Origin of the sequence: Fictibacillus sp. WQ 8-8 (assembly GCF_024494405.1) — a bacterium.
Classification (GTDB): Bacteria; Bacillota; Bacilli; order Bacillales; family Fictibacillaceae; genus Fictibacillus_C; species Fictibacillus_C marinisediminis.
This window is the reverse complement of record NZ_JAMXKG010000003.1, coordinates 227,338-339,126: the sequence shown is the minus strand read 5'-3', so window position 1 is coordinate 339,126 and position 111,789 is coordinate 227,338. Positions and strand designations below refer to the sequence as shown.

Here is a 111,789-nt window from a genome sequence, read left to right as displayed (position 1 = left end):
ATCATTATGATAAGGAACGTATGGAACATGAGATCTTAAAAAGGTATCTGTGGCTGATTCGTCACACTCTCTGAACAGTTTTGTAAGCCGGCTTGCCTCCTCAGCTGTCGCCTCAATCTCAAATTGAAAACTGGAAGCTGTTTTATCGCTATGTACCTCTCCTGTTTCTACATTGACGTAATACGGCTGCTTTTCCAACATCATCACTCCTGCTCTTTTCTTATAGCTTGTTTCATATTGAAAAAAACATTCATACAAGAAAAGCGCAAGCGCCTTGGTCAAGTCCAACAAGCGCTTGAGCTAGACATCACTTCTTGATTGCTAAAAAAAAAAGCAGACCCTTTTTAGGTCTGCGCTTTCTTACGATTAATTATTGCCCCGGTAAACATATTGTTCTTTCGGTGCAGTTGTTTTTGACCAGGAGTCCACTTTGACATAAGGGATATTGGTTTTAAAAGGCTGATAATAAATCTCCGAGATCTTGCCTTTAACGGTAATCCATTCATCATTTTTCAGCTTTACACCATTGGGCATCTCAACCATCATGCCGAATACTCCGGAGTCTGCTACACAGTGGATAATTCCAAATCGAAAAACGAAAAGCTGATTTTTTTTCGTATCTGGATCATTATAAACAAATCCCTTAAACGAAATACTCTTGTCATCAAAATCACCTGGATAATTATAGATGGTTTCCATGCCCTTTAGATAATTTGTATCATTTAAGGCAAGTGTTTCGTATTTAGAGTACTTCTTTTTCTCTTTTCTCATCAATTTATCATAGGCATCCTTGCCATAATATACGCTTGTATCCGGCCGCAAAAATTGATTCTGAGCATACGGATCGCCTTTGGATTCCTGATTTACAGGAAAGTGAAACCCCTTCGCTTTAACAATATTGGAATCCATCGTAGCGACAGGAAGGAAGATTCCCGTAATCACCGGAAATGCAAAAATCGAATAAACGAACAGCTTTTTATACCATGTATCTTCAACAGAGTGGCTGTGATCGCAGCAATCGCAGCTGGCATCTTTCTCATCATTCTTTACGGCATTGCGAAACTGTACAATGGTCAGGAGCGCTAAAGCAAACATGACACTGAATGACAGGTACGAGTACTTCATATTAATGTACTTGCTGATGTTGCCTGATGCATGAAGCTGCATGATCAAAAATGTAAATCCCATCAATAGATATCCTCGAATCATAGTGCCACCTCCTTAGAACAGCAATGAATATAAAAATACAACTACAGACAGTGATGCAACGACGATCAGAACCAGTTTTGTCTTAAATGTCCCGAGCATCATCAAGAGATTCTTCATGTCAAGCATCGGCCCGAACACAAGAAACGCCACTATGGAGCCTGTGGAAAACGTACTTCTGAATGAGGACGCAATAAACGCATCTGCTTCCGAACAAAGGGATAAGACAAAGGCAAGTCCCATCATAACGAGAGAAGATGAAGCTTGTCCCTGACCGATGGCAAGCAATGTGGATGTCTTTACATACGTTTGAACAGCCGCTGCAATAAGTGAGCCGATTACTAAGTATTTACCCATCGAAAAGAATTCTTCAACAGCATGATTCAGGGTTTCCCCGATCTTTTGTTTAACCGTAAGCTTTTTAAGAGAATGATGATGTTCGATCCGAATCTTCAAACCGTCCCCTTTATAAAAGAAAGCAAGAATCAGACCTACCACCACTGAAACAGCAACAGCGCCGCCAGCACGGTATAAAGGCATGGTCCAGTTGCTTCCAAAGGCGACATAGGTTGAAAAAAGGACGACCGGATTGATAATGGGTCCTGTCAGCATAAAGGCAATACCCGCATAGATGGGTACTCCCTTGGAGACCAATCTCCTGACAATCGGTACGATCCCGCATTCACATGCTGGGAAAAGGGCGCCTAAAAACGAGGCGAACAAAACTGCAAGAATTGGATTTTTTGGCATAACCTTTGCCACCAATTCCTCCGAAACAAAGATTTGTATGATTCCCGCCATAAAAACACCGAGAACTACAAAGGGCAGTGCCTCAATTAAAATCGAAATAAATATCGTATTCATCTGCAAAAACGATTGCGGCAGTGATAAAAAGAGCATAGATTGCCTCCTGGATGTTTTCCTTCTGCAGTAAACTATAAGACAAAATAAAGCAGCCGTCTATTTTTATCTTTTTATAAAAATATTCAAAAAAGACTGCCGGTTATCTCATAACCGGCAGTTGATGACGTGATATCGCTTTCCTCATTGTAAAAATTCTTCCACCGTAACCTTGCGTTTTTGTACAGAAGGCGGGCATGATAAATTAAAAGCTGTAACTTTTTTATTAATTTTTTCCACTGTTCTTTTGATGTTATATTCCACGGTATAGGTTTTAACTTCTTCCTTCAACTGTTCAATCTCTTTTCCAAGCTTGACCCAGTTAGGCAGAATGTTGTTTTCCTTCAAGATTTTATTCAGCTGTTTTTCCGGATTGTACGTAAGATCATTATCCTCAAAAACTAACGGCTTGCCCTTTCCCTTAAGGTTATCAAAGGCTCCTTCTTTTTCGGCACGTTTTACAATGGCAGTTAGATGGTCTTCGTAATACCAGCCTGTGTCTTCATCCTTCATAAGAATTTCTTTCTTCTGAAGTTCCTTTTCCAGCTCGTTTTCTTTCATACCATTTATACCCCCCTTGCCATTTTAGGATGTATCTATATCTTCATGATACGCTAATTAACATCCTTTCTTAAGGGAAATTGTGACATTTTATTGAAAAGCGCAAGCGCCAGAACTGCCTATCTGATGAGACGTCAGTGAGGCTGATGCGTTGTCTGGCATGTAACGTGCCGTGTTTGGCACGTAAACCGCGAAAACTCGCACGTAAACCTGGAAAAGTGGACCGTAAACTCCCAAAAGCGGACCGTAAATCCACAAAACTCGCACGCAAACAAAACTGGAAAGCCAACATATATACTTCCATTTCTACATAAAGAAAAGCCCACATTAAAATCATTGCGGACTTGAATGTTTTCTATTATTTTACTAGATATTTCTCGATGTCATCGAGCATAAGATTTGCTGCTTTAACACCACCGGCTGTATTCCAGATAGCATCAGACACCTTGTGGACATGTCCTTTTTTCACAGCGCTTAAGTTCTTCCAAAGCGGATCGTTTGTCCATTCTTTTTCTTGTTTTGTCGCTCCTCCGTCTCCTGCTTCATACGTGAAATAGAATAGTTCATCCCCATCCATTTGCGGGATTTGCTCTTTTGTCACTTCAGCCACAAAGTCATCTTTGGTTTCCACTTTTGGACGTTTGAAGCCTAATTGATCTAGAACCACCCCTGAGAAAGAATTTGTAAGGTAGATGCGGGAAACTCCAGGCATGAAGCGGACGACAGAAATTTCTTTATTCAAGCTATCGCCTGCTTTTTCTTTAATATCTTTCACTCGCTGATCATAATCACTGATCACTTTGTTTCCTTCTTTTTCTTTATTTAATGCTTTGGAATATAATTTGAAATTGTTTTTCCAGTTGCCTCGAAGATCTTCCGAAAAGACGGTTGGCGCAATCTTGTTCAACTGATCATAGATTTTTTCCTGTCTCATCTTATTCCCGATGATAAGGTCTGGTTTTAAAGAAGCGATCTTCTCCAGGTTAACCTGGCTTTCATCCCCAACGACTTCGACACCTTTCATGTCAGCTTTAATATGGTCGTACCAGGGATTCCCAAGCCATGATTTCACCGCACCCACTGGTTTAACCCCCATTGCCAATACGGCTTCGGTTCCTTCATTCGTCAATACAACAACACGCTTTGCACTATTAACTTTTGTCGTTCCCATCGCATGTTTAACACTGTATCCTTTCGGCTCACTTCCGGATTTTTCTTTTTCACCCGTTCCGCCGCAAGCAGCCAACAGCATGACCGATAGAACCGTAAGTATGATTCCTAATTTTGAATATGTAGATTTTAACGCCTTCATTTCTTTCTCCCCTTCAAATGATAATGATTTTCATTTATAATTAGCATCATACCCGATGTCAAAAACAACTGTCAATACTAATTGATAATGATTTTCAAAATCATTGACATGGCAGTTCGCCTTTACTACACTATAAATGTAAATTCAAATTATTGAGGTAATTATGAACGGAATTATTCAAACAACCAAATACAAGACGGCCTTCCTTTTTGCCGGGGCCGTACTTCTTGCAGCTTGTATGGCCTTAAGTGTAGTGCTCGGGTATACCAATACGAGCTGGAAAACAGTGCTTGAGGCTTTTACCCATTTTAATGGTTCGAATGAACATCTGATCATTCTAAACGCAAGGCTGCCGCGGGCAGTTATTGGCGCAGCAGTAGGCATCTCACTGGCCTTAGCCGGTGTAATGCTGCAGGCCATCACTCGGAACCCAATCGCTTCAACCGATATTTTCGGGCTGAATGCGGGGGCAGGTTTCTTTATTGTCATAGCCGTTTCATTTTTCAACATCAGTTCCCTTCAGCAATTCACCTGGCTCGCCTTTGCAGGAGCTGCGGTTTCAGCTCTTGCCGTGTACATATTGGGATCAGCCGGGCGCAGCGGTTTAACGCCGGTTAAAATGACGCTTGCAGGAGCGGTTATCGCTGCTATGTTTGCCTCTCTCACACAAGGGATGCTCGTGGCCAATGAAAAGGCGCTTGAAGAAGTGCTGTTCTGGCTCGCAGGGTCCATACAAGGGAGAAAGCTGGAATGGCTCTATCCTGTATTGCCCTATCTTCTTCTCGCATGGGCGGGTTCCATGCTGATGTTCAGACAGCTGAATATTTTTCTGCTCGGAGAAGACGTTGCCAAAAGCCTTGGACAGCATACGCTCCTATTTAAAATACTGGCCGGCGTCCTTATCGTTTTTCTCGCTGGCGGTTCGGTTGCAGTTGCCGGTCCTATCAGCTTTGTCGGTATTGTAGTGCCCCATATCGCACGTTATCTTGTTGGCAATGACCACCGCTGGGTCATTCCATATGCGGTACTTCTTGGCGGAATTCTTTTGATAGCAGCTGACATTAGCGCCAGATACATCATCATGCCCGAAGAAGTGCCAGTTGGTGTAATGACCGCCTTAATCGGCACACCTTTTTTTATTCATATCGCACGCAAAGGAAACTTCAAATGAGCAAGTATTTAACCGTTAGATCCAAGAGATATTCCATGTTATTTGATAAAAAAGCTTTGATCGTATCCATCGTTCTTTTTCTTATTATGGCAGGAATCATGTCTGTCAGCATTGGTATCGGGGAACTGTACATTTCCCCTCTTGAAGTACTCAAGTCATTAACGGGAACCGGCTCAGGTATGAACGATGTCGTCATCCAGCAGTTCAGGCTTCCAAGGATCTTGATCGCCGTTATTGCCGGAGCTTCCCTTTCCCTTGCAGGAGCGATTCTGCAGGGGGTAATACGCAACCCGCTGGCATCGCCGGATATGCTCGGTATAACAACTGGAGCAGGTTTTGCAGCCGTTACCTTCATCACGATGTTCAGCAATCAAAGCAACAATCTAAAAGTAAGTATCGGTTATTTGCCATTGGCCGCCGTACTTGGAGCGTTTGTTATGGCCGCCGTCATCTATATACTTGCCTGGAAGCAAGGAATATCCCCAGTCAGGCTCATTTTAATCGGTGTCGGTCTGATGTCAGCTACACAGGCACTCACTACCCTTATGATCATACTGGGTCCGATCTACGCCGCTTCACAGGCGACCATCTGGCTGACTGGAACGGTTTATGCAACAAATTGGCAAGATGTAAACAGCCTTTTGCCGTGGTTTATCATCCTTGTGCCCATCCTGTTCTTACTAAGCCGAATGCTTAATGTACAGGAACTAGGAGATGAGGTTGCGACAAGTCTCGGCCACTCAGTTCATAAAGGACGTTTTGTGCTGCTTGTCCTCAGTACAGCACTGGCCGGTTCTGCCGTTGCTTTTACAGGGGCTATCGGTTTTGTTGGTTTGATTGGACCGCATATTGCCAGAAGGCTCGTCGGTTCTTCCTTCGGTGCTATGCTTCCAGTATCGGGTTTAATTGGTGCTATTCTGGTCCTGCTCGCTGATTTGGCCGGCCGGACACTGTTTTCACCATTAGAAGTGCCCGCAGGCGTTTTCACTGCCGCCATAGGAGCTCCCTATTTTATCTATCTGCTTTTTAAAAACCAAGGTTAAGGAGTGATTTCATGTCTATCAAAACAGAATCACTGACATTGTCTTATGGAAAAAATCCTGTGATAAAAGATTTAAAAATAGCCATACCCAAAGGGGAAATCACCGTATTGATCGGCAGTAACGGCTGTGGAAAGTCTACTCTTCTCCGGTCGATGGCCCGTCTCCTATCACCTGAAAAAGGGTCCATTCTATTAAACGATAAAGACATTGCCAAACGATCAACTAAAGAAGTAGCCAAAGAGCTCGCCATATTGCCTCAGGGTCCTGTAGCACCCGAAGGATTGACTGTGCTGCAGCTTGTCAAGCAAGGCAGATTCCCTTACCAGTCCTGGCTAAAACAGTGGTCAACACAAGACGAAGAGGCAGTTTATCATGCCCTTGACGCGACCAACATGCTCGAATTTGCCGAAAGAAGTGTTGATTCTCTTTCTGGTGGGCAAAGACAGCGTGCCTGGATCGCCATGACGCTTGCTCAAGGAACAGAAACCATCCTTCTGGATGAACCGACGACGTATTTGGATATGACACATCAGATTGAAATTCTCGATCTGCTCTTTGAACTAAACCATAGAGAGCAGCGGACAATCGTTATGGTTTTGCATGACTTAAATCTAGCCTGCCGCTATGCCCACCATCTTGTAGCAATTCAGAATAACACCGTGTTTGCACAAGGCCGTCCGGAAGACATCATGGACGAGAAGCTGGTTTCTGACGTTTTCCGCCTGCAGTGCAAAATTGTCAATGATCCATTGTTCGGAACCCCAATGTGCATTCCCTACGGAAAGGGGCGAACAGCTGGTCATGGCACACGTTCAGCTCAATATGCGTAATGTTATCGGATGGTCCGAATCAGAAAGAATCTATATCGAGAACCACTGCCGCTTTCAATTCTCTTTTTCAAAAGAAAAAGCGGCATTTGCTGCAGAATACTTACTGGAAGAAGAGAATATGCTTGCTTTCATAAAAGAAGCAGGCAAAAAAATAGGTTCTCAGGAAGAAAGAGTCACTGCTTCTTTATTTTTTAAACGGTACGTCTTTTGCTGCCTGACTTCATCCCTTTATGCGCTCTCCATAAGAAACAAGCAGTTTGATATGAGGGTTCAAAACGTGATCATTATCGATGAACAGGAAAAGCACAGCTGGCTTCCCTCCTTCTCCCTTCAAAACATAGAGGGACTCTCCATGGCCGGCGACCGGGAAAAGTGGCGTTCCTCCGTTATAGAAATGCTCTTTGCTCAGAACATCTCCATCATGCTCGATCATCTGGCCAGTTATACGAAAGCTTCAAGAGCCATGCTCTGGGAGAACGCGCTCATCTATATTGCCTGGCTTTATAACGCATGGCAATCAGAAGCCCACCCTGCACCTCTAAAAAAGCAGCTGGAGGAAGATTATCGTTTTATCGTACAGCAAGCGGAAGGTTTTCATTTCGGAGCCTCCTCCAATCCTTTTCTGAAATCGTCAAGGAAGTATGAGGAACAGGAGATGAAAAAAAGGCAGACATGCTGCCTATATTACAGAACAGATGGAGGCACATGCTGCAAAACGTGCCCGATGAATGAAGCCGACTGATCCATTGAATATCAGGCGGCTTTTGTTTGTATGATAATAATATTGGGTATCACTTGATTATAGAGAACATAAGGAGGAAGAACATGGCCATTATTTATATCAGTATTGCTGTCGTCGTTGCTGCATTGGTTTTCCTTGGAGTCTATGCTGTTAAACTGATGAAATCGAGCCGCCAGACGATGAAGAACTTAAACCGGACGACGCAGCTCATGCAGGCGGAAATGAACGATGTAACCAATCAGACTGCTCTTCTGAACGAGAAAACAGAGTACTTAAAATATGATATGTATAATAAAAAACAAAGCATTAAAAGTGTTGGAGATTCTGCTACAGAATTGAAGAATACAACAGCAGAACTCCTCAGAAAGTTTAAAAAATAACAGCCGCAAGCCCGGGTCATGGGCTGCGGCTGTCTTGCTGTCAGAACGGTTTCATCTGGCTTATGACTTCGTTGTATTCCTTCAGCAGACGCTTCATTATTTCACGGGCAGGACGGCTTTCTGCAAGAGGAGCACCTTGCCCTGCCCATAATGACATCAACTCTCTTTTACCTTCACTTGCCGCTTTCTTGCGGATTTCTGACGTCATTGCGTTCAGGATCGGGTATGGCGGGAGATCTTCTACTGCTGCCATCTGCTTCATAAAATCATTGTTGATGCCTCTGGCCATCTTTCCAGAGAAGGCCTTCGTCAGCCGCAGATCCGTTTCCTTTGCATGAAGAACGGCGTCTTTATGCAAAGGATGGGCACCGCTTTCAGCTGAAGCTAAAAATGCCGTACCGAGCTGTACTCCACTCGCTCCGAGTGCCATAGCGGCAGCGATTCCCCGTCCATCCATAATTCCTCCGGCTGCTATGACTGGCACAGAAACCGCATCTGTAAGCAGCGGAATGAGTGCCATCGTCCCGATCAATGCATCTTCTGCTTCACCTATAAACGTTCCCCGGTGGCCGCCAGCTTCACTGCCTTGTGCCGAAATGGCGTCAATCCCAAGTGCCTCCAGCTTTTGAGCTTCCTTCACTGATGTTGCAGTAGCCATAATCCTTACCCCGTGCCCTTTCAAAAGATCCACAAGTTCATCTGAGGGGGCGTTAAATGTAAAACTCACGATCGGAACTTGAGCATCAAGGACACATTGAAGCTGTTCTTGAAAGGTGGACTGATGTTCTTTTTTACCCGTCGCCTTGTCCATACCAAGTGAAGAGCGGAAAGGTGCGAGCAGCGCCTGCATCTTTTCTGTCTGCACTCTGTCCTCCATGAATTCTTCAGGGAGGAAAAGATTTACAGCATAAGGCTTATCCGTTGTTTCCCTGATTGTTTTGATTGCTGCTTGTAGATCTGCAGGTTTCATGTATCCTGCACCCAGGGTTCCTAATCCTCCGGCATTGGAAACAGCCGCAGCCAGCTCCGGAGTCGCTGGCCCGCCGGCCATTCCTGCTTGTACGATGGGATATTGAATGTCGAAAAGTGATAGAATGGATTGCTTCATTTCAGCACCTCTCTCCTTCGTTTTGGTTTCGAGTAACGAACTTCCAATTAGAGTGTAACAAAAAAACACGCCGGCTGTCCGCGTGTTTACGTTTTGATTTGTTCAAACTGACGATAAACGTGTTTGATGACCTGATGTATGTTTTCATTGCTATAACCGCATTCTCTCATCGCACGGGCAACATATCCAGCGACTTCTTCTTTTTCCGGATCCCCATTTATTTTCAGCAGCAGTTCATTGATTTTTTTATTTCGCTGACGTTCATCCATGATTTCACCTGCCTGCTCTTTTTCGTTAGTGTATGAACAGGACAAAAGAAAAAGACCCCTATTCAGAGGCCTTCTCCTGTCAAAACAAAAGCTATTTTTTTCCTTTTTTCACTTTGAGCAAAACAACGATAAACAACAGTAATATGGCAGCTATCATTATTCCTCTTGTATAAGGCGCCGCAATGGTTTTAATATCTTCCCAGTTACTGCCCAGCGTGGTTCCAAGGTAGATAAACAAGATCGACCAGGGAATGATGGCAATCAACGTATACAGTGTAAATGTGGAGAAACGCATCTTCGCGATACCCGCTGGAATGGAGATGGCATGGCGAACAACAGGGATAAAACGGGCAAAAAAGATCACGCCAGTCCCGTATTTTTGAAACCAACTTTCTGAAAGATCAATTTGTTTGTGGCTGATCAGGATATATTTACCGTACTTCTCCAAAAACGGCCGTCCTCCATAATACCCCATCCAATATAGAAATAGCTGGGCAATGGTTCCGCCAATCGTTCCGGCAATTACAGAGCCTGCAAAGGTCAAATGTCCTTGTGAGATCATATAGCCTGCGTAAGATAAAACAAGTTCACTGGGAATGACTTCTATCATAAGACCAAGAGCAATGCCTAAATGTCCAAGCCCTACAATCCATTCCAAAAGTGATAATATCATTTCTTTCAATTTATATACCTACTCTCTATTAAAGTTATATCCCTGAACCTTGTCCATCATTTAGAGCCAGCCAGGTGCCTCCGGCTAACCGCTAAGTCATTTGAAGTTTATCATAAAACCGATAAATGCCGCCAGAAGTCCTCCCGCATAACTGATTGCCAGATAAGTAATTAAATACTTCCACTGCCTTTTTCTATAGAATTGAATGTTCTCCTGTTTTAAAGTAGAAAACGTAGTGAACGCCCCCATAAATCCTATGCCAAAAAACAGTCTGATAGAATCTCCCGCGTGCATTCCTGTAAGCATACCGAGTAGAAATGAACCGGTAATATTAACAAGCAAGGTAGCGATTGGAAAAGGGGAGTCTGTTATCCTTTTTATGAATTGACCAAGACCAAATCTGAAAATGGCTCCAAAGAACCCGCCCGCTGCTACAAGCATCACTTGCATCATACTCGCTGTTCCTCCTTGCCTCGTGTCAGTGATCCAAGAAGGAAACCTAGCCATGACATGACTAGCCCGCCTATTAAACTTAGGATGATATATAGGACAGCTGTTGCCGTGCGTCCCGTCTGAAGCAACTGAATATTTTCCACAGTAAATGTAGAAAATGTCGTAAACGACCCTATCAATCCTGTTCCGAGCACCGTCATAAAATAGGGGTGAACCCTGGGATTTCTGCCGATTCGAAACGTAAGATATCCGAGAGCAAATGAGCCTGCCATGTTGGTTAAGAAGGTAGCCAGCGGATAGCTCCCTTCCCAAACAAGTGCGATACCGAGCCCAAGGCCGTACCGTAGAAGGGCTCCGGCTATTCCTGCCAGTCCCACAAGTACGTAAAGCAGCATACCCGTCATCCTTTCTATAAGAAAAGCGCAAGCGACCTGTTTAGGTCCGACAAGCGCTGGAGCTTCTGAACAGAAACACGCTTTTTGTGTTTTGTTCAGGAGCAAAGCAACCTGGGCGCTGGAGCTAGACATTACTTCTATGCAACAAAACAGACTCCTGCCGCAATCGCGGCAGGAGCTGCTGTTTTCATCTCCAACATCATATTATCATGTTTAATTCCATTAGCACAATTTGCGTTAAAATTTACAAATCGTCAAAACCATTGGCATCTGAGACTTTTGTATATTGTCTTGACTTCTGTTCAAAAAAATCACTCTTACCCTGATTGATATCTTCATACGCTTTGATCCATTTCATTGGATTCTCTCTAAACCCATCAAAAGGACGCTGTATTCCCAGCTCATTGACCCGCTTATTGGCCATGAATTTAATATAGGCTTCAAGTTCATCCATTCTCAACCCAGGAAAACGGTCCCCGATGATGTACCGTCCCCATTGTATTTCCAGTTCAGTCGCCTTTTTGAATGTCCCCTGAACAAACTGGACCGTCTCTTCAGAATTTAATTCCGGAGCTTCATTCAGCAGTTCTTTGAAAATTTGGCAGAAGAGCCTGACGTGCAGCTGCTCATCCCGGTTGATATAATTGATCATCGTACTGGAGGCGACCATTTTCTGGTTTCGGGCAAGATTATAAAAGAAAGCAAAACCAGAATAGAAGTTTAATCCTTCAAGTACAATGTCATAGACGATCGATTCCATAAACGTTTTTGGTGATGGCTCTTCTGTAAACTTCAGATAGCCGTTTGCAATAAAATCGTTCCGTTCCCTCAAGACAGGATCATGTTTCCAGTATTCAAAAATCCCATCTTGTTTTTGCTTGTTCACCAAGCTCGATAACACATACGAATAGGACTGGTTATGCACTACCTCCTGAAAGGATAAAACCGTCATTAATGCAGACAGGCTGGAATCGGTCAAGTACGCCGCCACTCTTGAAGAGTAATCTGTCTGAATGCTGTCCAGAAAAGCCAACAGTCCAATGATCTTATTAAAGGTATCTTTTTCCTCGTTTGATAGATTCGGATATTGTTTCACGTCGCCGGACATATTGATCTCAAAGGGAGTCCAAAAATTCGCGAGCATGTTTTTATAGAGCGGATATGCCCAGCTGTACCGAACATCATCCCAATTTAAGACATTGGAGCTCTGTCCGTTAATTAGTCCAGTAGAAGCATTCGGCGCTTCTACATCATATAGTTTCCGTTCTGTCAGTGTTTTCATTAATAAAATAACTCCCTTCTTAGCTGGAACAGCTTTCACAGTCTTCCAATTCTGCAATAGATGTAGACCTCGTATAATACGTTGTTTTGAGACCTGATTTCCATGCCGTCATGTGAAGATCGAGAAGTTCCTTCGCTTTAATCGTATTTTTGACATAAAAGTTAAACGAGATGGACTGGTCTACATGCTTCTGTCTGACGGCGTTCTGTCTGATGCTCCAATGCTGATCCAGCTCGTATGCCGATTTATAATACCAGCTTGTCTGAGGGGTAAGATCTGGAGCCGTCACCGGGATCCTAAAATCCTTCTTCTCCTCAGAGTACTCTTTTTTAAAAATAGGATCGACGGATGCTGTGGAGTTCGCAATTAAACTGGTCGTCGCATTCGGAGCAACCGCCATAAGCCATGCATTCCGCAGGCCAGTCTGATGAACCTGTTCTTTTAATATAGTCCACTCTTCAGACACATAGTTCCTGTCTTCAAAATAAACACCGGTTTCCCAGTCAGATCCTTTAAAGGCTGGATACGCGCCTTTTTCCTTCGCCAGTTCATGGCTGGCTCTGATGCTTAAATAGCTGATTTTTTCATAAAGACAGTCATTATAAGCTACGGCTTCTTCTGATTCCCAGCGTATTCCTTCCACTGCCAGCAAGTGATGCAGCCCAAATGTACCCAATCCGATCGCCCTGTACTTCTTATTGGTAAGCACCGCTTGTTTCACTTCTATTCGCTCCTGGTTCATATCAATGACATTATCTAGCATGCGGATTTGGATTGGGATCAATCTCTCAAGCACATCATCCTTTACTGCTTTTGCAAGCGAAATAGAGCTTAAGTTGCAAGTCACATAATCTCCAGGTTTCTTTGTGATCAAGATTTTACCGTCCTGTGTTACTTCCTCTTCGACTGTAGTCGCTGATCCGTTCTGGGCAATTTCCGTGCAAAGATTGCTGCAGTAGACCATTCCGGCATGCTTATTCGGGTTAGCCCGATTAACCGTGTCCCGGTAAAACATATACGGCACTCCCGTTTCCAGCTGGCTTTTCATGATTCTTTTAAAAATTTCAATGGCTGGTACCACGTCATAGCCTCCTGAACCTTTTTTACCCAAAAGCCCTAGTTCGGCTGCGGCAACGCACTCATCATATTTATCGCGGAAACTGCCTTTGCCGGGTTCTTCATCAAAAAAATCATCCAGTTCATAGCCCATCACTTTTTTTACCGTATAAGGATCAAACAGATACCAGTCTTCTCTAGACTCTGCCTTTTCCATAAATAAATCCGGAATGCAGAGGCCCAAAAACAGATCATGAACCCGCTGCCGTTCGTCACCATTATTCAGCTTGGCGTCAAGAAAAGAAAAAAGATCTTTGCCGAACACATTGTAGTAGATGGCGATAGCTCCCTTTCTCTGTCCAAGCTGATCGACACTGACCGCTGTCTGGTTCAACAGCTTCGCCCATGGAATAATGCCCGATGAATTGCCCTTGAATCCTCTTATTTCTGAACCAAGGCTTCTGATCTTGCCAAGGTAAACGGAGATCCCGCCTCCGCCTTTCGAGAGCGTTGCTGCATCTGTTGTAGAATCATAGATTCCTCGAAGGCTGTCATCCATCGTATCGATGAAGCAGCTTGACAGCTGGCCATAGCTTTTACCCGCATTGGCAAGTGTAGGAGTTGCCACGGTCATATACAGGTTCGACATTGCCCAGTACGCTTCTTTAATCAGCTCCATGCGGCGGTCTGAAGGTTCGTTGGACATCAAGGACATCGCGATGATCATAAAACGTTCCTGAGGCAATTCAAACACTTTGCCTTCATGCGATTTGGCAAGATAACGGTCAGCCAATGTACGAAGTCCTATATATGTAAAAAGTTCATCCCTTTGAGGGACAATCATCGCTTCAAGCTCATCTATTTCTTCTGGTGAATAGCTGCTTAACAGGTTCTTATCATAGATTCCTTTGTCTGTCAGTGTACGAATTAATCCATAGAAGTGGCCATATCCATGAACTCCTTGGCTCCCCCTGTTTTTTACTGCATCCGAGTAGATTTTTTTAAGATGAATTCTTCCTGCGACGAAGGTCCAATCCGGCTCATGCATTGAAATTCTTTCAAGTGCATGCAAAATAGCCATATTCATCGCTTCTGTTTGAGAATTGCTTTTATCAGCATAATAGCCTACCTGTACTGTATACTCTTCCTTTTTATCAAGCTGGGGAAAGCCCAATAGAATTTCATCCAGCCAATTCATAACAAGATGATCTGTTCCGCCTGCTATAACCAAAGTCAAATCTCCTCCTCTAAAAATCCGCAAAATAAAAAGGCCCATCCAGTGGATGAGCCTAAAAAAACGACACGAGTTATAAGAATCAAAAATAGCAGTAAAGTGTGCCGTTTTTGCTTCTCAATCCCCGAAGAATCAAAATCGTGAAACAAAAAGGCAGGTCTACTGGCTAATGCTTCCTCCTACTCTGAGCCTTCCCATGTAAAAGCCACACGATCGTGCGCGTTTCTTACACAGTGGATTCTCATTTCGTCCACATGACAGTTGCGGGGACAGCTCCGGATTGTTTTACCGGATTCCCTATTAAGTCTTACAAGACACCTCTTGTTTCAAATACTATATTTAGTTTAATACATTTACTTTCACACTAAATATAGTATTTGTCAACACCTAGTTTTCATTTATTTTGTTATTCCATATTGTATTTGCGCAGTACTTAATGATGTCCCGGCGGCGGATAATCCCAATAAAATGCCCGTCGTCGTCAGTCACCGGAATAAAGTTCTGGTCAGTTGCCAACGTAATTAAATCTTCCATATTTGAATTGATTGATACTGAGATGTTGTTCACACGCTGTGGAACATCCTTCAGTTTTGTTTTCACCACATCGTAGAAGCCAAGGTCGAACGCTTCTTTCAATTTCCAAAGCAGATCCCCTTCTGTGAGCGTACCGACATACTGCCCTTCCTCTGAAACAAGGGGAACAGATGTATATTTGTGATAAGAAAGCTTCTCCAATGCCTGCCTGATGGTCGATTCAGGATTCAAATATTTAACCTCTTCTTTAGGCAATAGATAAAAAGCTATGTTCATGCTGTGATCTCCTTTAACCATAAAATGCAGCCGTTCTTTTCTACTATAACAAAAAATAAAATAGATGAGCAGTAATAAGCCATCACACAAAAAAAGCCCTAAGAAGGACACATATGTTCTATTGTCTATTTCCTCACTGTGTTTTATTTAAACTTTTTTTGCCAGGGTCCACCCCATAATTTTGCTGAAAAAGCCAGCTTTTATATTCTTCTTCCAATTCAGTCAATGGCCATGTGGAAAGCTCTGCTTCCACTTCTTTGCTTATCCCGTTTTTCTTTAACATCTGAATAAGGAAATTCTTCCTCTCTTCAACGGCTTTCCGCAATAATCCGCCCATCATTTCCTCCCGTTAAAGCGTTTTCATAGTATAGTATACGTGGATCCAATTAAATAGTTTCAGCATTCATGGCTCTTTACTGAAATTTATTGGATAGAGTATACATTTATGACCACTAAACGGAAGATCTGACTTGTTTTTCTTCTTTATAAATCTTTATTGATTTCCCGAATGACATGAGAGACCTCGGGGAGAATCAGCTTTTTCATGGCTAAAGCTGCCGCTCCTGTAGATCCGGGCATTGCAAAAACCGCTGTGGAGCCAACAACTCCTGCCGCTGCTCTGCTCAGAATGGCTGCAGATCCAATATCCTCGGTATAACTTAACACCCTGAAAAGCTCGCCAAAACCTGTAATTTCCTTTGTAAACAATGGTTTTAGCGTTTCAATGGTAACATCCCTGGCAGCAATGCCGGTCCCGCCATTAATTAAAATAGCCTGGATATCACTTGCTTCACACCCAGCCAAGACAGCAGATTCGATTTCCCCTCGCTCATCTTTTACAATTACATAGTCTCCCACTGTATGGCCGTTCAGCGTTAACTGCTCTTTTATAAGAGTGCCGCTGCGATCGGTTTCTTCTGTTCTCGTATCACTCACAGTAATAATTTTGCAGCAGACAGAAGAAGGAGCCTGTCTTTTATGATCTTCTACACTCATTTGCTTCCCCTTTCCCAAAGGTTGTAATGGATGTATTATCCTTTATTCATGGCCAGAAGTCTATCCTTTTGCATGCTCAAAAATAAATCGGAACAAATACGCTTTGCAAAACGTAATGTTTCCGTTATAATAAGATGAATTATTTTTGATGCATTTGGAAGGAGCACTCATATGAAAAGACACTATGCGGCCTTGACGTTTATGATCATAGGATCACTGATACTATCTGGCTGCGCGAATGGCACTAAACATAAATTAAATAGCCCTCATAAGCTTACCATAACTACAACACTTTATCCCCTGGAATACTTTACGAAAAGGATCGGCGGAAAGCATGTTTCTGTATCAAATGTAATCCCTCCAGGCACCGATGCTCATTCTTTTGAACCGTCTACGAAAGACATGATCAAAATATCAGACAGTGATGCATTCATCTATAACGGTACAGGAATCGAAGGATTTGCTGATAAAGTAAATGAAACGGTAAAAAACGAAGGGGTTGAATCCATAAAAGCAGCCAAGGGCCTCACACTGGAAAAAGTGGAGCATCGTGATGAGGACCCTGACGAACATGGAGATAAAGATCCCCACATTTGGCTTGATCCGGTTTATTCAATCCAAATGGCCAAGAACATCGAACAGGCGTTAATTAAGCTGAACCCAAAAGCCAAAGCTGACTTCACAAAGAATTACCTATCACTTAAGAAGGATCTTGAAAGGCTTGATACCTCGTTCAATCAAACGATCAAAAAAAGCCCGCATAAGGAGATTATTGTTTCTCATGCTGCCTATGGATACTGGGAACATCGGTACGGCCTGAAACAGATTCCAGTTTCCGGACTGTCAACTTCTCAGGAACCGTCACAAAGACAGCTGCAAGACCTGATCAAACACGTTAAAGCAAAACATATTCACTATGTTCTTCTTGAAAACAGTGCCAGCGATAAACTGGCCAGAGTTGTAGAGCATGAAACAGGAACAAAAACACTGAAATTAAGAAACTTAGAGACCCTTATTCCTAAGGATGCTGAGGCGAACGAAGATTATTTATCACTTATGCAAAAAAACGTTCAAGTCTTGAAACAGGCCTTAAGATAAGAAAGCAGGACCATGAATGAATGAATCATGGTCCTGCTTTTATGTGTTAATTATGATTTTCTTCGTTTAATGAACAGCACGGCTCCGATAATCACGATCAGCAGCACTACGATAAACAGCGGGGCTGCTGCATTGTTTGACTTCGATTCCGCCTTTTCAGCTTTTTTCTGTTGTTCTTCTTTTTGGGTCTTTTCACCTTTTGCTTTTTCTTTTTTAGGTGCTTTTACCGCCTTCTCTTCTTTCGGCTTCTGAACAGCAAAGGAATAATCTTTTTGGATAATATGGCCATCAGCACCGATAATTTTGTAATTTACTTTATACTTCCCGTTTTCAAGCGGTGAGGGCGCCGTGCCTGTCATGATGTTATTCTTTACGTCCACTTTTACATCTAAGGGTTTTCCATCCTTAGTGACTTTCATCGTGCTTAAATTTTCAATTTTTGATTCAAAAGTTAACGTGATCTTGCTTATGTTTTCTTTGATCACAGCACCTTCTGCCGGCTGTGAAGATTCAAGGCCGGTATGGGCGGATGCAATTGACGCAGAACAAAGAAAAAAAACAGCGGTAAGAATCAATATGTACTTCTTCATGTTACATCTCCTTTACTTTCCTCATTGCTATATATACTTTACTGGAAAACGTAAAAAAAGACCACCCAGACACAAACATCAGGGGGTCTTTTCTGTTTACTGTTATTCATGCCGGATCAGGGCTTAGCAAAATGCACAAGCACAGCCTATGATAATTAACAAAATGAACAGCACCACAATAAGAGCGAAACCACTTCCACCGCATCCAAATGACATTTTGTTACCTCCTCTTTCGAGATATTTAACGATCTACACCCATAACATATGAAGCGGCCGGGCTGTGTGAAACGGTACAAGAGTCTATTTTTTAAAAAACTTTCATGTTTGCTGATGATGTAAAGAGCCTGAGAAAATACGCCTATTTTCCAAGCTTATCCGCATTTGTCCCATACAAAAAAAGCAAAGCGCCATATAGTGTTAGGGAGATGTTGGAGTTTATGACAAAGGAGGTAACACATATGGGATTCGCAGGAGGCGGAAGTGGTTTCGCTTTGATCGTGGTACTGTTCGTGCTTTTGATTATCATCGGATGTGCTTGTGCATTCTGCTAATGCACTGAACAAGGAAAAGATGCAGATCTTTTCCTTGTCATTATGAACTACGATTAACGCAAATTGTTTTCCAGTAACCAAAACCCATAATTAAAGCACTGAGCGCCGCTCAGTGCTTCTTTTTATTGCTTCGCTTGTGCTTCCGTCTCGGTCTTCTTCTTCAACGCCCAATACGTCTCCAGAGCCCGCTGTCCGATGTGCTTGTTGACCGCTTGCGTTCCGCTGTACGGTGACGCATCTGGTACAATAATCGCAAAAGCTATTTCCGGATTATCATAAGGGGCATAGCCGACCAATGTCAGGTTATCTTTGTTCGCAATAAAGTTTCCGTTGTGATCATATTTCTTAACCTGGGCAGTACCTGTTTTCCCTGCCGGATTATGATATTTCGGATTGTTAAAATACTGTGCGGCTGTTCCGCCCGGAGAGTGGTACACCTCCCAGAAGCCTTGCTGCACCCGATTGATATAGCTTTTATCCATATCAATTTCATTAAGAATATTCGGTTCAAACCGCTCCACAAGCTTGCCTTCATGCTGTACTTCCGTCTGCGGTTCACGTATTTCCTTCACAAGCCTCGGCTGAACGCGATATCCCCCGTTTGCGATCGTTGAAACATATTGCACCATCTGAATTGGAGTATAGGTGTCAAACTGTCCAATGGCCATGTCGAGCATATTACCAAGCTCTTGATAACCTCCGAAATAGCCTGTGGATTCATTCGGAAAATCGATGCCAGTTTTTACCCCTAATCCGAACTGGCTGAAATAATAGCGCATGACATCATAGCCAAGGTAACGGTTATCTCCATAAAAGCTTTTATTGCCATAGCTGTATTTTCCAAGTCTCATAGCAATATTAAACATATAAACGTTTGATGATTTCTTTAATGCGGTTAAATCATTGATGCTCCCCATGTTCGCATGAGATTTCTTTGTTGTCTTGCCGATTTTGATCGGCGCATCGTATATATATTCCCCCATGTGGATGGCACCCTTATGCAGACCGGTGAGAACGGTCGCTCCCTTGACAGCAGATCCCATCTCGTAAGCGTCGAATAGAGCTCCGTACGAGTCATTCACAAACTTTCCGCTGCTGTCCATCTTTTTGCCGGCGATTGTATAGATTTCCCCTGTCTTCGGGTTCATCATGACGATATATGCAGACCTCATCATTTCATTTCCCCGGTCAGCACGACCTTTTCTGATTTCTTCTTCAAGTACTTTTTCCATCTTATGCTGAAGTTCCATATCGATCGTCAAAACGAGGTCTTTTCCGCGTTTGCCGGGAATTACTTTCGGTTCTCCGAGCGTTTTCCCTGTTTTCGGATTCGTCAGATAGATGCTTTTTTCTTTCGTACCGCGAAGTGTTTCCTGATACTGTGCTTCAAGCCCGCTGATTCCAACCTGATCGGTACGGTCGTAGTTCATCGCTGCAAGATAGTCCTGCTGTTCTTTCGGCATCTGTTTCACACGGCCGAAAATGGTCTTAAGCGAATCGCCGAACGGATACGTCCGGTCTGCATCCGGCATGATATCAATGCCTGGAAGCTGATCCAGGTTTTCAGAAATGATGGAAATTTCACGATCTGTTAAATTTTTCTTTACTGGTGAAGCGGAATAAGCATAGCCGGCATCCATTTCTCGTTTGATGGCGAGAATCTGCAGATCTTTTTTTGTCAGTGTATCGAGGTCCTTTTTTGTGATCCGGCTGACCAGCAGCTTGTATTCTTTTTCATTGTTAAGTTTTTTTGTTTCAGCCGGGGTAAGTCGTTCTTTCATAAGATTAGCCACTCCTGTTTTTACGATAAAAAAGTCTTTTTTATCACGCTCAGGAATTTTCTTCTTCTCCACTTGAATATGCTGAGACAGCCATTTGGCAACCTTATATGTATCTTCTGCTTTTGTACTGCTTGTTTTCGTATACGTCAGCGTAAAATAAGGTTGATTGTCCACCACAACCCGCTGATTACGGTCAAGGATCTTTCCGCGCGGAGCTTCTTTCTTAGCTTCTTCTTTTTTTATGGCTTCAGATTCCTGTCTTTTTTCTTCCCCATTGACGATTTGAAGAACACCGAGACGCAGTATGAGGACGGAGAAAAGCAGAAAGACGGCAACAAATAGTATATTTAAGCGAAAAGGAAGGTGGTTCTTTTTCTTTTTGGTTTTCTTTTGAGTTTCCATAACCCTTTCCCTCCAGTAGATTATTACAATTATATTACAAAACCTTCCCTACTAGATTACTAAAGTTTGAAAGAGATTCCAAGTTTTTCATTAGAATTTTTTTCAAAAAAAACTCTGTTAGTCCATTTTGTTGTTTTGGTGGGATGTGCTTGAACCGCCTTCTGAAAAGCAGAAGGGTAAAAGCAAGCTTTTTCCCATCTGCTTTTCGGGCGCTTCATTTGTTACACAAATCAGCCGGCTCTTATCATCGCCAGCGATCCACCCCAAAGTCTATTCAACTATTATTTATTGCAAATGAACAGCGGGCCTTTCATGCGAAGAGGATCTGGTTTCCCGAAGAGATATCCTTGAACAAGATCAACACCGATCTCCTCGCAGTATTCTGCTACCTCCTTCCGTTCAATCCCTTCTGCGATCACCTTGATTCGGTAGTCACGCGCTGTTTCCATAATCTGAAGCAGCTGCTTTTGCTGTTCACTCATAATTTCCTCTGACTCAACGATTGATCACAACCACTGATACTAATCCCAGCCTTTCAAAAAAACGTATTTTTAGATAAATCGAAAATTTTTTTCATATTGTGAATCAAAGAAGGAATTGCTCTATAATTTCCACCAATTAAATTACTAGATAATTTACCTTATTGCTTCCATTCACATTATTTGCTATATTAAAAATCCTGTGCCAAAAAACCATAAAAAGGAGGATTGAGATGGTATACTGGCTTCTTTTCAAGAAAAGTTTTTCACGCAATATGCAATACCGCCTGTCCCACCTTATTAATAATGCCGCTTCAGCAATCTTCGGCTTTGTTTACATCGCCATATGGACAGGAGTACTGGCTGGAAAAGAACAAAAAAGTCCATACAGTATCATGGACATGACCTATTATATGGGGGCGAGCCAATGCATTCTGTGGATGACCGTATTTTTAACAGCTGGTCTCGGGATTCAGGCAGGCGTAAGAAACGGTGCAATCTCGTTTGAATTTGCAAGACCCACGAACTATTTTTTCTACATAACGAGCCAGGAGGCTGGAAGGATAGGGTATAACGCCCTCTTTAGAAGTCTTCCGATCGGCTTGATTTTCACCTTTACCGTCGGATTTTACACCCCAGAACACTTTCCGGTCTACGTATATACCTTCCTTTCTGTCATCTTAGCTGTCGGTATTTCATTAAATATATTTTATTTGATTGGAATATCATCCTGCTGGACAACTGAAATTTCATGGGCTCACTTTATTAACCTGACCCTGATGTTCTCCCTTGGGGGCCAGATGGTGCCATTAACTTTTTTGCCTGGACCATTGTCACAATTTGCTGGATGGCTGCCATTTGCAGGTGTGGTTTATTATCCCGTGATGATCTATCTTGAAAAAGCCAACAGCTCGGTTCTCCTTATTCAGGGTGGCTGGCTGCTCTTCCTGCTGCTGCTGAATCAGTGGATCACATTCCTTGCCCGGCAAAAGATTGAAATTCAAGGAGGCTGAGTATGAAATTATACATAAAACTCATCAGCGCCAGCATCCGTTCAAGAATGCAGTACAAAATGAATTTCATCTTCTCTATGGTCTCCTATGGCGTGATCATGATGATTGACTTTGTCCTTATAGCCGCAATTTTGAACCGTTTTGATCAGATTAAAGGCTGGAATATTTATGAGGTGGGTGTTCTCTACGCGATTTCATCGATTTCACTTTCTTTGTACAGAACGATGGCTCCTGAAATCCACGAATTTGAGAAATATATGATAGAAGGGGAATTTGACAATCTCTTGATTCGGCCAGTCTCTCCTCTCGTTCTGCTCCTTTCAAAAAATCTCGACCTCAGCCGGATTGGAGGTGTTCTGCAGGGTCTGCTTATTCTTTGCCTCTCCCTGTACGGACTTTCCAAGGAGCAGCAACTCGTATTTCTTATCGCTTATCTTCCCGTCATCCTTGTCTGCGGATGGCTCATTTCATTTTCTCTCGCTCTGTTTACGGCGACAATTGCGTTCTGGACACAGCGGATAAAAGATTTTCAGACGTTTACTCTCTATGCACCTTTTAATGCCGCAAACTACCCGATGAACATTTATCCCGGCTGGTTAAAGATCATCTTTTTCACGGTGATACCGGTGGCATTTATGAACTATGTACCTATGCTTTATCTTTTACATAAAGGAGGCAACCTGTACTTTCTGCTGCTTCCAGCTGCCGTGGCTGGCTTATTCTTTTGTGCCTCTTTGAAATTTTGGCATTACGGCATCAAATTTTATCATAGCACTGGTACCTGAGGAGGAATTGAACGATGATTGAAGCACATCAATTAAGAAAGAGCTTTAAAATATACAAATCAAAAAAAGGCATGCTCGGTTCCATGCTTTCGCTGTTTTCCGGGGAATACGAGGAAAAGAACGCCGTAGATTCTATCTCTTTTAAAATAGACGAAGGTGAATTTGTAGGATATATTGGCCCAAACGGTGCAGGTAAATCAACAACGATCAAGATGCTTTCCGGAATTCTCCATCCATCGTCAGGAGAGGCAAAAGTTCTTGGGATCAATCCGCAAAAGAACCGAAAAATGCTTGCTCAAAATATTGGCATTGTTTTTGGCCAGCGGACACAGCTTTGGTGGGATCTTCCTGTTATAGACTCGTTTGATATTTTGAAACACATGTACAAAATAGAAGACCGCCATTATCAAAGATTCTTGAAACACTATGATGATATCCTTGATATCAGCCAATTTCTTCAGACTCCAGTCAGAAAATTATCCCTCGGTCAGAGGATGCGTGCAGACCTTGCGGCGGCAATGATCCACAACCCGCCTGTCTTGTTCTTAGATGAGCCAACCATCGGCCTTGATGTTGTAGCTAAGCATAAAATCCGGGAGTTCCTGCAGGAAATGAATAAATCGGAAAATAAAACCGTCGTCCTTACCACACACGACATGGACGACATTGAACAGTTATGCAGCAGGGTCATTGTCATTAACCAGGGAAGGATGGTATTGGATGGATCTTTGGAGGAACTGCGTAATCATATTGGTCTTCCCAGTATTCTTACCGTCACGTATGAACAACCACCTGAACTGCAAGTGGTTTATGGTATTGAGAGGACAGAAAGTAACGGCCGTGAATGTACCGTCTTGTATGATCGCTCTAAAATTTCTTCACCTGCTCTATTGCAGGAGATCTCAAAGTGGGGCACTCCACTCGACATACAGATGAAAGAACCGGATATAGAAGAAGTGATTCAGAACATTTACTAATGCAAACACAAAAGACGGATGTGAGACTGCTTGTCTCTCATCCGTCTATCCGTTTTTGTGCCTTAATGTGTCTTTTCCAAAAGAAGCCATTCTTCCAGCTGTTCATAGACGTTCATCGCATCTTCAATTCCCCGTTCATATAGGGCGTGGAGCTTTACAGGATTGCGTTCTGCTCTTCCTACATCCAGCTTCTGCTTTGGCCTGATGACAAATACTTCATTTTTCTTCTCAAGTTCTTCAATATAATCCAATGTTTCATTGTAATGTTTATAACGGTTCAGCAAAACATCAGACATCCCCGGCTGTGATTGGTATACCCTTCTCGCCAGCCATTCCATTTTTGTTTTACGTTTTCTGTAGCCTTCATTCTGTGTTAAAACAATGACGTTCCTTTTGTTTCCGTCTGCTTTTGCCTTTTTGACTGGAATAGGGTCAGCCACTCCGCCATCCAGCAGTTTTTTTCCATGGTACTCGATGACAGGTGCCATAAACGGTAAAGATGCGGAAGCTCGAAGAACGGTAAGAATATGCTCTTGATGATCCGCCTTTTCAAAATAAACCGGCAGTCCTGTCTCACTGTCAGTCGTTCCGATCACGAAACGTTCTGTCGCACGTTCAAACGTTTCAAAATCAAAAGGGACATGTTTCTTAGGAATTTCATCAAAAATCAAGTCCATCCCGAAAAGCCCTTTGCGTTTCAACAATAGATTTTTATAAGAAATGTACTCTGGATGTCGTACAAAATCGATATTAACAACCCGGTTTCTCCCTCTTTGCCTTGAAAGATAGGAGGTGGCATTGCAGGCCCCGGCAGAAACGCCAATGACATAAGGAAAATACAATTCCTTGTCCATAAAATAATCAAGCACTCCTGCTGTATAAACGCCCCTCATTCCCCCGCCTTCCAGGACAAGACCCGTTCCTTTCATGCTGTGATACCTCTTTTCTCTATAATAGTTCACTATATGTAATATTTTTTCAAAAGGCCAATAAAATGCTCTGCACTTTGGCTATCTTTGATTAAAATAATTTTCCAGCCCATTTACGATTCCGCTTACCGCATTCTCCTGAAAGTCTTGTGTTTCTGCCTGCAGCTCGTCTTGCCGGTTCGATAGAAATCCTAATTCAATTAGGGCTGCGGGACGCTGGTTCTCCCTTATTACATAATAATCTCCGAATTTCGCCCCTCTGTCCTTCAGGTTTGTTCCACCGTTTAATATTTCCGCCTGAATGGATTGAGCAAGTTCTTGATCTCCTGATTTATTATAAAAAGTAGATAACCCGCTCACATCCGGGCGAAGAGATGAATTATAATGAATACTGATAAAAGCATCCGCAAACACAGACTCGCTTTGGAACACTCTGTTCGCCAATGAAAAATAATCATTATTCATCCTGGTCATCGTAACAATGGCTCCAGCCGCTCGCAGTTTTTCTGCTGCAAGCAAACCTGTGCGAAGCGTCAGTTCTGATTCCAGAGTAGAATGGAACGCCCCTTTTGCTCCCCTGTCAACACCGCCGTGACCCGGGTCAATTACAATCCGCTTACCATTAAGGCTACCACTCCGGTAAGCTTCTTGTGTGCTAAATGAACGATTCGCTACGACATTCCATATTCCTGCTTCGTCATGCTTCTCTCTATTTCCAATTCCTCTCTTTTTTAAATAAACAGCGGACACCCATCCTGTTTTACCGTGAAATTCAATATGCGCCCACCCATTTCTTTCGGAAAGGACTGACAGTATTTCCCCTCCTCTTACGGACCCAATCACTGGAGCAGAGATGGAATCAATTTTCCTGACGTTCAAATGATCAGCAGCGACAAATGCTTCTGCATCTGTGCTCGCTTGAAGTGCCGGTGGACTCAGTGTTTGGCTGATGCACATCAGCATGACAATACCGATCTGTACTTTTTTCACAGTTTCTTCAGCCCCATTCATTTTTTAAAATGATATGGAGAATAATTCTACAGCCTATTAATGAAACCTTCTCTCTGCCAGAATGACACAAAGGTTCCTACAGGCTGCCCAATTTCCTTTTTTTATGACAAGAAAGCGGACAAGCTCTAAAAAGCTCTGTCCGCCTCACATTCTATATTAGGCCTGCATGTTTTAAACCGTGCCAAATCCCATCTTCACCAACTGGTTTCGTAACATAATGGGCTGCTTTTTTCGCTTCAGGCCTTCCGTTGCCCATCGCAATCCCCATACCTGATGATTGAAGCATTTCGATATCATTTAAGGCATCACCGAAAGAAAACGTATCTTCTCTTTTTATCGTTGTGCGTTTCAGAAGTTCTTCAATCCCTTTTGCTTTAGAACCTCCAAACGGCATTACATCGATCGCGTGGTGATGCCAGCGGATAAAATCAAAGGTTCCTTTATAATCATTTCTGTACGGCTGCTCAAACTCTTCATCACAAAAAAGAAGCGCCTGATAAACATCATTGCTATGATAGTAAGTCTCATCGAACGAAGGATATTCAGTTAGTAAATGTTTCGTACTTTCATATACCACATCAGCGTATTCATTATTGGTCGTTGCTTTTGCGTGATCCAGGAAAACAAGAGGATGTTCCGATTGGACAGCAAGCTTTTCAAGTTCCTTCAGCCTTTCTACATCCAGTGTTGCTTTGTAGATGACTTCTCCCTTGAAAACAACATACGACCCATTAAAGCTGATAAACGAGTCCATTTCGAGTTCCTTCAATAAGTGTGCAAACATAAAAGGCGCCCTGCCAGTTGCTATTCCGGTATGAACACCGTTCTTTCGAAGCTGATGGAGGGCTTCCTTTGTGGAATCCGGAATTCTCCCTGTACTTTCATCGATCAGTGTTCCATCAATATCAAAAAATACCATCTTTTCTCTCATATCTATCACTCCTTATCCTCTTTCTATGATGAATTTTCGCCGTTAATCTGTCAACTAAGTACAACAAAGACGCTTCACCGTAAAATAGAAGAACTCTCCAAAATGGAGAGTTCTTTCGAATTAAGAATTTGAATTGGCCGTCGTTTGAATATTTTTCCGTTTTCGATTGATCACAATGCTTTGAACCGTCATGAAGATGTTACCGACAATCCAGTACATCGGCAGTACTGCAGAAAGCCTCCAGGCAGAAAAAACGATGATCATCGGCATAATGTAGCCCATCATCTGGATCTGGGGATTCACTTGCTCAAGCTGTCTATTGATTATCTTATATTGAATAAACGTGGTAATAGCCGCAATAATCGGCAGAATGTGTGTTGGATCGGGTGTACCCAGGTTAAACCATAAGAAATTATGTGCCGCGATTTCTTTCGTCCGTATAATCGCATAATAGAATGCCAGCAAAATCGGCATCTGGATCAGCAAGGGCATACATCCCATAGACACCGGGTTAACACCATGCTTTTGGTAAAGGGCCATAACTTCCTGCTGCATTTTTGTTTGAGTTTCTCTGTCTTTGCTTTTATATTTTTCTCGAATCCGCTTCATTTCCGGCTGAAGCTCTTTCATTTTTTGCTGATTTTTTGTCTGGGAAAGTGTAAAAGGCAATAAAATACAGCGAATAATAATCGTCAAAAAGATGATAGCCAGTCCATAATTTCCGTTAAAGAAGGTGGCCACAAACTGAATCACTTCTGAGAAGGGATAAACAAAATAATGGCTCCATACCCCGTGGCTCTGTGCGTTAACAGGTGCTCTGCTGCAGCCTGCAAGTACCCATATTCCTAATATCATCGTAAAAAATTGTAATCCGCGTGTAAGTCCTGATCGTTGTTTCTTTCTGTTCATTCCATTTCCTCCTTGTTGGTTTTGCGTCTGAGTGATTCAACAAGAAGGAGTGGCTGTCATTATCATCTGGTGCTTCTTTCCGGTATTTCCTGTGTGTTATATGATTCCTTATAAAACAGAAGTTTTGGACCAGACTTGGATTCAATCGTATCTTAAGTGTTCTGTTCTGATCGGAAATCTTCAGCTGGCTGCTTTTCTTTATCGTTTCTGGACACTGCATTATGATATGTCTGCTGATACCAAGCAGAGCCAGTGTTAATCCCAATGAAATCAGCATAACGTCCATTTCACATAGCAGTTCAAATATCGGCTCGATCGGACTCACCCCCTTTTGATAACAGTATACTCTCATATGGCCTAAAATGATAGTGAACATCAAGTGTCGGTAGAAACAGTCTAAACACAAATAAACGCCGTGTGGGAGGTCATCACGGCGTCTAATCAAATATAGGGGGATACGATACTATACGGAAATACGCATGAAACGTGACTCTAAAAAAAATTTCTTTTTCATGCATATTTTCAAAGTGGTAATACAAACTAGTAGTACAAGGAGGTGATACATATGGCACGTAACAACTCTTCAAACGAACTAGTAGTAGCTGGTGCTCAACAAGCTCTTGACCAAATGAAGTATGAAATCGCTTCTGAATTTGGTGTGCAACTTGGACCGGACACTTCTTCACGCGCTAACGGATCTGTTGGTGGTGAAATCACTAAGCGTCTTGTACAAATGGCTGAACAACAACTTGGTGGCGGATTCCGTCGTTAATCTTAACTCTCCTAAAAGCGAAAAGGGTGGGACAATCCTCCACTCTTTTTTGCATTCAAGAAAAGGGCAAGCTAAGGTCCGACAAGCGCTGGTGTCAAGCATTGCATCTATACAAAAATCAGCCTGCAATTTGCAGACTGGTCTATTATCATCAGCTATGAAAGTTTAAAAATAATAAGCCAGGGTTCTCGTATCCCTGGCTGGAAAAAGGTAACTTTATTATAACATGACGAAACCAGATTTATAAAGAAAAGACTTTCACAAAACAGATTTTAATATTCCCATGGCTTTTGCGTGCCGAATTCTTCAGCAAGTTTTTTACTGCTTTCCCTTCTTTTTCTCCGGTTGACAGCCCGTTCCTCTGCACCTTGATGAAGCCACTTTTCCTCTTCAGACTCTGGAATAGCTTTTGGCACTGGCGTTGGTTTACCATCTTCACCCAGCGCGACAAACGTCAAAAAGGAAACTGCACAAACCTTTCTCTCGCCTGTAAATAAATTCTCAGACGTGATTTTTACAAAAACCTCCATCGACGTTTTGTGCGTCCACGTCACAAAAGATTCCAGACAGACTGAATTTCCTACTCTGATCGGATGCAAAAAATCGACCGAATCGGTTGAGGCAGTTACCACATTGCAGCGTGCATGGCGGATCGCTGATATCGCAGCGACATCGTCAATATATGCCATCAGTTTGCCGCCGAACAAAGTTCCATGATTATTCGTATCCGGCGGAAGAACCACACTTGATTTTACTGTTCGGGATTCTCGAACAAATTTCTCATTTAATTTCATGCTTTCATATCACACTCCTATGTACCATTATATGAAAAAAACCTCTGCAATAGGGCAAAGGTTTTGTAAAATGTGCTATTTCTTCACAACAGCATGTCCGCCGAACTCGTTTCGAAGGGCCGCCACCACTTTTCCATGGAAAGTGTCATCCTCAAGCGACCTGAACCTCATAAACTGAGACAGCGCAATAACTGGGGCTGTAGCCTGATAGTCAAGCGCCGCCTCAATCGTCCATATGCCTTCTCCTGAAGAATTCATCACACCCCGTATATCTTCAAGTTTCGGCTGTTTGGAAAATGCGTTCTCCATTAGTTCCATCAGCCAAGAACGGATTACGGAGCCATTATTCCAGACCTTTGCGACTGCTTCATAATCATAGTCAAAATCACTTTTATCCAGAATTTCAAACCCCTCCGCGATCGCCTGCATCATTCCGTATTCGATTCCATTGTGCACCATTTTTAAGAAATGACCGCTTCCTGCTTTTCCTGTTTTCATAAAACCGTTTTCTATTGAAATCTTTTCATAGAGCGGAGCAACATAATCCACGGCTTCTTCATCCCCGCCGACCATGACACAAACACCATGGCGTGCTCCTTCAGTACCTCCGCTCGTTCCGCAGTCCACTAAATGAATTCCTTTTTCTTTTAATTCTTCGTAACGTCTAAGTGTATCTTTATACTTTGAATTCCCTGCGTCAATGATGATGTCGCCTTGGTCCAGATATGGTACCAGTTCACTGATCACACTGTCTACTGCAGGGCCTGCAGGAACCAATAAAATAATCGCCCGGCGTCCAGTAAAACCCTTTGCTAAATCTTCAAGTGTCTCCACCCCGAGTGCACCTTTTGAAGAGATTTGATCTACCGTTTCTTTATTGGTATCAAAAGCAATCACCTTAAAATCATGATCAATCATATTCTGTGCAATATTAAAACCCATTTTCCCCAGACCCACTAATCCGATTTCCATATGAATCACATCCTCTTCATTCTTTGACAATGCCTGCCTCATTAGTTATTCCACAATTAATACTCCTTTAACCTGAAATCAGCGAATGAATCTCCTGAGGTTGGCAACGCTAAAAAATGGGAGGTGATCATGTGACGAAGAAAAGCAGTGGTAAGGGCCAGGCTGCCAGCAGTGTAACACCTCAAGGAAAAGGTGATACTGAATTCGCAGCAGATCCGCAAACTAAGCTTGAAAATGCAGCAAAGAAAAGCAATACGAAAAGATAGAACATTGATCTGACAAAATGCACAGTGTGATGCTTAACGCTCGTGCATTTTTTCATGTGTGCCTTATACTTTCCTTATAAAAAGAAATGAGGGGTTTTGATGAAGAACAGAATCATAGAAAACAGAAGTTCGGCAAAAACTCTCCTGCAAATAACAGGATCCCTGCTCTTTATTGCAGGCATTCTGGGTTATTCCGGCAAGCTTTCTATGCCCGCCTATCTGTCTTACAGCTCAGCTGGTATGGGGATTTTGTTAACAATCGCCAGCGCTTTCAAAAAGTAATCCTCAATTTTATGTAAAATGTCTTGATAGTTGAACGATATATAAACTAGAACAACTATTTTAATATGATTGAGGATACAACCATGGCTAAGGTTAAACGGCATGAACTACTATTATTGTCCATCAACAAGAAAAAAAGATTTACATTAAAAGAACTCGCAGAAGAATTTAAAGTTTCAACCCGAACCATTCAAAGGGACCTGCTTTCCCTGATGGATATGGGACTGCCGATCGTGTCTGAATTCGGTCCCCACGGAGGATATAAACTTGAAAACGAAAGAATTCTGCCGCCAATCGGTTTTACAGAGTCTGAGGCACTTGCTTTCTTATTTGCTCTGCAGCCCTACAAAAAGAGCCTATCGTTCCCTTTCAGAAGGGAAGCTGTCTCTGGGCACGATAAATTTATCAACTACCTTCCCGATGATGCAGTCAAAAGGTTCGAAGAAATTCAAAAAAGATTGCTCATCCACCTGCCTTCCTACCCTGATCCCGTACCTTTCTTGCCTCTTTTTCTGGACGCATCATTGGAGCAGTGCCTGGTCACCGCGCACTATGAGCTGGGAGGGAACACCAAGCTCGGCAGACTTCAGACAATCGGGATCTATTGTGACTGCGGCAGCTGGTACAGCCCCTGTTACAGCCATACAGAGAACGAATTTCAAGTGATTGATTTAAAAGATGTAAAACAAGCAGCAATTCAAATTGAACATCAAGCTTTAATGGATTTCTCAGAAGTGACGATCACGAATTGGCCAGATCTTCTTCCGCCTTCCAAAAAGCTTCAGTTACATATTAAATTAGAAGGCGAAGGCATTCAGAAGGCTTTGAGACATCCCTCTCTCTCTTCTCATGTCATACAAGAGACCGATGGCAGCGGGCTCATTTCTATGTATATACTGACAAATGATATTCACAGATTTGCAGAATTAATATGGTCCCTCGGCAGCGATGCCCAGGTCGTACAACCGGCTGAAATCGCAGAGATTATACGGAAAAAGACGGAGCTCATGAGCAGAAACTATGAAAGGATTCCAACCTTTTAAAAAGTTTGAAAGTCTTTTTACTCATAAAAGTTGCCAAAAAGGAGTATAATGTAAGTATTACACTTAAGGGGGATACCCATGGCCTTTTTTTCCAAAAACCCGATCGAACCAGTTCCTGACGTAGAAACGAAAGTATGGGCATGTGAAAATGAGGAGTGCACATGCTGGATGAGAGCAGATTACTCTCTGCAGGAAACACCAAAATGCCCGATTTGCAAATCAAAGATGGCTCAAGAAATCCGCATGCTCCCCGAGCTAAAATAAAGATGAAACAGGATCATATTTAAGTCCCTGGACTTATAATATGATCCTTTTTTCTTGCTATTCCCTATGTTTATCGATAAGTCCATCCGGGTATAGAAGATGAAAAGGAGGAATTCGACAATGAACAATCAAACAACGAAAACAACTGACACCAAAGACAAAACCAACTTTACCAAAGGTGTTCTTGTTGGGGGGCTGGTTGGAGCCGCAACCGCTCTATTACTGACTCCAAAATCCGGAAAGGAAATGCGCCGGGATTTATCCAATCAAACATCTAATCTAAAAGAAAAAACGATCCAAATGAAGGACGAAGCAAAATTGAAAACTCGTCTGGGAACAATGGCTGGGAAAGAAAAGGCTTCTAACATGGTGGGAAGCGTGAAAGATATAACCAGTCAAATGACTTCTCAAGCTAAGGAAAAGATTAATTCGATGAAAAACAAAAATGAGAATTCGGCTGTTTCACCAACCACTCAAAACGATCCCGAAATACCACCTTCTCCTGAGGCATCTAAAGAAACACTCGGAGAATAATACAAACTATAGCCCAGCTCTTTAGCAGCTGGGCTTTTTTATGTTTTTTTCACGCGCTCCTCTATCATCTCTTTCTTTTTAAGAGTGTATTCTTCATAATATCTGTTCTCTTTTAATACATTAGGTAGAGATATATTATGGGGGGGTGTTGATATGCACATCCATGTGGTTCAGCAGGGTGACAGCCTATGGGGTATTGCCCATCACTATGGTGTTGATCTTCAAGTCATCATGAACGAAAACGATGTAAGAGATCCCAATTCACTGGTTATCGGCCAGGCACTGGTGATCCCTCCTCCCTTTCCGCGCTATCGTGTACAGCAAGGCGATACCCTGTATTTAATAGCCGGCCGATGGGATACCTCCGTTCAAGCCATTGTGGACCGGAACAATATAGAAAAGACGGCTTATATTTATATAGACCAAGAACTCATCATCCCCGTCCATGTTGTGCACCCAGGCGACAGTCTGTATGTGATTTCCATGAAGTATGGCGCAAGCATTCAAGGAATCGCCGAAGAAAATAATTTATCGGCTGCACATGTTATTTATCCCGGACAAAAACTGACCATTCCTTTCGAGAGGCCGGTAAAAGAAATCAATGCCTACATCAGCAGCTATACCCCCGCTATTCAAAAAGAAATACATTCAAAAGGAAAATATTTAACGTATATTACGCCTTTCAGCTATACCATCAACAAGGACGGGACACTTAACCCTCCAAAAGACGAAGTCGTCCTTCCCGCAGCCAAATCAGAAAGCATTTCTCCTTTAATGGTAGTGACCAACTTTCAAAACGGGACATTCGATACTGAACTCATAAGCGCTGTTCTTTCGGACACCAGCATTCAGAGTAAACTGCTTAACACTATCCTTTCGGTCATGAGGAACAAGGGATATAAAGGGGTTAACTTCGATTTTGAATACATTAGCCCTAACCAGAGGGAAGCTTACAACCAGTTTCTAAGGCGGACCGTATCCTTATTTAAACCTCTTGGATATATCACATCCACCGCGCTCGCTCCAAAGCTTAGCGCAGGACAAAAAGGAATTCTCTATGAAGCTCATGATTATCGGGCACATGGTGAAATCGTAGATTTTGTCATTGTTATGACGTATGAATGGGGATGGATCGGCGGCAAACCGATGGCGGTTGCTCCTTTAAGCGAAGTAAAGAAAGTCCTGGAATATGCATTGACAGAAATACCAGCTAACAAGCTTGTCATGGGTGTCCCTCTGTATGGCTATGATTGGAAGCTGCCTTTTGTTCAAGGAACGTATGCTCAGACTGTCTCTCCCCAAGAAGCGGTCGACCGGGCTCGACGTTACGGAGCATCGATTCAATATGATGAGAAAGCTCAATCGCCCTTTTACAATTATTATGATGGAAGCGGCGCCCAGCATATCGTCTGGTTTGAAGACGCGCGAAGCGTACAGGCAAAATACGCCGCAGCCAATGGTTATCATTTAAGAGGCGTCAGCTATTGGCTCCTGGGACCGGCATTCCCCCAAAACTGGTATGTTCTTCAAAATGAAATAAAGCCGAAAAAATACTAGGGATATTTCATCATGATGCAGAAACCAAGAACTGTTATGGATGATGAAGCTGGACACCAAATTTTTATTTTCTTCAAAAAAGCAGCGCGGCGTTTTAACGCCGCGCTGCTTTTTAATTTCTACACCCACCACATGTCTGCTGGTGTTTCTTCAATAATGACATCATTCAAATTTTTCACGGCGCGTGCAAACCCTTCATTAATCGACATGAGCGGATCCTCATGTTCAATACTGACTACATAATCGTAGCCATACGTTCGAAGCGCACTGATCATATCTGACCATTCCTGAACGCTGTGTCCGCATCCTACTGAGCGGAAGCTCCATGCACGTGATTTCACTTCGCCATAAGGCTGCATGTCTGTCAGTCCATATAAATTTACATTATCCTGATCAATATAAGTGTCTTTGGCATGGAAATGATGGATAGCATTCTCTTTGCCTAGTATTTTGATAGCCGCTATCGGATCAATCCCCTGCCACCACAGATGGCTTGGATCAAGGTTGGCACCAATGGCATCACATGTTTCTTGACGAAGTTTCAACAATGTGTAAGGAGTATGAACGAGGAATCCCCCATGCAGTTCAAGGCCAATTTTTACGTTCTTGTCCTTGGCATACTGTCCCCACTCATGCCAGTAAGGAATCAGTTTTTCTTCCCATTGCCATTTTAAGATGTCGCCATATTCATTCGGCCAAGGTGTAACCGGCCAGTTTGGGTATTTCGCTCCTTCATGATCCCCAGGTACGCCTGAAAAACAGTTGACGACAGGCACTCCTAGCAGATTAGCAAGATCGACGGTTTTAACAAACGTGTCATGAGATTGACGGGCAAACTCTTGGTCAGGAGAGAGCGGATTTCCATGGCAGCTGAGAGCACTGATCGTTAGATCTCTGGATTTCACCTGATGGAGAAAATCCTTTCGTTTCTCTTCACTGTCAAAAAGTTCATCTAAATTGCAATGTGCGTTTCCCGGGTAATTCCCTGTCCCGATCTCCACGGCCTTAACGCCGGCTTTCTTCACATGATCGAGCATTTGTTCAAACTGCATATCTGAAAATAATACGGTAAATACACCTAACTTCATTGACTCTCCACTTCCTTTCGATAATCAAGTTTAACGCTGCTCCCAGTAAGGCTGCTTTTATAGATGGCTTCAATCAGCATAGAGACCATTCGTGCTTCCTCCGGCTTGACGACCTGTTCAGCCAGGCCGAGACAGCATTCTACAAAATTCTCCGCCTGCGGATTTCCAGGGTTTTCATCACCTGGAATAAAGGATGCCTCAGAATTAAGGAGCATGCCGTGTTTTGCCTGATTCAAGTGAAAAGGAAAAACATCCAGCCCGCCTTTTTCACCAGAAATGCTAACATTCTCCACATCATCTTTAATGTTGGCTGACCATGAGGTTTCTAATAAAAGAGACGCACCGTTTGCAAAACGGATGTACCCTGTTACATGGTCATCCACTTCAAATGTTTTATGGTCAAACTCACCCCAAAGATTAACTTGGTCAGGAGTACGGCTCAAAAGATTATATTGAGAGCCCATTACTTCCACAGGAACAGGATTGCCCATCAGCCATAAGGACAAGTCCAGCAGATGACAGCCATAATCGATCAGGCTTCCCCCTCCCTGCAATTCTTTATTTGTAAAGACTCCCCAGCCGGGAACCTTTCTTCTTCTGAGCCCCTGGGTTCTGATGACAAGCGGCTCGCCGATCTCACCTTCTAGCATCACCTTTTTGGCAGCCTGGGCATTTTTCATAAAACGATAGTGATAAGCGATGGAAAGAATTTTGCCTGATTCTTTTGAAGCCTGAATCATCCGGTCACATTCTTCGGTAGACAGCGCCATTGGTTTTTCACATAACACATGGACACCGGCTTGGAGTGCCGCTACCGCAATTTCTGCATGAAACTTGTTTGGAGTTGATATGATTACGGCATCAATGTGAGGAAGCATCTCATGATAATTCTCATACACAGATGGAATATCATACTTCTCTGCAATCTGTTCAGCACGATGAACGTTTAAATCACTTACACCCGTAATCACTGCCTTTTCAGCTAAATTTTGAATGGCTGGAATATGCCTTCCTTCAGCGATTCCTCCCACCCCAATCAAGCCTACTTTTAGCAGATTCATGCGAGCACCCCGTTTTCGAGACTCACTGTCTTCTTCGTTTCGCTTGCTTTTAGTGCAGCAATAATGACAGCAAGAGACCGTTTTCCTTCTTCTCCGGATACAGCTGGCTCTGTGTCGTTCAGGATGCAATCTGCAAACTTGCCGATCACGCGTGAATCATTCTGGCCCCCTGAATCATTCGTCTGAATCTGGCCCAGAGAGTAGTTTACAGTTGAACCATCTTTGTATTGAGCGATCAAAGAATACTCAGGGCTTTCCTCGAGGCGCAAAATGCCTTTCTCTCCATAGATGATAGTAGAGTTGTCCTCTTTTGAGACATAGGACCAGCTCGCTGCAAGTGTTCCGATCACTCCGCTTGCTGTTTTTAATATACATACCGCTGTATCATCTACGGTAGCGTTTTTCTTTGAAGACGTTTCCACAAATGATGCCACTTCATCCACTTCTTCACCTAATATGAAGCGGATCAGATCTGTTTTGTGAACACCAAGGTCTCCCATCGCTCCGATAAATGCTTTTTCTTTTTTGAAAAACCAGCTGTCCGTGCCTTCTGCGCTCCATGTTTCTGGCCCAGGATGTCCGAATGCTGTTCTAAAGCTGTAAACCCTGCCCAGTTCTCCACCAGCGATCAATTCCTTCGCTTTTTCATGAGATCGGACAAAACGCTGATTATGAGCGATCATTAGTTTTTTCCCGTTTTTCTCACTTGCAAGGATCATTTGCTCTGCTTCCTCAAGTGAAGTCGCCATCGGTTTCTCGCATAAAACATGCTTGCCGCTGTTTAATGCAGCAACGGAAATAGGCGCATGAAGGTAATTGGGTGTGCACACACTGACAGCTTCAATTTCAGGATCATTAAGCAGATCTTCATAAGAATAGTACGCTTTTGCACCGTATTCTTTGGCAATGTGATCCGCTCGTTCATGATTAATGTCGCATACTGCGGCAATGATGGTTTGTGAATTGTTTTTATACTCTGGTAAATGTCTGTGCTGAGCGATGCTTCCGCATCCAATGACTCCAACTTTAATCATCCTGTCTTCCACTCCTTTTAGTTTTGATTGGCACCAATTGCTTCAAGAGGTTTTGCATTCCCGTAAACCGGTTTATCGCTTCCTGCAGGTTTTGCCCATTGAACGGCATTTAAGATGACCTTTTGTACATCGGCATTATGATAGGTAGGATAGGTTTCGTGTCCCGGACGGAAATAAAAAACTTTTCCTTTCCCGCGCTTGTATGTGCACCCGCTCCTGAACACCTCTCCGCCTTCAAACCAGCTGACGAAAACCAGTTCATCAGGAGCCGGGATATCAAAATGCTCTCCGTACATCTCTTCTTGAGGCAACTCAATATATTCACTGATTCCAGAAGCAATCGGATGGGATGGATCGACTACCCATAGACGTTCTTTTTCATCTGCTTCCCGCCATTTCAAATCGCAGGAAGTGCCCATTAGTTTTTTAAAGATTTTTGAGAAGTGTCCAGAGTGAAGGACAATTAATCCCATACCATCCAGAACACGCTGATAAACGCGCTCTACTACTTCCTCTTTTACTTCATCGTGTGCTATATGTCCCCACCAGACAAGAACGTCTGTCTGATCAAGAGTCTGCTGGCCTAACCCGTGTTCTGGCTCATCAAGAGTTGCGGTATCTGCGTCTACCCCTGCTTTTGATAAAAATTGCTGGATGGCACCGTGAATTCCTTCAGGATACACCGAGCGTACAGCCGGATTTTTGTTCTCATGGCGATTTTCATTCCAGATGGTAACCTTCATTGCGTTCCACTCCTTCTATTTATGTAAGAAATAACCTCTTCTGTTTATAAGTAAACGTTTACGTATCAGACGAGGTAGAACCTTTATACTTTTCAGAATGTAAACGTTTACCTATATTTTACGGCACATTACTCGTTTGTCAAATGTTAAAATACAGTAACTTGAATTTATTTTCATCGGCAGCAGGTTTTAAAATCCTGATAAGGGCTATAGTTACCATACAGTCTCATTTAAAGGAGAGAAACATATAATGGATAACCATAAAAAACAAAAGGAATTGCTTGATCGAAACGACAAAGAGAATGCCTTTAAACGGAGCCAGGAAAAACAACTGGAGCGGGATCAGCTCGTCATGCCTGCTGATGAACTTCCGTTAGAAGATTTTGAAGATGAACAAAATGAGGAAAGAAATAAAAAAGCTACAAAGAACACTTCGTCATCAGAAAGAAAACTAAACCCTCCTGAGGGTGATCGTTAATACTCGGAGAATAACGTAATCCTAATTATAAAATGCCGGTACAGCCTTCGACTGTACCGGCATTTTTTATTGATTTGCTTCCTGTTCCCACGCTTTTACTGTTTGATCTCGCGGTAGTAAAAACGTCAGTATACCGGCTATTGGAAAAAAACTGACCAATACCATAATGAAATGTACACTGAAGGCGTCCGCCAGGTTTCCGAGGATAACCGAACCGAGAGCTCCCATTCCAAAAGCAAGCCCGACAATCAGTCCGGATACCATTCCAATCCTTCCGGGAAGCAGTTCCTGAGCATAAACAACCGTCACTGAAAAACTGGTCATTAGAATAAAACCGAGCAGCAAGAATATTGGATAGATCCAAATTAAACTGACATATGGCAGCAGGAGTGCGAGCGGAGCAGAACCCAGCATCGACCAGAAAATCATATTTCTCTTTCCTAATCGGTCGGCCATCGGTCCTCCAAAAAAAGTTCCGAGAACGCCAGCTGCCAGAAAGACAAAAATATAATACTGCGCATGGCGAATGGAAAGGCCATAATCCTTAATCAAATAAAACTGGTAGAAGTTTGAGATTCCTGAAAAATACCAAGATCGCGCAAATACAAGAAAGACTAAAAGACATACGGCAAAGATAATCTGCTTCTTTCTTTTTGGATTTGCAGCTTTCTTAGACGGCTTTTTTGTCACTCTCGGAAAGTTTACAAGCCTTGACCGATACCATCCAGACACAAAAACCAGGACGATGATGGCCATGGCTGCTGCTGATGTAAACCATATCGCTCCAAACTGGCCGAACGGAACGAACACAAGAGCTGTCATGACAGGCGCCAATGAATTTCCTGTATTCCCTCCAACCTGATAAATCGATTGTGCCAATCCTCTCCTCTTCCCGGCTGCCATATACGCAACACGTGATCCTTCCGGATGAAAAACAGCAGAACCAAGGCCGATCAGGATAACCGAGAGCAATATGTACGTAAAGTTATTAGAATAAGCGATGCCAACCATTCCGATCAAGCTGGATGCCATCCCAAGAGGAAGCAAATATGGTGATGTGGTCCGATCCGTATACCAGCCTACAACCGGCTGCATGATGGAAGAGGTAATGTTTAGTGAGAATGCAATCCATCCAAGCTGGGCAAAAGACAGATTCATAGACTTCTCTAGGATCGGAAAAATAGCTGGAATAACCGCCTGCATCGCATCGTTTAACAGATGCACAAAACTGATCGCAAAAAGCATCTTGTAAATGGTTGCTGATGACGAGGGTTCCTTTTTTAACGAAGCAACACCCATGACATATCCTTCTTTCTCTAATTGGTTTATATTGTTAAAGATTATCATTCTTTTACGGATTTTTACAAATAAAAAGAAGAACGATGGAGCTAGACAAAAAAAGCATCAGAAGATTACTCTTCTGATGCTTTTCTTCTTCCGCTTTCTGCATTGTCGGATTCTTTCACACGGGCCTTACCCATAAAGATAATGAACAGCAGAGCGATGACCACAGAGATCAGGGAGTACTGAAAGATTTTTGCAATGGAATCTGCCAGAATTCCCGTCATTTTATTGAGGACTTCAGGCGGTATTTGTTTACGGACCTCCGGCTGAAGGAGAGCCCGCGAATCAACATTCTTTTGAAACTTAGAGAACTGAGGCAATGCATCTTTTAATTTATCGGTCAGCAGATTATTCTGAATCGTACCGAAGATGGTGATACCGAGAGTCATTCCAATCAGGCGGAAGAATGCATTCTGTGAGTTAGCAGATCCCCTCTGACGAGGATCAAGCATATGGACAGAAGCCATACTTAGAACAGGGAAGGAAAACCCTACTCCAATTCCTGTCAGAACCATATATAGAGTGACCATGAGCCGAGAAGTGTCGGCTGACATGGTGCTCAGCAAGTAAACACCCACCAGGAAAATGCTGCCGGAAACGAGCATCACATTTCGATAGGAAGAGTTGATGACGGTACGCCCTCCTGTCTGGCTCCCAACAACAACCCCGATCATCATTGGCATTAAAATTAATCCAGCGTTTGTTGCCGAACCGCCAAACACACCTTGTATGTAAATGGGAATGTACATGGTAGCTAGTATAAAGACAGAACCGTAGAAAAAGGCGATGCCCTGGCTGGACAGAAACAGTCTGCTTTTAAAGAGATTCAAAGAAACGATAGGGTCTGCCGCACGTCGTTCTACTAGAATAAAAAGGATAAAGAGAACGGCAAATGCAGCAAATAAAGATAGGATAAGTGCGGAATCCCATTCATAATCTTTTCCTCCGAATTCGAGGGCAAACATCAAGCTGACGATCGAAGCTACGAGCAGGCCCGCTCCTAAATAATCAATTTTTTGTTCTCTGTGCTCAAGAGATTCAAAATAATACTTCAAGATAAAGAAAAGCGAAAGCAGTCCGAGCGGCAAATTAACATAGAAAATCCACCTCCAATCCAAGTAGTCGGTCAAATATGCACCTAGCAGAGGACCGAAGACACTGGACATTCCAAAGACGGCACCAAAAAGGCCTGTCATTTTCCCTCGCTGCTCTACCGGAAAGATATCAAAAATGATCGTAAAGGCAATCGGCATCAGGGCACCACCGCCGATTCCCTGTATCGCACGGTAAACGGAAAGCTGTGTCATACTGTCTGCCATTCCGCACAGAACCGATCCGATAATAAAGAGACCCAGACCTGTAATATAAAATTTTTCCCTTCCATACATGTCAGAAAGTTTTCCGAAAATAAGCATACTTGCCACTGACGCAATCATGTACGAGGATGTTACCCAAATGAACTTGTCCAGCTCACCCAATTCAGCAACGATTGTTCCGAGGGCTGTTGCCACTATTGTGTTGTCCATAGCGGACATGAGAATTCCGAGCAGCAGGCCTGCAACAACAAAATTTTTGTTGCTCTTTTGATTAACCATATTTTTGTCTCCTTGAAATGTTAATGAAATAGACAGGTATATACTTTTCGACTTTTAGAATTTAAATCCTGCCGGAAAATCAAAAAGGAAGAGCGGCAGCGCTCTTCCTCTCCAAAAAAAACTACTTATAATTTTTCAATGATTTTATTGATGATCCCGTATTCAAGAGCTTGTGCTGCCGTCATGAAGAAATCTCTGTCGGTATCTTTTTCGACACGCTCAAGCGGCTGTCCTGAACGGTCTGAAATGATCTTATTTAAGATTTCTCTCGTTTTTATAATTCGCTTGGCATGGATGATCATATCTGCAGCCTGCCCTTGTGTTCCTCCTAGCGGCTGATGAATCATGACTTCTGCGTTTGGGAGGGCAAACCGTTTGCCTTCCGCCCCCGCGACCAGCAGAATGGCACCCATGGAAGCAGCCATTCCTATGCAGATGGTTGAAACAGCAGGCTTGATGAACTGCATTGTGTCATAGATCGCCAATCCCGCGGTAACCGACCCTCCTGGAGAATTGATGTAGATGGAAATATCTTTTTCCGGATCTTCCGCTGCTAGAAACAGGAGCTGAGCCACAACAGAATTGGCTACATTATCATCGATGGCACTTCCAATGATGATGATACGGTCTTTCAAAAGCCGGGAATAAATATCGTAGGAACGCTCACCACGGTTAGTTGTTTCCACTACCATTGGGACTAAATTCATTTTCATCTTCCTCCTATAGAATCGTTATGCAGCCTGGCAAATCGGTGTGGAAGCTGCGCCTTCTGATGCGATTTTTCCGAATCCGGACGTAATATAAATGACTTTTACCGGGGTATTATCTTCACTTTCAATCGAAATTTCCGTTCTGATTTCTTCTTGCCCTGCCTCTTCCCTTTCAGTCCGCTTCTCTACTAAAGCTATGACTTTATCGGCTTGATCTGCCTGCTTCTTGCTCTTTTCCCAGGCAAGAGAAGGATGCTTTTTCACTTCATTCATCCCTCGATTCCTCCCTCCGGTTTTGGATAGACAGCAATAGACACCTGATATTCTTCGCCTTGCTCATTTTTTCCAGACTGATATTTGCCAACAAGCTGGTGAAGCAGTGAGAAATACTCATTAATGAACTGGTTGCGTTCCTCCTCATTGGACAAGGAAACTGAAGTTTGCAGAATGGCACTTGGAATTTGTTCATCCTCTGCTTTTTCCATGAGCTGCAGCGCATCTTTCTTCATGGTTTCAGTTAAGGTGAGAACGTGGGCCAGCGCATGCTGATCTTTTAATTTCTGTGAAGTTTCCGGTGACAAGCCAAGAGAGTCAGAAAAAATTAACGTTTTGGCCACTGCTTGATAAAGTACTTCTACCAAATTCCTCACATTCCTCGTTCCTGCTCTGAAAACAAGCCCTACTTTTTCTAAAGCCTTTAGATGGTAATTGATCTTCTGCGGTGAATCATTGAGCAGCTTTGCTATTTCTGTTGCAGAAGCCGGATCTTTTAGAGCACTGAGCATCTCGGAACGAATGGGATGGAGCAAAGCCGCAGCCTGCTCAGGCAGCGTTACAAGATACGTCTCTTCAATCGATGCATTCTTTTTCACTGGTTCACCTCACTTAAAAAATTTATTTTACGTAAAATCATTTTATTACGATAGGCTTATCTTTGTCAAACATTTCTAATTTTAATCAAAAAAAGTGACAGAAGCTTGTGCTTCTGTCACTTTAATAGCGGCATAACGGCCAATAGGATAAAGATTAATACCATAGCTGTATTGAAAAAAAACTCTGTTTTAAGTTTAAAATAATATCGTTCAATGGCACGAAACAAAAATACTGCAGCTAAGATTCCGAATAACAGGGCCGGACTGTTAATGTACATTCCATTCCATAAAGCCAGCAAAAAGCCGAGGAACAGCAGTACCATTTCCGAATACGCCCATATCTTATTTCTCTTTTTCATCGTGGCACCTCTTTCTTGCGTACTCTTTTATAGTACGAAGAACACGGTTGTTCGGTGCCATATCCCTATTTAATTAATGAGTCTTGCTTTCCATGCCTTCTCTACCCGTTCAAGCAGACCGCTTGCCGCCTTCTCTGGATCCACATGCTGGCTGATGGCTGATATGACAGATACTCCATCCGCTCCGGCTTCGATTACTTCAAATGCGTTTTCTACAAAAATGCCGCCTATTCCCACGATTGGTGCTGTAATCCCTGCTGCTCTTAGCTCTTTTAAAACAGAAAACCCCATAACATCACGCGTATCCATCTTTGTACTTGTATCAAAAATCGGGCCCACTCCTAAATAATCTGCTCCAGCCCGTAATGCATCTTCTGCTTCTTCAACATTGTGAACCGAAACGCCAAGAATTTTATCGGGGATGCGGCTGCGGATTTGATTGAGATCTCCATCCTCCTGCCCGACATGCAGACCATCGGCATTCAGGCTGATCATGAGATCGATATCATCATTAATAATAAAAGGAACATGGTATTTTCCGCAGATTTTCTGCAAGCTAAGAGCTAAGGCATATTTCTGATCAGGTGATAGACACCCTTCGCCCTTTTCACGATATTGAAAAAGCGTCGCTCCTCCCTTTAGCGCTTGCTCCAGCACTTGTTCAGGTTCAGCTCTGCAGTTTAAGCTTCCCATAATAAAATAAACTTTCAACTGCTGTTTAAGCGTATTATATTCCATCTGTAAGCCTCCTTAGCTCCACCTGCCGGCCGTTTTCAAGTCTTCAGGGTTTAATAGATAGAGCTCATCCAATAATGCTGTCTGAAAGGAGCCTGGTCCTGCCGAAACGGCTTGAGCGCGTTCAGCACAGATTCCCAGCATCGTCAAAGCGCCCGCGGCCCTCAGGCAGCAGGAAAGGCCGGTTTCCAGAGATCTGGCCATAAACAAACCGATGAGAGAGGTTGAAAAACAGCCGGTCCCTGTCACGTAAGACAATATTTCATGTCCGCCACTAATCGCTATGGATTCCTTTCCATCACTCACTGCATCCTGTTTTCCTGTAATGACAATGACCGAACCGAGCTTTCTGGCCGCATGCAAAGCAAGCTCATCATCGTTTCCTGATAGTTCACCATCAACCCCTTTGCCACCCCAGTCACCTCCATACAAAAAGGAGATCTCTGCAGCATTGCCGCAAATGACATCGGGAGAAACCTTTTCTACCAGCTCTTCAACGGCTTTCTTCCTTAATTGGGAAAGTCCTGCACCCACCGGATCCAAAATGACAGGAATGCCCAGTTCCTTCGCTTTTTTTCCAGCCAAAACCATTGCATTAACTAAGTCAGGTTCAACGGTTCCAATATTTAAAACCAGTGCGTCAGCTGCCATGACGGCTTCTTCAGCCTCTTCATAATGATGAGCCATCATCGGGCTTCCTCCAGCTGCCAAGATGCCGTTCGCTAAAAAATTCATCGTTACTTGGTTAGTGATGTGATGAATCAGAGGTTTTTTCTTTCTAATGTCTTCTAAAAGCACACTCAGTTCGTTCATGCCTGATTCCTCCTGTATGCCCAATGGTTTGTCGGCCCATGCCCGCTGCCAATATGAAGCGGGTGGCTGATTGCTTCCTGAATAAAAGTTTTCGCTGTTTTTACAGCATGAAACGGGGTTTTTCCAAGTGCCAGTTCAGCAGCAATGGCAGCTGCAAACGTACAGCCGGTTCCATGGGTTTGCGGTGTATCAATCCTTCTTCCTTCCAGCTCATGCATCTTCTCGCCATCATAAAACAAGTCGACTGGCGCTTTATCATGAGAGAGATGGCCTCCTTTGATCACGATCATTCCTGCTCCTAAATCATGCAAAAATTTTGCAGCATCCTCCCTGTCTTGCTTTGTGGAAATGCTTCTTCCAGTTAGCTGCTCAGCTTCGGGAATATTCGGTGTCAGGATCGAGGCTAGAGGAATCAGCTGTTTTTTCAGGGCTTCTACTGCATCCCTTCTCAGAAGGTTAGCCCCCCCTTTCGCGATCATTACAGGATCCACAACAACGTTTTTCCATTCATACTTTCGAATATGATGAGATACCGCTTCTATAATTTCTGCACTGAAAAGCATACCCGTTTTTAAAGCTTCAGGACGAAGATCCTCTTCTATGCTGTTTAACTGTTTCATGATCATCTCAACAGGCACCGGGTGGATCCCCTGAACACCTAATGTATTCTGTGCGGTCACAGCTGTGATGACAGACATTCCATAGGCTCCCAATTCCTGAAACGTCTTTAAATCGGCCTGGATTCCTGCTCCCCCTCCTGAATCTGATCCTGCAACTGTCAATGCTTTTGGTGTTTTTAACATATGGAAGAACTCCTTTCACCACTAGAAGAGCGCAAGTGGCCCGTTCTGTTAAGGTCCCTGTGCACTGAAGCTGAACATGACCTCCTTCGACCGCTCAAAAGCCGCCTTCTGAAGAGAAGGCGGCTTAAACATGAATGCTGATAAAAGTTTAAGCCACTTCCCTCCGCCAGTATTAACCGAATCAGGTTCAAAGGGTCAAAGACATTTCTTTTCTCAGCTTTAAATCAAAGCTCCCCTAGTGGTATACGATGTATGATGTTATTTCTATCCTATATGACAGCGGCCAAAGCGTCAAACAAGGGATAAAATTTGTCGAAAAGTTAGGCTGCTGTGTTTAAAAACGAACGGATACGGGCATTATTTATACAACACCCGATAGAAAATCTGGAGGGAGAGAAATTATGAATATTAGAGAGAAACTGCAAAATTTAAAACAAAATCCAGAAGATGTTTACAGTCATTCACAAACAGAAGAATCCTTCTCAAGAAATTACACCAATCCCGTCGAAGTCAAATATATCCCTGCAGAAGATGTTTACGAATTAAAAGTATTTGATATGGAAGGCGGTGAACAGCTGGACAGTAAAAAATTCCATTCTGTAGATGAAGTTCTGGCTGATTTAAAAATTGAGAAGCAAAATGAAAAAAACTAAATTTTCAGATTAAACTGTTGCTATTATTACCATTGATAAGTATACTAGTAAAAACCCATTAACGCATGAGCTTTCAATCCTACAAGCTTCTGCAAAAAAATTCAAGGAGGAATAGAGCATGAAAGACAATACATCGTATAATAAAGACATGAACGATCTTGTGAAATATAAACTTCAGAAGAAAAATGACCCGTTCGCTTTTAATATGGTTGCTCAGATGATCCTTGATGAGTCGCTGCACGCCCATCAGATGAAACGTTATAAAGAAAAAATAGATGAAGCCCTGGAAAAACGTGATGAAAAACTGTTCATGAAACTGACGGATGAATATATAAAATTCCTTGGATAAGAAACCAAACCTTTTACGGTTTGGTTTCTTTTTTTGAACGCTGTTTTCTTCTTAAGTAAAGCCATGCTCCTCCAACAGCCACGAAAAGGATAATGACAGGCGACAATCCAATGAGTGCAATAATGAGATAGGAAATAGTATGAACCAGTCCATTCCACGTCTCTTTAAATAAGGTCTTTGAATTTCCCCAGGTGTTCAGCTCTTTATTGTTCTTCGTCCCAATATTTTTCACATCAAAATGGACCGTAACCGTTGAAAAATCGCTTTGATTCTCTAAATAGTTTATTCTGCCCTGGATTTTTTCAATTTGTTCCTGCACTCCTGATAGTTCTTTTGATATGGCAAGGAGATCCTCTGTTTTATCTGCATTTTTCATGAAGCTTTCCAAACGGTTACGAACAATGCGCTTTGCCTTCAGCCTTGCTTCCAAGTCAGTATATTCCTCTGTAACATCTCGTCCATTTATGATTTCATGAGGACTCCCAGAACTTAATTCTCCTGCCTTTTTTGTGAAAACAAGAAAATCTTTCTTTGGAATTCTTATTTTCAGGTAACCCCCATTTTGCCCTTCTTCTTCAGACAAGGATTCACTTTCAACGATATAGCCGCCCATTTGTTTTGTGAGTTGTTCCACTTCACTCCGGACCTTCTTAACGTTTTGAACGCTTATCATTATTTCACTCGTGTAAATCATTTTTCGTCCTTGGTCGGCAGCAGGCTGCTTGTCTTCTTTAGCGGATTCCCTTTTCATGCTGGTGGAAGAGCTTCCCCCTTCAGACGACTTTGATGCCATGTTTTCATCCTTGCTGCTGCACGACGCCAGAACTAAAACGATCAGCACCCATACGGCCATAAACTGTTGATTTCTCTTTTTTATCATCATCATGTCCCCCTTTTATCTATAGACGACCCAAAGCTCCTATTCGTTACAATATATGGTAATTTTATAGCTTTGAGTTGCAATATCACCCGAATATGCTAGTATTTACAAAGTGATTTATTTACAACAAGAGCAGTGAAGTACGGAGGGTAACATGAACAAAGTAGGAAGAAACGAACCGTGTCCATGCGGCAGCGGGAAAAAATATAAGAATTGCTGTTTTCGATCGGTCACAACCATTCTATTAAACAAAATTGTGGAAGTGAGCCGCCATCAGGAAGGCTTAGCTAAGTTTGCCTTTGACCATTTTCATGAAGAAATGGGGAGCCAAACACGCAATTACATAGAAAAATACAAGATTGGAAGAGATGAAGAACAAACGTATGCGAATCTGATGGTTTGCTGGCTGATGTTCCATTCTGACGTGAAGGACGGCAGATCACCAATTTCGTATTACCTTAAAGAGCAAAAAGGGAAAGAACAGCCGGAAATCTTGGATATCATAGCAGACTGGGAGAAGAGTTTCCCTTCTGTTTATAAAATGATCTCAAAAGTGAACCGAAATACCTTTTTATTACAAGATGTGATGACCGATCAGGAATACACGGTCGAATTTAATTCTGAGATTCTTCCACAGGACGGAACCGATCTAGCAGGTTCTATTATCTACACTGGAGAACATTACGAATTTTACATTGATTTTGCAGAGATTCCTCAGGGAGAATTGCAAAAACGCTTAGATGCGCTGACTGACTTGAAAATAACCTTGAAAGATGATTTTCCTAAAGCTCTACAAGTTCTTTTGTCGAAACTAGAGAAAGCAGCTGATGAAGACGCTGTGCCGCAGCCGGCTGATAGAGTTCTATCTTTGCTTAAAGAGAACGCATCAGAGGAGATCTACAATGAGGCAGAAAGAATTTGGAATGTGTGGAACAAGACACAAAATCCAATTATCCGTAAAGAACAGCCCTATGCAGCCGCTCTTCAATATTTGGCGTCCAAGGACGTCCTGAATGAGCCTGCCACACAATCTGAAGTAGCCAAACGCTATGGCACTTCCGCATCCAGCCTTTCTGCAAAATACCGTCAGCTTAAAACTGCTTTAAACTAAAAAAGAACCTGCTCAAATGAACATGTACCTGTCAAGTAGACAGAGATAAAAGACTGCCATTATGCGGCATGAGTTCGATATTCCAAGGGACTCATGCCGTATTTATTCTGGATACGTATTTCGTTATAATAGTGCATATAGTCAGCTATGGTATCTTGAACTTCTTCACGTGATGTTTTAAAAACCTCATGAATAAGTGAAAACAATTCCTGATCTTGATAATTTTGCTGTTGAATGCTTTGCTATAAACATAGGAACAGTTTCTCTGAACTCATGATTTCGTTCCATAAAATATGTCCGAACAGCTGATGTTTGTTAACAACAGCGGAAACCTCAATCTGCTGAATCAATTTCTGAGGGGTTACATCCTCTTCAGTATCCTGCCAATCGTGTATAGGCTGAAGAATGGATAGATCAATCTGCTGCTTGTTTACGAGCCCTTCAATGAAACAAACGACAAACGGAACAGGTCTCTCATAGAAAGGCAGGATCTTCACATCCATGCTCTCACCTAAGATATTTTTCAAGTGATCGAGGTTTTCATCAATCTGTAAAGAAACTTCAATATTTTCATAAGCTTTAGCTTCTGAACCTGCAATCGGCCGTCGTTTTAAACGTTTCCTGATCTTCATCCATTCATTCACCTCCACTTTGTTTACTTCTCATTTTCTGTAGTAAGCTGCCTTTTTATTCGATAAAACAAAAAGCCCTGCTGAAAACTCAGCAGAGCAAATAGATAATGACGATTATTTGGCTTGTTGTTTCAAGAATTCATCACTTGAAGTTTTGCCTTTATTTCTATTTAAATACCAATACAGCGGCAAGCCCAACAAAGTCACAGCGATTGCAGTTAAGCTGTCCCTCGGATTATCAAAGATCGTCGCAATCACGATATAACCAGCCCCTATGATCGCAAACGCTGGAACAAACGGAAACAGAGGAACGCTGTACGTCCTTTTTTTCTCTTTGTTTCTTTTTCTCAATAAAAAGACGGCATAGAAGGCAAAAATGTAAAAAATATAAATTGCAAATATCGCCATGGCTGATAGGTAATCCGGGTTGGAAACAAGCATCAGAATAACGGCAAACACGACTTGCAGCCCTGTCGCAGGGATCGGTGTTCCAAACTTTTCTGAAACAGAAGCCAGAAAGCGGGATGCCGGAAGCTGCTTGCGTTGAGCCATGGCGTACGTTACCCTTGGGAACGTCAGAATTTTCCCATTAAGACAACCGAAAATAGAAACGGCGATTCCAATAGCAATCAGCTTTCCGCCAATATCTCCGAATAATAAGGAAGCTGCTCTACCTGCAGAGTTCTCGCCGAGGTCGACGATCGTGCTTGCAGGAAGTACATGAAACATCGCTACATTTACAAGGAGGTAAGCTGCTGTGACAACAAGAATACCGCCGACGATGGCTTTAGGAAGAATTTTTGCAGGGTTCTTCATTTCACCTGCTACAAAACCAACCATCAGCCATCCATCATATGCCCACAATGTCGCCAATATGGCTGCTCCCATACTAATCTCGCCTGTTAGTCCGCTGCCTGCATTCAGGACCTCTTCATTTCCTTTCCAGATCCCAAACACAATAATTAAAATAATAGGCAGCAGCTTTCCTATCGTTGCGGCGTTCTGAACAATTCCCCCGTACTTGGTGCCGAAACTATTAATGGCCGCCAAGAAAATAACGGTTATAATGCCAATCCATGGACCGGTCTTTTCATTCCATCCAAAAAGGTTCGCGATCAAAGAGCCAAAATAGAGTCCAAGCCCTCCAATGACAGCAGGTCCGTAGATGACCGTCTGAACCCATCCGCTTAAATAACCCCATACTTTTCCGTATACTTCTTCCATATAGACGTATAGCCCGCCTGTTTTTGGAATTTGAGTGGCAACTTCTGCAATGGTCAGGCCGCCTGCCAGGGTGATGAGTCCCCCCAGTATCCAGGCCAGCAGCGCCATATTGGAGCCTCCAGCATACTCAATTACCTTTCCAGGCTTCATAAAGATACCTGATCCGATCACTGTTCCAATTACAATAGACATCGCCACTGAAAGCCCGATGTCTTTTTTGAGACCTGCTTCTGTGTTCACTTTTCTGTCCACTCCCAAACTATTTTTGTCTATTCTAGAAGGACTTTCTTTTAAAAACTTTATCATAGCCGGGATCATCTGTCACTACGCTCAAAAATAGTAATAGTATTCAAAAAAATCCAAATATACTACTAAGAACTTAATCATCATCTAATTCTGACTCAGCCAGCCTTTTCTCTTTATATGCCTTGTCTTTTTGGGCATAAAATACTTCAGCCTTTTCAATCAAGGCTCCTGAATTGTATTCCGGAATTCCAGCAGATCTTTCATAAACACCTTTAGGGATTAAACAATTGGCTTCTGGCCAGTATAAAGCGGCGTTACGCCTTTTTATGTCTGCAATCTTCACCCGGCCCCGAAACAAACCGTGCCGATTGTAAACCACAATGGATTCTCCTTCCCGTAAACCAAGCTCTAAAACGTCCTTCAAGTGAAGGAGTACGTCTTCTCTGGATGCTTGGTTAAAAGGATCCGTTTTATGATAAACCATGGAATTGAACTGTTTTCCTCTCCTTGTCGTAATGGTAAATTCTCCTCTTCCCTGCCGCTGTTCCGGCAGATCAATAGCAAAAAGCCGCCCCCTGCCGTCTTCTGTCGGGCAAATGCCTCCTTCACAAAGCCAGGCACCTCCCCATTGAAACACATCTCCTTTTTTGCAAAGATCCTGTATCCCTTTATAGTTTGGAGCAGCCATTGCAATCTCCTTTCTGACTGCTTCTGCATCGGAGAATTGCATGATATGCCTTTGATCCGGCCTGACTCTAGAAGCAAGTTCACTATAGATCTCCCATTCCGGACGTGCTTCTTCCATCCGCGGCCCATTAATTTCAGGTGAAAAATAGACCATTCTCTCGGTTGAAGTGGAAGTCCCGCCACCCGGCTGTTCATACCTTGTCATTGCAGGAAGGACGATGACACAATCCCTGGCATCAAGCAGAGTAGATGTATTAAGGATGATGTCCTGATGGACTCTGACTTCTATGTTTTCGAGACAGGACTTTACAAAATCTGGATCTGGCATGGTCTCCAAAAAGTTCCCGCCTGACATGTAATACAGCTTCAGCTTTCTGTCTGCATCTTCAGTAAGGAGAGCATTCTCCAGGCTGATGCCTAGTATGTCTCCTTGCCAGTCTGGTATAGCAAAACCCCAAACCGATTGTACGCGCTGCAGTGTTCTCTCATCAAATCCGCCGCCCGGCAAACTAAAGGGATCGGCTCCCATCTCACCTGCACCCTGGACACCCGAATGCCCGCGAATAGGCATCAAACCGCAATTTTCCCGGCCCAGAAATCCTCTGAGCAGTGCGAGATTAACAATCTGTGACACATTATCGGTGCCAAACCTATGCTGGGTCAGACCCATTGACCAGACAAATACACCCGACTTAGAGCAGGCCATGATCTCTGCCAGTTCGCAGATTCGCTCTCTCCCTATGCCCGAAGACTTTTCAAGATTTTCCCACGTCAGACCGCGCACATGACGTTTCATCTCTTCAAGCCCTTTTACATGATCGTTAATAAACGAATGCTCCAGAGCTGAACCTCTCTCTTTACGCTCCATCTCAAACCAGTGCTTAATGATTCCATTAATCAGTGCAATATCCCCGCCAATCTTTACTTGATAAAAATCATCAGCAATTTTGGTACCGAATACAGCTGAATCAGGAATGGAAGGAATCCAATAGCGTTCCATGGAAGGCTCTGCATAGGGATTGATGATAATTACTTTTGTTCCCTTTCTTTTGGCAGCATAAATATACTTTGTAGTAACCGGCTGGTTGTTCGCTGAAACAGATCCCCAGAACACAAGAACGTCGGTCCCGATCCAATCCTTATAGCTGCAGCTTGATGCCCCTATACCAAGCATCCGGTTTAAAGATGTCTTAGAGGGAGAATGGCAGATTCGCGAGGCGTTATCAATATTATTCGTTCCAATAAAACGAGCTGCTTTTGCTGCTATATAATAGGATTCATTCGTTATTCCCCTGGAAGTCAAATAGAACGCAAGCTGTTTCGGAGAAATGGCTTTTATTTTTGTGGCAATCGTATTTAGTGCTTCATCCCAGGTGATCCGCCGAAAATGCTGATCTCCTTTTTTTCTAATCAGCGGGTAAGGAATTCTGCCAAGCTGACGAAGCTCGGAACTGCTGTATTTCTTTAAGTTTTGTATATCATCATGCAGCATTTTTTCAGGTATTGCCGGCATTGTGTTTAAACGAAGCACATTGAGCCGGGTGGTGCATAGATGCATCCCTGAAAGGGTCTGGTCACGCAATCCGGAAACACCAAGTGCACATCCGTCACATACCCCCTCGTTCAATATTTTTGCTGCATATTTCAAGTTATCACGGTTCTCCCATGCTGCTTTCAGTGTGTCTCTTACATGATGAGGTTTGTTTTTCCCAAAACCAAATGGAACAGGACTCGCCCAAAGTGAGGGATCCGGCTTGAGCGGAAGTGATACTGGCCCTGTATGCTTTGTATTTCCCATACCATCGCCCCTTTGTCTGCTTGTGACGATTCTTTCTACTATTTTAAGAAAGGGACATCCTGTATATTCTGATTTTCCCTGCACCTAATAACTCTTTTTAAAAGCAAGGATCGCCAGGTACGACAGACCGATGACACCAAAAAGGGGATAGAGATAATGGAGAAGAGAGGAATACCCAAACAAACTGATGACATATCCGCCTCCCATTAAAAGGCCGAAAATGACATTGGAAGATAACTTGAAAGATTGTTTCATCGGTTCGATCAGCCCGAATAAATTGCCGATCAATGTGGTGAAAATCTCCCCATAAACCACAATCAAAAATAGAAAGTGGACAAAAATACCCAGTTTGCTGATGATCTCTGCTACCGGAATTTCATATTGTACAGACTGCGGCACTAAGTATAGAGCAAAATGGCTGTTCAAAAGGATAAATGTAAGGCCTAATCCACCGAGGGCCCCTCCCCATTTAATGACTGTATCATCTTCTGCTTCACGGCTTAATGGGACGAGAACGGCCTGTGACAAGGTCAAATTAAAGGCAGCATATGTAAAGGGGCTGAGCAGCCATTTCCAATGCTGAGTAAAGTCTTCTGTTCTAATTAGGGGAGCTTCTATGGGAGAAAAAAGCATCGATACGGAAATGATCAAGGAGAATAAAATCATGACCGGAACGATTACTGAATTGGTCCACAAAATTCCGTTCATTCCTTTTTGCATCACCAAAAAGCACAGGATGATCGTTAGCATGATACCTGCATGAAACGGCAGATGAAGCTGTTCTGAAAATAAGGCTCCCGTTCCTGACAGCATGACCGAAGTGACCCCAAACAGCATGATGAACATGATGAAATTAATTCCCGAAGCAAATCGGTCTCCAAATAAATACCGGTTTAACGATTCATAGGTATCCGCCCCAATCGTTCGGGCCAGCAGCATAACTTTCGTCCCCAAAAAAATAAATAAGAAACCGCTGATTAAGATTCCCAGGAAACCAGCTGAACCATGGACGGTAAAAAACTCCACGATCTCTCTTCCTGTTGCAAAACCCGCTCCTACAACCGTCCCGATATAGGTGGCGGCTATTTGAATGATCTGTTTTCGCCGAATACCCATCCTGCCCTCCACTCAACTCGACCTCTCCGTTTAAATGTATGCCTGTACGAGGAAATTAGAAGAGCCCTGTGAGAGCCGGTACGCTCTACGTTTAAACATTAAGCTCTGTTATTGATTTTTGCAGAGTGTGATCGAAACGCCTTCTTTAGGAGAAAAAGACTCGAGTGTCTCCTTCAAGCAACAATATGCTGTAACAAAGCTAAAACAAAAAAAGAACACAGCATCCTGTGTCCTTTTTGGTATCTTATTTCTTTTTTCGTTTTGGCAGTTTATCAAGGAGCCATCCTTTTCCGATTTCACAAAACCGGATTGGCATCTCCATTGAAATTAATATCTGGTCTTTTCCGATTATATTTAACATCCCGGTTTCCTCGTTCACTTGGCTAACTTCCGCGCTATCTGTTCCAGACACCGGTACGATCATCTTTTCATTGTTTAATCCTTTAATTTTAAAAACCTTTCCATCGAATGAAACTTTGTGACAATGTGGAGGGAGACCAAGAGTAATTTTGTTCACATTAAATACCTCCTAATAAAGATTTTCTCCATTGTAACAGATTATGTGCCTGTCTGTTCCTTATTTTTAAATTTTTTTAAATATTTAATTAATTTGTCGTATTATTGTATATAATCTTGCTATTTCTGCAAAAAAAGGTTCTTTACTGATGCTATTCCCCCTCACGTATGAACCAAATCTTGTCCTTCATCATATTCTATTAATCAATACTAGATTCACTACTCTCGAAAGTTTGAGGTGTTTTCACATGAGTAGAGCGCAATTATTATTTAAAAGCGGATCGGCGCTGGCTGGTGTTTATGCTGGTTATTTGTTTGGCTCGATGTCACCATTGATTAAAGCGCTTGTCATTCTTGCTATCATTGATTATATTTCCGGCATTTGCGCATCCGCCTACGAGGGAAAATTGTCAAGTTCTGTCGGCTTCAAAGGAATCATAAAAAAAGTCATCATATTTTGCATTGTTGCGGTTGCGCATTCACTGGATTCCTTATTCGGCGGACAATATATCCGGGATGCGACCATCTTTTTTTATTTATCCAATGAGCTTCTATCCATCATCGAGAATGCGGGCAGGACGAATATCCCGATTCCCGGGCTTATCCGAAAAGCATTCCTTATCTTGAAGCCCAAGTCGGATAAGGATAAAAAATAAACAAAAAAAAAGATCAGCTGCTGCTGATCTGTTTTTATAGTTGATAGTGAGAAGCGATCTTCCGAGCGATCTTATCAGGATCGATTTTGTACTCCCCAGCTTGAATTTTTTGTTTGAGTTCTTCTATTTTAGCACTTCGCTTATTCGTAAACTTATCGGCCATATATAACTCCTGAGCTTCCTTAGAAATTTCGACCTTATCTCGAAGTTCCTTTTTTTCCTCTTGCTGCTGTTTATTAACGGGTGCTGAATTATACAGCTTTTCCACTCTTTGTACGCGATTGATCTCCACAATAACATCTCCTTTGTCTAGAAGCTCACATTCCCGACGCATACCCAATCATCTTCAATTTCAGAAGGTTCCAGATAACGCATATACAGTTTTTGGCCACTTTTATCATACTTAACTTCAAACTCTTTTTCGTTTTGCCGAGATTCACAAAAAAAGTGGATAAATTCTTGGGTAAACAGATAGGGAGTAAAATTTTTAAAGTCCTCTAAATGATTTTCTACCCAAAGTTGAATATCTTCCTGTTTAATCGTTTTCATATTACTCTTCCCTTGCCCCATTTATGTTGTGATGGTTGATGAATGTATGTATGAATCCCCAATGAAAAACTTTCATAAACACCTAAAAAGATATTTTCTAATAGTATTCGCAGCCTATTTTTATTTAAAGGGGTACCTAATAAAAAAATAGAAATTTTTTCTAAGAAATGCGTAAGCGACCCGCTTAAGTCCGACAAGCGCTGGAGCTCATACCCAGCAACACGCTTTTTGTGTTGAGGGAATGAGTGAAGCGACCTCGAGGACTTGGTCGCTGAAGCTAGACATTTCATAAAAAGACGTTCCTCTCCAATAGATGAACGTTTATCTTAATTCATTCAGCTTTGGAATGACGCCCATCTCTTCTACATCCTCTTTGGTCTTTTCCGTTCCCAGCATGAAAATTTGCCGGTAAATCTCGAACATGATCTCGTTATCTTCTTTCCGGTCCAGTTCACCCTGGTTTTCGTAAAAGAAAGACTTGGTTGAAAAAATATCTTTTCCTTCTTTTTTATTATGTTCATGCAGCTGACGAAATAAACTTCGCAGCTGCTCTATCTCTGCCTCGTTAGCTCGGATTTCAAATAGATGCATGCTTTCGTCGGCCGGAAGGGTATTGATCTCACCTTTTGGATTAACATAAAACGTAATTCTATTTTCATCCATCGCACGTCATTCCTCCTAAGATTCTCTTTCTCATTCCTTTCCCTTATTTGCCAGCTGTTTAAACCTAAAAACCAGAAACAAAAAGGCTTTCCGGATTTAGGCAACAGGTCTATAATAGATTCCGTGTTTAAAGTTTTCAGACAGTAGGTGTTAATAATATGAAATTATTCTTCTCTTCGTTTCAGTGGATGGTCTTCATCCTTGCCGGCAGCATAGTAGCACCTATTTCCATCGGCACTGCCTTCCATCTTCCACCGGCTGAAATAGCTGAACTCCTTCAAAGGACATTTTTTATTATTGGCATTTCCGGTTTTCTGCAAGCCTTGTTCGGACACCGTCTTCCTATTACAGAAGGGCCAGCCGGTCTATGGTGGGGTGTTTTCATGGTCTATGCAGGACTCGTTTCAGCCGGTTCGTTAAACGGACAAGATGTGCTTCATCAGCTGGAAATGGGAATGCTGATCTGCGGGCTTCTTTTCATTTTTCTAGGTTTGATGAAATGGATTGGTCCTCTAAAAAAGCTGTTTACTCCCCTCGTTACAGGAACTTATTTGATCCTGCTCGTTGCTCAGTTAAGCGGCTCCTTTATTAAAGGTATCCTGGGGATCGGATACTTATCAGACAGTGTGGACGGCAAAGTTGCGGTTACAGCCATCGCCATTTTAATTTTGTCCATGGTTCTGGGAAAAGCGAAGAGCAAGTTTTTGCGAAGCTATTCCGTTTTGATCAGCCTGATTGCCGGTTGGGGCCTTTTTTCGTTATTGGGGCTGGTCAAAGACTCAGGCTTTCACGGTAAAACCGTTGCCCTCCCTGAGATTTTCGCATGGGGGGCTCCACAGTTCAGCGGCGGCATCGCTCTGACTTCCATCATTATTGGTTTCCTGCTTCTCGCCAATATGGTCGCTAGTGTCAACGTCGTCGAGAATGTGTATAAAAATGAAAAACAGTCTCATTCAGACATTAATTATAATCAAACGACAGGATTGATGGGAATGAACACGCTGATTGCCGGATTGTTTTCGGCCGTGGCCTGTGTTCCGATATCCGGTACGGCAGGATTTATCCTGACGACCAAAATGTTTCAGCGCCTTCCCTACATCATTGGGAGTTTGATGATCCTCGCCATCAGCCTGTTTCCAAAGCTTACGTTCTTTTTCGCAAGCATACCTGCACCTGTTGGCTATGCGACGATTTTTGTTCCTTTTTCAAGCATGATCGGATTGGCTTTAAAGGAATATCGCTCACTGAAATTTAATGAAAATACGCTGTTTGTTATCGCCACATCGTTAATGATCGGCTTGGGGTGCACCTTCATTCCTCCAGCTGCTTTGAAGGGTCTGCCCAATATATTAACTACTTTGCTGAATAACGGGCTGATCCTTGGTATGCTGACCTGCATGCTGCTCGAACAACTGAACAAACGGCAGACGAAGCTGAGCGACTCCCCTTCCTTTTAGGATTGATAGAGGAAGGCAGTACGCTTAAAGTGAATCGCCACACGTAAAACACGAAAAAGCAATCCAGTATAATTAACCGGATTGCTTTTTTTATATTCCTCTTTCATTACTGCCAAGAGCCTCAGATTTTATTTTTCTCTACAAATAATATAACATCCTCCAGTTCGTCAAACACCCGTGAGCCAACGATCTCTGTTTCTTCATCATAGAATGTGGATTGAAAAAATCCGCTGTCGCCTTGAGGAACATAACGGATTCGTACCAAATCATCCTTTACACCCGGTAAATCTGTTTTTTGCTTAAATTCAAACTCTCTCTCCGGATTTCCCATCAGAGCCATAATCTGCTCTTTCACTTCCATGCCATTCCCTCCAGCTATGTATTTAGATTAATAATTTCCTAAATAGATCTTTATTAAACTTTTTGGGTGTTTGGTACCTTGTTTGGTGCCAGGCACTGTGATTACACAAGTGTGTAAATGCGGTGCCTGGCACCACCTCTGGCACCACCTCCTAAATTTTAAAGGTTTAAAAATAGTGATAAAAGATAATGTTTAGGTGTGTAGCTATTTTGGGACAGATATTGTCACCTTATACAAGGAGTGATTTACAATGGATCAAGGTTTATACACAGCAAAAGCTACCGCACAAGGCGGAAGAGATGGCAGAGTTTCAAGCAAAGACGGGAAACTTGATTTAAAGCTCAGCATGCCAAAAGAGCTCCAAGGGTCCGGCGGTGAAGGAACAAACCCTGAACAGCTGTTTGCCTGCGGTTATGCTGCCTGTTATCAAAGCGCACTGCAGATTGTTGCCGGCAAACAGAAAGTTGATGTTTCAGACAGCAAAGTTACAGCTAACGTGACGATCGGCAAAGATTCTCCAAACGGCGGATTAAAGCTTGCAGTCGTCCTGGAGGTTTCTATTCCGAGCCAGGATCAGGAAAATGTTCAGAAGCTCGCAGATGAAGCTCACCAAGTATGTCCGTATTCCAAAGCGACACGAGGCAACATTGACGTACAGATTAAAGCTGTCCAATAAAGAAACATCCAGCTGGTTCCTCAATCTTTTGAGGAGCCAGTTTTTTGTAGTTTCTGTTAAAGCATATTGTTGATTTTCATTCCTAATGGACCTTGCATGATGCTTAAAAGAGACCCTCAAGTCTTTTACTCCAAAAGGATCCCACCTCTCAAATATTTCATAAAAAAACAATTTAAAAGTAAATTTAAAAAGGAATTTTGTTACAGATAGTCGAATAATAGTATTTTAGCCGGAAAATTCGTAATACATAAACACTTCGTATCGGGTAAAACTTCAGGTCTTTAGAAACCTGAGTTTTAATACATAACAAAGGGGGATTGGTTTGATATCTTTTCGTCATGTTAATAAGCACTTCGGCGATTTTCAGGTTCTGAATGATATTAACCTGGAGATTAAAGAAGGGGAAGTTGTTGTTGTCGTCGGTCCATCGGGGTCGGGAAAGAGTACATTGCTCCGGTGTATCAACCGGCTCGAAACAATTACTGACGGAGATCTCACCGTCAACAAGAATGCAGTAAACAGCAAGGAAACAAATATTAATGATCTACGCAAAAACATTGGCATGGTATTTCAGCATTTTAATCTTTATCCACATATGACCGTGCTTGAAAACATCACACTCGCACCAAAAAAGGCATTAGGGATCTCACCTTCAGAAGCCAAAAAAACGGCGATGTTCTACCTTGAAAAAGTTGGGATTCCAGACAAAGCTGATTCCTATCCATCCCAGCTCTCAGGAGGACAGCAGCAGAGAGTGGCCATCGCCAGGGGCCTCGCATTAAAACCGAATATCATGTTGTTCGATGAGCCAACCTCTGCCCTTGATCCCGAAATGATTGGTGAGGTTCTGGATGTTATGAAAACACTCGCAAAGGACGGGATGACCATGGTGGTCGTCACTCATGAGATGGGATTCGCCCGTGAAGTGGCTAACCGGGTCGTGTTTATGGATCACGGCAGAATACTTGAAGACAGTGAACCTTTAGCATTTTTCTCCAATCCAAAAGAAGACCGTGCAAAATTATTTTTAAGCAGAGTTCTAAACCATTAAAGGAGATGAGACATTTGAAAAACAAGAAAAGCTGGTTGTTGGCTATTATTCTGGTACTCGTAATCAGCATGCTCTCAGCATGCGGAAGCGACAAGACAGGCGGAGAATCAAAAGATACACTATCTGCCATCAAAAAACGCGGTAAACTGGTGGTCGGTGTAAAATATGATACCAATCTTTTCGGTTACAAGGATCCTTCCAGCGGAAAAGTAGAAGGCTTCGATATTGATATTGCAAAAGCACTTGCCAAAAAAATCTTTGGTGACGAAAAAAAGCTTGAACTAAAAGAAGTTACATCAAAGACACGTGTACAAATGCTGAAAAACGGTGACATTGACGCGATTATTGCCACAATGACTATTACAGAGGACCGTAAAAAGGAAGTTAACTTCTCTGATGTCTACTTTAAAGCAGGCCAGTCGCTGCTCGTGAAAAAAGGAAGTAAAATCCAGGGTATTGATGATGTGAAGAAAGGCACAAAGGTGTTGGCTGTAAAAGGCTCCACTTCTGTTCAAAACATCAAAGACAAATCTCCTGATGCCCAGGTACTCGAGTTTGAAAACTATGCTGAAGCCTTTACCGCGTTAAAAGCTGGGAAAGGTGATGCATTAACAACAGATAACTCGATTCTATACGGGATGGCTGACCAGGATTCGAACTATCAATTGGTAGGACAGCCATTTACCGATGAGCCATATGGAATCGCTTTGAATAAAGGCGATGACAAGTTCACAAAGTACGTGAATAAATTCCTTAAAGAGCTTAAGGACAGCGGTGAATATGACAAAATCAAGAGCAGATGGATAAAAGAACAATAATGATTTTTGTGATGGATGGGCAGCTTTGCCCATCTATCCTTCTTTCGTAAAGGAGGGAATTCATGCTAGACTTCACCATACTGATCGACAACTTTGACACCTATATTGATGGCTTTGTCAACACACTGAAAGCAAGCCTTCTTGCTTTGGTCTGCAGCTTTATTCTTGGTGTGATCTTCGCTGTTATGCGGATCTCTCCGTTAAAGATTTTTCAGATCATCGGAACAGCTTTTGTGGAATTTGTCCGAAATATTCCTCTCATCTTGATCCTGTTTATCTTTTATTATGGATTGCCGAGTTTAGGCATGAAGCTTAGCGGTTTTCAAGCGGGAACCATTGCTCTTTCCATCTATACAGCGGCATTTATTGCAGAAGCGATCCGCGCGGGTATTTTATCCGTGGATAAGGGTCAAATGGAAGCTGGCCGTTCATCAGGCTTGACGTACATCCAAACGATGAGATACATCATACTTCCTCAGGCCATTAAAATCGTTATTCCTCCGCTTGGCAATCAGTTCATTAATCTGGTGAAAAACTCTTCCATCCTTGGCGTTGTTGCAGGATTGGATTTAATGTACTTTGGAGATTCCATCTCTTCAGCTACGTATGTTGTATTTGACGTCTATATTTTTGTGGCGATGTTCTATCTTGTTCTAACTATTCCACTCAGCTTATTCGTCGGTTATCTTGAACGGCGTCTTGCTGTGAGCGGATAAGGAGGAGACGCACAATGGATTTTATCGGTGCTTATTCCGCAGGAAATCTGCTCTTTTTGCTAAAAGGTCTGATGACTACACTTTTCGTTGCCTTCATCGCTATTGTTTTCAGTTTTATTTTCGGAAGTATCTTAGGAATCTTGCGCTATGCAAAGATACCGGTTCTATCAAAGGTCGTTGCCGTATGTGTTGAAACAGTACGGAATCTGCCTTTGCTGCTGATTATCTTTTTCACATTTTTCGCCTTGCCTGAAGTCGGCATTAAAATGAGCGTTATGATGGCTGCCGTAACAGCTCTTATTATCTTTGAATCTGCCATGCTATCTGAGATTGTCCGTAGCGGATTAAACTCAATCGAAAAAGGACAGATTGAAGCTGCCCGCTCCTCCGGCCTTACCTACATTCAGACGATGCAGCACATCATATTGCCCCAGGCTCTAAGAAGAATGGTTCCGCCGATTGTCAGTCAGTTTATATCTCTTTTAAAAGACACCTCTCTTGCTGTTGTCATCTCGCTTCCTGAGCTGCTGCATAATGCGCAAATCGTGAATGGTAAAAACGTAAATTACGTGATTCCCACTTTTTTACTCATTGCATTCATCTACTTTCTCGTTAACTATTCATTATCATTGCTCGCAAGAAGACTTGAAACGAAAGAACGGAGCAACCGGAAATCAACAGGAAAAACACTGCCGATTCAGCAGCAGGCCGGCAGTGAACCGATGTAAATAACGAAGAAAAGAGAGCTCAGTTGCCATGAGCTCTTTTTTCTATGTTAAAATAAGTGAAACTTAATGTCGGTCTTAGTGCAGGATACTATAAAAGGGGTGAAAAAATGAATGCATTTACGTATACAAAACGTGAGGAAATTATCAATGCCATCACCCATGGCATCGGAGCGGTTTTCAGTATTATTGCTTTAACCCTACTTGTTGTTTTTGCCAGCGCGCAAGGGACACCGCTGCACATCACATGCTTTGCTGTTTTCGGCGGATCCATGCTGCTTCTCTATACTTCTTCAACCCTCGTTCACAGCTTTCCTGAGGGAAAGGTCAAAGATATTTTTGAGATCATGGACCACTCAGCCATCTATATCTTTATTGCGGGTTCTTATACACCGATTCTATTGATTGTGGTAAAGGGAGCTCTCGGCTGGGCATTGTTTGGAACCGTTTGGGGGATCGCCTTGGCGGGTGTGGCGTTTAAAATCTTTTTCACGAAGCGCTTCGTCATTCTCTCAACAATCGGCTATATTCTTATGGGGTGGCTGATCATATTCGCTTTTAACCGTGTGGTCGTCACTCTTCCTGAGCAAGGTCTTGCCTGGCTGATCAGCGGAGGGATTATGTACACGGTCGGGGCCGTTTTCTACGTATGGCGTAAGTTCCCCTTCAACCATGCAATCTGGCATCTCTTCGTACTAGCTGGAAGTGCCTCTCATTTTATGCTTATGTTCTATATTCTCAAGCTTTCATAAGCTGAAGACGCTGAACCATATGTCAGCGTCTTCTATTTATTTTTCGCGCATTACAGAACGAGGTGGCTGCTCCTCTCTCTTCATTTCTTTTTTCATATATTTCTCCGCTTCAACCGGCTGAAACCCGTATTGGCTGTAGAGTCCATGAGCATCCTTTGTCACAAGCAGCATTCCTCGTACCTCCTGCAGTTCTTTATGGGAAGTAATCGTCTCAATCAGCCATTTGGAAAGTCCTTTTCCGCGATGCGGCTCCAGGATAAATACATCGCAAACATAAGCTGTCGCCACATAATCTGTTATGATCCTCGCAAAACCAACCTGTGTCTGATCATCGCCATTCTTCTCATAGACTCCAAAACAAAGAGAATGATCAACCGCTTTTTGAACCCTTTCTCGGGTAATGCCTTGTGCCCAATAGGATTCCTTTGTCAAAAACTCGTGAATCAGATCAATATTGAGACTCTTCTTATCCATTGAAATAACGTATGATTCTTTCGTCCATTCCTCCATGAATTCCCCTCCTGATTTTTTGGTGCCTGGCACCAGCATTTTTCCTCAATATATAACAAAATTAGACTTTTTTACCATTGTTATCAATGTTATTCTAGATATAGTGACTTAAGTCCTTTGGAAAGAGGTGTGAAATGGACTTTTATCGTCATTTTCAAAGAATGCTTCTAAGAAATTATCTCATAAGATCACTTATCGCAGTCATTGGAGTTGGGGGTTTTTTTGTCTTTTCGACTCTCCACTTTTCTACCTTTGAAAAATGGATGATCTCAGGGATCCTAGCTTTGTCTTTTTTCATCATGTGTTTTATTGAATACCGTGCTTTCTCCCGTCACATCAAGCCGATCTACCGGGCGTTTTTCAAATCGAACCCATCGATCCGCACGTTGACGAACGGATTTGTTCAAGCTCACCGTTTTCCTTTGCTGACGGTAAAACGGATCATGGGGCCTCACTTTCTTGGACTGTCCGTTCCTGCAATCATTTTAGTGAGCGCAGCCATTTACTTTGGTTTTCTCAACATGCCCTATATGTACCTGTTCATGGGGGGTCTTGGGGCCGTTATCGTAGCTGGAATGCATGCCATTGTTGAATTTTATTTAACAACGAGTGCCGTTAAACCGATCATTGAAGAACTCAGGAATCGGGCGGTCGAACTGCACGGAGATCCTCTGTCCCAAAACAACAGAGTGTTTGTTTCGATTCAGCGAAAAATTCAGCTAAGCACCATTTTTATTGGAACATTTCCTGTACTCTTGTTCGCTCTTGCCAACCAGGTCAAATTATATGAACAGGCAGCCTCCATCACGAGGTCATACTGGAGCTGGGCGATCTTCATTCTGATGCTTGGCATGCTTTTTGCTTTTTTCGGGACGTACCTGATCTACAAAGATTTGCTCGCTCCGATGAAGAACCTTCAAACGGCCATGGAAGAAGTACAGCTTGGAAACAGCCAATTTTTGCTGGACAACACGTATTCTGATGAATTTTCAAGGCTTGTTTCAGGTTTTAATCATATGAGTTCTTCCATCCGCGACCGGGAAGAAATGAACCACCAGCTTCTGGACAGCTTTTTTGCCGTCATGGCAGCTACACTGGATGCACGTGACCCGTATACTGCCGGACATTCACAGCGGGTTGCCGAATATTCGGTTCAGATTGGTGAGAAAGCAGGCCTTAGTATGGATGAACTATCCACACTAAAAAAAGCAGCTCTCCTCCATGACATTGGAAAAATTGGTATCCCCGATCATATTCTATTAAAAGAGGGAAAATTGGACGATATCGAGTTCAGCTACATTAAAAAACATCCGGTGGTTGGTTATTCAATCCTATCTCAGGTTCAGCCGAAGGAAGCGATGGAGCCACTCCTTCCCGGCGTGAAATACCATCATGAACGCTATGATGGAAATGGCTATCCAGAAGGGCTTTCTGGAGATGACATTCCCTTCTTCAGAAGGATTATTGCAGTAGCAGACGCTTATGACGCCATGACATCAGACCGGCCTTATCGGAAAGGCATGAGCAGAGACAAGGCAGTATCCATTCTGCTTGACGGCAAGGGCACACAGTGGGATCCAGCATTAGTTCCTCTATTAGTTGAGGAACTGAAGCTTTCTTCCGTGTCTTAATGAAACAACGGCTATAACTTACCACAAAAAATCAGGAGTTATTATGCGATTACTATTTTTTCTTATCGGCTTGATCGGAATCATCTATTCATTTTTCGTGATAGCGATCACCAGATTAGACACCGGCGCTCTCGCTATACTGTTCGTTTCACTCCTGTTACCGGCAATAGCTATTGTCTTCCATCCACTCAAAAAGCAGTGGAGAAAAAACAAGAAATTCCGGATTTTCACAGTTTCAACGGTATCCATTGCCCTGATCATTGCCCTGCTGCTTGAAGGGCTGATTCTTACTTCCATCAAAGATGAACATCCCGCAAATATTGATTATGTACTCATTTTAGGCGCCGGGATCAAGGATGGTACGCCTTCAAGAGTGCTGAAAGAGCGGCTGAACAAAGCCGCATTGTACCTTCACAAACATCCCGGTGTTAATGCTGCCGTAAGTGGAGGACTGACCGTCGGCGAGAGTAAGACAGAAGCAGAAGTCATGGGGAGGTATTTAAAAAACAAAGGAGTTCCTTCAACCTCGATTGTTTATGAAAACAAAGCAACAAGCACTTATGAAAATATAAAGTTCTCACGAAATCTGATGAAAAAATATCTACCTGCCGGAAAACACCAGCGAGTGCTGATCATCTCCAGTGATTTTCATCTCCACCGTTCGAAATGCCTGGCAGAAGGATTGGGTTTAAAAGCATTCGGACAAGGATCTTCTGTCCCATTGTCCGTCACCCCTCAGGTACATGTACGTGAGATTCTTGCACTCGCCAAATACTATGTCTTTGATAAGGATTATTTTAAATGATCAGCACCCTTTTCCAGGGTGCTTTTTCTTATGCCGAAATTGAATAGAGACATCATCTATTGGAATGATATACAAATAAACACATGAATCTACTCTTGGATGGAGGCAGCTATGTTCGGTAAACGGCAGAAGAAAAAAGAAAAAGCAGCGAGTAAGCCTTCCGGACAAAGTGGAAGCCAGCTTACCATTAAACAATTACTGGATAAATGCAAGGCTTCACAAGACTTTGTATCCTTTACAAAAAGCGATCAGCATCCATTTACCATTTCCTATTACAAAAGTATGGTAAACCCGGATCTTGTTCATCGTGATTTAATACCCTATTTGACCCGCTGTTCATCAATGTCTCTCAAACAGCTGGCTTCAGAAATTCCGGTGGAGAACATCGAGCATACAAAGGATGTTCAGAAGATACAGGACAGTTTGTTGACCGGATCAGTGCTTGTACAGCCAGATCCCGATAAAGCCGAATGCCTGATGATTCCTGCGGCAACTGCTGAGAAGCGCCAGATCTCTGTTCCTGAAACTGAATTCAGCGTTGTAGGGCCGAAGGAAGCGTTTGTTGAGGCGATTGAAGTCAACATCAATATGATTCGAAAAAGACTGCCAATCCCTGAACTTCATGTAAAAGAAGTCAAAGTAGGAAAGCTCTCGAAAACAAGGGTAACGATTCTTTATATTGACGGCATAGCCAGCCAGGAGAATGTTAACACCCTGTTGCAGCGGGTTTCGGACATTGAATACGATCACATTTTAGACAGTAGCTATGTTCTTCAGATGATATCAGACAACCAGAATTCTCCATTTCCCCAGTTGATCAACACAGAGCGTCCTGACCGTGTTGCAGCTGTTTTAGCCGAAGGAAAAGTTGCTTTACTCGTTGATGGTTCACCGAGTGCTCTGACAGGTCCTACTACGCTTGTAGAATTTTTCTCGGCCTTTGAAGATTACTTCCTGTCATGGCATGTCGCTTCCGTTTTCCGGATGCTCCGTTTGCTGGGAGTTCTGTTTTCCGTGCTGTCCACACCACTTTACGTTGCTGTTCTCACGTTTCACTATGAAATGATCCCGACCGATCTTCTTGGTACTTTGATAGCTTCCCGCTCCGGCATACCGTTTCCGCCGATCGTAGAAGCGATCATCTTGGAGTTATCCATCGAATTGCTTCGTGAAGCCGGGGCACGCCTCCCTTCCAAAGTCGGGCAGACCATCGGTATCGTTGGCGGTATCGTTATTGGAACTGCTGCGGTACAGGCCGGATTAACGAGCAATGTTCTATTAATCATCGTTGCCCTTGCTGCACTGGCCTCCTTTACGACGCCAGTTTATCAGATGAGCAACACGATCCGCCTGATCCGCTTTCCTTTTCTGGTCTTTGCACAATTTTGGGGACTGCTTGGAGTTTCCATCTGTTTTGCCTTTGTAATGGGCCATATGCTTCGACTTACCTCGCTTGGCAGGCCCTATATGGCTCCCCTTTATCCTTTAAGGATGGTTGATCTTAAAGATGCATTCATCCGACTGCCATTCAACCTCCAGAAATTGCGTCCCATGCAAATGAGGCCTGCAGATCCGGCACGAATAAATTATGAAAGAGCGAATCAAAAGAACGACATTGAAGAATAATTCAACAGAACGAAGGTGAAGAACATGAACATCCATCCGCCAGAAAATAAACAGGTATCTCCCTATTTTACCTTTTACCTTGTATCCACCATGCAGATTGGTGTCGGGGTTTTGGGGTTTCAGCGATACATCGCCAAATCCGCGGGACATGATGCATGGATGACTGTGATTTTCAGCGGCATACTGATCCATCTACTCGTCTGGATGATCTATAAGATGTTAAAACGCAGCGATGGGGACATTATCGCCGTTCATAATGATGTGCTTGGCAAATGGATAGGCGGTCTATTAAGTTCTATATTCATGATTTATTCTGCATTTTTGGCGCTCACTGTCCTGAGAACGTATATAGAGGTCATTCAAGTTTGGATGTTTCCCCACATCAACACATGGGGAATCTCGTTTATTTTTTCGCTGCTGGTCTATTATTTTGTCAGCGGCGGATTCAGGATAATAACAGCTGTCGCATTCTTTAGTGTGCTGATTGGAACCCCTCTCGTCTTTTTAAAATTCTTTGCGATAAAGGATGCTCATATCTATAATATTCTTCCTTTGTTTGATCACTCGCTGATCGACTATTTTGTCGGTACGAAGGCAATGACCCTTAATTACCTGGGCTTTGAAATGCTTTTCTTTTATTATCCTTTTATCAAAAATCCCGAGACCTCCCACAAATGGTCTCAACGGGGCGTATTATTCACGATCGTCATTTATACCATTACAGCGGTAGTATCGTTTTCCTACTACAGTCAAGGGCAATTAAAGCATACGATCTGGGCTACACTTACAATCTGGAAAATCGTTGAATTTCCTTTTGTTGAGCGTTTTGAATATATCGGAATCTCGATGTGGCTGTTTATTGTCCTGCCAAACATCTGTATCGCTATCTGGTGTGTGACACGGGGAGGCAAACGGCTATTTTCGGTAAAACAAAAACACTCTCTAATCATCATCGTCATTCTTGTATTTATCGGAACATTATTATTTAAAGATCGTCAGCAGATTGACCAGCTGAACACTTGGGTTTCTAAAGTAGGTTATTATTTCATTTATTTTTACATTCCACTTCTCTTCCTGCTTCAGTTGCTGATTTACAAAGTGAGGCAACGAAAAAATGAATAAGATCAAACTTGTATTTTTAATTGTGCTTCTGCTTGCTGCAGGCTGTACTCCACAAAAACAAGTGCTTGAGGATATTCAGCTTATCGGAGTGGTCGGGTATGATTATGTTGATGGAAAGAAATTTGAAGCTACTGTAGCTGTTCCTATTACAACCGGAGGAACTCAGCAGGCGACTTTATCGAGCATAACTTTTTCTGAAAAATCGCATTCGAGTAAAAACATTCGGCAGGTCCTTCAAGCAGAATCACCTCGGCCCTTTGCGACGGGCCGAGTTGCGGTCATCTTGTTTAATGAAGAGCTGGCGAGCCGCGGAATTACAAAAATTATTGATTCCCTGCAGCGGGATCCTTCAGTGGGAAGAAATATTTATGTGGCTGTTGCAAAAGGAAAAACAAAGGACATATTAAACAAGCAGTACCCGGTTGGAGAAATCGTTCCCGTTTATTTAAAACGAATGATCGAACAAAATATGGAACTGACTCTTCCGCGTGCAAATTTTCACCATTTCAATTACAGTTACTACGGAAAAGGCAGTGATCCTTTTATGCCGCTGATCGATACGATACATGGCCATATTCGGATCGCCGGTGTTGCGTTGTTTGATCATTCCAAATACGTTGATCATATCAGCTTTAACGATGCCTTTATTTTCAAGCTCATGTACCAAAATTTCCAGCAGGGATCCCATGAATTCAAATTTGGAAAAAACAAATATCTTACCCTTGAAAACCTGAACTCCAAGGTAAATTATGATATCGATCATGGCAATACAAATCCGGAGATAAACATGAAAATTCATATCACCGGCAAAATCAACGATGCAGCCGGCACTCCGCTTTATCAGAAAAAAACCATTGATATGATCGAAAAAACAATCAAAAAGCAAACCGAACATCAGACAAAAGCGATGGTTAAAAGATTTCAAAAAGAAGAGATTGATCCCCTCGGTTTAGGCGACAGAGCCAGAAGCCAGTCCAGGCATTTTAATTTTAAAGACTGGGAAAAAAAATACCCGGATGTGCCCGTACATGTTAAGGTAAGCATCCGTGTAACCCAGGGGGGAATTGTGGAATAAGAAAAAGCGCCAGTCCAGTTTTAGCCGTCTGCTGACGCTTTTTTGCTGCTGCTGAACGTGTAAGGATAACCATCCAGCCGTATTACAGATATTGGACTATCCATTACAAGCTCAATCGGAAAGATTTTTGCCTGCTTATTAGAACCAAGCCATGTTCTACTGTTATCAGAAACAATCAGCAGCCCCTCTTCGTTTCTGAGTGGTGCAAATGTTTCATTTTCTCCCATGATACGTACTTACCCCCAAAGCTGCCTTTAGTTGGTTTGCAGCTTTCCAGACATCTGTTACTGGCATACCAATCTCGCTGATGGCTAAAATAACCTTGCTCGTAAAGGGATGATTGATTGAATAATTCATCATCCCAGTTCCCAAAATAGATTTCGTCCTTTCCTTCCACGTAATTCAGCGAAACGAAGGAACTGATCTGGGCAGAGTTTAGAAGCGCTTAATTTAAGATAAACCTGCCTCACTGATATCTTCTTCAAACTCATGTCCTACTTTTTCCTGATGAGTTTTCCCCCAATTTTCCATCATACGCAAAGTCTCCTCAAGATCTTTACCGTATGGTGTAAGGGAATAAACCACCTTTGGAGGCACCTGGGGATATACGGTTCTTGTGATCAGCCCGTCTTCTTCCAGTTCCCGGAGCTGTTGCGTCAGCACTTTCGGCGTGACAGCAAAAAGCTTCTCCTTTAATCCCCCAAAGCGAAAGTCTTTCTCCTGAAGCAGACAAAGAATTACGCCTTTCCATTTCCCGCAAACCACATCCAACGTTACCTCAATAGGATGAAAATATTTTTTCTTCCTTTCCTTCATTAAACCCAATCCCCCTGCTACAGTTAGTTTTTCATAGTATCAAAAAAGTAACTATCTATCTTAAAAGTACATACTATTTAAATACCTATGTCCCATTATACTTAGTATAGAACAGATTCCACGAAAGGAAAATGTATGAAAACAGAAAAAAAACAAGTTACAGTGAACCTGATAGGTAAAGGCGATCAAACTCTCATCCATCCAGATGATTTTCATACAGTTGTCCAGTTATTACAGTCAGCCGTCGAAGAAGGTTTAGCAAAACAGATTGAACACTTTCAAGACATTTTGGCATTTCGAACTACAGCTACAGGTGTCGGAGAAACCATCCTCAGTATGAATAAAAAGACCAACGAAATTCTTTTTTTCGCTCCATATCCTTTTAAAATCCTTGCTGACAGCCTGAAAATAAATATCTCTTACCATAAATAATCCTTGGGATGCAGGGATTTTTTAATACCTGCCTTTTTTACTGAAGAGCTATGTTTTCGGCAGTCATTATAGTGACCATTCTCCCAGTACCATTTAATCAGTTTAATGACTTTTGAACGAAATTCTCTTCATAAAAAGGAAACAAAACGGCTTAAACGGAACTATTTATTATCAAACTAAAGGAGGAGCAAGAATATGAAGTACATAAAAAAATGGACAGGTACGGTTTTAACTGCCGGTCTGGTTTTCTCAATGTTTGCCGGTACGGCACAGGCCGCCAAACCTTCCCAGTCACATGATTTATCACCTGCCACGGCCTATGTAGATGTTGCTGCTGCGACATTGTGGACGAAACCGGCAGAAACAAGGCCTTTAGATGAGCCATCCTTAAGCAACCCCGTAGATCTAAGAAAATGGACGACGAGTATGACCTATGAAGAGAAGCTTTGGCTTGTTGGACCTCTGGAAACCCAAGCATTATACGGAAACAAGGTAACGATAACGGACGAGCAGGGAGACTGGGTAAAAGTAGCTGTTGATGGTCAGCCAACCCCTCGACTCGAAGCAGGATACCCAGGCTGGATGCCAAAATCACAGCTGGTGTACAACAAAAAATTCGCCAAAGAAGAGAACAAGCCTTTCGCCTTGATCAAAAGTCCAACAGCATGGCTGTACAAGGAAAAATCATTGAAGCATAATGATCTTGAATTAAGCTACAATACCAGGCTGCCTGTTCACAAAATAAAAGGTTCATCTGTTGGCGTGCTTACACCAGAAGGAAAGACAAGATATCTTGATCGCAAGGATGTTCAAGTCTATCTCTCAGAAGACTCAATTCCGGTACCAACCGGTGAGGACCTTGTAAATGAAGGCAAGAAATTCCTGGGGCTGCCTTATTTATGGGCCGGTGCTTCCGGATTTGGATTCGACTGCTCCGGATTTACCCATACACTCTATAAAGCAGCAGGAATTACAATCCCACGGGATTCTGGACCCCAATCCCGAGCTGGTACACCCGTTGCAAAAGAAGACTTGAAAAAGGGAGATCTTCTCTTCTTCGCCTATAATTCAGGAAAAGGAAGCGTTCACCATGTAGGAATGTATGCAGGTGACGGCATGATGATCCATTCTCCAAACTCAAGCACAACTGTAAGAATTGATAAAATTGAAGGGATTTACGCACAGGAATTTGCCGGGGCAAGAAGGTACCTTCCTTAAAACATGGATGAAAGCACACGGAGCAATGTTCCGCGTGCTTTTTCTTGTTTACATAAAAGCGGCTTCAATCCGTTTCATCAGACGGCCGATGCATCTATTCGTTTCGTGAAGGACCACATTCTTATCCATGTTCTTCAATATGCGGTTCTCCATCACCACTTCTCCATCAATAATCGTCGTTTCGACGTCGGCCCGAGTGGCCGAATAGACGATACGAGAGATCGTGTCTACACCATAAGAGGGATACATATGAAAATCATTCAGGTTTAAAATAGCAAGATCCGCCTTTTTTCCAACCTCAAGGCTGCCGATCTCATGATCCATTCCTACTGCCCGGGCTCCTCCGATGGTCGCCATCCGGAATACGGTTTTAGCATTCATGGCTGTAGGCCCATGGACTGGCTTTTGAATCAGCGCTGCAAGCCTCATTTCATTCAACATGTCCAAATTGTTATTACAGGGTGCACCGTCTGCACCCAAGCTGAGATGAATTCCTTGCTGCAGCATGTCTGGCACTTCGGCGATTCCTGAGGAAAGCTTCAGGTTTGACCCTGGACAATGGCTTACTTTCACCTTCCGCTTTTTTATAATGTTCTTTTCCTCATCATCAAGCCAAACACAATGTGCCAGAATCAGCCTCTCATTGGCAAGCCCGATATGGTCAAGATAAACCACATTACGCATTCCGGTTTCCTGTTCTACCAGTGCGATCTCACCGCGATTTTCCGCTGCATGGGTGTGAACACAAACACCATGGCGGCCTGAAAGTTTCTGAACTTCGGTAAGCAGCTCCTCCGTACAGGAAACCACAAAGCGTGGACAGAAGGCATATTGTATCCTTCCATTCTCTTTTCCATGCCACTTCTCAAGCAGGTCGACGCTTTGCTGAAGAGATTTTGACGTGCTCTCCTGCAATCCGATTGGAACTTCTTCCCCTTTATCCATCATCACTTTACCGGAAAGTGCACGAATACCGCCCTTCGCAATAGCCTGAAACGCAAAATCCGTATGATTGACGGTCTCCATATCCACGATCGTAGTGGTACCGCTCTGAATCAGTTCTCCAATTCCAAGCATGGCCGAATAATAAAGGGATTCTTCATCATGGGATGCTTCGAGCGGCCAGATTTTCTGTTTCAGCCAATCCATTAGTTCCAGATCATCTGCTTGTCCTCTGAACAAGGATTGGCACAGATGGATATGCGTTTGAATAAACCCGGGGATGATGGTTCTGTTTGTAGCATCTATGGTTTTATCCGCCTGATAATCAAGGCTTAAGCCAATATCAGTTATGCGGTTGTTTTCAATGTAAAGATCTCCTTGAACGATCTCTTCCTGTGCATTCATCGTTACAATTTCTGCATTTTTTATAAGTATCGATGGCATGGATATCCTCCTTTTCTTTATAACAGAAAAGAAAAGAACGATTTCATAGCATGGAGAATTTAAGGTTCTCCGGTAGATACTTTCGATCCATATTATCGAAACTATATGAAATCTTTCTAGTTTTCTATCAGCGCGTTTTATTTAAAACTTGCAGCTTTAAAGAAGTAACCGAAAAGCCGTTTACGGGTGCCATGTCCTGCGAACACGTGGAACAGGCGATCACCACATCCTCCAGCGCCTTTAAACGAACGAAATCCCCCGGCTTCGACAGCGGCTCTGCGATCACATAGTCGCCTTCTTCATCAAGCACATTGTTCATGAACCAGTTGATTGGATCCGGGACAGGCAGATGACCTAAAGAATAGGTTTCTAATGCTCTATTAAGATTATCATGGCAGTTCGGATGATCTTCAAGATGGAAATCTACTTTATATCGGTAATAATCGCATGCCGGAAAAAAGAAATCGTGCTTTCCTACCGTGTCCTGCAAAAGCTGCATGAGCGGCCGGCGCCGGTTGCTGTAAAGAAAATCTCCTTCTTTCAGGCGGATGCTGCTTAAGCTTGCCCTCATGTGGACGGGTGAGACATGTTCGTTATGATCCTTGAGAGAAAAACAGACAAAGTCACCGACCTGTTTTCCTTCCATGTCAATAATCACGAGTTCTTCCCCTGCTTTTACAAGCATGCTTCTTGCTTCATACGGCGGAATAATAATTTCTTCTTTAATACGGTATTTGTGATCGATCGGCATACTTCTCCCCCTTATTCAATGAATACTGCAACCGCTCGAACTGGGGATCCCGTCCCTTTTCGTATTCTCAACGGCAGTCCGAAATACAGAAAACGCATACCGGCAACCTGATCAAGATTGCATAGATTTTCCGTATTGGTTATGCCAAATTCCTTGCAGATCAGATGGCCGGAGTAATCCGGATCAAGCGGGTTATCGATAGCCGGGGAATCGATCCCGATATTGACTACTCCTTTTTCAGCAAGCCACCGTGCTCCGCTGTAATCTAAACCGGAATAGCGTGTCAGCCATTCCTCCGTCCCATAAGCTCTGTTGTAGTGGCCAGTATATAACAGGCAGATGTCTCCTTTTTGCAAAATCTGGCCGGAAGCGTCCAGCGCGTTTTCCAGCTCCTGCGGAGTAATATACTCTTCTGGATGAACATGAGACAAGTCCAGACATACGGCGGGCCCGTAAAAGAATTCCAGCGGCATCTCATCGATGAATTTTCCATTGGGGTCATACTCATACGTGGCATCGCTGTGGGTAGGGCCGTGTTCATTGATCAAAAGATTGTTGGTCGCGAACGGAAATCCGATCTTCTTCATGCTTTCTTCATGAGATATGTTTGGAAAGATCATTGTCTTTTGATGCAGCGGAAAAACAGGCATACCCTGATAGATTTCCTGTGACAAGTCTACAAGTTTCACACCCATAAACACCCTCCTTACAATACTGTTGGAATAACTTGGAAGCGGTCGACATCAATAAGTCCCATGTCGGTAATCTTCCACTCAGGGCTTGTAACGAGTGAGAGAAAAGATAAATGCATAAAGGGCACGTGGATCCCGCATCCCAATTCTTCTTGGGCGAGCCTGTGAAGTTCTGTAATCTTTTCACTGACCTCCACGCCTGTCATCTCATCGGTCATCAGCCCGCCTATATTGAGTGCCATATCCCCAACTACTTTTCCGTCAAGGATTAGCGCCAGGCCGCCATTCATAGCAATAACCCGGTTGACTGCTGTAACCATGTCTTCATAGTTAGTACCGGTCACGATGATGTTATGTGTGTCATGGGCGACGCTTTCTGCTATCGCGCCTCTTTTCAGCTTAAATCCATGTAGAAATGTTTTCCCGATTCTTCCGCTTCTGCCGTGCCGTTCGATCACCAGGAGCGGAAGAACATCCTGCTGAATGCAAGGCTGAATGATGCCGTCTTTTATTTTCAGTTCAAATTCACGGGCACCTGTAAGATTTTGATCGGGTATCACTTCGATCGCTCTTACCTTTGCGCTTGAGGCTTGCGACGCTAGCACTAGATCTTGTGCTTTTACCGGTTTCCTTTTCACAGAACACTTCACACTTTCAGGATACGTATAGGAGGGAATATCTGTCGTCAGTTTATTCTGTTGTGCCGCCTTTTTGCCGCTAAGATACACTTGGTCAACCGTCATGTTAATAAGATCACTGATTACAGCGATGTCTGCGCGCTTACCTGGTGTCAGTACCCCGATATCCCTGAAGCCGAAGTGAGTCGCCGGATTGATCGTCACCATCTGAATCGCTTCAACCGGATCAATCCCCTTGGCAATCGTCCTTCTGACGATATCATCCATATGACCGGAATTCATTAAGTCTTCCGGCACCATATCATCCGAAACAAGGATGGCCCGCCTCGAATCCATGCCTTCTTCCGTGATCGCCCGAATGCACTCGGCCATATTCCGCTGAGATGAACCCTCCCGCATAAACACACTTACTCCGTAGCGAAGTTTCTCCACCATTTCTTCTTTCGTTGTTGTCTCATGGCAGGATACATGGGTACCTCCGCTGATAATATGAGCGGCGAGCTCTTCTCCAAACAAGGCCGGGGCATTTCCCTCGATCGTTTTGCCGATGCTTTTGGCATAAGAGACCGAAGCAATCAAATCGTCTATCAATTCAGGGGCGTTCTCAAACACAGGCCTGACATTGCTGAACCCCTGTATTTCACCAATTCCCTGGACATGAGGATCGTTTAACAGTTCCTTCATATCCGCTGATGTGATATCCTGGCCGGCCGTCTCCAATCCCGGTGCATCTGGAGTCAGGCATGGCACTGTAAAATATACGTTGTTAGGAAGCGTCTTTGCCTCCCTGACCATCTCCTGCATGCCATGGACACCGAGGACATTACCAATCTCATGGGGATCCGCAACAAGTGTTGTCGTTCCTGTAGGAATGGACAGCTTGGAAAATTCAGTAACCGTAAGCATTGCGCTTTCAAAATGCATATGCGAATCAATAAAACCAGGACAAATATAGCGGCCGGCGACATTTTCAACCTTTGTGGAAGGACCAATCAGTCTTTCGCAGTCCCCTGCCATCAGGATATATTCCCCTTTTATAGCCACATCGGCCTGATAGATCTCACGGGTTATGACATTGATAAATTGTCCGCCTTTTAATACGGTATCTGCAAATTGATTGGCATCAAGCATCACATCAATGAGTTTCCGCCACTGGATGGCTTCTTTAATACCTTTTGTATCCATGAATTCAACCTCCTGACCTTTCCCAATCCAGGCTATCAATAATTCCTACGATTGCTGCATCTATTGGGGCATCTTTGTCAGCTGCTGCCCGTGAAGCCATACTGCCTGTGACATATAAAACTTTTTCTCCTACTCCCGCCCCCACCGTATCAACAGCGATGATCGGCATTTGCTGAGGAGATTCACTGATACCGATCGGCTGGGTGATCAGCAGTTTCGTACCTATCAGCTTTTCATCTTTTCTGGTTGCTGTTACCCGTCCAATAACTAAACCCATTTGCATGTCGTCCGCTCCTTACTGCCTGCTGATTTTTATACCATATTGTTTTGCTGCATCCCGCGCCAGCGGTGTGATAATGGCATGTTCTTCCGCAATCAGCAACTTCTTCTGTGCTTTTGCTGCAGACAGGATATCTGCCTCTGAGATGACAGACTGCTTTTGGCGGCTATCGTTCAGCCAGGAGGCAAGGCCTTCCCCATCTCTCAGCAATGTAACACCAAGCTTCTTCAACTGAAACAGTGTTTTGTGCAGCTCTGTTTTCAAGTATTCTGATCCTCGATCCAGTTCCTTACTGCGAAATACCTCATGAAAAGGATCGTTGCCATAAGGCAGGGCAGCAACTTTTTTACCGCTTAATAATGCTTGCAGGATGATACGGACAAAATCCCGCTGGTCGTTAAATCGCAAAAGATCGCCTGAAAGAGAAAAAGAGAGTACAGGAATAAGGATACAATCGGCCATTCGCAGCTTATCCTCAGTCAGACTTGAACTGAGATACCAGGCATCATGATTGCTTTCCCCAGCAAGATGTTCTTTCGTGAAATGGCGGAACAGGATTTTTTCTGTGAACACTTCCAGCCTGATCTTGCTTTTTCCTGCTTCACGGAGAAGGGCGAGCCCTTCTTCCATCCCTGTAAAATGATAGGTTAGCAGGGAGAGCACATAGGGAACTTTTTCTCCTGGCGGACAAAGCATGTGCAGCAATGTATTCCTGACCAGAGCGCTCTGCCTGGCATCATGCACGATTACTCTCCTTTAGAAAGCATTGCTCTTTCGATTTCACTATGAGGCCGCGGGATCACATGAACGGATACGAGTTCCCCCACTCGGCTTGCCGCACTGGCGCCTGCATCTGTCGCAGCCTTCACTGCTCCAACATCTCCTCTGACCATAACTGTAACAAGTCCGAAGCCTACTTTTTCATAGCCGCAGATCTCGACGTTTGCAGCTTTTACCATTGCATCTGCTGCCTCAATTGCCCCGACAAGGCCCTTTGTTTCGATCAAGCCTAGAGCTTCTCCCATTTTTTCATTCCTCCTGGTCTCTTTGGTTTGCTGAGATTCTATGTTTCTGCTTGTTCTATTCCTTCGCCGCATCGCCTGAATTCAAGGCAAACTTTGACAGAAGCTTTTCCGCCACATTCGTATGGGTTCTTGGAATGACGTGTGCTGAAATGACAGTACCCACCCTCTCTGCCTCTTTTTTTCCTGCTTCTACTGCAGAAGCAACAGCAGCGACATCTCCGCTCAAATGCAAGGTAACACCAAGAGCGCCGTGAACCCCGATCACCTTCTCGATGGCGGCTATCTTTACGTCAGCCGCTTTAACAGCCGCGTCTGCTGCTGAAACAGCGGCACAATATCCTACCGTCTCAATCATGCCTAATGCATACAATGCTTCCACCATCCTTATCTATCAATTTTAATTGCCATCCAGCATCTTATAGACGCTCGGCAAGCAGCTGGAAAGATGCTGATGGGGTCCGTACAGTAAAAAGTAGCCTTCTTCAATTTTAAAGCGTATATTCCATTTTGATAGATTTGCAGAAACCGGAAGAAGTAGAGCGATCGTCTCGTAACGCGACATTCCTTCTATGATCGCGAGTGATTCTCTTGTGCATGAGACCTCAAGCTGCTTAAGGAGCCAAGCCCCCGGCTGTTCGATATAAAAGCGTTTGATCTTTTTTTCCGATTGGTGGTTCAGCGTCTGAAACAGAGTTCGTATGGCTGCTTCCAACTCGCTGCTATCATTGTGATAGAGTTCTAGAAGAAAAGGCTTCTGGCCGTTTTTATCCCATTGGATGAAATATTTAATATCTCCGTTCTGTGCCAGCCACTCTTGAACGATCACCAGATGGCCTGGAGATGAAACCTGAGAAGAAAAAACAGCGACCGCTTTTGCGGGGATCGGCCGATGAAACCATTCCATCGTTTCAGGCTGAAGATTTGAGTATAGCCATACAGAAAATCCGCTTTTTGTTTTGCCAAATGACTTTACTGAAGGTTCATCGTCGTTATTCCTCTCTGGCCTATGGTTTGTTTCTGTATGTTGGCGGGATGGAATGCCTTGAGAAAGAGAAAGAACTTGAAGTTTGGATACGAGCTCACTCCCCGGATCCTTGCTGAACGATGAGTGTTTTTCTTTTTTTTCGGCCTTTACAGGTGGAGAACCAGCAGCACTTCCAAGACGCTTCTCCTTATTCAGCTTCTGGTAGTTCGGCCGGTAAAGCTCTTGCGCTGTCTTTGTTTGAGGTGTTTCTCCCCTCTTCTCTGACAGTTCCTGTTTCACTCTTGCGGGGTGATCATTGCTTTTTAACACTTCCTGTACGATGGCTCGCATGAATTCCGACACATGGACTCACCTCCTTTTATAGAATTTTGGACAATTCGGGGTGAGGCCGGGGAATGACATTAGAAGAAATCAGTTCTCCTCCTGTCTGGGTGTGCGCCTGCCTGCCTACTTCGATGGCAGACGACACAGCGGCTACATCTCCTTCAATAATGACGGTGACAAGGCCTGAGCCGACTTTTTTAAATCCTGTCATCTTTATATTTGCAGCTTTGGCCATGGCGTCCAGTGCCTCGATCGCTGCTGTCAGGCCTCTCGTTTCAATCATGCCAATTGCATTCAATCAATGTCCCCCCTTGCTTTACAAATAATCTTCCAGATCAATGGGCCCGAACGGTATGGACGTACGTTTGAACGATTCCTTATGAGCCAGCGGCACGGTAGCGTCAATCCCCATTTTCGCTGTGACCCCCCTGACATTATGAGACGCCTCCAGCGGAGAGCCCTTTGCACCGGGTACGATAAAAATATCCTGATCGGCTTGTACTCTTACAGCCATCGCCCATTCCACATCCTCCGGGTCAAAGATATCCACATCTTCATCTACCACAATGACGTGCTTTAAGTCCTTATCACTCGCAAAGGCAGCAATCGCCGCTTGCTTCCCGTCACCTTCTGACCTCTTTTCAATCTGAATGACCGCATGAAATCTTGCCACTCCGCCCATTGTAATATGGACTTGTTTCACGTTGGGCACCGTCTGTCTGACCGTACTCAGAAGTGTGGCTTCCCGGACAAGCGCCATCGGAAGCCTCTCCTCATAGCTCGAAGGAAAGATCGTCTGGCAGATGGCATTGTTTCTGTAGGTTACCGCTGAAAATTCAATAACTGGCTGAGGAGCTCTCGTACCATAAAAACCAGCGAGTTCCCCGAACGGGCCTTCCATCTCACGTTCATACGGGATCATTTTGCCTTCCAGAACGATTTCCGCTTCTGCCAAAACTTCCAGATCCACGGTTTTGCACTGCACCACATCAAGCGGTTTGCCGATCAAAGCACCCGCAACATCGAGTTTATCTGCATGATACAAATGTGTGCTGATCTGGGAACTTAGCACCACAGCAGGCACTACTCCAAACATCACAGCGACTTCCATCGGTTCACCGCGCTCTTCATACTCATGAAATTGCTGGAGAAGTTCAGGAGAGGTAATCAGCACGTTCGTCTTGTTTTCACCTAAGAATTGCATCCTTCTGATTGATGTATATCTCTTTTTTCCGCTTATATCTTTCACGACAAGAATTCCTGAAACATAATAAGCGCCGGAATCATCTCCGTGATAGGTTGGAATAGGAAAGAGCGCATCCAGATCAAACGGCCCTAGAACCACGTTGTCATGAACCGGTCCTGTTCCGATCAATCGTGTTGGGATCGGGGAAACAATAGAATCGATAATTTTTGGAACAAACTGATCCGGTGCTATGCCGATGCTGTCCGCCAGGAGGGCACGATCCCCGCCTAAGCCGCCGACCATGGGTGAAGAGTAGCCTTTCACTTTTTCAAAGTAGAACGGCTGCCTCCCCTGCCTGGCATTGAGAACGGCTCCGAGCTCATACAGGGGGTTTACTTCTCTTTTTACCCTGAGAAGTTTATTATCCGCTTCCCAGTGGTCAAGCAGGGCACGCATTGAAGAAGGGTTCATGCTTTCACCCCCCATCGTTGTAGAAGCTCATGATCAATGCCCAACATGTCCAGAATCCGACCGGACATAAAATTAATCAGTTCCCATATCTCTTTCGGCTTATGGTAAAACCCGGGCGAGGCCGGCATGATGCAGGCACCCGCTTCAGCAAGCCTCGTCATGTTCTGAAGATGGATCAGGTGAAACGGCGCTTCCCTTGGAACGACGATCAGCTGCCTTTTCTCTTTCAGCATGACACTGGCCGACCGGCTCAATAAGGTATCTCCTACACCATTGGCCATCGCGCCTAACGTGTTCATGGAACATGGCACGACAACCATCCCGTCTGTTAAAAAGGAGCCGCTCGCCACAGAGGCAAACAGGTTCTTGTTGCTGTGCACCTCTGCATATTGTTTCAACGTCTCCATTCCGACACCGCACTCAAACTGCAAGACCTTCTCTCCCATTTCCGTCACGATCAAATGGGTCTCTACCCCGAGCTGGTGCAGGGCCCGGACGAGCGAGTAGCCATATAATGATCCGCTCGCTCCGGTAATTCCTACAACGATTCGTTTGTTTCGGGCCATGGCAGGTTAAACAACCTGGCTATTTTTTGAAAACTTTTTCCTGGCCGCTTCCATATATTCCTTTGTTGACATGATGTCGCCAAAAAGATCGATGTCCCGAAGCCCGGATTCGTGCATGGAATCATCCTTAGAGGCCGTGGAGTCAGACAGGCAGATCACATTGTAGCCATGATACAGCGCATCAGAACCAGTGCTTCTTACACATACATTGGTCCAAACACCCGTCAGGACGACCGTATCGATCTCTTCTTCCCGGCAGAACAGATCAAAATCGGTATAGCTGAATGCACTGTGCCGCCTTTTTTGGACGATATAATCTCCTTTGCTCTCATCCGGCTGCAGTTCTGGAATAAACTGAGAACCCCATGTCCCTTTGATGGCATGGACCGGACGGACCCTGAAGTCCCGGTCGTTTTTCCGGTGAGCTTCCTGTACAAAAACGACCTGAATACTTTCCTCATGGCAAAAATCAACGAGCTCTTTGATGGCCGGAACGATCTTTTCGCCGTTTTCGCAGCGGAGCGCCGCTTTTTCTCCGATAAAGTCATTCAGCATATCAATCACAACTACTACGTGCTTCTTTCCTCTCAGTTCCATGTACGGTCTCCTCTCTTACTTGCTTTTTTCAAGCTGCTGACGGCCGGATTTAGGTGCTGCTGTTTTAATCGCTCCTTCATAGTTTTCATACTTCAAAGTCCGGTCAAGGCGCTGGATGCTTTGCCGTTTGACGTACTCACCATATCCGGCTTCACCTACAATCCCGCCGGCTTCATAGTTATAGACCATATTACCTCTGACAATCGTCTGCACCGGCCGGCCTTTAAGCTTGATGCCATGCAGCGGGTTATATTTTGCCATGGATTCTGTCCGCTTCTCATCGATCTCCCACTCGCAATCAAGATCAATAACCGTAAAATCCGCATCACTGCCGATTTCCATTGCACCTTTTTTCGGATAGATGCCATAATGGATCGCTGCATTCTTACTCGTTACTTCCACAAAGCGGGACAATGATAAGCGTCCTTTGTTCAAACCTTCACTGACGAGAATAGGCACCATCGTTTCCACTCCCGGAATGCCCGGGAAACTGTTCCAGATCGTTGAGTCTGCGGCTGCTTTTTCCGTCGCAATCTCATATGGCGCGTGATCGGTCCCTACAAAATCAATCGTTCCATCTGCAAGTGCCTGCCAGTGTGCCTGGTTGTCTTCTTTGCCTCGAAGCGGCGGAGCGATCTTAGCGAATGCCCCTCTCTCACTCATGGAATCCTGGGCATTAAGCATCAAGTAATGCGGACACGTTTCAGCGGTTACTTTAACTCCCCGTTTTTTGGCTTCCCGGACAAGTTTTACGCCTTCTTTCGTACTCATATGAACGACGTGCACCCGTGCATCTGTTGCTTCTGCATAGCTGATGATCAGCTCGATCGCCACTTTTTCAGCGAGCGCCATCCGTGCCTCAGCCCAAGCCGGACCATCTTCGCGCCCCTCCTTCTTCAACTTCTCGGTATAAAACGTGCAAATATCGTAGTTTTCAGCATGAACACCAATCGGCATGCCGGTTTTTGCAACCTTTTGGAAGATCTCCAGCATCTCGCCATCCGATACTTTCGGGAACGTTGGTACTGATGGCGTCATGTAAACCTTGAAAGCCACCACCCCTTCGTCCATCTGCGGATAAATATTATCAATCCATCCGTTCCTCGCGTCTTCTCCGGTCATGCCGCCCCAGAAGCAATAATCGATATAAGCCTGTCCCCGTATCGGGGCAATTTTCTTCTGAAAACTTTCACCGTCCCGAACAGAAGGCTTGGAACAGCAAGGCATGTCAATGATCGTTGTCAGCCCGCCTGCTGCTGCCGATCTTGATCCAGTAGCGAATGTTTCGCGGTGTGTAAAGCCTGGATCCATAAAATGTGTATGCGGATCAATACACCCAGGGACGACAAGCTTTCCTTCCATGTCGATCACCTTGTCCGCATTTAAAAAATGAATATCACTGCAAAAACCTGTTATCTTTCCTTCATGCACGAGGATGTTGGTGATGACTGTACGGTCTCCTTGTGGAATCATTGCATTTTTTAAAATCAAGTCCATTTCCGTCTCTCCCTTTTTACGTTTTCAGGACAGAACCAGTGAAAAAGGGGCATTTTTGACATGCCCCTGATCGTGAGCATACCGCTATAAAGCCTCTGCAGAAGCATCCGATTTCAGCTGCTCCATCCTTTCCTGCTCATTTATATTCATAGACTTAAAATTAAATACTAAATTGAGCAAAATTGCTGTCAAACTTCCGATTACAATTCCGTTTTCAACGAGCAGCCTGACACTGTCCGGCAGCTGGCTGAACACCATGGGAACGACCGCTGTACCAAGCCCGATTCCAACGGAACAGGCGACGATCAGCAAATTTTCATTGTTTGAAAAATCAGCCTGAGAGAGCATCTTTACGCCAGACGCAATGACCATCCCAAACATCGGAACCATCGCACCTCCCAGAACAGCCGTTGGAATGATTGTCGTCAGCGCCGCTATCTTTGGAAGAAGACCGAGAATGAGCAGCAACGCTCCTGCAGCCATGACCACATTTCTCGTTTTTACTTTGGTTAAAGCCACGAGACCTACATTTTGAGAGAAGGACGTATACGGAAAGGAATTAAAAACGCCTCCGATCATAACCGCAAGTCCTTCAGCACGAAGGCCTTTTTTAATATCTTCCGGCTTAAGGTCTCTATCGCAAATGTCACTCAAAGCAAGGAAGACACCAGTAGACTCAATCATGCTTACAATCGCAACGATGCTCATCGTGAGGATGGCAGAAAAATGAAATTCCGGAATGCCAAAATAAAACGGCTGTACAAGATGGAACCAAGAAGCGTCCTTAACAGGTGTAACATCTACGAGCCCCATAAAAGAAGCAAGTACCGTTCCGGCGATCAGCGATAAAAGAACAGAAATGGCCCGTACATATCCTTTGGAGAACCGGTTGATCAGAATGATGAGCACAAACGTAAAACTGGCGAGCGATAAATTTTCAAGGCTGCCGAATCCTTTCGAACCGAGCCCGCCGGCTGCATTATTCATCGCCACCGGTATGAGCGATACCCCGATAATCAGTACGACCGAGCCGGTAACGATCGGCGGAAAAAATTTCAGGATCTTTCCCACAAACTGAGAGAGCACCATGACGACAAGCCCCGAAGCGATAATTGCACCGTAAATGGCGGTTATTCCCTCCAGCTTTCCAATCGCGATCATTGGGGCTACCGCCGTGAACGTACAGCCGAGAATGACCGGAAGCTTGATGCCGAAGTGCTTTCCTCCAATGACCTGCAGAAGAGTAGCAATTCCGCAAGTAAACAGATCAATGGAGATGAGATATGCCAGCTGCTGGGCGTTCATACCGATCGCCGGCCCTACAATCAGCGGTACGATAACCGCTCCTGCGTACATGGCCAGAACATGCTGTAACCCGAGTACTCCAACCTTCCAATTTTTAAGTGCTGCCATTTTGCTTGCCTCCTTGATGTTTTTTGTGCAGCTTGCGTGGTTGCTTTCATCACCTCCTTTAAGTGCAGGAATATATTTGAAGCGGCATGTAAATCTCTCGAAGTGGACAGTAAATCCCTCGAAGCGGATCGTAAACCTGAAAATGTGGACAGTAAACTCATCAAAGCGCCATGCATCTGCAGCCTGCAAACTCCCATAATCATCCGCAGCTATGAAAATAGGAATGTTTTTTTGAAACTCTACTATATTTGTACAAACTGACTCTTTAAGACATACAACCGCTAGATTTATACAAGCCAATTTGTCCATAAATTATATGGGGAGGATGAACTTTGAAGACCATTGATTTTTGCGTAAATGGAAAGGACGTTTCGGTAACATGCAGTCCGACAAAGATTTTGCTCGATGTGCTGCGGGAAGATGCGGGGTTAACAGGCAGCAAAGAATGCTGTGGAAAAGGAGAATGCGGTTCCTGTACGGTTCTGCTGAATGATGTACCCGTCTGTTCATGTTTAGTGCTTGCAGGGCAAGTTCAAGGAGAACGGGTGGTCACGGTAGAAGGGATCGGAACGAAAGAAAACATGGATTTCGTTCAGCAAGCGTTTGTTGATGAAGGGGCGACCCAGTGCGGGTATTGTACACCGGGACTGATTGTGGCTTCACGAGCTTATTTAACTTCTATCGGCCATGTTCCTGGGCTCGATGAAATTAAACGGGCACTTGGCGGTAACCTTTGCAGGTGTACAGGCTATACAAAAATACTTAAAGCAGTCCAGACAGCGGCCTCCCGGCAGTTTTCAGCACGTGAACTCTAGGATGCCTTCCGTCTCGGCCATCCTGCTCGCTGCCGGCCGCTCATCCAGAATGGGTACATTAAAAGCTCTGCTTCCATGGAGAGAGACCTCACTCGTTCGCTACCAAACCGAAACATTGTTAAACGCCGGAATAGATGACATTTCAGTCATACTGGGGTATAAGGCTTCAGAGCTGTCAAAGGAACTCAGCTCTTACAACGTAAAAACAGTCATAAACAAAGCCTACGAATCTGGGAAATGCTCGTCCATCAAAGCAGGAATGGCAGCTATAAGCCCCTCTTCTACAGGCGTAGTCATTGCTGCGGTGGATCAGCCGCTCTTGCTGAACGTCATCAGGCAGCTGTACAAGTTCCACGGTGAACAGCCTGCCGCAATCATTATCCCTGCCTTTAAAGGAAAACGCGGACATCCCCTGCTTATACCAGAGCAATTTTATCCAGAGCTTTGCTGCATCAGCGAACAAACACAGGGACTCCGCCATTTCCTCAGAAACCGTCAGAACGAAATTGCCACGGTGGAAATCAATGAACCAAGTATTCTTTTAAACATAAATGAGCAAGCCGACTACCAAGCAGCCTGTTGGGAGGATTCGTAATGTTTGTTTCAGAGATTAATATGCTGTCACCACGCTCTTTAAAGGAATGTCTTAATATCCTGGAGAACGAAAAAGCAAACCTTCGCCTTTTAGCCGGGGGAACAGACGCTGTCGTCCGCATGAAGGAAGGAAAGTGGCGTCCGGATTGCTGGGTAAGCCTTAAACATGTTGAAGAACTCCGTTTTATTACGATACAGAAGGATGAGATTCAGATCGGACCTCTGACGACTCATTCTGAAATCATCGCTTCCCCTCTCCTGCAGGCACATGCCGATGTTCTTGTACAGGCATGTCAGGAAATCGGGGCAGCACAGATGCAGAACATGGGGACCATCGGGGGAAATATTGCGACAGCCTCCCCTGCGGGTGATACGATTCCTGCTTTATATGCTCTTGGAGCGGTTATTGAGCTTACTTCATTATCCGGAAAACGAGAGATGGATGTGGAGGACTTCTTTAACGGTCCAGGAAAAACCGCAGCTAATCCTAATGAAATCATCACTAAAATTGCGTTCAATGTCCGAGATAAAAATGACATCGGTATCTTTCAAAAGCTCGGTCCGCGGAAAGCTCAATCGATCTCGATTGTCAATGTTGCGGTTACGCTTTCCATGAAGGAAGGAACAAACCAGTGTACTGGCGGCCGTATAGCTTTCGGTTCAGTTGGCCCAACAGCCATACGGGCGAGAAAGTGCGAGGCGATGCTGACACTCGGTGCACTGACGAATGAAATGATCGCCAACATTGGCAAAGTGGCTTGGAAGGAAGTCATGCCGATCTCTGACATCCGCGCCTCCGCTTCTTATCGCAGAGATATGGCTAGCGCACTTCTCGAACGCGGACTATATCGTTTAATGAAAAGGTGGGCAGAAGATGGAAAACAGTCATTATAAGTACGTGGGAAAGCGGATTCCCAGGATAGACGGCCCTGAAAAGGTGACAGGCGAACTGAAGTATATGACGGATTATCATTTTGAGAATATGGTCTGGGGAAAAGTACTCCGCTCATCTTTTCCTTACGCACGCATCAAACAGATCGATATTTCAAAAGCCAAAGAATTGCCAGGCGTTATTGCGGTCTTAACGCATAAAGATATTCCCGGATTTAACGGTTTTGGCATCGTCGTTCCTGACCAGCCCGTCCTCGCAAGCGACGTGGTCCGGTGTACAGGGGATGCCATCGCGCTCGTCGCGGCGGAAACTCTGGAGATTGCTGAACACGCCGTTTCGCGGATCCATGTTGATTACGAACCCCTCTCCCCTATTACCGATGCTGAGTTTGCGATGACAGACAGCGCGCCCTTGCTCCACGAAAGCGGGAATATCCATAGCCACGTAACGATAAAAAACGGAGACACAGAAAAGGCCTTTGCAGAAGCAGATATTATTCTTGAAAACACCTTCTATTCCCCGCGCCAGATGCATGCCTTTATTGAAACAGAAGGCGGCTGGGGTGTGGTGGAGCCGGACGGGATGCTCACGATCCGCTGTCCGGGGCAATACGCCTATAGGGATCGTCTTCAGATTGCCCGCGCACTGGCACTGAACCCGGCAAGAATTCGTGTGGTCTCTAATCCGATCGGCGGCGCGTTTGGAGGAAAAGACGAGATTACGGTTCAGATCTATTTGGCCCTCCTTGCGCTTCATACGGGAGGACGCCCGGTAAAAATACATTTAAACCGGGAAGAATCCGTCATTGCAGGCATTAAACGCCATCCCTTTAAAGTTCAGATGAAGACCGCCGCCAAAAGTGACGGGACGGTTATTGCCAACCAGGTTCGTGCGGTAGCCGACACGGGGGCATATGCTTCATTGGGCGGTGCGGTCATCGCGCTGGCCATTGAACATTGCTGCGGCCCTTATAAGGTTCCCAATGTTGATCTCGAAGGATTTTGTGTTTATACCAATAATGGCATTTCAGGGGCGTTCAGAGGCTTTGGGGTCAATCAAGTATGTGCAGCCATCGAAACACACATGGACATGCTTGCTGAGAAGCTCGATCTTGATCCCATTGAACTTCGTAAAAAGAACGTCTATCAAAAAGGCGATACATCGAGTATGGGGCATGTACTGAAAACAAGCGTCGGTACACTCCAAACACTGGAGACTGCGGAAAATTGCGAGCTCTGGAAGAATCGTAATGTCCATAAACAGAACATCACCGAACCTTGGAAAAAACGCGGAATCGGAATAGCCACCTCCTTTCATGCAGTCGGCATGGGAATCGGCCTCCCAGATTATGGAGCGGCTACCATCGAGCTAATGCCTGATGGAACCTTTAAAGTCGGGGTCGGATGCGAGGATATTGGAGGAGGAAACAGCACCGTCTATGCCCAGGTTGCAGCAGAGCTTTTAACTTGTGACATTAAAAACATCTCAGTCGTCCAGGGAGACACCGCAGAAACCATCGACAGCGGAACGGTGACCGCATCCCGTTCTACCTACACTGGCGGTAAAGCGATTGCCGCAGCCGTTCCCAATATGATCCGTCTTTTAACAGAAGCCGCAGCAGAGCTTAAAAATGTCTTGCCTGAAAATGTGCTGATCGGCGAAAACGAAATGTATGTTTTGGAAGAGGACAATGAGCACATTGTTTCCTACGGGGACATATACCATTATCTCTATGAAAAACACCGGTCTGTAAAAGTGGAAGGTCATTATATGCTTCCAAAAGAAAAGGAAGAGATCAAAGGCTCGGGCGGAGCACCTCACCATCTGTATGGCTATTTAACGCACGTCGTTCTTGTGGAAGTGGATACCTTGACGGGAGAAACAGACGTGCTCCGGGTTGTTTCTATTCCCGATGCCGGCAAAGTTCTGAATCCTCAGGGGCTTGAGGGACAGGCAGAAGGCGGAGCCGTTATGGGAATCGGCTATACCTTGTATGAAGACGTTCTCATGGAAGCGGGGTATCACAAGACCACGAATTTCACGAATTACATCCTTCCTACGATCCGGGAAACACCGTTCATTGAAACAATTCCAGTCGATAGTGCAGAAGAAACCGGACCTTTTGGAGCGAAAGGAATCGGTGAAGTGGTGATGATTCCGATTATTGCGGCCATTACAAACGCAATCCATGATGCTGCCGGAATCCGGATTCAGCATCTCCCCGCTACTCCCGAACGAATTTTTACAGCACTTAAAGAGAAACAAACCACAACTCTGCGGGAAATAAGAAATGAATAAATTGGAACTGTACGAGAAACTCTCAACAGCCATCACACAGAAAAGACGTGTCTCTCTTCTAACAATTACTGCTGCTGGCCGAGCCGAAATGATCGGTAAGCGCATGCTTTTCTTTTCACTGGATGAAATCTATCCTGAAGCAGGTCTTGACATGAAACTCGCCTTTCAGCTCGCTGAGATCTGCTTCCCCTTTTTCCTCAAACAACATACGCGATCCGTAACATTTGAGAGTCATGATGAAACCGTCAAGGTGTTTCATGAAGCATTTGCCCCGCCACCGCATTTAATCATAGGCGGTGCTGGACATGTCGCAGAGCCCGTTGCACAAATGGGCAAGATGCTAGGTTTCTATACGTCAGTCATTGATGATCGGCAAGAATTTGCCCGTAAAGAACGTTTTCCATTTTCTGATAACGTTTGCTGCCAATCCTTTCATTCGTATTTCAAGTCTGTTCCTCTCAATAACTCCACCTATATTCTCCTGCTGACGAGAGGGCATCAATTCGATGTACTCAGTCTGCAGCAGCTGCTAGCCAGAAACGAAAAACCAGCGTATATTGGCATGATTGGAAGCAGACGGAGAATCGCAGGAGTCTTTGAACAGCTTCGTGCTGATTTTCCAAATGAAACCTTTGCCAATCTATATACACCTGTCGGTCTGGATATTGGAGCTGAGACACCGGCAGAGATCGCAGTCAGTATTTTTGCAGAGATCCTTGCCGTGAAAAAAGGAAAAACCGGTGCTCCACTCAGCTCTACAATCCGTGAACTGGCAAAAACAGGTTTTAGAAAGGGCAAAAAAGATGAAAGAAAATGAATTTATTCACACCATACAAAACATCTTTAACATCGGCAATACTGCGGCATTAGCAACCATCGTCCGTACAAGAGGCTCGACCCCCAGAAAGGCCGGATCCAAAATGATTGTCTATCAAACAGGTGCCATTTTGGGTACAGTCGGCGGAGGATGCGGAGAAGGCGAAGTGATCGAAAAAGCACTGGAAGTGATCAACACAGGCCTTCCTGTCATCCATGAGGTAGATTTAACAAGCGGACTTCTTTTCGAGGATGGAGGCATCTGCGGAGGAATCATGGATGTATTCATTGAACCGCTGCTTTAAAAGAACAGGAGAATATTCCTGTTTTTTTGTTCATAGGATGTACAAATTAACCTGTCTCACCCCATGTGCAGCGTTTCTACTTTCATCTTAGAAATGAACGTTCCCTTTTTTCCGGTTAATTGATTGGTCTATGGATCCTCAAATGAAGAAAAGGGGTGTTTTCCATGTCAGCGGCAGGAAAAAGCGCATCAGGCAAAAGCTCTTCTCTGGACAGATTTTTTAAGTTAACTGAAAGAAAAACGAACACAAAGACTGAAATCCTCGCAGGAATTACGACCTTCCTTACCATGAGCTACATTATTTTTGTCAATCCCTCCATTTTGGCCGACGCCGGAATTCCGAAAGAAGCCGCTCTCGCAGCCACCATTTACGGCAGTGTTTTCTGTACGCTGTTAATGGCTCTTTGGGCAAACTTTCCGGTAGCTGTAGCACCAGGCATGGGATTGAATGCATTTTTCACGTATACGGTCGTGCTCGGTGCCGGTTTAACCTGGCAGACAGCCCTTGGTGCCGTGTTCATTTCCGGAATGGTGTTTTTCCTGTTAACGATCACCGGTGTCCGGCAGAAAATTGTTGACGGAGTTCCTGCTCTATTAAAATCATCGATAAGTGTCGGAATCGGATTGTTCATTGCCTTTATCGGACTGAAAAACTCTGGTATCGTAGTTTCCAATAAAGACACCTTTGTGAGCTTGGGCAAGATTACTGAAACAGGCCCGCTGCTCGCACTGTTCGGACTTCTTGCGGCATCTTTTTTAATGGCGAAGAAAAAGAAGGGTGCTTTGCTGATCAGTATTTTGCTTACGACCGTTGTCGCCATGATTACAGGCTTTATTGACTATCCGCATGCCGCTAAAGATGTAGCCTCCTTTTCCCTTCCGAGCCTTTCTGATACCTTCCTGGCGATGGATCTGAAAGGTGCATTCGCTTATGGCATCCTATCGATTTTATTTTCTTTTACCATTGTTGAACTGTTCGATAACCTCGCAACATTAATCGGCCTTTCCAGCAAAGCCGGTCTGGCAGATGAAAACGGAAAAATAGAAAACCTGGACCGTGCCCTTCAGGCAGATGCCATTGGTACGATGGCCAGTGCAGCCATGGGCGGTACAGTCATGAATGCCTATGTTGAAAACGCCACGGGTATTTCAGAAGGCGGGCGTACCGGGCTTACAGCTTTAACTGCCGGAATTCTGTTCTTTTTGACGCTCCTTTTTGCCCCTTTGATTGCTTTTGTCCCATCAGTAGCCACAGCACCAATCTTAATTCTGGTCGGTGCCCTGATGCTCAGTGAAATCAAAGCAATCAGCTTTAATGATTATACCGATGTAATACCTGCTTTTCTTATCATAATTCTCATGCCTTTAACCTTCAGTATCGCCCAGGGGCTGGCTTTCGGCTTTATCTCATACACCATCTTAAAACTAACGACCGGCAAGCATAAGGAATTGCATTGGATGATGTACTTGATCAGTATTGCGTTTATTATCAACTTTATTTGGGGAAGCCATTAAAGAAGAATGCTTAGAAACGGGCCGGGATTAAACAGATTTCCCGGCCTATTCTCAAAAACAAGCAGATCGAAAGGGGCTCAAATAATGGATTTGAATCAAAAATCGCTTTCTGCACGACTGGCCGCCTCTTCTAAACGAGTCCCTGCCGACCTGGTCATCAAAAACGGCAAAATTATTGATGTGTTCAGCCTTACAATCGTGGAAGCGGATGTCGCGATAAAGGATGGAAAGATTGCTGGAATCGGTAGTTATGAAGGCAAAGAGCAAATCGATGCAGCTGGCGCATACATATCCCCGGGGCTGATCGACGGCCATGTACATATTGAATCATCCATGGTTACTCCGCAGGAATTTGCCAGTGTTGTCGTTCCTCACGGCGTAACCACAGTCATTGCCGACCCTCATGAAATTGCCAATGTGAGCGGAAAAGAAGGCATCGACTATATGATGAATGCATCAGAGCATCTCCCCCTCGATGTATATATTGCACTTCCTTCCTGTGTGCCGGCTACACCATTTGAACATGCTGGAGCAGAACTGAACGCGTCCGATCTTGCACCCTTCTACGCTCATCCACGTGTGATCGGTTTAGGTGAGGTCATGAACTATCCTGCTGTTTTTCAAGGTGAAAATGACATGGTAAAAAAATTGTCAGATGCGTCGTTCCATCATAAGCACATTGACGGACATGCTTCCGGTGTCCCTGCAGATGGAATCAATGTATATATGGCAGCTGGAATTCGAACCGACCATGAATGTGTGACACCCCAGGAAGCAAATGACAGGCTGATGAGAGGCATGTATGTCATGCTCAGGGAAGGCTCGGCTGCGAGGGATCTTACCATTCTTCTTGACGCAGTGACTGAGCGGAACGCCCGCAGATGTTTGTTTGTAACGGATGACAAGCATCTGGATGATCTAATCGAAAACGGCAGCATTGACCATAATATCAGACTGACAATTGAAAAAGGATTTGACCCTTTACTTGCCATTCAGATGGCCAGTCTTAATGCAGCCGAATGCTTTGGCCTAAAACAAAAAGGGGCCGTCGCTCCCGGATATGATGCGGACCTTATCCTTTTATCTGATCTTACAAGCTTTAAAATTCAAGAGGTTTATAAAAGCGGAAAGAAAGTGGCTGCAGAGGGCAGAATGCTTCCCTATAAAAAAATGGCCGCAGCCGCCTCACCTGCCATTACTAACAGCGTTCAACTTCACCCGGTCTCCAGCAACTCACTGGCCATTCCTATGAAAAACAATGGGACTGCAAACATCATTAAAATTATTCCAAACAGTATTGTAACGAAACATCTGAAAGAAAAAGTCAGTACTTCTGACGGCAGCTTCGTAATTGATGTGAACAGAGACCAGCTAAAACTGGTTGTTGCTGAACGCCACCACTTGACTGGAAACATTGGATGCGGAATTCTTAAAGGCCTTGGAATAACATCAGGAGCCATCGTATCCACTGTTGCCCATGATTCTCACAACATTGTTGCTGCTGGGACAAATGACAGCGACCTATTAAAAGCAATTGAGATTATGGTTGAAATGAAGGGCGGCCTGGCTGTCATCGAGAATGGTGAAGTACTTGCTTCCCTCCCGCTTCCGATCGCCGGCCTCATGTCAGACAAGAGCCATACGGATGTCTATCATAAGCTGCTCGAAATCAATACAGCATTAAAGCAGATTGGATTTGCACATGATTATAACCCTTTTTTGACGTTATCCTTTCTGGCTCTTCCCGTTATACCTGAACTAAAGCTTACTGATATTGGATTGTTCGATGTGATAACATTTCAGCACATTCCTATTGAACGAAAAGATTCACATTAGCACCTTCTTTTCACATTCTGTCTAAATTCCGATAAATAAAAAAGCTGGTTTTCAGGCCGAATTCTTACGCCTAAAAACCAGCTTTTAGCTTTTTCTAATATTCCACTTCATCCTCTTGCAGCGACGATTGCAAAGTATTCATTAAATCATAATAATCATCAGGCTTTTCAAATTGATCGGGCGCCCAGTTTTGTTGGATCCAGGAGGCCACTTCCGGTGCACTTTGAAAAACCTGTCCTGTTGTATCACTGTCTCGAACGGTATATATGTTGTTATCTACATCGATTGTTACATCACAAGGAAAGGCTCCATCTTTTTTGTACAAAGAGTACTCCATGGCAAATACCTCCTCCTTCAATAGGATAATTAAGTTATACCCTGTTTGTCTCACTTTTATGTTATTCCATTTCGAATAATGAATAATCTATCCGCGTACCCTATAAATGTCTTACTTTAAGGAGGCCTTATGAAAAAGAAACAGCAAAAAACAGATGAAGCAATAACCAATGCACCAGATGAAAAAGAGTTTAGCATCGCTACAGGATTGAATTCAAAACATCCACTGGGGTCTGACGCTTATGCCCCGGGAGATTCTGTGGACGAACATAAAAATTTAGAAAGCGCCAACCTTTATTTAGATGAAGGAGAAATTAGCCAACAGAACAATAATCTATAACAGCTTGATAATCTCCTTAGCAATATATAACGCAACTCCCCAAATTAAGATAGCGGACAAGCGGTTTATGAACAAAAGCCGCTTCCCGTTTCCATCCCGTTCTCCAATCCACTTTCCTGCAAAAGCCAAACCGATAAACCACAGCCAGGAAACGGATATACACGCTATTGTAAAACCCAATTTCTCTGCTCCGCTATACACGATTGAGCTTGTCCCGATTACGCCTGCTGTATCCAACAGAGCATGCGGATTTAATAGAGATACCGACGCCGCAAAGGTCACTTGTTTCTTCATGGGAAGGGGCGCTGCTTCACTGCTTTTTGATGGCTTACCTCTCCAAACGGACCAGCCCATGAACAGCAAGAAAAAAAATCCTCCCACAAATAGAATCATTTTAAGCCAAGAAAAACTTAAGATCAGCAATGAAACACCAAAAACAGCCAGCAGGATGAGGACTGTATCACAGATAGAAGCCGTTATGATAACAGGCAAAGCTTTTTTAAACTGCTTTTGGTTGGCACCCTGATTAAAAACAAACACATTTTGAACTCCTAAAGGAAGTATCAATCCTAACGCCAGCAGAAATCCATGTATGATCGGCTGCATCCTTTTCCCCCATTCCAACAATTTCTCTCTCTAAAATTATGGCATAATTTCTTACCTATCGCAGAAAATAATGGAATGAAAAGGAGGTTTTTTTATGCAAAGTTTATTGCTGAAGATCATCAGCATACCGCTGATTCTTCTTCTGTGCACGTTTTGGTTTGAGAGTGTTACCTTTAACAGACCGCTTCCCTTCTTCATCATTACAATCATCCTTGCGCCGATTGCTGTTTTAATGGAATATGTATTTCTGCCCCGCCTGTCCTTTTGGTCTGTTTTTGCAGCTGACTTCATCGTTTCTTACATTTTGGTTTACGCGATTAGTTCATTAATGTCCGGTGCTTATGTAACATTATGGGGAACTTTTTTAATCGCCCTCACTTTTACATTGGTCGAACTGCTCATTCACAGACAAATCGTGGCTGATCACATGAGGCATTCTTATAATTGAGGCCTGACTAAAAAAACTGCCGTAATCTTCGGCAGTTTTTTTATGCCGCAGAGACAAAAAACTCCCTTCTCCAGAAGGTTCATAAAAGTTGCAGTTTTTCCCCGGCTTGCCTACAATTACGGTGATTAGTTTATTATTCTAAAAAAGAAAGAGGTTATTCGATGCGTACGATGCCTTTAGCAAAACGAGAAATCACATCTAGCCGTCTAGCATTAGGGTGTATGGGCTTTGGCGGTAATTGGGACCGCAGCCCCATCTCCGAAGAAGAAATCTTAAAAACCGAAAAAGCAATTGATGCCGCACTTTCTTCGGGGATCACGATGTTTGATCATGCCAACATCTATACGATGGGTAAAGCTGAAAAAGCATTTGGGCATGTGTTAAAGGGAAATCCAGACTTACGCGACAAAATGATCATTCAAAGTAAATGCGGCATCCGCTTTGCTGATGATATCGGTCCTGGCCGTTATGATTTTTCTAAAGAACACATTTTGGGTTCAGTTGATGAAATTTTGCAAAGGCTTACGATTGACCATTTGGACATTCTCCTTCTTCACCGCCCTGATCCTCTCATGGAGCCTGAAGAGATAGCAGAAGCCTTTCAGCAGTTAAAATCATCCGGGAAAGTCCGCCATTTCGGTGTTTCCAATATGAACAAAGCGCAAATCCAGCTTCTTGAAGCCTATTCAGACGAGCGCTTGATCGTTAACCAATTGGAGATGAGTTTAAATAAGCTTGATTTTGTCGATCAAGGCGTACATGTTAACCAACAGGCTGGAACGTCTGTCCATTTTGCTGACGGTTTGATTGAACATTGCATGCGGGAAGATATTCAGATTCAAGCTTGGTCTCCTCTAGCTCAAGGAATTTTTTCAGGGAACAGCTCTTTGGAATTGTCTGAAGCAGAAGCGAAGACCAAAGAATTAGTAGCAAAAATGGCCGCTGAAAAAGGAACCACGCTTGAAGCAATTGTCCTTGGCTGGCTCATGAGGCACCCGGCGAAAATTCAGCCAGTTATTGGTACGACCAACGTTCAGCGCATTAAAGATGCTGTAGATGCTGTCCGACAGTCCGAAATGATGACACGCGAAGAATGGTATGAGCTTTATGTTTCTTCCAGAGGAAATAAACTTCCATAAAAAGAGAACGGCCAGACTCAGGATTAACCTGGAGTCTGGCTTCGTTCTTCTACGCCTCTCTCTTTATCCAAAACTACTTCTCTTTGCATGGTTTCATGCTTTTTCAGATCATGTTCAAGACGTCTCACCTTATTTCTCAACTGAACCACCTTTAAGATGCCAAAAAAGCCGACGGTCAATCCGCCAACGGCAGCCGATCCTAAAATAATAAGGACAAGCGGCCATTTCACCGTTCCAAAAATATAATTAAATGCTACATCGTTGCCATTTACTACGGCAAAAACGGCGATCAACAGGGCAAAAAGTAAACCGAATATCAAATATCCTTGTGCCTTCATGATCTCAGCCTCCTTAGCACTCCTATTCCCCATTTCCTTATATTTTAAATAAAAAAGTGAATAAATCCTTAACTTGCTTGATAAAAAGCTTAAACCATGTTACAGTTATAACAGTTATTTTTGTTCGGTACATGACTTCTTCGCAGCGGTTTGCGTCTTGAATGATATTTGAGCAGGAATAGTAATAAATCGTGGGATTATCCACACAGGAGGAACATCATATGTTACAAGGTAAAGTTAAATGGTTTAACGCAGAAAAAGGTTTCGGCTTCATCGAAGTTGAAGGCCAAGACGATGTATTCGTACACTTCTCTGCTATTCAAGGCGACGGTTTCAAATCTCTTGAAGAAGGTCAAGATGTAACTTTTGAAATCACTGAAGGTGCTCGCGGACCTCAAGCTGCTAACGTTCAAAAGTAAGTGTGACTATAAAAGACTCCTGATTTCAGGAGTCTTTTTTTATTTTACTTTTTTCATAAAAGATTTTATTTCTTTAATAAGCTCATGTGGAGATTCGTACATTCCCATATGGCCAGTTTCCTTTAAAAGGATCTGTGTAATCATCTCACCGGAAACTGAAAAGGTTTTTTCAGAAGGAATAACTTGATCACTGTCGCCTGCCACAAGGAGAACCGGCATTTTTGCTGATTGAATGACATCATTCCGGTTGGGCCGGTTCTTCATCGCAACCAGTGCACAAATGGCTCCTTCGGCAGGAGTATCATAGCCAATATCCTTCGCTCTGTTTATTCTGCTTTTCTGTTGAGTTCCAGCAGCGAAAAGTTTCGGAACGAGCTGATCGATGACCCCAACCATGCCATCTTCTTTAATCTGGGCAATCTTCTCGTCTCTCCCCTTCCTGCCTGCTTCATCATCAGGAAAAGCAGTTGAATGAATAAGTGAAAAACCGTTCAGCCTGTTACTTTGATGGTCTGCAAAAGCTAATGTGATATAACCTCCTAAAGAATGGCCAAACATCGTTACCTTTTCTAGTCCTAGATGCTGGAGTAAATCTTTAATATCTTCGGAAAGATCTTCTACTGCGCACGCTGATTCACTTATCGATGATTTCCCATGACCTCGCAAATCGGGAGCGATCACTCTATAATCCCTTGCCAGCTCAGGAATGACTTCCTCCCAATACTGATGGGTGCCGCAAAAACCATGAAGCAACACCATTGGATCTCCTTTACCCTCATCGATATAAGACATTTTTACAGATCTGAGGTTTGCTGTTTTTAATTTCAAGGCTACTCCACTCCTTCTGTATGTACTCTTATCTTTTACCTATTATTCAAGCTTTCAAACTAGAGGAACCATGATCTTGATCTTTTGCCTAATAAAAAAACGCATGGTTTTTCACCATGCGTTAAATTTCATCAGGGTTTTTAAGCTTTTTGTTCACTGCCGCTTTCTTTTATTCGGAGAAATTCAAGATAACAAAAAAAGACCCTTTATTTAGGTCTTTTTTCGTTCATCCATTACATCTTCCGCATTTTAATGCCGGAAACCGAATGATTTTTTCCTTTTTCTAAAATCAGATGAGCCCTGTACTTCGTAGGAAGAATGTTTTCACGCAAGTTTAATCCATTGATGGTGTTCCAAATATTCAACGCGAACTGGATGGCATCATCATCTTTTAAATCAGCATATCGATGGAAATACGAGACCGGGCTTTGGAATGCTGTGTTTCTTAGAATTTTAAATCGCTCAACATACCATTTCTTGATCTCTTCTTCGTCCGCATCAACATAAAGGGAAAAATCAAAAAAGTCAGAGACAAAAATCTGCGGTGTTTGCTTATTCCGTTTTTGTTTTGGAACCTGCAGGACGTTTATTCCCTCCACAATAACAATATCAGGCTCTGATATCGTCTGTACCCGGTCAGGCAAAATATCATATTCCAAGTGGGAATAAATTGGAGCCTCAACGTCTCGCTTGCCTGATTTTAGTTCGGATAAAAAATGAATCAGACCTTTTAGATCGTAGCTCTCCGGAAATCCCTTTCGCCCCATAAGCCCCCGTTGCTCCAGGACAGCATTCGGAAATAAAAAGCCATCCGTCGTTACGAGCTCAACTTTCGGTGTATTCGGCCACCTTGAAAGAAGCGCCTGAATGATTCTTGATGTCGTGCTTTTTCCGACGGCTACGCTCCCCGCAATCCCTATAATGAATGGCGGCTTTTTTATTTGTTTTCTCAAAAAAGCATTGGACTGCTGATGCAGCTGCTGTGAGGATGTGACATACAGGTTCAGCAGCCGGCAAAGCGGCAAATAGATGGAGGACACCTCATCTAGAGAAACGTTTTCGTTGATTCCCTGAAGCTCCGATATCTCCCACTCCGTTAACGGCTGTATATCGGCCGAATACAGGCTCGCCCACTCGTTTCTTGAAAAAGAAAGATAGGGCGAGAACGACTCATTCTCTAACATCATCTGGCTCATTGCTGGCATCTCCTTTTTGGATCACTATGCTTAATATTCTATATAAACGGTCACAGGATACTCATACGTTTAAAAGTTCTTTCTATCGCTTTACAATGTTAACACAATTTTAAAGATAAGATAACCTGATTGTAAACCCAAACGACTTAAATAAGAAAGCGTTTTCTTTCAAAAAAGTAAAAAGGACCTCCTATAATAGGAGATACCTTTTTTATCCATAATCTTTTATTTGCGAAAGAAACGTTTTTTCCAAAAAATAAAGGAGACGAGGCCTGAAAGTGTGAATGCCAAGCATAGACTTACGAAAAATGCATGGGGATACTTTTGGAACGGCAAAGGAATATTCATGCCATAGAAACTCGCCACCATGGTAGGAAGAGCGAGTATGATCGTAATGGAAGTTAAGAACCGCATCTCCACGTTCAGGTTATTCGAAATAACCGAAGAAAAAGCATCCATTAAACTTTTCAAGATATTTCGATAAATCAGGCTCATCTCAATCGCCTGTTTATTTTCAATAATAACATCCTCAAGAAGATCCTTATCCTCTTCATACATCTTCAGATAGCTGACTTTCAATAACTTCTCCAGTACAGCATCATTCGACTTAAGTGAGGTCGCAAAATAGACAAGGGACTTTTCAAGTCTGAGCAGCTCAAATAAATCCTCATTCTTCAATGATTCTCTCAGTTCATTTTCGATCTGCTCCGTTTTCCGGTTGATCTGGCGCAGGTACCGCAAATAGTAAGTTGCGATCATTTGAAGCAGCTGAAAGACAAAGCGTGTTTTCTTGTAGGTATAAAAATTCTTGACTTTATGTTTCGCAAACAACTCCAGAATAGGGTTCTCCCTAAGACAAACGGTAATAAAGTGAGAATCAGTTGAGATCATGGCAAGCGGAAACGTATCGTACTGTATTCCATTTTCATCAGAAACAAGAATTGGAAGGTCTACGATAACGCTCACGGTGTTTCCTTCTTTTTCAACCCTGGACCGTTCTTCTTCATCCAAGGCATCTCGTAAAAAATCCGGATCAATTCCAATTTTTTCTACAACCAAATTGATTTCTTCATTGGTAGGTGCAATCAAGTTAATCCAGCACCCTTTTTTGATATCTTCCATTTCTGTCATTTGATTGGCACTGTCAGTGTAATAAACATTTAGCATATGATATACCTCTTACATTCAGTCTATTCCTATAATAAAACAAAACCCTTCAAAAAAGTAAACAAAATATTTATTTATTGTTCTATCCTTACCATAACAAACTTCTCTTCTTCCTGCAGGTTTTGTTTGAATCTTTAACATGAGGCGTAACTTTGCCTACAACGGATTCTGCTTCCAAAAAATTACGATTTTTGAAGTGGAGTATCAACAGCCTGAAGCTGCTCGGTGTTTCGACGATTTTATCAGGTATTAAACCTGATGTAGCTCAGACAGCAGTCCAGCTGGGAATTGGCCTTTCCTCCGTCAAAATTATGAACAATTTGAGAGATGCCCTTTATAGCATCAGTTTTAGGATACAGTAGAAAGACAGAGAAGAGGACCTTTTTGAATTAAAAGGCCCTCTTTCTTTATGCTAAATCAAGTTCAATGGTTACTTTGAAAAGATCGCCGTCTGCTTCAACGTCCATGCTGCCCTCGTGAAGATCAATAATGGATTTTGCGATCGCCAGCCCCAGTCCAGAACCTTCTGTATGACGAGAGGTATCTCCGCGCTTGAATCGTTCAAACAATTCTTCTGTGTTGCCTCCCAATTCATATTTCGAGACATTCTTAAAGAAAAGAACGGCTATATCCTGCCTTTTTTCAATCGCTATATACACACGTGTGTTCTCAAGAGAATATTTAAGGATGTTTCCAATCAGATTGTCAAACACCCGCCAAATTTTTTGTCCATCAACATACGCATCAATCGGCTGTTCGGAAGCAGACATCCTGATTTGGAGGGTTGATTGTTCAATCGCTTCATCGTACTCAGCCAATGCCTGCTGCAGCAGCTGAACGATATCCACTCTAGCCTTCACAAGTTCAATACTTCCGCTTGCCATCTTGGAAGCTTCAAACAGATCTTCTATCAAAACCTTTAACCGTTTTGACTTTTTATCAATGATCTGCACGTAGGCTTCCCTGCTCTCTCCATCTAGATCAGGGGTCTTTAAAAGCTCTGTATACGTAATAATGGAAGTCAGAGGGGTCCTGAGATCGTGGCTTACATTTGTAATCAGTTCTGTTTTGAGCCGTTCACTCTTTGCCTCCGATTTTTGGAGAGACTTAACTCCATGTTTCAGCGTATTGATATTTCGGGCCAAACCTGCCAGAGCAGAACTCCCTTTCGCCTTTAAATCCGGCTCCATGTTCCCTGCCGCAAGTTCGCTTGAATGAAGGATGATTCTGTTGAAATAAGAGATTTTTTTCAGCGAGAACATCAAAACAGGAACCGTTACGACCATAAATAGAACAAGATATAAACCGACCAGCTGAACTTGATATAAAACAAAGCCTACTCCAAATCCGGATGCGAAAATGACGATTAGTAAGATCAAGTATTGGAAAGCAAGACTTCGAAAATGGAAGAACTTCTCTAAATCATGCCAGAAACGATAGGTTAAAGATGTTTTCCAATATCCTTTAGTCCAACCGCTTTCTTTCCATTCGGAAATGAGCCAGATCAGCTGGATGAGGGTCAATCCAGTAATAAAGCTTGCGAATCCAATAGTGATCACCGCTTCATCAATCATGCTGGCATAAGTTCCATAAATATTGTAATCAGTCGCAACCCCAAGTGAGATAAAGAATGCAATAGCAGAAATAATCATACAGCCGATTTTTAGATCAACAGGTATTTTTTTATAAAGCGTTATATAGGGTGAGTGAGTGATTAACCGCAGCAGCTGATGTTTTTTTGCCTGCCAAATACTGACACATAATGCGATCAGTCCTGCCGCACTATAAAGGAAAAAGAACTGCTGGTTTTTTTTGAACATTTTGTACTGATCATATATCATGCTGTCGGCTGGCAAAGCCTTCGGGACACCAATTTTCCCTTCTAGAACAGAATGATCATCAGCCAGAATTCCCATGGCTGCTTGTTGTGAATCCCCCTCATCATATAAAGAAGGCGAATAATCAGAAATGGACAAGTAACTATTTTTTTCGCCAGTATAATTTTGCAGGTACAGCATATTACTGCTTTCCAGCTTTTTGTATGCATCTTCTTTATTAGCTGCTGTTAAATTTGTAAAAACTTCTGCTGTTTCATTGTTTTGCAAATAATATTCAAAAGAAGATAGCCACTGCTGGAATTCTTGTTGAACGGCTTTCTTATTTTCAATAAATTGATCGATTTGCTCTTCTTTTTCTTTCGTTACTTTTTGCTTAACATACTTATCGCTTTCAAAGTTCTTTTGAATGTCTTCAATCTTTTTATCTCTTTGTTTTTTAAAATAAGATTCCAGCTTTTTATCATGGTTCGTGTTGGCTTCTTCAAGCTGGGGTCTGAACTGGTCTTGAATGCTTGAAATTTGCTCCGATAAGTCACCATTTCTGTATCGGTATTCCTTTATTTCCTTTTTGGAAACCGTAATTTTACCCTTGAGCTCCTCACTCGTCAGGTTACTCACCTCATAAATATGAAGGTAGCCTAGAAAGGTTTCGAACTCACCCTTAAATTCATCTGTTTCAAAATAACTTTTTCCCATATAAGAATCCCAATGATTCAGAAATGCCAGCGTACCGCTCAATCCTATCGTAAATAATATCACCCAGGCCACCTGGCCAAGTTTACTTTTCCATCTTGTATCCAATACCCCATACCACCTTTAAATATCTTGGATTTTTCGGATCGATTTCGATCTTTTCCCTGATCTTCCGAATATGTACGGCGACCGTATTTTCTGCATTGTAGCAAGGCTCCTGCCACACCCTCTCATAAATATCATGAATGGAAAACACTCTTCCAGGATGGGACATTAATAGCTCTACAATCTTGTACTCAATAGGGGTCAGCTTTACTGCTTCCCCAAGAACCGCGACTTCCCTTGCCTCTTTATCAAGAGTAAGCCCATTTAGGTTGATAACATTACTTTTGCCTTCATAATTCCCTAACGTCATGTACCTTCGAAGCTGTGATTTCACTCTGGCGATCAGCTCAATCGGATTAAAAGGCTTTGTCATATAATCATCAGCTCCGATCTGAAGGCCGAGGATTTTATCGGTATCTTCACTTTTGGCACTCAGCATGATAATGGGGATATTTTTCTGTTCCCGGATTTTAAAGGTTGCCGCTATGCCATCAAGCCGAGGCATCATAATGTCCAGTATGATTAAATGAATGACTTTTTCATTAAGCTTTTCAATTGCTTCCAGGCCATCAGCCGCCTGGATAACCGTCATCTTTTCATTCTTCAAATAAATTTCTATCGCATCGCGTATTTCTTTTTCATCATCTACAACCAGCACTGTGAATTCGCTCATGGTTTCTCACACTCCTTTCAAATTATATCATGTTCCTTTTTTGGGATTACCTGTATCTTAACCTGTAAATCTTAACAATCTGCGAGCATAAATCTTAAGACTTTCTTAATATGAACGCTGGTTAAACTATGGAGCTTGAAATGTATGGGTGGGATTGAAAATCAGACGGGGATCAGCAAGCTGCTCCCCGTCTGATTTTCAGGCTCTTCATCTGTTACACAGAACAGCTGGCTCCTCGCCAGCTATCCCACCCTCTTTCGTAGAAAAAGACTTGAGGGTCTCTCAAGCATCAGTTAGTGGTGATACTCTGCAAGGTACATCAAAATTTGTATTAAGAAAGTTCAAACAAAAGGAGACCCAGTAAATAAGGTCTCCCCGTTTCAGCTAAAGCTTATCGGTAGTTGTCATGTATAGGTTTAAACACATCTTCGTCAGCACTTCTTACGATGGAAAAGTGATCGACATTGTAATGACCGTGAAGGATCTCATTGTGGTGGGCAATGATCTGGTCGGCGTTCAGCGTTTTTGAATTCGTTGTCGAATGCCCTTCTTTTACAAGGGTTACATCAAATCCTTGCACAGTGGCCATCCTTACTGCCGAATCGATGCAATGCTCTGTCTTGCATCCCATAATCACGAGATGCTTCATTTCGTTCGTTCTCAAAAATTCCAGCAGATCTGTGCCATAAAAGGCATTGGTTGCTTTCTTATCAAAAACAGGGGAATCGTCAGGCACATTGATGTCCTTATGAACAAGAAATCCTTTTCCCTCACCAGATGCGACATCCTTATCTCTAACAAACAAGATCGGTACGTCTAAGTTCATCGCTTTACCAATGACGTTATTTATCGTTTGGATCAGCTGTTCTTTTTGATAAACTTCTTCATTTTCTTTTTTTCCGTCCAGCAACTCCTGCTGCGCATCAATTACTAGCAAGGCTTGTTTCAAGCAATCATCTCCTCAATTTTTAACTAAACTAGATCTTTCCTTTGTATAAGTTGATTTTGGTTTGACATAAAAACCGCCTCCTTTATCGATGTCTGTCTACTATATTCTTTAATAGCCCTCAGAATCCTTCTCACGATTCCAATACCTTCAATTATTCACACAATTAAACTTGAAAATTATGGTAGAATATAAAGAGATTAATAGAGACGGAGGACAGGAAATGAAATCTTTGCTTTTAAAAGCTGGTATGGCAGGCTGCCTCGCCATCGGTCTGTGGCCTGCGGATGATGCACATGCTGCGGAAACGACGGATATCCAGGCAAAATGCACCTCATTCGGCACTTTAAAAAAAGGAACCAATCCCAGTTTTCAGCATATGAACTGTTTGCTGACAAACGCAGCACTCCAAGCCGGCATACCACCGGAGATCGTGAAGGCTGTTGCCTCAAAAGAAAACAATGGATGGAAGCAGTTCGATAAAAAGGGTCAGCCCGTCATCTCACATGATAACGGCATTGGTATTATGCAGATTACCGTTCCGAAAAACTATGATCCTGTAAAACTAGAAATGCTAAAATATAGCATCCCGTACAACATAGCTTTCGGAGTTAACCTTCTTGCCTCTAAGTATAAGAATTCCGAGTTGCCTGCTGTACTGCCAAAAGACAAGAGTGTGCTTGAATCATGGTACTTTGCAATCATGGCCTACAATGGCATTAAACCAATAAATAGCCCGGTGGTTCAAAAAACAGGAAAGCCGAATACAGATGCTTACCAGGAAAAAGTAATGTCTCTGTTGAATGCGGACAGTTTCTTAGGGGATACAAACCTCCAAAAACCAGCATTCTCAACAAATGATTTTCAATATGATCCAACCAAATCTGACAATATTAAGTTTATAAAAAAATCTTACAGCATAACCAAAAGGCTTCATGCTTCAATATATTTAATGAAGAAGAACGACAAAGCCATAACTAGCTGGGATGACCCTTCATTCACACACGTGAAGATAAGAAAAGCTCCAACGACAGAAAGCTCTTCTAAATACATTAAAAAAAATACCCCTTTAACGATCACAGACAGCTTTAAGTATGATCAAACACCAAAGAGCATCAATCAGTTTGTCTGGTTTCCTGTAACTGTTCCGGGTGAAAAGGGCACATGGTATATCTCATCTGCTTACATCACCAAAGCAATGTCCAAGCCTTCTGTCAATCCAGTCGATGATAATGATACAAGTCTTTCAGGTAAAGCACCGAAAGGCATGAAGGTAACAGTCAAAAAGGGGAGCAAAACAATCATCTCCAATAATGCTGACTCAAAAGGTGTTTTTAATCTTGTTATTCCTAAACAAAAAGCCGGAACCATACTATCTGTAACCTATCAAGACAGCTTGAATGCGATTAGTCCTGCTTTCTCCGTTAAAGTCGCTGATAAGACAGCACCTTCTGCTCCAAAGGTTTCTGCCATCACCTCAAAAACAACAACGGTAGGCGGCTCAGCAGAAGCATACTCTACCGTTCTAGTAAAGAAAGGTAAGACAACGCTTGGCAAGAACGTTGCTGACAAATACGGAAAATATAAAGTGAAGATGAAAGCTCAAAGAGCGGGTACAATTCTTTCCGTTACAGCAACCGACAAAGCAAAGAACACAAGCAATGCTACGACTTATAAAGTTAAAAAATAAGCAGATAAAAAAGCTGATCTCTTCGTGAGGATCAGCTTTTTCTATAATTACGCCCGTTTACGTTCGGGCCGTTCCTTGTTTCGGTGAGCGGATGTTTTTTTGCTTCTGCGGTTACGTTCCTCCACCATTCCCAGTGTAAGCATGGCAAAGCTGATCATTAAGGACAATACCTTATACACCGCCATCAACAACATCCTCCCTTTTAAAATGGGATTGTCATTTTACTTTGGAACGGTTACATTTTTTTCTTCTTTCTGGCTAGCTTCTTTTCTGGATTCCATACCCAAATAAAGTAAACCATTGCCTTCCCCTTTTTTGGTAAGTCCAATGGATTGTGTATTTTTACAAAGCTGGGCATAAATCTCTGGGTCGGTGAGTTCCCTGCCAAATTCGGCTTCTTCTTTTAAAATCAGTACAGCTAATGCACCTGAAACGTGCGGAGTTGCCATGGAAGTTCCTGACAGCTTGGCATACTTTTCACCTGGATACGTGGAAAGCACGTTTACGCCGGGTGCTACTAAATCAATCTCATCGTTCGTATTCGAAAAGTCCGCCAAATGCTTTTGTTCATCCACTGCGCCTACTTGCACGACTTCTTTATAATAGCCTGGATAAGCATGCTCATCTGACCTCTCACTTGAATCTCCTTCATTTCCAGCCGCGCAGACAACCATCACATTGTTGGCTGTAGCATTCTTAATTGCCTCATGCATTTCAGGTACATCGTCAGGCCCACCCAGGGACATGGACATCACCCTGACTCTTTCTCCATTCTCCCCTCGCCATTCTACAGCGTAGTTAATGGCGTCAATGATTCCCTGGTAGCTTCCGCTTCCATCAGCGCCGAGCACTCGAAGAATTAAAAGTTTCGCCTCTGGTGCTACTCCTGCAACTCCAAGCTTATTAATGGATGCTGCTATCGTACCGGCAACATGTGTCCCATGATAGTGTCCATCCAAATAGTCTTCTGGATCATCGCTGGTAAAATTCCTCCCCCCAATGACACGGTCTTTTAAATCAGGATGATTTACATCACAGCCTGTATCAAGAACGGCAACGACAACATCTTTTCCCTTACTTCCCTGATCCCATGCCGCAGGAGCGTTGATCATTTGTATACCATACGGAATTTCTTCACCGGCAGTCTGCAGCACTTCTTCTAACTTAAAAGGAATTAAACGAACTTCACTCATAAGTCCTTCCTCCTTTATATAGGTGATGATGCAACAGGTAAAGATGTAATAAACATTGAAAAGTGACAGGGAGCGGCAAGTCGTAAATAAGCTATGCCTTTAAAAGAATCTGGAATAACCGTTGCAGGCTGCCTCCCTTCCTTTGACATTAACTTCTGAGGGGTATGGGAATAGGTGTTTGCATCATTTTAGCACTATATTTGTCCAAAAACAACCGTTTTCAGAAAAATGAGAATTTAGTTCTATTCTAAATTCGTTTGATGCCGGAATTAAAGCTTTTTTTATGCTTGCAACTTACCTTTTAGGTAAATAGATTCAAATCTAGGGATATAAATTCCCTCAATTATTTCGTTTTCACCTTTTTCCATGTCATTGCAATAAAAACGCACGCAAAAATTGTACCTCTCATATTCACTGCTTTGCGAAATCCTTTTCTATACAATATAAAAGAAATCACTGCACCAAAGGCTTCACCAATAAATGAAACAGCCATTCCTTCCCCAAACCCAAACACTGTTAAATTCGCAGCTGTTAAAAACACACTTGGTACGACTCCCAATAAACTGATGATAATATTAATTCCAATACTCAATAAAAAGGCGATATTTTCATAGGCAGTAAACAAGTCTATAATTAAGTCCTTTAAAGACATCTCCGGCTATTTCTCCAAATGGCTGTCTTTTATCGTGTATTCTTGATCATTCTTATCTCTATTACGATGGTATGCAGCTTTTTCACTAAATGCTTGTTAATCTTATCAAACAATGTAAAAGCCTCTTTAACATAAACAGCTTGATGCATAATATCACCTCATATTTAATCCACCTTAACAGTTTATCTTAATAAAAGTCTGTTTTCGTATTCTTTGTTGCTATTGGGGGTGTTGATTTCCGTTCCAGGCTGCTCGCTTTCCGCGGGGCGCGCGGTGAGCCTCCTCGGCGCAGGCGCCTGTGGGTCTCACCTGTCCCGCTTCTCCCGCAGGAGTCTCGCACCTTCCACTCCAATCAACTTATCAATGGAGTCTTTACAAAAATGTTCCGTAAGCAATAATCTTTTAGTAAAGAGCCTATTAAAAAGTTGAAGTTAACTATTTCTGTTTAACCATCTTGATCTTCTTTAGATTCGCTGTATCAGTTAAAGAAAGCACCTTTTTCTTTCTTAGCATTATTCACAGAAATCAAATATAATGGAGGTTATACAGGAAAGAAGGGGTGATTACTTGAAAAGCAAAATGAACCAGTTGTTTAAGGACCAAAAGAGTGTTCATGTTCTGTATTCCTATAATGGAATGAAGAATTATATTGAACAAGTTGTAAGTTTTATTCAAGATGGCGTTGTGGCGGGAGATTACGTTATTCTTATTGAAAATGAACGTGTTTACCGTATGATTCACAATGAACTGAGCACAAGGTTAACGAAAGATCAAATGGAATTCGTTCACCGTGTAAACAATTTCGATTTCTATTATTCAAGTGGCAGTTATCATCCTCCTGCAATCTTTGATTACTTCAATAAAACGGTACAGCCATATATGGAAAAGAAAATCTCTTTCCGATCATGGGCACATGTGGAGTGGGCCACAATGGAAGATCCTCTGCATCTAATAGAAGATTTTGAGAAAATAGTAGACAAAGCTGTAAAACAGCTGTCGTTCCCATTAATTTGTGCATACGAAGGAGAGAGAATGCCAGACTACCTCAAAACGATTTTGATGGAAACACATCCTTACGTTTTAATGGAGGATGATTTCATCGTCTCCGAACAATACCAGCCAGTGATTGATGTGAAATAACACGCTTAGGAAATCATCCTAAGCGTGTTTTATATATCGCCTTATTCTATTCTTTTAGAAATTCATCAATGTATTTAACTTTAACTTTTTTTTCCTTTCACCTGTAAAAATGACGGACAACCCACTATTATTTCTTAGGCTGTGAGAAAAATCCTTTTTTCGGTTGAAAGAAAGGGCTCGTGCCTATACTATTGAATATGGAATTGAGAAAGGAGGCGTTAGTGAAATGAAACTTTTTTCACATAATGACCTTGATGGGAAGTCATGCGGCATCGTTGCCATGCTTGCATTGGGAGAAGAAAATGTAGAAACGTTTTACTGCTCGCATGATAATATTAATCGCCGTGTTTCTGATTTTTTGCTTGATCCAGAGCAGGAAAAAAAACCGGTATACATAACGGATATTGCAGTAAATGATGAACTCGCTGGAAAACTTCAGTCACGGTACGAAAGTGGGCGAGAAGTGCAGCTCATCGATCATCATGTGACTGCCGATCATTTAAATAAATTTGAATGGGGTCTTGTTCAGACAAAACAAGAGGATGGCAAGCTCACCTCTGCTACCTCTCTCCTTTATGAACATTATATAAAGAAAGGTCTGTTGAAGGACCAAGGAGCATTAAAAGAATTTGTAGAGCTCGTCAGACAGTATGATACGTGGGAATGGTTTGAGAATGAAAACGAAAATGCCAAGCGGCTAAACGACCTTTTCTTTTTGCTGCCTCCGGGTGAATTTGAAAAAAATATGCTGGAACGGTTAAAAACAGAAGAACACTTCCATTTTTCCGAAACGGAAGAAACAATACTTCAGCTCGAAGAAGACAGCCGAAAAGCGTATATTAAGAAAAAGCAAAGACAAATGGCTGAAACATGGGATACGGTTTACAAGACTGGCGGGGAACCGTATCGAATCGGAATCGTTCATGCGGAAAGCCATCATTCAGAGCTTGGCAATGAACTGAACCGCGAAAATCCGCATCTTGATCTGATCGTGATCTTAAACATCGGCGGAAAAAGAGCCGGTTTCCGTACGATATATGACCACGTCGACGTGTCAAAGTATGCAGCACAGTTCGGTGGCGGCGGACATCCGAAAGCCTCTGGATGCA

The 111,789-nt window shown here is 43.3% G+C and carries 132 protein-coding genes, 1 pseudogene and 3 riboswitches (2 of these 136 cut by a window edge); of the genes and pseudogenes, 53 read left to right on the top strand and 80 right to left on the bottom strand.

The annotated features are described in order from the left end of the window. The 5 genes from M1K46_RS07110 to M1K46_RS07090 form a co-directional block, all read right to left on the bottom strand. Positions 1-198, bottom strand: the 5' portion of a protein-coding gene (locus M1K46_RS07110; protein ID WP_156418807.1) for a hydrolase. The gene continues 120 nt to the left of window position 1, outside the view; only the first 198 of its 318 coding nucleotides appear in the window; it begins with the start codon at positions 196-198; its stop codon lies beyond the left edge, outside the window. A gap of 168 nt (positions 199-366) precedes the next feature. Further along, complete coding sequence (locus tag M1K46_RS07105) at positions 367-1,209, bottom strand: TIGR03943 family putative permease subunit (RefSeq protein WP_053354854.1); 843 nt, start codon at positions 1,207-1,209, stop codon at positions 367-369. A gap of 12 nt (positions 1,210-1,221) precedes the next feature. Next, positions 1,222-2,106 (bottom strand): permease, encoded by an 885-nt coding sequence (locus tag M1K46_RS07100; RefSeq protein WP_062231218.1) that lies wholly within the window; start codon positions 2,104-2,106, stop codon positions 1,222-1,224. A 144-nt stretch (positions 2,107-2,250) separates the two neighbouring features. Beyond that, positions 2,251-2,667: a DUF1992 domain-containing protein gene (locus M1K46_RS07095; RefSeq protein WP_256225502.1), complete on the bottom strand. Its 417-nt coding sequence runs from the start codon at positions 2,665-2,667 to the stop codon at positions 2,251-2,253. A gap of 358 nt (positions 2,668-3,025) precedes the next feature. Further along, positions 3,026-3,979 carry an ABC transporter substrate-binding protein gene (locus M1K46_RS07090; RefSeq protein WP_256225499.1) on the bottom strand — a complete coding sequence of 318 codons (954 nt, stop codon included), beginning with the start codon at positions 3,977-3,979 and terminating at the stop codon, positions 3,026-3,028. A gap of 163 nt (positions 3,980-4,142) precedes the next feature. Here M1K46_RS07090 and M1K46_RS07085 point away from each other — a divergent pair, with 163 nt between their 5' ends. The 5 genes from M1K46_RS07085 (at position 4,143) to M1K46_RS07065 (ending at position 8,145) form a co-directional block, all read left to right on the top strand. Then, positions 4,143-5,150: a FecCD family ABC transporter permease gene (locus M1K46_RS07085; protein WP_256225498.1), complete on the top strand. Its 1,008-nt coding sequence runs from the start codon at positions 4,143-4,145 to the stop codon at positions 5,148-5,150. Beyond that, positions 5,147-6,193, top strand: a complete 1,047-nt coding sequence (locus M1K46_RS07080; protein ID WP_256225496.1) for a FecCD family ABC transporter permease — start codon at positions 5,147-5,149, stop codon at positions 6,191-6,193. Before M1K46_RS07085 ends, M1K46_RS07080 begins: the two co-directional genes overlap by 4 nt. 11 nt (positions 6,194-6,204) lie before the next feature. Then, a complete protein-coding gene (locus M1K46_RS07075; RefSeq protein WP_256225495.1) occupies positions 6,205-7,023 on the top strand; it encodes an ABC transporter ATP-binding protein in 819 nt (272 codons plus the stop codon). After that, positions 6,995-7,765, top strand: coding sequence for an IucA/IucC family C-terminal-domain containing protein (locus M1K46_RS07070; protein ID WP_256225494.1), 771 nt, complete (start codon positions 6,995-6,997; stop codon positions 7,763-7,765). Before M1K46_RS07075 ends, M1K46_RS07070 begins: the two co-directional genes overlap by 29 nt. A gap of 83 nt (positions 7,766-7,848) precedes the next feature. Then, the gene (locus M1K46_RS07065; RefSeq protein WP_256225493.1) at positions 7,849-8,145 is read left to right on the top strand and encodes a DUF948 domain-containing protein; all 297 of its coding nucleotides are present in this window, start codon (positions 7,849-7,851) and stop codon (positions 8,143-8,145) included. Between the two features lie 40 nt (positions 8,146-8,185). Here the strand turns inward: M1K46_RS07065 and M1K46_RS07060 are convergent, their stop codons facing one another. The 10 genes from M1K46_RS07060 to M1K46_RS07015 form a co-directional block, all read right to left on the bottom strand. Further along, positions 8,186-9,253, bottom strand: coding sequence for an NAD(P)H-dependent flavin oxidoreductase (locus M1K46_RS07060; RefSeq protein ID WP_256225491.1), 1,068 nt, complete (start codon positions 9,251-9,253; stop codon positions 8,186-8,188). A gap of 86 nt (positions 9,254-9,339) precedes the next feature. Beyond that, a complete protein-coding gene (locus M1K46_RS07055; RefSeq protein ID WP_256225490.1) occupies positions 9,340-9,567 on the bottom strand; it encodes a hypothetical protein in 228 nt (75 codons plus the stop codon). A 46-nt stretch (positions 9,568-9,613) separates the two neighbouring features. Then, positions 9,614-10,204: a DedA family protein gene (locus M1K46_RS07050; protein ID WP_375162176.1), complete on the bottom strand. Its 591-nt coding sequence runs from the start codon at positions 10,202-10,204 to the stop codon at positions 9,614-9,616. Positions 10,205-10,291: 87 nt separating this feature from the next. Beyond that, positions 10,292-10,648, bottom strand: coding sequence for a fluoride efflux transporter CrcB (gene crcB, locus M1K46_RS07045; protein WP_256225489.1), 357 nt, complete (start codon positions 10,646-10,648; stop codon positions 10,292-10,294). Beyond that, positions 10,645-11,043, bottom strand: coding sequence for a fluoride efflux transporter CrcB (gene crcB, locus M1K46_RS07040; protein WP_256225488.1), 399 nt, complete (start codon positions 11,041-11,043; stop codon positions 10,645-10,647). The genes crcB (M1K46_RS07045) and crcB (M1K46_RS07040) overlap by 4 nt, the downstream gene beginning before the upstream one ends. A 244-nt stretch (positions 11,044-11,287) precedes the next feature. Next, complete coding sequence (locus M1K46_RS07035; protein WP_256225487.1) at positions 11,288-12,325, bottom strand: ribonucleotide-diphosphate reductase subunit beta; 1,038 nt, start codon at positions 12,323-12,325, stop codon at positions 11,288-11,290. 19 nt (positions 12,326-12,344) lie between these two features. After that, positions 12,345-14,579: a ribonucleoside-diphosphate reductase subunit alpha gene (locus M1K46_RS07030; RefSeq protein WP_256225834.1), complete on the bottom strand. Its 2,235-nt coding sequence runs from the start codon at positions 14,577-14,579 to the stop codon at positions 12,345-12,347. Positions 14,580-14,750: 171 nt separating this feature from the next. Next, a riboswitch (cobalamin riboswitch) is annotated at positions 14,751-14,952 on the bottom strand. A gap of 50 nt (positions 14,953-15,002) precedes the next feature. After that, positions 15,003-15,425: a CBS domain-containing protein gene (locus M1K46_RS07025; protein WP_053354868.1), complete on the bottom strand. Its 423-nt coding sequence runs from the start codon at positions 15,423-15,425 to the stop codon at positions 15,003-15,005. 133 nt (positions 15,426-15,558) lie between these two features. After that, a complete protein-coding gene (locus M1K46_RS07020) occupies positions 15,559-15,762 on the bottom strand; it encodes a Fur-regulated basic protein FbpA (protein WP_062231203.1) in 204 nt (67 codons plus the stop codon). A 146-nt stretch (positions 15,763-15,908) separates the two neighbouring features. Further along, complete coding sequence (locus M1K46_RS07015) at positions 15,909-16,421, bottom strand: MogA/MoaB family molybdenum cofactor biosynthesis protein (protein ID WP_256225486.1); 513 nt, start codon at positions 16,419-16,421, stop codon at positions 15,909-15,911. Between the two features lie 171 nt (positions 16,422-16,592). On the opposite strand from M1K46_RS07015, the gene M1K46_RS07010 reads away from it, so the two are divergent. Continuing rightward, positions 16,593-17,519 carry a metal ABC transporter solute-binding protein, Zn/Mn family gene (locus tag M1K46_RS07010; RefSeq protein WP_091006380.1) on the top strand — a complete coding sequence of 309 codons (927 nt, stop codon included), beginning with the start codon at positions 16,593-16,595 and terminating at the stop codon, positions 17,517-17,519. 50 nt (positions 17,520-17,569) lie between these two features. Here M1K46_RS07010 and M1K46_RS07005 read toward each other — a convergent pair whose 3' ends face one another. Then, positions 17,570-18,109, bottom strand: coding sequence for a copper resistance CopC family protein (locus M1K46_RS07005; protein ID WP_256225485.1), 540 nt, complete (start codon positions 18,107-18,109; stop codon positions 17,570-17,572). Between the two features lie 123 nt (positions 18,110-18,232). Continuing rightward, positions 18,233-18,325 (bottom strand): YjcZ family sporulation protein, encoded by a 93-nt coding sequence (locus M1K46_RS07000; RefSeq protein ID WP_091006374.1) that lies wholly within the window; start codon positions 18,323-18,325, stop codon positions 18,233-18,235. Between the two features lie 221 nt (positions 18,326-18,546). Here M1K46_RS07000 and M1K46_RS06995 point away from each other — a divergent pair, with 221 nt between their 5' ends. After that, positions 18,547-18,660 (top strand): YjcZ family sporulation protein, encoded by a 114-nt coding sequence (locus M1K46_RS06995; protein ID WP_309144580.1) that lies wholly within the window; start codon positions 18,547-18,549, stop codon positions 18,658-18,660. A gap of 122 nt (positions 18,661-18,782) precedes the next feature. Here the strand turns inward: M1K46_RS06995 and M1K46_RS06990 are convergent, their stop codons facing one another. Next, on the bottom strand, positions 18,783-20,843 hold the full coding sequence (locus M1K46_RS06990) for a peptidoglycan D,D-transpeptidase FtsI family protein (protein WP_256225484.1): 2,061 nt from the start codon (positions 20,841-20,843) through the stop codon (positions 18,783-18,785). Between the two features lie 281 nt (positions 20,844-21,124). Next, complete coding sequence (locus M1K46_RS06985; RefSeq protein WP_256225483.1) at positions 21,125-21,325, bottom strand: EAL domain-containing protein; 201 nt, start codon at positions 21,323-21,325, stop codon at positions 21,125-21,127. 230 nt (positions 21,326-21,555) lie between these two features. On the opposite strand from M1K46_RS06985, the gene M1K46_RS06980 reads away from it, so the two are divergent. The 3 genes from M1K46_RS06980 to M1K46_RS06970 are packed head-to-tail and all read left to right on the top strand — an operon-like array spanning position 21,556 to position 24,097. Further along, positions 21,556-22,335 carry an ABC transporter permease gene (locus M1K46_RS06980; RefSeq protein WP_256225482.1) on the top strand — a complete coding sequence of 260 codons (780 nt, stop codon included), beginning with the start codon at positions 21,556-21,558 and terminating at the stop codon, positions 22,333-22,335. A gap of 2 nt (positions 22,336-22,337) precedes the next feature. Next, on the top strand, positions 22,338-23,120 hold the full coding sequence (locus tag M1K46_RS06975) for an ABC transporter permease (protein ID WP_256225481.1): 783 nt from the start codon (positions 22,338-22,340) through the stop codon (positions 23,118-23,120). Positions 23,121-23,134: 14 nt separating this feature from the next. Continuing rightward, positions 23,135-24,097: an ABC transporter ATP-binding protein gene (locus tag M1K46_RS06970; protein WP_062231187.1), complete on the top strand. Its 963-nt coding sequence runs from the start codon at positions 23,135-23,137 to the stop codon at positions 24,095-24,097. Positions 24,098-24,159: 62 nt separating this feature from the next. On the opposite strand, the gene M1K46_RS06965 is transcribed toward M1K46_RS06970, so the two are convergent. The 4 genes from M1K46_RS06965 to yidC all read right to left on the bottom strand — a co-directional run bounded on the left by M1K46_RS06965 (position 24,160) and on the right by yidC (position 27,877). Beyond that, on the bottom strand, positions 24,160-25,026 hold the full coding sequence (locus M1K46_RS06965) for a patatin-like phospholipase family protein (RefSeq protein WP_062231185.1): 867 nt from the start codon (positions 25,024-25,026) through the stop codon (positions 24,160-24,162). An 81-nt stretch (positions 25,027-25,107) separates the two neighbouring features. Beyond that, positions 25,108-26,016 (bottom strand): N-acetylmuramoyl-L-alanine amidase, encoded by a 909-nt coding sequence (locus tag M1K46_RS06960; RefSeq protein ID WP_256225480.1) that lies wholly within the window; start codon positions 26,014-26,016, stop codon positions 25,108-25,110. Positions 26,017-26,188: 172 nt separating this feature from the next. Beyond that, positions 26,189-26,968, bottom strand: a complete 780-nt coding sequence (locus M1K46_RS06955) for a Cof-type HAD-IIB family hydrolase (protein WP_062231181.1) — start codon at positions 26,966-26,968, stop codon at positions 26,189-26,191. Between the two features lie 120 nt (positions 26,969-27,088). Further along, on the bottom strand, positions 27,089-27,877 hold the full coding sequence (gene yidC, locus M1K46_RS06950) for a membrane protein insertase YidC (RefSeq protein WP_082315963.1): 789 nt from the start codon (positions 27,875-27,877) through the stop codon (positions 27,089-27,091). Positions 27,878-27,908: 31 nt separating this feature from the next. On the opposite strand from yidC, the gene M1K46_RS06945 reads away from it, so the two are divergent. Further along, positions 27,909-28,136: a hypothetical protein gene (locus M1K46_RS06945; protein WP_053354881.1), complete on the top strand. Its 228-nt coding sequence runs from the start codon at positions 27,909-27,911 to the stop codon at positions 28,134-28,136. A 306-nt stretch (positions 28,137-28,442) separates the two neighbouring features. Next, a complete protein-coding gene (locus M1K46_RS06940; RefSeq protein WP_053354882.1) occupies positions 28,443-28,649 on the top strand; it encodes an alpha/beta-type small acid-soluble spore protein in 207 nt (68 codons plus the stop codon). A gap of 272 nt (positions 28,650-28,921) precedes the next feature. Here the strand turns inward: M1K46_RS06940 and M1K46_RS06935 are convergent, their stop codons facing one another. Both M1K46_RS06935 and gnd read right to left on the bottom strand, forming a co-directional pair. After that, complete coding sequence (locus tag M1K46_RS06935; RefSeq protein ID WP_053354883.1) at positions 28,922-29,443, bottom strand: acyl-CoA thioesterase; 522 nt, start codon at positions 29,441-29,443, stop codon at positions 28,922-28,924. Between the two features lie 75 nt (positions 29,444-29,518). Continuing rightward, a complete protein-coding gene (gene gnd / locus M1K46_RS06930) occupies positions 29,519-30,415 on the bottom strand; it encodes a phosphogluconate dehydrogenase (NAD(+)-dependent, decarboxylating) (RefSeq protein WP_091006763.1) in 897 nt (298 codons plus the stop codon). Positions 30,416-30,546: 131 nt separating this feature from the next. On the opposite strand from gnd, the gene sspL reads away from it, so the two are divergent. The 6 genes from sspL to M1K46_RS06900 all read left to right on the top strand — a co-directional run bounded on the left by sspL (position 30,547) and on the right by M1K46_RS06900 (position 34,361). Then, positions 30,547-30,681 carry a small, acid-soluble spore protein L gene (gene sspL, locus M1K46_RS06925; protein WP_369795751.1) on the top strand — a complete coding sequence of 45 codons (135 nt, stop codon included), beginning with the start codon at positions 30,547-30,549 and terminating at the stop codon, positions 30,679-30,681. A gap of 99 nt (positions 30,682-30,780) precedes the next feature. Further along, complete coding sequence (locus tag M1K46_RS06920) at positions 30,781-30,963, top strand: hypothetical protein (protein WP_256225479.1); 183 nt, start codon at positions 30,781-30,783, stop codon at positions 30,961-30,963. Positions 30,964-31,046: 83 nt separating this feature from the next. Continuing rightward, positions 31,047-32,006, top strand: a complete 960-nt coding sequence (locus tag M1K46_RS06915; protein WP_256225478.1) for a helix-turn-helix transcriptional regulator — start codon at positions 31,047-31,049, stop codon at positions 32,004-32,006. Positions 32,007-32,084: 78 nt separating this feature from the next. Then, the gene (locus tag M1K46_RS06910; RefSeq protein WP_053354887.1) at positions 32,085-32,270 is read left to right on the top strand and encodes a cold-shock protein; all 186 of its coding nucleotides are present in this window, start codon (positions 32,085-32,087) and stop codon (positions 32,268-32,270) included. A gap of 120 nt (positions 32,271-32,390) precedes the next feature. Then, positions 32,391-32,804, top strand: coding sequence for a YtxH domain-containing protein (locus tag M1K46_RS06905; RefSeq protein ID WP_053354888.1), 414 nt, complete (start codon positions 32,391-32,393; stop codon positions 32,802-32,804). Positions 32,805-32,957: 153 nt separating this feature from the next. Continuing rightward, positions 32,958-34,361, top strand: a complete 1,404-nt coding sequence (locus M1K46_RS06900) for a LysM peptidoglycan-binding domain-containing protein (RefSeq protein ID WP_256225477.1) — start codon at positions 32,958-32,960, stop codon at positions 34,359-34,361. A gap of 119 nt (positions 34,362-34,480) precedes the next feature. Here M1K46_RS06900 and M1K46_RS06895 read toward each other — a convergent pair whose 3' ends face one another. Genes M1K46_RS06895 through M1K46_RS06880 form a run of 4 tightly spaced genes read right to left on the bottom strand, consistent with a single transcriptional unit; the run spans position 34,481 to position 38,287 of the window. Continuing rightward, entirely contained in the window at positions 34,481-35,449 is a 969-nt protein-coding gene (locus M1K46_RS06895; protein ID WP_256225476.1) for a sugar phosphate isomerase/epimerase family protein, read from the bottom strand. Next, positions 35,446-36,510 carry a Gfo/Idh/MocA family protein gene (locus tag M1K46_RS06890; protein WP_256225475.1) on the bottom strand — a complete coding sequence of 355 codons (1,065 nt, stop codon included), beginning with the start codon at positions 36,508-36,510 and terminating at the stop codon, positions 35,446-35,448. The genes M1K46_RS06895 and M1K46_RS06890 overlap by 4 nt, the downstream gene beginning before the upstream one ends. Beyond that, positions 36,507-37,544 (bottom strand): Gfo/Idh/MocA family protein, encoded by a 1,038-nt coding sequence (locus tag M1K46_RS06885; protein ID WP_053354892.1) that lies wholly within the window; start codon positions 37,542-37,544, stop codon positions 36,507-36,509. The genes M1K46_RS06890 and M1K46_RS06885 overlap by 4 nt, the downstream gene beginning before the upstream one ends. 17 nt (positions 37,545-37,561) lie before the next feature. After that, entirely contained in the window at positions 37,562-38,287 is a 726-nt protein-coding gene (locus M1K46_RS06880; protein ID WP_053354893.1) for a ThuA domain-containing protein, read from the bottom strand. A gap of 250 nt (positions 38,288-38,537) precedes the next feature. On the opposite strand from M1K46_RS06880, the gene M1K46_RS06875 reads away from it, so the two are divergent. Further along, positions 38,538-38,765: a hypothetical protein gene (locus tag M1K46_RS06875; protein ID WP_053354894.1), complete on the top strand. Its 228-nt coding sequence runs from the start codon at positions 38,538-38,540 to the stop codon at positions 38,763-38,765. A gap of 66 nt (positions 38,766-38,831) precedes the next feature. Here M1K46_RS06875 and M1K46_RS06870 read toward each other — a convergent pair whose 3' ends face one another. From M1K46_RS06870 to thiD, 9 genes are all read right to left on the bottom strand, one after another. Further along, positions 38,832-40,064 carry an MFS transporter gene (locus M1K46_RS06870; protein ID WP_256225472.1) on the bottom strand — a complete coding sequence of 411 codons (1,233 nt, stop codon included), beginning with the start codon at positions 40,062-40,064 and terminating at the stop codon, positions 38,832-38,834. A gap of 113 nt (positions 40,065-40,177) precedes the next feature. Then, positions 40,178-41,704 carry an MDR family MFS transporter gene (locus M1K46_RS06865; protein WP_256225471.1) on the bottom strand — a complete coding sequence of 509 codons (1,527 nt, stop codon included), beginning with the start codon at positions 41,702-41,704 and terminating at the stop codon, positions 40,178-40,180. A gap of 125 nt (positions 41,705-41,829) precedes the next feature. Further along, entirely contained in the window at positions 41,830-42,411 is a 582-nt protein-coding gene (gene clpP / locus M1K46_RS06860; RefSeq protein WP_053354897.1) for an ATP-dependent Clp endopeptidase proteolytic subunit ClpP, read from the bottom strand. Positions 42,412-42,435: 24 nt separating this feature from the next. After that, a complete protein-coding gene (locus M1K46_RS06855; protein WP_053354898.1) occupies positions 42,436-42,687 on the bottom strand; it encodes a hypothetical protein in 252 nt (83 codons plus the stop codon). After that, positions 42,684-43,286 (bottom strand): winged helix-turn-helix domain-containing protein, encoded by a 603-nt coding sequence (locus M1K46_RS06850; RefSeq protein WP_256225470.1) that lies wholly within the window; start codon positions 43,284-43,286, stop codon positions 42,684-42,686. Before M1K46_RS06850 ends, M1K46_RS06855 begins: the two co-directional genes overlap by 4 nt. A gap of 116 nt (positions 43,287-43,402) precedes the next feature. Continuing rightward, positions 43,403-43,645 (bottom strand): hypothetical protein, encoded by a 243-nt coding sequence (locus M1K46_RS06845; protein WP_256225469.1) that lies wholly within the window; start codon positions 43,643-43,645, stop codon positions 43,403-43,405. Positions 43,646-43,714: 69 nt separating this feature from the next. Continuing rightward, the gene (thiE, locus tag M1K46_RS06840; RefSeq protein WP_256225468.1) at positions 43,715-44,383 is read right to left on the bottom strand and encodes a thiamine phosphate synthase; all 669 of its coding nucleotides are present in this window, start codon (positions 44,381-44,383) and stop codon (positions 43,715-43,717) included. 12 nt (positions 44,384-44,395) lie between these two features. Further along, positions 44,396-45,193: a hydroxyethylthiazole kinase gene (gene thiM / locus M1K46_RS06835; RefSeq protein ID WP_256225467.1), complete on the bottom strand. Its 798-nt coding sequence runs from the start codon at positions 45,191-45,193 to the stop codon at positions 44,396-44,398. After that, complete coding sequence (thiD, locus tag M1K46_RS06830) at positions 45,190-45,996, bottom strand: bifunctional hydroxymethylpyrimidine kinase/phosphomethylpyrimidine kinase (RefSeq protein WP_256225466.1); 807 nt, start codon at positions 45,994-45,996, stop codon at positions 45,190-45,192. Before thiD ends, thiM begins: the two co-directional genes overlap by 4 nt. Before the next feature lie 141 nt (positions 45,997-46,137). Further along, positions 46,138-46,243, bottom strand: a riboswitch (TPP riboswitch). Positions 46,244-46,397: 154 nt separating this feature from the next. Between thiD and M1K46_RS06825 the strand changes: the two genes are divergently transcribed. Both M1K46_RS06825 and M1K46_RS06820 read left to right on the top strand, forming a co-directional pair. After that, the gene (locus M1K46_RS06825; RefSeq protein ID WP_091006300.1) at positions 46,398-46,649 is read left to right on the top strand and encodes a hypothetical protein; all 252 of its coding nucleotides are present in this window, start codon (positions 46,398-46,400) and stop codon (positions 46,647-46,649) included. 118 nt (positions 46,650-46,767) lie between these two features. Next, positions 46,768-46,998, top strand: a complete 231-nt coding sequence (locus tag M1K46_RS06820) for an IDEAL domain-containing protein (protein WP_053354905.1) — start codon at positions 46,768-46,770, stop codon at positions 46,996-46,998. Positions 46,999-47,011: 13 nt separating this feature from the next. On the opposite strand, the gene M1K46_RS06815 is transcribed toward M1K46_RS06820, so the two are convergent. Continuing rightward, positions 47,012-47,881, bottom strand: coding sequence for a DUF4349 domain-containing protein (locus tag M1K46_RS06815; protein WP_256225464.1), 870 nt, complete (start codon positions 47,879-47,881; stop codon positions 47,012-47,014). A gap of 151 nt (positions 47,882-48,032) precedes the next feature. On the opposite strand from M1K46_RS06815, the gene M1K46_RS06810 reads away from it, so the two are divergent. After that, on the top strand, positions 48,033-48,989 hold the full coding sequence (locus tag M1K46_RS06810; RefSeq protein ID WP_256225463.1) for a YecA family protein: 957 nt from the start codon (positions 48,033-48,035) through the stop codon (positions 48,987-48,989). Between the two features lie 59 nt (positions 48,990-49,048). Here M1K46_RS06810 and M1K46_RS25810 read toward each other — a convergent pair whose 3' ends face one another. The 6 genes from M1K46_RS25810 to M1K46_RS06785 form a co-directional block, all read right to left on the bottom strand. After that, positions 49,049-49,195 (bottom strand): IS3 family transposase, encoded by a 147-nt coding sequence (locus M1K46_RS25810; protein ID WP_091006288.1) that lies wholly within the window; start codon positions 49,193-49,195, stop codon positions 49,049-49,051. 36 nt (positions 49,196-49,231) lie between these two features. Continuing rightward, positions 49,232-49,621, bottom strand: coding sequence for a spore germination protein (locus M1K46_RS06805; protein ID WP_256225462.1), 390 nt, complete (start codon positions 49,619-49,621; stop codon positions 49,232-49,234). 114 nt (positions 49,622-49,735) lie between these two features. Continuing rightward, positions 49,736-51,085 carry an APC family permease gene (locus tag M1K46_RS06800; protein ID WP_256225461.1) on the bottom strand — a complete coding sequence of 450 codons (1,350 nt, stop codon included), beginning with the start codon at positions 51,083-51,085 and terminating at the stop codon, positions 49,736-49,738. 139 nt (positions 51,086-51,224) lie between these two features. Next, positions 51,225-53,576, bottom strand: a complete 2,352-nt coding sequence (locus M1K46_RS06795) for an FdhF/YdeP family oxidoreductase (protein WP_256225460.1) — start codon at positions 53,574-53,576, stop codon at positions 51,225-51,227. An 84-nt stretch (positions 53,577-53,660) separates the two neighbouring features. After that, positions 53,661-54,692, bottom strand: coding sequence for a YkvI family membrane protein (locus M1K46_RS06790; RefSeq protein ID WP_256225459.1), 1,032 nt, complete (start codon positions 54,690-54,692; stop codon positions 53,661-53,663). Between the two features lie 244 nt (positions 54,693-54,936). Next, positions 54,937-55,209, bottom strand: a complete 273-nt coding sequence (locus M1K46_RS06785) for a hypothetical protein (RefSeq protein ID WP_256225458.1) — start codon at positions 55,207-55,209, stop codon at positions 54,937-54,939. 247 nt (positions 55,210-55,456) lie between these two features. On the opposite strand from M1K46_RS06785, the gene M1K46_RS06780 reads away from it, so the two are divergent. Continuing rightward, positions 55,457-55,864, top strand: a complete 408-nt coding sequence (locus M1K46_RS06780) for a phage holin family protein (RefSeq protein ID WP_091006270.1) — start codon at positions 55,457-55,459, stop codon at positions 55,862-55,864. A 34-nt stretch (positions 55,865-55,898) separates the two neighbouring features. On the opposite strand, the gene flgM is transcribed toward M1K46_RS06780, so the two are convergent. The 3 genes from flgM to M1K46_RS06765 form a co-directional block, all read right to left on the bottom strand. Next, positions 55,899-56,156, bottom strand: a complete 258-nt coding sequence (gene flgM / locus M1K46_RS06775; RefSeq protein ID WP_256225456.1) for a flagellar biosynthesis anti-sigma factor FlgM — start codon at positions 56,154-56,156, stop codon at positions 55,899-55,901. Between the two features lie 17 nt (positions 56,157-56,173). After that, on the bottom strand, positions 56,174-56,413 hold the full coding sequence (locus tag M1K46_RS06770) for a hypothetical protein (protein ID WP_053354917.1): 240 nt from the start codon (positions 56,411-56,413) through the stop codon (positions 56,174-56,176). Positions 56,414-56,734: 321 nt separating this feature from the next. Next, a complete protein-coding gene (locus tag M1K46_RS06765) occupies positions 56,735-57,076 on the bottom strand; it encodes a hypothetical protein (protein WP_091006265.1) in 342 nt (113 codons plus the stop codon). A gap of 158 nt (positions 57,077-57,234) precedes the next feature. On the opposite strand from M1K46_RS06765, the gene M1K46_RS06760 reads away from it, so the two are divergent. Next, positions 57,235-58,533 carry a purine/pyrimidine permease gene (locus tag M1K46_RS06760; RefSeq protein ID WP_256225455.1) on the top strand — a complete coding sequence of 433 codons (1,299 nt, stop codon included), beginning with the start codon at positions 57,235-57,237 and terminating at the stop codon, positions 58,531-58,533. Between the two features lie 121 nt (positions 58,534-58,654). Here the strand turns inward: M1K46_RS06760 and M1K46_RS06755 are convergent, their stop codons facing one another. Continuing rightward, the gene (locus tag M1K46_RS06755) at positions 58,655-58,894 is read right to left on the bottom strand and encodes a hypothetical protein (RefSeq protein WP_053354920.1); all 240 of its coding nucleotides are present in this window, start codon (positions 58,892-58,894) and stop codon (positions 58,655-58,657) included. A 250-nt stretch (positions 58,895-59,144) separates the two neighbouring features. Between M1K46_RS06755 and M1K46_RS06750 the strand changes: the two genes are divergently transcribed. From M1K46_RS06750 to trhA, 6 genes are all read left to right on the top strand, one after another. After that, a complete protein-coding gene (locus M1K46_RS06750; RefSeq protein ID WP_256225454.1) occupies positions 59,145-59,570 on the top strand; it encodes an organic hydroperoxide resistance protein in 426 nt (141 codons plus the stop codon). A gap of 322 nt (positions 59,571-59,892) precedes the next feature. Continuing rightward, positions 59,893-60,621, top strand: a complete 729-nt coding sequence (locus tag M1K46_RS06745; RefSeq protein ID WP_091006254.1) for an amino acid ABC transporter ATP-binding protein — start codon at positions 59,893-59,895, stop codon at positions 60,619-60,621. A 68-nt stretch (positions 60,622-60,689) separates the two neighbouring features. After that, entirely contained in the window at positions 60,690-61,439 is a 750-nt protein-coding gene (locus M1K46_RS06740; protein WP_375162186.1) for a glutamate ABC transporter substrate-binding protein, read from the top strand. A gap of 62 nt (positions 61,440-61,501) precedes the next feature. Then, on the top strand, positions 61,502-62,155 hold the full coding sequence (locus M1K46_RS06735) for an amino acid ABC transporter permease (protein ID WP_256225453.1): 654 nt from the start codon (positions 61,502-61,504) through the stop codon (positions 62,153-62,155). Positions 62,156-62,169: 14 nt separating this feature from the next. Further along, positions 62,170-62,883 (top strand): amino acid ABC transporter permease, encoded by a 714-nt coding sequence (locus M1K46_RS06730; RefSeq protein ID WP_091006246.1) that lies wholly within the window; start codon positions 62,170-62,172, stop codon positions 62,881-62,883. Positions 62,884-62,990: 107 nt separating this feature from the next. After that, positions 62,991-63,632: a PAQR family membrane homeostasis protein TrhA gene (gene trhA / locus M1K46_RS06725; RefSeq protein ID WP_091006242.1), complete on the top strand. Its 642-nt coding sequence runs from the start codon at positions 62,991-62,993 to the stop codon at positions 63,630-63,632. A gap of 36 nt (positions 63,633-63,668) precedes the next feature. Here trhA and M1K46_RS06720 read toward each other — a convergent pair whose 3' ends face one another. Beyond that, positions 63,669-64,142, bottom strand: coding sequence for a GNAT family N-acetyltransferase (locus M1K46_RS06720; protein WP_256225452.1), 474 nt, complete (start codon positions 64,140-64,142; stop codon positions 63,669-63,671). A gap of 134 nt (positions 64,143-64,276) precedes the next feature. On the opposite strand from M1K46_RS06720, the gene M1K46_RS06715 reads away from it, so the two are divergent. The 5 genes from M1K46_RS06715 (at position 64,277) to M1K46_RS06695 (ending at position 70,401) form a co-directional block, all read left to right on the top strand. Continuing rightward, the gene (locus M1K46_RS06715) at positions 64,277-65,773 is read left to right on the top strand and encodes an HD domain-containing phosphohydrolase (RefSeq protein ID WP_256225451.1); all 1,497 of its coding nucleotides are present in this window, start codon (positions 64,277-64,279) and stop codon (positions 65,771-65,773) included. A 43-nt stretch (positions 65,774-65,816) separates the two neighbouring features. Beyond that, complete coding sequence (locus M1K46_RS06710) at positions 65,817-66,578, top strand: YdcF family protein (RefSeq protein ID WP_256225450.1); 762 nt, start codon at positions 65,817-65,819, stop codon at positions 66,576-66,578. Positions 66,579-66,689: 111 nt separating this feature from the next. Continuing rightward, a complete protein-coding gene (locus tag M1K46_RS06705; protein ID WP_091006228.1) occupies positions 66,690-68,204 on the top strand; it encodes a spore germination protein in 1,515 nt (504 codons plus the stop codon). Positions 68,205-68,228: 24 nt separating this feature from the next. Further along, positions 68,229-69,326 carry a GerAB/ArcD/ProY family transporter gene (locus tag M1K46_RS06700; RefSeq protein ID WP_256225449.1) on the top strand — a complete coding sequence of 366 codons (1,098 nt, stop codon included), beginning with the start codon at positions 68,229-68,231 and terminating at the stop codon, positions 69,324-69,326. After that, the gene (locus M1K46_RS06695; RefSeq protein WP_256225448.1) at positions 69,319-70,401 is read left to right on the top strand and encodes a Ger(x)C family spore germination protein; all 1,083 of its coding nucleotides are present in this window, start codon (positions 69,319-69,321) and stop codon (positions 70,399-70,401) included. The genes M1K46_RS06700 and M1K46_RS06695 overlap by 8 nt, the downstream gene beginning before the upstream one ends. A gap of 20 nt (positions 70,402-70,421) precedes the next feature. On the opposite strand, the gene M1K46_RS06690 is transcribed toward M1K46_RS06695, so the two are convergent. The 3 genes from M1K46_RS06690 to M1K46_RS06680 all read right to left on the bottom strand — a co-directional run bounded on the left by M1K46_RS06690 (position 70,422) and on the right by M1K46_RS06680 (position 71,217). Further along, a complete protein-coding gene (locus tag M1K46_RS06690; protein WP_256225447.1) occupies positions 70,422-70,628 on the bottom strand; it encodes a hypothetical protein in 207 nt (68 codons plus the stop codon). Further along, a complete protein-coding gene (locus tag M1K46_RS06685; RefSeq protein ID WP_256225446.1) occupies positions 70,615-70,758 on the bottom strand; it encodes a hypothetical protein in 144 nt (47 codons plus the stop codon). Before M1K46_RS06685 ends, M1K46_RS06690 begins: the two co-directional genes overlap by 14 nt. Positions 70,759-70,851: 93 nt before the next feature. After that, entirely contained in the window at positions 70,852-71,217 is a 366-nt protein-coding gene (locus M1K46_RS06680; protein WP_256225445.1) for a winged helix-turn-helix transcriptional regulator, read from the bottom strand. Between the two features lie 135 nt (positions 71,218-71,352). On the opposite strand from M1K46_RS06680, the gene M1K46_RS06675 reads away from it, so the two are divergent. Both M1K46_RS06675 and M1K46_RS06670 read left to right on the top strand, forming a co-directional pair. After that, a complete protein-coding gene (locus M1K46_RS06675) occupies positions 71,353-71,649 on the top strand; it encodes a hypothetical protein (protein WP_053354935.1) in 297 nt (98 codons plus the stop codon). Between the two features lie 204 nt (positions 71,650-71,853). Next, the gene (locus M1K46_RS06670) at positions 71,854-72,867 is read left to right on the top strand and encodes an NlpC/P60 family protein (RefSeq protein ID WP_375162185.1); all 1,014 of its coding nucleotides are present in this window, start codon (positions 71,854-71,856) and stop codon (positions 72,865-72,867) included. Between the two features lie 48 nt (positions 72,868-72,915). Here the strand turns inward: M1K46_RS06670 and M1K46_RS06665 are convergent, their stop codons facing one another. The 15 genes from M1K46_RS06665 to M1K46_RS06595 form a co-directional block, all read right to left on the bottom strand. Further along, positions 72,916-74,253: a 5'-deoxyadenosine deaminase gene (locus tag M1K46_RS06665; RefSeq protein WP_256225442.1), complete on the bottom strand. Its 1,338-nt coding sequence runs from the start codon at positions 74,251-74,253 to the stop codon at positions 72,916-72,918. 26 nt (positions 74,254-74,279) lie between these two features. After that, positions 74,280-74,382, bottom strand: a riboswitch (purine riboswitch). Further along, positions 74,381-75,004, bottom strand: coding sequence for a DUF1989 domain-containing protein (locus M1K46_RS06660; RefSeq protein ID WP_256225441.1), 624 nt, complete (start codon positions 75,002-75,004; stop codon positions 74,381-74,383). It overlaps the preceding riboswitch by 2 nt. 11 nt (positions 75,005-75,015) lie before the next feature. Next, a complete protein-coding gene (locus M1K46_RS06655) occupies positions 75,016-75,699 on the bottom strand; it encodes a cyclase family protein (RefSeq protein ID WP_256225440.1) in 684 nt (227 codons plus the stop codon). A gap of 11 nt (positions 75,700-75,710) precedes the next feature. Continuing rightward, positions 75,711-77,519 carry an adenine deaminase gene (ade, locus tag M1K46_RS06650; RefSeq protein ID WP_256225439.1) on the bottom strand — a complete coding sequence of 603 codons (1,809 nt, stop codon included), beginning with the start codon at positions 77,517-77,519 and terminating at the stop codon, positions 75,711-75,713. A gap of 4 nt (positions 77,520-77,523) precedes the next feature. Continuing rightward, entirely contained in the window at positions 77,524-77,802 is a 279-nt protein-coding gene (locus tag M1K46_RS06645; protein ID WP_062231093.1) for a EutN/CcmL family microcompartment protein, read from the bottom strand. Positions 77,803-77,814: 12 nt separating this feature from the next. Beyond that, positions 77,815-78,543 (bottom strand): hypothetical protein, encoded by a 729-nt coding sequence (locus M1K46_RS06640; RefSeq protein WP_256225438.1) that lies wholly within the window; start codon positions 78,541-78,543, stop codon positions 77,815-77,817. Positions 78,544-78,545: 2 nt separating this feature from the next. Continuing rightward, entirely contained in the window at positions 78,546-78,824 is a 279-nt protein-coding gene (locus tag M1K46_RS06635) for a BMC domain-containing protein (protein WP_053354942.1), read from the bottom strand. Positions 78,825-78,879: 55 nt separating this feature from the next. Continuing rightward, on the bottom strand, positions 78,880-79,179 hold the full coding sequence (locus M1K46_RS06630) for a BMC domain-containing protein (protein WP_425589895.1): 300 nt from the start codon (positions 79,177-79,179) through the stop codon (positions 78,880-78,882). Between the two features lie 42 nt (positions 79,180-79,221). After that, complete coding sequence (locus M1K46_RS06625; protein WP_256225437.1) at positions 79,222-80,151, bottom strand: hypothetical protein; 930 nt, start codon at positions 80,149-80,151, stop codon at positions 79,222-79,224. 16 nt (positions 80,152-80,167) lie between these two features. Continuing rightward, entirely contained in the window at positions 80,168-80,431 is a 264-nt protein-coding gene (locus M1K46_RS06620) for a BMC domain-containing protein (protein WP_269431867.1), read from the bottom strand. 18 nt (positions 80,432-80,449) lie between these two features. Further along, entirely contained in the window at positions 80,450-81,790 is a 1,341-nt protein-coding gene (locus M1K46_RS06615; RefSeq protein WP_091006185.1) for a UbiD family decarboxylase, read from the bottom strand. Further along, a complete protein-coding gene (locus tag M1K46_RS06610) occupies positions 81,787-82,356 on the bottom strand; it encodes a UbiX family flavin prenyltransferase (RefSeq protein WP_256225436.1) in 570 nt (189 codons plus the stop codon). Before M1K46_RS06610 ends, M1K46_RS06615 begins: the two co-directional genes overlap by 4 nt. A 6-nt stretch (positions 82,357-82,362) precedes the next feature. Beyond that, positions 82,363-82,953, bottom strand: a complete 591-nt coding sequence (locus M1K46_RS06605; protein WP_053354947.1) for a cysteine hydrolase family protein — start codon at positions 82,951-82,953, stop codon at positions 82,363-82,365. Between the two features lie 15 nt (positions 82,954-82,968). Next, positions 82,969-84,450, bottom strand: coding sequence for a dihydroorotase (locus M1K46_RS06600; RefSeq protein WP_256225435.1), 1,482 nt, complete (start codon positions 84,448-84,450; stop codon positions 82,969-82,971). A gap of 84 nt (positions 84,451-84,534) precedes the next feature. Continuing rightward, the gene (locus M1K46_RS06595) at positions 84,535-85,863 is read right to left on the bottom strand and encodes a nucleobase:cation symporter-2 family protein (protein ID WP_256225434.1); all 1,329 of its coding nucleotides are present in this window, start codon (positions 85,861-85,863) and stop codon (positions 84,535-84,537) included. A gap of 332 nt (positions 85,864-86,195) precedes the next feature. Between M1K46_RS06595 and M1K46_RS06590 the strand changes: the two genes are divergently transcribed. The 8 genes from M1K46_RS06590 (at position 86,196) to ade (M1K46_RS06555) (ending at position 94,933) form a co-directional block, all read left to right on the top strand. Further along, positions 86,196-86,678 carry a (2Fe-2S)-binding protein gene (locus M1K46_RS06590; RefSeq protein WP_053354949.1) on the top strand — a complete coding sequence of 161 codons (483 nt, stop codon included), beginning with the start codon at positions 86,196-86,198 and terminating at the stop codon, positions 86,676-86,678. Continuing rightward, complete coding sequence (locus M1K46_RS06585; RefSeq protein ID WP_256225433.1) at positions 86,668-87,273, top strand: nucleotidyltransferase family protein; 606 nt, start codon at positions 86,668-86,670, stop codon at positions 87,271-87,273. The genes M1K46_RS06590 and M1K46_RS06585 overlap by 11 nt, the downstream gene beginning before the upstream one ends. Continuing rightward, positions 87,273-88,166 carry an FAD binding domain-containing protein gene (locus M1K46_RS06580; protein WP_256225431.1) on the top strand — a complete coding sequence of 298 codons (894 nt, stop codon included), beginning with the start codon at positions 87,273-87,275 and terminating at the stop codon, positions 88,164-88,166. Before M1K46_RS06585 ends, M1K46_RS06580 begins: the two co-directional genes overlap by 1 nt. Next, complete coding sequence (locus tag M1K46_RS06575; protein WP_256225430.1) at positions 88,147-90,462, top strand: xanthine dehydrogenase family protein molybdopterin-binding subunit; 2,316 nt, start codon at positions 88,147-88,149, stop codon at positions 90,460-90,462. The genes M1K46_RS06580 and M1K46_RS06575 overlap by 20 nt, the downstream gene beginning before the upstream one ends. Further along, positions 90,455-91,279, top strand: a complete 825-nt coding sequence (locus tag M1K46_RS06570) for an XdhC family protein (RefSeq protein WP_256225429.1) — start codon at positions 90,455-90,457, stop codon at positions 91,277-91,279. Before M1K46_RS06575 ends, M1K46_RS06570 begins: the two co-directional genes overlap by 8 nt. After that, complete coding sequence (locus M1K46_RS06565; protein WP_256225428.1) at positions 91,266-91,583, top strand: XdhC family protein; 318 nt, start codon at positions 91,266-91,268, stop codon at positions 91,581-91,583. Before M1K46_RS06570 ends, M1K46_RS06565 begins: the two co-directional genes overlap by 14 nt. Before the next feature lie 164 nt (positions 91,584-91,747). Next, positions 91,748-93,097 (top strand): NCS2 family permease, encoded by a 1,350-nt coding sequence (locus M1K46_RS06560; protein ID WP_256225427.1) that lies wholly within the window; start codon positions 91,748-91,750, stop codon positions 93,095-93,097. Positions 93,098-93,181: 84 nt separating this feature from the next. After that, positions 93,182-94,933, top strand: coding sequence for an adenine deaminase (gene ade / locus M1K46_RS06555; RefSeq protein WP_256225426.1), 1,752 nt, complete (start codon positions 93,182-93,184; stop codon positions 94,931-94,933). A gap of 94 nt (positions 94,934-95,027) precedes the next feature. Here ade (M1K46_RS06555) and M1K46_RS06550 read toward each other — a convergent pair whose 3' ends face one another. Beyond that, positions 95,028-95,270, bottom strand: coding sequence for a hypothetical protein (locus tag M1K46_RS06550; protein ID WP_256225425.1), 243 nt, complete (start codon positions 95,268-95,270; stop codon positions 95,028-95,030). 129 nt (positions 95,271-95,399) lie between these two features. On the opposite strand from M1K46_RS06550, the gene M1K46_RS06545 reads away from it, so the two are divergent. Beyond that, positions 95,400-95,609: a hypothetical protein gene (locus M1K46_RS06545; RefSeq protein ID WP_053354958.1), complete on the top strand. Its 210-nt coding sequence runs from the start codon at positions 95,400-95,402 to the stop codon at positions 95,607-95,609. Here the strand turns inward: M1K46_RS06545 and M1K46_RS06540 are convergent. Beyond that, the gene (locus M1K46_RS06540; RefSeq protein WP_256225424.1) at positions 95,604-96,215 is read right to left on the bottom strand and encodes a LysE/ArgO family amino acid transporter; all 612 of its coding nucleotides are present in this window, start codon (positions 96,213-96,215) and stop codon (positions 95,604-95,606) included. The genes M1K46_RS06545 and M1K46_RS06540 overlap by 6 nt on opposite strands. A 94-nt stretch (positions 96,216-96,309) precedes the next feature. On the opposite strand from M1K46_RS06540, the gene M1K46_RS06535 reads away from it, so the two are divergent. Together M1K46_RS06535 and M1K46_RS06530 are read left to right on the top strand one after the other, a co-directional pair. Next, positions 96,310-96,663 carry a DUF2512 family protein gene (locus tag M1K46_RS06535; protein ID WP_256225423.1) on the top strand — a complete coding sequence of 118 codons (354 nt, stop codon included), beginning with the start codon at positions 96,310-96,312 and terminating at the stop codon, positions 96,661-96,663. Between the two features lie 161 nt (positions 96,664-96,824). After that, positions 96,825-97,802 (top strand): aldo/keto reductase, encoded by a 978-nt coding sequence (locus tag M1K46_RS06530; RefSeq protein ID WP_256225422.1) that lies wholly within the window; start codon positions 96,825-96,827, stop codon positions 97,800-97,802. A gap of 23 nt (positions 97,803-97,825) precedes the next feature. On the opposite strand, the gene M1K46_RS06525 is transcribed toward M1K46_RS06530, so the two are convergent. Next, complete coding sequence (locus M1K46_RS06525) at positions 97,826-98,140, bottom strand: LapA family protein (protein ID WP_256225421.1); 315 nt, start codon at positions 98,138-98,140, stop codon at positions 97,826-97,828. A 221-nt stretch (positions 98,141-98,361) separates the two neighbouring features. On the opposite strand from M1K46_RS06525, the gene cspD reads away from it, so the two are divergent. Continuing rightward, positions 98,362-98,559 carry a cold-shock protein CspD gene (gene cspD / locus M1K46_RS06520; protein ID WP_053354963.1) on the top strand — a complete coding sequence of 66 codons (198 nt, stop codon included), beginning with the start codon at positions 98,362-98,364 and terminating at the stop codon, positions 98,557-98,559. Between the two features lie 39 nt (positions 98,560-98,598). Here the strand turns inward: cspD and M1K46_RS06515 are convergent, their stop codons facing one another. From M1K46_RS06515 to M1K46_RS06505, 3 genes are all read right to left on the bottom strand, one after another. Then, the gene (locus M1K46_RS06515; protein WP_256225419.1) at positions 98,599-99,387 is read right to left on the bottom strand and encodes an alpha/beta fold hydrolase; all 789 of its coding nucleotides are present in this window, start codon (positions 99,385-99,387) and stop codon (positions 98,599-98,601) included. 233 nt (positions 99,388-99,620) lie between these two features. Next, complete coding sequence (coaA, locus tag M1K46_RS06510) at positions 99,621-100,583, bottom strand: type I pantothenate kinase (RefSeq protein WP_091006140.1); 963 nt, start codon at positions 100,581-100,583, stop codon at positions 99,621-99,623. Positions 100,584-100,808: 225 nt separating this feature from the next. Next, a complete protein-coding gene (locus M1K46_RS06505; RefSeq protein ID WP_053354965.1) occupies positions 100,809-101,750 on the bottom strand; it encodes a magnesium transporter CorA family protein in 942 nt (313 codons plus the stop codon). 152 nt (positions 101,751-101,902) lie between these two features. Between M1K46_RS06505 and M1K46_RS06500 the strand changes: the two genes are divergently transcribed. Beyond that, positions 101,903-102,112: a hypothetical protein gene (locus tag M1K46_RS06500; RefSeq protein ID WP_256225418.1), complete on the top strand. Its 210-nt coding sequence runs from the start codon at positions 101,903-101,905 to the stop codon at positions 102,110-102,112. 45 nt (positions 102,113-102,157) lie between these two features. Here the strand turns inward: M1K46_RS06500 and M1K46_RS06495 are convergent, their stop codons facing one another. The 3 genes from M1K46_RS06495 to M1K46_RS06485 all read right to left on the bottom strand — a co-directional run bounded on the left by M1K46_RS06495 (position 102,158) and on the right by M1K46_RS06485 (position 106,008). Beyond that, positions 102,158-104,389 carry a histidine kinase dimerization/phospho-acceptor domain-containing protein gene (locus M1K46_RS06495; protein WP_256225417.1) on the bottom strand — a complete coding sequence of 744 codons (2,232 nt, stop codon included), beginning with the start codon at positions 104,387-104,389 and terminating at the stop codon, positions 102,158-102,160. Beyond that, a complete protein-coding gene (locus M1K46_RS06490) occupies positions 104,367-105,059 on the bottom strand; it encodes a response regulator transcription factor (RefSeq protein ID WP_062231051.1) in 693 nt (230 codons plus the stop codon). Before M1K46_RS06490 ends, M1K46_RS06495 begins: the two co-directional genes overlap by 23 nt. A 391-nt stretch (positions 105,060-105,450) precedes the next feature. Beyond that, a complete protein-coding gene (locus M1K46_RS06485) occupies positions 105,451-106,008 on the bottom strand; it encodes an isochorismatase family protein (RefSeq protein ID WP_091006126.1) in 558 nt (185 codons plus the stop codon). A 220-nt stretch (positions 106,009-106,228) separates the two neighbouring features. On the opposite strand from M1K46_RS06485, the gene M1K46_RS06480 reads away from it, so the two are divergent. Beyond that, positions 106,229-107,695 carry an Ig-like domain-containing protein gene (locus M1K46_RS06480; RefSeq protein ID WP_256225416.1) on the top strand — a complete coding sequence of 489 codons (1,467 nt, stop codon included), beginning with the start codon at positions 106,229-106,231 and terminating at the stop codon, positions 107,693-107,695. Positions 107,696-107,742: 47 nt separating this feature from the next. Here the strand turns inward: M1K46_RS06480 and M1K46_RS06475 are convergent, their stop codons facing one another. The 3 genes and pseudogenes from M1K46_RS06475 to M1K46_RS06465 form a co-directional block, all read right to left on the bottom strand. Then, entirely contained in the window at positions 107,743-107,880 is a 138-nt protein-coding gene (locus M1K46_RS06475) for a hypothetical protein (protein ID WP_256225415.1), read from the bottom strand. A gap of 36 nt (positions 107,881-107,916) precedes the next feature. After that, the gene (locus M1K46_RS06470; RefSeq protein ID WP_256225414.1) at positions 107,917-108,888 is read right to left on the bottom strand and encodes a S8 family peptidase; all 972 of its coding nucleotides are present in this window, start codon (positions 108,886-108,888) and stop codon (positions 107,917-107,919) included. A 418-nt stretch (positions 108,889-109,306) separates the two neighbouring features. Next, a pseudogene (locus M1K46_RS06465) lies at positions 109,307-109,540 on the bottom strand (hypothetical protein); the annotation flags it as partial. Between the two features lie 567 nt (positions 109,541-110,107). Between M1K46_RS06465 and M1K46_RS06460 the strand changes: the two are divergent. Together M1K46_RS06460 and M1K46_RS06455 are read left to right on the top strand one after the other, a co-directional pair. Then, complete coding sequence (locus M1K46_RS06460) at positions 110,108-110,680, top strand: MEDS domain-containing protein (RefSeq protein ID WP_256225413.1); 573 nt, start codon at positions 110,108-110,110, stop codon at positions 110,678-110,680. Positions 110,681-110,906: 226 nt separating this feature from the next. Next, positions 110,907-111,789 carry the 5' portion of a DHH family phosphoesterase gene (locus M1K46_RS06455; RefSeq protein WP_256225412.1) on the top strand. Its footprint extends 389 nt past the window's final position, so only the first 883 of its 1,272 coding nucleotides appear in the window; the start codon lies at positions 110,907-110,909; the stop codon falls past the right edge of the window.

Bases quoted from the DNA above. Each gene is read 5' to 3' on its own strand.
- M1K46_RS06965 (WP_062231185.1), bottom strand. From the start codon at position 25,026: ATGAAAGGAACGGGTCTTGTCCTGGAAGGCGGGGGAATGAGGGGCGTT.
- M1K46_RS06760 (WP_256225455.1), top strand. From the start codon at position 57,235: ATGAAATTATTCTTCTCTTCGTTTCAGTGGATGGTCTTCATCCTTGCC.
- M1K46_RS06975 (WP_256225481.1), top strand. From the start codon at position 22,338: ATGAAATTATACATAAAACTCATCAGCGCCAGCATCCGTTCAAGAATG.
- M1K46_RS07030 (WP_256225834.1), bottom strand. From the start codon at position 14,579: ATGAATTGGCTGGATGAAATTCTATTGGGCTTTCCCCAGCTTGATAAA.
- M1K46_RS07005 (WP_256225485.1), bottom strand. From the start codon at position 18,109: ATGAAGAAGTACATATTGATTCTTACCGCTGTTTTTTTTCTTTGTTCT.
- M1K46_RS06955 (WP_062231181.1), bottom strand. From the start codon at position 26,968: ATGAGAGAAAAGATGGTATTTTTTGATATTGATGGAACACTGATCGAT.
- M1K46_RS07070 (WP_256225494.1), top strand. From the start codon at position 6,995: ATGGCACACGTTCAGCTCAATATGCGTAATGTTATCGGATGGTCCGAA.
- M1K46_RS06715 (WP_256225451.1), top strand. From the start codon at position 64,277: ATGGACTTTTATCGTCATTTTCAAAGAATGCTTCTAAGAAATTATCTC.
- M1K46_RS06710 (WP_256225450.1), top strand. From the start codon at position 65,817: ATGCGATTACTATTTTTTCTTATCGGCTTGATCGGAATCATCTATTCA.
- M1K46_RS06565 (WP_256225428.1), top strand. From the start codon at position 91,266: ATGAAAGAAAATGAATTTATTCACACCATACAAAACATCTTTAACATC.
- M1K46_RS06645 (WP_062231093.1), bottom strand. From the start codon at position 77,802: ATGCAAATGGGTTTAGTTATTGGACGGGTAACAGCAACCAGAAAAGAT.
- M1K46_RS06855 (WP_053354898.1), bottom strand. From the start codon at position 42,687: ATGAATGAAGTGAAAAAGCATCCTTCTCTTGCCTGGGAAAAGAGCAAG.
- M1K46_RS06970 (WP_062231187.1), top strand. From the start codon at position 23,135: ATGATTGAAGCACATCAATTAAGAAAGAGCTTTAAAATATACAAATCA.
- M1K46_RS06525 (WP_256225421.1), bottom strand. From the start codon at position 98,140: ATGAAGGCACAAGGATATTTGATATTCGGTTTACTTTTTGCCCTGTTG.
- M1K46_RS07090 (WP_256225499.1), bottom strand. From the start codon at position 3,979: ATGAAGGCGTTAAAATCTACATATTCAAAATTAGGAATCATACTTACG.
- M1K46_RS06635 (WP_053354942.1), bottom strand. From the start codon at position 78,824: ATGGGAGAAGCTCTAGGCTTGATCGAAACAAAGGGCCTTGTCGGGGCA.
- M1K46_RS06895 (WP_256225476.1), bottom strand. From the start codon at position 35,449: ATGAAGTTAGGTGTATTTACCGTATTATTTTCAGATATGCAGTTTGAA.
- M1K46_RS06910 (WP_053354887.1), top strand. From the start codon at position 32,085: ATGGCCTTTTTTTCCAAAAACCCGATCGAACCAGTTCCTGACGTAGAA.
- M1K46_RS06845 (WP_256225469.1), bottom strand. From the start codon at position 43,645: ATGAAAAAGAGAAATAAGATATGGGCGTATTCGGAAATGGTACTGCTG.
- crcB (WP_256225488.1), bottom strand. From the start codon at position 11,043: ATGCTGCTTTACGTACTTGTGGGACTGGCAGGAATAGCCGGAGCCCTT.
- M1K46_RS06475 (WP_256225415.1), bottom strand. From the start codon at position 107,880: ATGGCGGTGTATAAGGTATTGTCCTTAATGATCAGCTTTGCCATGCTT.
- M1K46_RS06570 (WP_256225429.1), top strand. From the start codon at position 90,455: ATGAATAAATTGGAACTGTACGAGAAACTCTCAACAGCCATCACACAG.
- M1K46_RS06770 (WP_053354917.1), bottom strand. From the start codon at position 56,413: ATGAAAACGATTAAACAGGAAGATATTCAACTTTGGGTAGAAAATCAT.
- M1K46_RS06900 (WP_256225477.1), top strand. From the start codon at position 32,958: ATGCACATCCATGTGGTTCAGCAGGGTGACAGCCTATGGGGTATTGCC.
- M1K46_RS07065 (WP_256225493.1), top strand. From the start codon at position 7,849: ATGGCCATTATTTATATCAGTATTGCTGTCGTCGTTGCTGCATTGGTT.
- M1K46_RS06755 (WP_053354920.1), bottom strand. From the start codon at position 58,894: ATGGAAGTGAAAGAGCAGATTATGGCTCTGATGGGAAATCCGGAGAGA.
- M1K46_RS07075 (WP_256225495.1), top strand. From the start codon at position 6,205: ATGTCTATCAAAACAGAATCACTGACATTGTCTTATGGAAAAAATCCT.
- M1K46_RS06790 (WP_256225459.1), bottom strand. From the start codon at position 54,692: ATGGGTATTCGGCGAAAACAGATCATTCAAATAGCCGCCACCTATATC.
- M1K46_RS06505 (WP_053354965.1), bottom strand. From the start codon at position 101,750: ATGCTAAATGTTTATTACACTGACAGTGCCAATCAAATGACAGAAATG.
- M1K46_RS07105 (WP_053354854.1), bottom strand. From the start codon at position 1,209: ATGATTCGAGGATATCTATTGATGGGATTTACATTTTTGATCATGCAG.
- M1K46_RS06810 (WP_256225463.1), top strand. From the start codon at position 48,033: ATGAACAAAGTAGGAAGAAACGAACCGTGTCCATGCGGCAGCGGGAAA.
- M1K46_RS06765 (WP_091006265.1), bottom strand. From the start codon at position 57,076: ATGGATGAAAATAGAATTACGTTTTATGTTAATCCAAAAGGTGAGATC.
- M1K46_RS06990 (WP_256225484.1), bottom strand. From the start codon at position 20,843: ATGGAAACTCAAAAGAAAACCAAAAAGAAAAAGAACCACCTTCCTTTT.
- ade (WP_256225439.1), bottom strand. From the start codon at position 77,519: ATGGATACAAAAGGTATTAAAGAAGCCATCCAGTGGCGGAAACTCATT.
- M1K46_RS06935 (WP_053354883.1), bottom strand. From the start codon at position 29,443: ATGAAATTAAATGAGAAATTTGTTCGAGAATCCCGAACAGTAAAATCA.
- M1K46_RS07085 (WP_256225498.1), top strand. From the start codon at position 4,143: ATGAACGGAATTATTCAAACAACCAAATACAAGACGGCCTTCCTTTTT.
- M1K46_RS06600 (WP_256225435.1), bottom strand. From the start codon at position 84,450: ATGGACTTGATTTTAAAAAATGCAATGATTCCACAAGGAGACCGTACA.
- M1K46_RS06610 (WP_256225436.1), bottom strand. From the start codon at position 82,356: ATGGCCCGAAACAAACGAATCGTTGTAGGAATTACCGGAGCGAGCGGA.
- M1K46_RS06940 (WP_053354882.1), top strand. From the start codon at position 28,443: ATGGCACGTAACAACTCTTCAAACGAACTAGTAGTAGCTGGTGCTCAA.
- M1K46_RS06920 (WP_256225479.1), top strand. From the start codon at position 30,781: ATGAAGAACAGAATCATAGAAAACAGAAGTTCGGCAAAAACTCTCCTG.
- M1K46_RS06490 (WP_062231051.1), bottom strand. From the start codon at position 105,059: ATGAGCGAATTCACAGTGCTGGTTGTAGATGATGAAAAAGAAATACGC.
- clpP (WP_053354897.1), bottom strand. From the start codon at position 42,411: ATGAATTTAGTCCCAATGGTAGTGGAAACAACTAACCGTGGTGAGCGT.
- M1K46_RS06735 (WP_256225453.1), top strand. From the start codon at position 61,502: ATGCTAGACTTCACCATACTGATCGACAACTTTGACACCTATATTGAT.
- M1K46_RS07080 (WP_256225496.1), top strand. From the start codon at position 5,147: ATGAGCAAGTATTTAACCGTTAGATCCAAGAGATATTCCATGTTATTT.
- M1K46_RS06685 (WP_256225446.1), bottom strand. From the start codon at position 70,758: ATGAATTATTCAATCAATCATCCCTTTACGAGCAAGGTTATTTTAGCC.
- M1K46_RS06870 (WP_256225472.1), bottom strand. From the start codon at position 40,064: ATGGGTGTTGCTTCGTTAAAAAAGGAACCCTCGTCATCAGCAACCATT.
- M1K46_RS06705 (WP_091006228.1), top strand. From the start codon at position 66,690: ATGTTCGGTAAACGGCAGAAGAAAAAAGAAAAAGCAGCGAGTAAGCCT.
- M1K46_RS06680 (WP_256225445.1), bottom strand. From the start codon at position 71,217: ATGAAGGAAAGGAAGAAAAAATATTTTCATCCTATTGAGGTAACGTTG.
- thiD (WP_256225466.1), bottom strand. From the start codon at position 45,996: ATGTTAAAAACACCAAAAGCATTGACAGTTGCAGGATCAGATTCAGGA.
- M1K46_RS07025 (WP_053354868.1), bottom strand. From the start codon at position 15,425: ATGAACATAGCTTTTTATCTATTGCCTAAAGAAGAGGTTAAATATTTG.
- M1K46_RS06560 (WP_256225427.1), top strand. From the start codon at position 91,748: ATGTCAGCGGCAGGAAAAAGCGCATCAGGCAAAAGCTCTTCTCTGGAC.
- M1K46_RS06795 (WP_256225460.1), bottom strand. From the start codon at position 53,576: ATGGGAAATACAAAGCATACAGGGCCAGTATCACTTCCGCTCAAGCCG.
- M1K46_RS06740 (WP_375162186.1), top strand. From the start codon at position 60,690: ATGCTCTCAGCATGCGGAAGCGACAAGACAGGCGGAGAATCAAAAGAT.
- M1K46_RS07015 (WP_256225486.1), bottom strand. From the start codon at position 16,421: ATGAGTGTAGAAGATCATAAAAGACAGGCTCCTTCTTCTGTCTGCTGC.
- M1K46_RS06690 (WP_256225447.1), bottom strand. From the start codon at position 70,628: ATGGGAGAAAATGAAACATTTGCACCACTCAGAAACGAAGAGGGGCTG.
- M1K46_RS06805 (WP_256225462.1), bottom strand. From the start codon at position 49,621: ATGAAGATCAGGAAACGTTTAAAACGACGGCCGATTGCAGGTTCAGAA.
- thiE (WP_256225468.1), bottom strand. From the start codon at position 44,383: ATGGAATATAATACGCTTAAACAGCAGTTGAAAGTTTATTTTATTATG.
- M1K46_RS07100 (WP_062231218.1), bottom strand. From the start codon at position 2,106: ATGCTCTTTTTATCACTGCCGCAATCGTTTTTGCAGATGAATACGATA.
- M1K46_RS06545 (WP_053354958.1), top strand. From the start codon at position 95,400: ATGAAAAAGAAACAGCAAAAAACAGATGAAGCAATAACCAATGCACCA.
- M1K46_RS06915 (WP_256225478.1), top strand. From the start codon at position 31,047: ATGGCTAAGGTTAAACGGCATGAACTACTATTATTGTCCATCAACAAG.
- trhA (WP_091006242.1), top strand. From the start codon at position 62,991: ATGAATGCATTTACGTATACAAAACGTGAGGAAATTATCAATGCCATC.
- M1K46_RS06995 (WP_309144580.1), top strand. From the start codon at position 18,547: ATGACAAAGGAGGTAACACATATGGGATTCGCAGGAGGCGGAAGTGGT.
- M1K46_RS06885 (WP_053354892.1), bottom strand. From the start codon at position 37,544: ATGATTAAAGTTGGAGTCATTGGATGCGGAAGCATCGCTCAGCACAGA.
- gnd (WP_091006763.1), bottom strand. From the start codon at position 30,415: ATGGAAATCGGATTAGTGGGTCTGGGGAAAATGGGTTTTAATATTGCA.
- M1K46_RS06675 (WP_053354935.1), top strand. From the start codon at position 71,353: ATGAAAACAGAAAAAAAACAAGTTACAGTGAACCTGATAGGTAAAGGC.
- cspD (WP_053354963.1), top strand. From the start codon at position 98,362: ATGTTACAAGGTAAAGTTAAATGGTTTAACGCAGAAAAAGGTTTCGGC.
- M1K46_RS06530 (WP_256225422.1), top strand. From the start codon at position 96,825: ATGCGTACGATGCCTTTAGCAAAACGAGAAATCACATCTAGCCGTCTA.
- M1K46_RS06825 (WP_091006300.1), top strand. From the start codon at position 46,398: ATGAATATTAGAGAGAAACTGCAAAATTTAAAACAAAATCCAGAAGAT.
- M1K46_RS06880 (WP_053354893.1), bottom strand. From the start codon at position 38,287: ATGAAGGTTACCATCTGGAATGAAAATCGCCATGAGAACAAAAATCCG.
- M1K46_RS06595 (WP_256225434.1), bottom strand. From the start codon at position 85,863: ATGGCAGCACTTAAAAATTGGAAGGTTGGAGTACTCGGGTTACAGCAT.
- M1K46_RS06605 (WP_053354947.1), bottom strand. From the start codon at position 82,953: ATGGAACTGAGAGGAAAGAAGCACGTAGTAGTTGTGATTGATATGCTG.
- M1K46_RS06665 (WP_256225442.1), bottom strand. From the start codon at position 74,253: ATGCCATCGATACTTATAAAAAATGCAGAAATTGTAACGATGAATGCA.
- M1K46_RS06875 (WP_053354894.1), top strand. From the start codon at position 38,538: ATGGATAACCATAAAAAACAAAAGGAATTGCTTGATCGAAACGACAAA.
- M1K46_RS06480 (WP_256225416.1), top strand. From the start codon at position 106,229: ATGAAATCTTTGCTTTTAAAAGCTGGTATGGCAGGCTGCCTCGCCATC.
- ade (WP_256225426.1), top strand. From the start codon at position 93,182: ATGGATTTGAATCAAAAATCGCTTTCTGCACGACTGGCCGCCTCTTCT.
- M1K46_RS07010 (WP_091006380.1), top strand. From the start codon at position 16,593: ATGAAAAGACACTATGCGGCCTTGACGTTTATGATCATAGGATCACTG.
- M1K46_RS06720 (WP_256225452.1), bottom strand. From the start codon at position 64,142: ATGGAGGAATGGACGAAAGAATCATACGTTATTTCAATGGATAAGAAG.
- M1K46_RS06630 (WP_425589895.1), bottom strand. From the start codon at position 79,179: ATGATTGAGACGGTAGGATATTGTGCCGCTGTTTCAGCAGCAGACGCG.
- M1K46_RS06470 (WP_256225414.1), bottom strand. From the start codon at position 108,888: ATGAGTGAAGTTCGTTTAATTCCTTTTAAGTTAGAAGAAGTGCTGCAG.
- M1K46_RS06550 (WP_256225425.1), bottom strand. From the start codon at position 95,270: ATGGAGTACTCTTTGTACAAAAAAGATGGAGCCTTTCCTTGTGATGTA.
- M1K46_RS07020 (WP_062231203.1), bottom strand. From the start codon at position 15,762: ATGGGCGGATTATTGCGGAAAGCCGTTGAAGAGAGGAAGAATTTCCTT.
- M1K46_RS06980 (WP_256225482.1), top strand. From the start codon at position 21,556: ATGGTATACTGGCTTCTTTTCAAGAAAAGTTTTTCACGCAATATGCAA.
- M1K46_RS06695 (WP_256225448.1), top strand. From the start codon at position 69,319: ATGAATAAGATCAAACTTGTATTTTTAATTGTGCTTCTGCTTGCTGCA.
- M1K46_RS07035 (WP_256225487.1), bottom strand. From the start codon at position 12,325: ATGAAAACACTGACAGAACGGAAACTATATGATGTAGAAGCGCCGAAT.
- M1K46_RS06580 (WP_256225431.1), top strand. From the start codon at position 87,273: ATGTTTGTTTCAGAGATTAATATGCTGTCACCACGCTCTTTAAAGGAA.
- thiM (WP_256225467.1), bottom strand. From the start codon at position 45,193: ATGAACGAACTGAGTGTGCTTTTAGAAGACATTAGAAAGAAAAAACCT.
- M1K46_RS06660 (WP_256225441.1), bottom strand. From the start codon at position 75,004: ATGCCGATCGATCACAAATACCGTATTAAAGAAGAAATTATTATTCCG.
- M1K46_RS06750 (WP_256225454.1), top strand. From the start codon at position 59,145: ATGGATCAAGGTTTATACACAGCAAAAGCTACCGCACAAGGCGGAAGA.
- M1K46_RS07000 (WP_091006374.1), bottom strand. From the start codon at position 18,325: ATGTCATTTGGATGCGGTGGAAGTGGTTTCGCTCTTATTGTGGTGCTG.
- M1K46_RS06615 (WP_091006185.1), bottom strand. From the start codon at position 81,790: ATGAACCCTTCTTCAATGCGTGCCCTGCTTGACCACTGGGAAGCGGAT.
- M1K46_RS06985 (WP_256225483.1), bottom strand. From the start codon at position 21,325: ATGAGTGAACAGCAAAAGCAGCTGCTTCAGATTATGGAAACAGCGCGT.
- yidC (WP_082315963.1), bottom strand. From the start codon at position 27,877: ATGAACAGAAAGAAACAACGATCAGGACTTACACGCGGATTACAATTT.
- M1K46_RS06535 (WP_256225423.1), top strand. From the start codon at position 96,310: ATGCAAAGTTTATTGCTGAAGATCATCAGCATACCGCTGATTCTTCTT.
- M1K46_RS06700 (WP_256225449.1), top strand. From the start codon at position 68,229: ATGAACATCCATCCGCCAGAAAATAAACAGGTATCTCCCTATTTTACC.
- M1K46_RS06540 (WP_256225424.1), bottom strand. From the start codon at position 96,215: ATGCAGCCGATCATACATGGATTTCTGCTGGCGTTAGGATTGATACTT.
- M1K46_RS06575 (WP_256225430.1), top strand. From the start codon at position 88,147: ATGGAAAACAGTCATTATAAGTACGTGGGAAAGCGGATTCCCAGGATA.
- M1K46_RS07095 (WP_256225502.1), bottom strand. From the start codon at position 2,667: ATGAAAGAAAACGAGCTGGAAAAGGAACTTCAGAAGAAAGAAATTCTT.
- coaA (WP_091006140.1), bottom strand. From the start codon at position 100,583: ATGAGCCAGATGATGTTAGAGAATGAGTCGTTCTCGCCCTATCTTTCT.
- M1K46_RS07060 (WP_256225491.1), bottom strand. From the start codon at position 9,253: ATGAAGCAATCCATTCTATCACTTTTCGACATTCAATATCCCATCGTA.
- M1K46_RS06905 (WP_053354888.1), top strand. From the start codon at position 32,391: ATGAACAATCAAACAACGAAAACAACTGACACCAAAGACAAAACCAAC.
- M1K46_RS06815 (WP_256225464.1), bottom strand. From the start codon at position 47,881: ATGATGATAAAAAAGAGAAATCAACAGTTTATGGCCGTATGGGTGCTG.
- M1K46_RS06890 (WP_256225475.1), bottom strand. From the start codon at position 36,510: ATGAATCTGCTAAAAGTAGGCTTGATTGGGGTGGGAGGAATCGCTGAA.
- M1K46_RS06730 (WP_091006246.1), top strand. From the start codon at position 62,170: ATGGATTTTATCGGTGCTTATTCCGCAGGAAATCTGCTCTTTTTGCTA.
- crcB (WP_256225489.1), bottom strand. From the start codon at position 10,648: ATGATGCAAGTGATGCTTGTAGCAGCGGGCGGGTTCTTTGGAGCCATT.
- M1K46_RS06655 (WP_256225440.1), bottom strand. From the start codon at position 75,699: ATGGGTGTGAAACTTGTAGACTTGTCACAGGAAATCTATCAGGGTATG.
- M1K46_RS06820 (WP_053354905.1), top strand. From the start codon at position 46,768: ATGAAAGACAATACATCGTATAATAAAGACATGAACGATCTTGTGAAA.
- M1K46_RS06780 (WP_091006270.1), top strand. From the start codon at position 55,457: ATGAGTAGAGCGCAATTATTATTTAAAAGCGGATCGGCGCTGGCTGGT.
- M1K46_RS06865 (WP_256225471.1), bottom strand. From the start codon at position 41,704: ATGGTTAATCAAAAGAGCAACAAAAATTTTGTTGTTGCAGGCCTGCTG.